Genomic DNA, 115,343 nt, shown 5'->3' with positions numbered 1-115,343 from the left:
GTTGTGCTGCCGCCCGCTGATTTTCTTTCTGCTTTAAGAAAAATTTGTGACCAACACGGCATTTACCTCATTATTGACGAAGTAAAGGTTGGCATGGGGCGGACAGGGAAATGGTTTGCCTTTGAACACTCTCCTGTCATTCCTGATGCGGTCGTTCTTGGCAAATCACTCGGCGGCGGCCTGCCTATTAGTGCAGTAGTCGGACGCGAGGAGATACTAGACTCGGTGACAGCGGGCCACATGTTCACCACAAGTGGCAATCCGCTTTGTACAGCGGCTGCGCTTGAAACCATTCGTCTCATTGAAGAGCAAGGTTTAATAACGCAGGCGCAGACAAATGGGGACGTTTTCATGGAAGGATTGCTTTCCCTCCAGAAAAAATATTCATTTATAGGGGAAGTTCGCGGGAAAGGCCTGGCACTTGGAGTAGAGATCGTGACAGACCGGTCGAAAAAAACTCCTGCTCCCGAAATAACAGCAGCCATTTGTTACCGGGCGTATGAATTAGGTATGCTCATTTATTATGTAGGCATCTACGGAAATGTGTTGGAAATTACTCCACCATTGACGATCAGCCGGGAAGAGATTGCCAAGGCGCTTCATATTCTTGATCAAGCCTTCCACGATGTAGAATCTGGCAACGTCAACTGGGATAAAGTAAGACAGTTTGCAGGATGGGCTTAAAATAAAAGACTGGAACCTTACCAGGTTCCAGTCTCAGTTTGTCGACAAAAGGGGTTCGGAATAGTCTTATTCCGAACCCCTTTTGATTTTTCGGTAGTTTTAAAGCCATTCGAGAGAAAGATAGACCTCTCCGAGGTCATCATTTAAGCCATTTCTGGTTCTCGCCAAGTCCAGCTGGCCATTTTCTTGAGATTCATGGCAGCGAAAGTAAGCATCGCTTGCATCGACAATTTTTTAAGTCCCCTTAACGTTGTCCAACGCATGCCATGCTTTTCTTTTGCATCTGCGAATACACGCTCAATCGTTTCTTTTCGCTCCGCATAAATCGCTTTAACTTCTTCGTGGTGGCGAAGATGGTCGGCCTCTTCCATATATTTCTGCCAAATATGGCGTGTCACCACTTTTTGATGATTTCTGCTTTTCGTGCATTTAGCTAAAAAAGGGCAGGAGGTACAAACCTGTTTGGGTGATCTGTATTCACGATAGCCTTCCTTATTCGTCGTTGAGTAATTCAATACTTCCCCTGCCGGACAAAGGTAACAGTCAAAATGTTCATCGTACACATAGTCATGCTTTCTGAAGAAGCCCTCTTTTGTGCGCGGCCGTGTATAAGGCAAAGCAGGTGTCATGCCGTTTTCCATTAAATAACTGGCAATGGCAGGTGTTTTGTAAGCTCCGTCTGCACCAACAGCTTTAGGTTTTCCTACCTTTTCTATCACTTTCTCCATTAACGGCTCTAAGATTTGGCTGTCATGTGTGTTGCCTGGTGTGACCATTGTGCCAATTACGAATCCCTTACGGTCTGCGGCCGCGTGAAAGGAATAGGCAAATTGTTTGGTTCGTTCGTCTTTAACGTAGTAGCCACTGTCCGGATCGGTTGTACTTTCCTTGATTTCTTTTGTTTCTTCTTTATCGAACTTATCTGGCGGGAACGGCTTTTTTCCATGATCCTCTCGGTCCTGATTAATCTCTTCTTGGAGGCGTTCCTGATACGCGCGTGTTTCTTTGCGAACCATTTTCTTTTCAAATTTACGCTTATTCGCGCTAGCTTTTACATGAGTGGAATCCACAAAAACGTGCTCCGCACTAATGAGCTTTTTCTCGGCAGCTATTTTTAAGATACGATAGAAGATCTGTTCAAACAGGTCGGTATCTTTAAAGCGACGCTCGTAGTTCTTACCGAAGGTAGAGAAATGCGGCACTTTATCATGGAATCCATAACCGAGAAACCAGCGGTAGGCCATATTCGTTTCCACTTCCTCGATCGTCTTGCGCATGGATCGAATGCCAAAGGCATATTGGATAAATGTTAGTTTAATTAAAATAATTGGATCAATGCTTGGGCGGCCCACTTCCGCATACAATCCTTCCACCAAGTCATAAATAAAAGAGAAATCCATCGCTGCCTCCATTTTACGGACCAGGTGATTCTCTGGTACAAGCTGGTCTAGAGCGATCATTTCTATTTGATTCCGTTGGATTGGATTGTTTTTCGAAAGCATCTTTCTCACCTCAAGTGTTTGATCTATTTATTTTAAAACAGGTATGGTTGTACGGCTACTCTAACTTTGTAACCCCTGTTGATTGAAATGAATGGCGCAAAGACTCCTGCGGGATCAGCGGGACAGGTGAGACCCCGCAGGCGCTTTCGCGGCGAGGAGGCTCACCGCCCGCCCCGCGGAAAGCGAAGCGCCTGGAATGGAAATCAACAGCCCCCATTCACAAGCAAAATAAAAAGGACTGTAGACAAACTCTAGAATTTCATTGAGTTTGTCTACAGTCTGAGACTGGAACCTTACCAGGTTCCAGTCTTTTATTTATTAAAAGCTTGTTAATGTAGGTGTTTCTTCGTTAGCCATCCGCATATTAATTTGCGAGAGCACCCCGTCCAATTTCCCAATACTCTCAATAACGTAATGGGCCCCCGCTTTTTCAAACTTTTCAGCCACCGCCTCCATTTTCTCAGCCAGCAATGCGGGCTCCATCGCCTTCACCTCTTCTTTTCTGAGGCCCAGTTCACTGCTTCCTTTAATGACTCCTACACTCCAGGCCCCGGCATTGAGCCCCTCCTGAATATCGCTCACCGTGTCCCCCACCTTTACCATACGATTCATTGGATAAATCCCTAAATTGATCGCATTGTGGTAGCACATCCAGGGGAACGGGCGGCCGGCGGGCACCTGGCTCGATGTAACGAGCGAATCGGGGACATAGCCTTGCTTTTTCGCTTCTCGTTTGACAATGGCCATCATCTCTGAGGTATAACCGGTCGTTGAACCAACTTTGATTCCTTCTTCCCGTAACCGTCCAACTAATTCAACTGCTCCAGGGACGGGACTGCAATAATCCCGAAGGCTAGCAAACAGTATAGGCTCAAAGTCGGCATACAACTCATCAATATCATTTTCATCCGGGTTTCTTCCATAGCGGTCCTTCCATAGGTGGGCAATCCGATCCATCCGGCACATTGCTTGAATATGCTCCCTCTTTTGAAGTCCCATTGGTTCCCTCGCTTCTTCATCCAGTACATCTATCCCTCTTTTTTTAAACACTTCTTTAAACACATCTAATGGAGCAAAGCAGCCATAATCAACCATGGTTCCAGCCCAATCAAAAATCACGCCTTCAATCCGTGGAGAGAACCTGTTCAATCTATTAACCTCCTTTATGTTAAGAAGTCTTCAGCTTCCTGTCGTTTCTATATTGCTGTTTTTGCCATTGCTTCCCCTTTGCATCAAATCAGGCTGCCGGATATTGATCCATTTGACTGAAATTGCGCTAATAACTCCGGCGAAAACTACATAAAGGGCAAGCAGCAATGGGCTTCCATCATTGTATTCAAGCAATGCAGTGGCGATAATTGGTGTTAGACCGCTCGCGAATATTCCAGAAAACTGATAAACAAAAGACATGCCGGTGTATCTTACTTTAGCATCGAATAATTCTGCGAATAAAGCGGCTTCCGGCCCATAAACGGAAGCATAGAGAATACCAAACGGAATGATGATAGACAGCCAGATAACGGTCGTGCTTCCCCCGCTCTGTGACATGAACCAGAAGGCTGGCAATGCGGAAAGGCCGGTGATCAGGCTGCCGATCCAGTATGTTCGAGTTCTGCCAACAAGGTCGGAAATATGACCAAAAATCGGAATAAAAAAACACATAACAAAGGCAGCAAGCGATACGCCTAGCAAAGCATCTGTCCTGGAGATTTGCAAGGTGCCGGTCAGATAGGTAATAGAAAACACACCCATCACATTAAAAAACACCCCATCAATGTATCTTGCTCCCATGCCGGCAAGCACATTGCCGGTATTGTTATGCCACATCTCTTTAATAGGCATTTTCGATTCTTTCTTTGTCTCTTTCACCTCTGTAAATTCCGGTGATTCTGATACGTTTAATCGAATCCACATACCTAAGAAAATTAAAACGGCACTCAGCCCGAAAGCAAGCCGCCATCCCCAGGCCATAAATTGCCCCTCTGATAAAGTAAAGGAGAGAAACCCGACAACACCGGAAGCAAGCAGTAACCCTATTGATAAGCCAATCTGCGGAAAGCTGGCATAAAATCCTTTTCTGGCGTCTGGGGCATGCTCATATGCCATCAAAACAGCCCCTCCCCACTCCCCTCCTAAGCCGATCCCTTGCATGACTCTTAAAAAGAGTAGACAGATAGGTGCCCATACGCCTATTTGATCATAGGTGGGAATAAAAGCGATAAGCACTGTACTCCCGCCCATAATAGACAGCGTAAGAACGAGCATACTTTTTCTGCCTATTTTATCTCCAAAGTGCCCAAAGATGACACCGCCAACTGGACGGGCAATAAAACCAACGGCAAAGGTCACATAGGCTAACAAAGTAGAGACAAACGGATCATCCGCTGGAAAGTATAAGTGGTTAAAAACGATGCCTGCGACGACTCCATAGAGGAAAAAGTCATACCACTCAATTGTTGAACCTATCAAACTGGCACCAACCACACGCTTCAACATCTTTCCTTCTGCCTTGTTCATTTTTTTCCCTCCCCATTTCTAGAATCAAACAATGCTACAGCCATCATTTACATGCTTTCTATTTTTACGAAAGCGTTTGCAAAAACATACATAAATAATCTATTAATTATTTAAGAGCGTCTGCTGGCTTGTTTCTTTTATTTTTTCTGCTAACTTTTCATAAATTCCTGCTATGTCCTGATCTGCCGGAACTTTTCGATTCGTATCAATCCCATTTCCTGAAAGAGCATCAATAACCAGAGACGGAATGGCTTGCATCAACTGTTCAGGCTGAAGGTATTTGCTGGCATCCTTCCAAATCCCAAAGCGCTCATTGTAATCCTCAACGATATGAATAGATGCCTGCGCTAGCTTTTCTGTACTTAATGAAGGATCTGCTCCGAGAGCTACCGCAACCTTTGCGTAACGCTCTGGGCAAGACTCCAAACCGAACTCGAGAACAAAAGGAAGAAGCAAAGCTACACTTAAACCATGCGGGATATGGAACTGAGCGCCAAGCGGTCTTCCGGCCGCGTGCGCCAGATTAGTAGAAGCATTAGAAAAAGCAAGACCCGCATAGCAGCTAGCCAAAATCATGTCCTTACGCGAGTCGCTATCTCTTCCATCTTCATACGCCTTTGGCAAAGCCAGACCGATTTGTCGAATGGCCTCTAGAGCGAACAAATCGGTCATCTGTGAAGCACGGTTAGATACATAGGCTTCAACCGCATGGGTTAACGCATCCAGGCCAGTATAAGCAGTAAAACTGGGCGGCAGGCTCACCGTAAGTTCGGGATCCAACACAGCTGCATCCGGGATAAGGTCTGGATGGCTCGGGTTCATTTTCACATTCGTTACGGGATCTGTGATAACCATAATCTTTGTTGCTTCCGATCCGGTACCTGCTGTAGTTGGCACGGCAATTAAAGGCAACCTCTTTAGCTGCTGCTGGCAGGAAATCTCACTCCATTTGATTTCGTTGTTTTTGCTGAATACGGCTACAGCTTTTGCCAGATCAATCGCGCTGCCTCCCCCGACAGCAACGACACAATCTGCTTGAAAAGATTGCAGCTGCTGAACAGCCTCTTTTACATTTTTGGTTGTAGGCTCACCTGCATAATTGCTGAAAAATGAGCAGGCAAAACCTCTCTTTAAAAAGATAGCTGTTACTTTTTCGTGCAACTTTACAGACGGACTTGCCAGAAAAGAATCTATGATAACAAAGACCCGGCTCCCCCCTTTTGCTGCCACTAACTCATCTAAACGCTCTATTGCTCCGCTCTCAATAACAATATGTCTTGACAAATCAAGTGTTGGCATATAAATCTCTCCTTTTAAAATAAGTTAACAAGCCCATTTATCTGTGCTTCCTTACAGAAAGAGGTGCTTACTATTAACCAATACAAGAATCGTGCCAGTATCACAATATTGACAACAATCAGAATATTTGTTAAATATTCTGATAAAGCGGTGTTATTTTAACACCAGGTTGGTGATAAAACGACTACACAAAAAGGAGGTATGGGAATGGATGTTATAGCAGACGAGCTCATTCAAAAAATAAATCAATTAGAAAAGACAAATGAGCAAATGAGGACGATTATTAATTTTTCTTCTGACGGCCTCTATGTAGTGGATCATCAAGGCGTTACTTTAGAAGTGAATAAAGCGTATGAGGAAATGACAGGAATCTCCCGAGATGAAGTCGTCGGTAAGCACATTAAAGATTTAGTCTTTGGAGAATACTTTGACCGCTCTGCTGCTTACATGGCACTACAAACCAAACAAACTACGACAATCATGCAAAAAATTAAAAAGCGAAAGTATTTTGTTGTGACAGCGACCCCTGTATTTGACAATGAACATAGCGAGAAGAGAAAAGTGAAGATGGTCGTTACAAGTGTCCGCGACCTGACCTATTTAAACCACTTGCAAAATCAACTAAGGGAAGCGGAACAGAAGAGTACAGAACAGCCTATCCATTCCTCCATAAACAATGAAGATTCCCTCATCATCTTCAAGAGCACACAAATGAAGAACTTAGTTGAGCAAGCAAAAAGAATTGCTGCTTTCCCTACGCCTGTGCTGATTACAGGACCGTCAGGAACAGGCAAAGAAGTATTGGCCAACTTCATCCATCAACACAGTTCCCAAAAAGACCAGCCTTTTGTAAAAGTAAACTGTGCAGCTATTCCTCCAGAACTGTTTGAGTCCGAATTGTTTGGCTTCAGCGGAGGCTCATTTACAGGCGCGAAAAAAGAAGGAAAACCCGGTCTCTTTGAGCAAGCTAATAAGGGTACAATTTTATTGGACGAAATTGGTGAACTTCCCTTACCGATGCAAGTAAAACTGCTGCGTGTCTTGCAAGATCAATCTATCACCCGCATTGGAGAAGTGAAGCCAAAACGCCTTTCCTTCCGGCTCATCTGTGCTACAAACCAGGATTTAAAAGAGCTGGTCTATAATAAGCAATTTCGTGAAGATTTATGGTACCGTATTAATGTTGTTCATCTGCCGATGCAGCCATTGTCAAAGCGGACAGCGGACATCCCGCCGCTCATTGACCATTATTTAAAAAAATTTTGCAGCAAATATTATTTAGATAAACATATGACTCCAGATACCTTATCAATTCTAACCCATTATCCCTGGCCGGGAAATATACGGGAGTTAAAAAATGTTATTGAATTTCTTGTTGTTTCTACACCTTTATCTTCTATTACTCCTCGTGATTTGCCGGAACATATGAAAGATCACGGAGGATATAGTACCGCTGCTTTCGAAAGTGCATCAGGAAACCCTCAGTCCATTTCTACCGATCAACCAAATCTGAAAGAAGCACTCGCTTTATTTGAATCACAAAAAATAACAGACGCTCTCCATTCTTCAAAAAGTATACGTTCTGCTGCCAGATCTCTCGGTATCGACCATGCGAATTTAATTCGCAGAATGAAAAGGCTCGGAATTACCTATCCGTCGAAAGACAATTGACCCTATTGCCAGCTTTCTAAGAGTAAATAAACACCGGTAAAAATTAAAAGGGCATATAAGAATGCTTGAAAGATCCGCTGGTTAATTTTTATAAATAGCCTGTTTCCTATAAACAAACCAACTAGAACAAGGGGCAGAGCAGCAGCGCTTGACAACCAAATCGCTTTTGACGTGCCAACAAATAAAATTTGAATGAGCAAGCTTGCTGAGTAAATGAATAAATAAAAAGCAAGGGTGGTCGCTCGCAGCCGTTCTTTACCAGTGTCAATACCGGAAAAATACAACAATACGGGCGGTCCTGGCATGCCAATGCTGGTTGTAAGTATGCCTGAAAAGCCGCCTGCAGCCAAATCTCTTATTCTTGTTTGACGGATACGAAATTTTAATATTAATAAAACAGTGAAACTTAAAATAAGCAAACTGACACCTATCTTCAATTTATCTATATCCGCTAACAAAAAGATCACTATTCCTATCGGGAGACCAACAGCACTGCCAATGATAAATCTTTTCACCAATCCGCTATCTGTATCTTTTTTTATTTTTTGGATCAATACACAAGAAATAACGAGGGAGAGAATCAAATTAATTTGAATGGCTTCTCTCGGTTCAAATAAAATGAGCAAAAAAGGGGTCGCCATAATAGAAAAGCCAAATCCTGTACTCGTTTGCAAAATGGAAGCAACGAAAACGATAACAGCAAAAGAAAAAATCATTTCCAATCCACTCCTCCCTTACCGGAATAGTGTTCACTTTACCATAATTGGCCGTTGCACAACACATAAAAACCATGAATAGAGGCTAAACTCCTGCTATTCATGGTCTCTGTGCCTGACAAGCTATTTACCTTTTCATCATTGCTTCTATTTTATCGATCTTTTCTCGCCGCTCTTTGCGCGCCTCCATCGCCTGATCGATCGTCACAGCGATAAAGCGGCAGAATGAGTGCGGCCTTGACTGGGCAATCAGATCCAAGTCTTGGCTGATAACAGTACCAATCGTGACAAAGCCGCCACCTGTGGCGGTATCATTATGTAATACAATAAGCTCTTCCTCATTAGGAAACATAATGGAGCCAATTGGATAGGCAAAATCCACTACGTTGGAAAAGCTATTGCCCGCACCGAACGGCGGGTTTTGCTGGGTTAAAGATACTTTTGCTCCCGTATAACGATAAGCTACACGGTTCGATTCAGGCGAGACCTTCCATTCGGAATTTAAGAACTCCTTTAGTCCTTGATCGCTCAATAAATAGCCAGACAACCCCAGCGTTACTCTTAATTCCTGAAAAGAATCAAACGACGGAGTGAATTCCAGAGGAACTGATTTGCCAACTTGCTTAAGCGCTCCCGGCAACGGTTCATTAATCATCACTTCATCACCGGCTGCCAGTTTTCTCCCTTGAAACCCTCCTATCTTACTGGTTTCATAGGTAGATTTACTGCCAAACACTTCATCCACCTGAATGCCGCCTGATACACAGAGATAGCTTTTTACCCCTTTGACACATTCCTTAATAGTGAGAGTGTCCCCTTCCTTTACTTGGATCGTCTCCCAAAACGGAACGAGCTGCTGATTCAAATAAGCCTTCATCGGCGCCCCGGTTAAAGCAACAATCGTGTTTTTGCGAAATTCCATTTCCCCGCCGATCAACGTCATTTCCAATGCGGCAAACTTAATTGGATTGCCGACGAGAAGATTTCCAATGATAAATGAGTATTTATCAGCCGCTCCTGAAGGCGGAACACCTAGATGATAATTCCCTACCCGCCCCATGTCTTGTACAGTGGTCCATAAACCCGGGCTTTTAATTTTAATCATTTAAAAATCCCCCATTAATTCATAAATATACGTTTTCCCCTTTGCCATATATTCCATTGGAGAAAGATCAATATCTTTCATCTTGTATCGATAACGGCCGCTCTTTACTTCCTCTTCAATCGCAGTGTATTCAGATTCATTGACCGGTCTATATTTCCAAACATCCCCCGGTCTTGCTAAAAAAGAAGTATCCTTTAAATCTATTAGTCGGTTAGATAGGTCGACTACCGGAACAGCAGACATACCGATTAATTGGTAGCTGCCCGTCCCTTTCACAGGATAAATAACATTGAAGGCCCCGCCGATGGCTACACTTCTTTCTGGGGTATCCGTCCTCGGACTCTTATATTTGGGGGCCTGAATAATTTCATCCGGCTTGACCCCTAATGGGAAATGCCAGGCAGTCCCAGGCAGAAAACCGACCATTGTAATCAAATAAGGATCACTTGAATGCCTTTCAATAAAAGCTTCTTTTTCGGTAAAACCATTTAATTTCATAACATAATCAAAGTTTGAGAGATTCGGCTCCTGATGGCGGTTTCTAAAGCGGCGGGAATATTCTTTTGTGATGGGATCGTCATACCAGATCGGAATTTCCACCATCCGGACAGATAAATCAAGTGTAGTCGGATCACTTTTAGAGAAATCAATTTCTTTTAAATAATCAACGAGGTCTCTTGCAGAGATAACATCTGGATCATACCGTACTAAATAAGAGGCGTTGGATGAAACAATATCAATAATTCCAGGAATATTTCTTTTCCTCAATTCTTCCGTTACAGCAAGTGCTTTAAAATTACTTTCCACTCTCATATCGCGGGAAATTTCTGCATAAATGTATTCGTCTCCACAAAAGTGAAAACTTGTCTCGGGCAGGTTAAACAATCGGCTCCACCTCTTTATTCTTTCAACTTTTTCATCCGCCTGCTGATCGTAGCCGGGCTTACCCCGAGTACTTCCGATAATTTAGCAGCTGTCCGGTATTTCTGCATACCCCGGATAATTAATTGATTCTCTAGCTTCTCTACAGCTTCTTTCAATGGCATGATTTCAAAAACGAATGGCGGCTTTTCTCTCTTCTGCCCATCGCCGTAAAGTGATTTAATGACATTCTCTCGCTGAATCCATTCATCCTCACTTAACACAATTAATCTTTCAATAATATTTTGAAGCTCTCGGACATTTCCCGGCCAGTCGTATGTTTCCAGCACCTCAATTGCTTCGGGTGTAAAGCTCTTCTTAATTTCATACATTCGTTTGAATTGTTCCAGAAAAAAGATAGCAAGCGGAAAAATATCTTCCTTCCTTGCCCTTAATGGCGGAATTTCAAAAGGAATGACATTTAACCGGTAATATAAATCCTCTCTAAACTCGCCTGCTTCGACCATTTTCTGCAAGCTTTTATTAGTAGCGGCAATGACTCTTACGTCGACTGCTACCGTGCGGGTGCCCCCGACTCTCGTAATCTCTCTCTCTTGTAAAACCCGCAGCAGTTTTACCTGCATTGTTAATGGCAATTCACCAATTTCATCCAGAAAAATAGTGCCGTTATGGGCGATCTCAAAGAGACCAGCCTTTCCATTTCTATCCGCCCCGGTAAAGGCGCCTTTCTCGTATCCAAACAATTCACTTTCAATTAGCTGTTCTGGAATTGCCCCACAATTCACACGGATAAACGGTTGCTCCTTCCTGGTACTTGCTGAGTGGATCTTGTGAGCAAATACTTCCTTTCCGACACCAGATTCACCTTCAAGTAAAACAGTGGAATTCATCTGTGCCACCCGCTGCATTTCAGATAATAAGTTTTCAATTTTTTGGGATCGGTACACGAGTTTTTTTCCTTGCACGTTAATAGAGGCAAGCTTATCAGTTATATCTGCACCGACTGCTTTCTCAGAAAAGGAACGTTCGTCCCGGTTGTAAGAGATATCTCTTGACAGGATGACTACCTTTTCCAGCTTCCCCTCATGGTATACTGGAGTAGCCACAGACCATATCCTTCTCCCTCCAGTTGCCTCCTGAAGTGCCGTTACCTTTTTCTTTTGATTAATGCATAACTTGAACACATCCGGCTGAAAAATATTTTTCGCTGTAAACTCACTGATATACTTGCCGATAATTCTTTCCGGCTTGTCTACTTTCCAGAAATTGCTTAAAAAGAGACCAGCTACACGGATGATCTTTCCGTTCTCATCGATCACGAGAATTTGCTCTTGTGAAGAAGAATAGACCGCCTGGAGATCAGAGTATAAATTGCGGACAAAGTCCAGCTCCTGCACAGCCTCCTCAAATACTTCGCGCAAAAAAAACATATGTACAAGACCAGTTATTTTTCCATTAATCCTGAGCGGGTAGAAATTCCCGCTCATTTGTTTAAAATTAATTGAGCTATTTAAGCTGACAAGTGTTTCTCCGTTCATCACCCGATCGAGGTCTTTATCGACTGTTAGCAGTGTTTTATAATTTCGAAACAGTAAAAATGAGCTAGGCATTCCTAAGATCTTTTCTGCTGTTTCATTAATAAATTCGATCTCATAATGAATATTTGTTCTAATAATGCCCACTCCCGAGCCATGCAGCAGCTGATTTAATTGTATTAGCTCCAGCTCGTTAATTTTGCTTTTTGCCTCTCCGACGGCAATATAGCCAACTATTTCTCTGTTTAGATCCTCACCGATAATCATCGAAATATTATGGGAAAACTGAACAGGAGAAAGCTGAGGTACTTTCAATATATCGCTCTTATAGGAAATAGGAACGTGCAACTGCCCTGAATGTGCGACTTGTTCCATTACGTGCTGCATCGTACAGTAACCGACAAGCGTTCCTTCTCTTTTTACAAAAGCTGTGTCGGCCTTATTTTCTGTGAGCCGTTGAATAACAGTTTCTAATGTGCTTTCCGTATCGACCACTACACCAATTGGCTTGAGAATATCTTTCCAAATAATCAACGTACCCCTCCTGTCACAACAAAAAAGCACCTTTTATCCCTTATAGTATACTATCTATTTTAAATTTTCAGTTTATTATTTTGCTTTTTCGCTTCTTGATAGGCTTCTGGAGTATCGATATCTATGATAATCCCTTCATCTTCTACTGGCACTCGCTCTTTATAAGAGAAGCTCTCAAGCATTGATTTTGCCCCCTGGTCACCAGTCATTCTTGAAAACAACTCTTCATGAATCCTTCCCAAAAATACTGGATGCCCGGGAATACTTTGGTATACCGGGCGAACCATAAATGGCTCTGTATGTTCGTCGAGCATTTTTAAACCACTTTCATAAATAGCATGTATGGTCTGTTCTGATATAAATGGGAGATCGCCAAGGAAAATCATCACATTCACTTGTGACAGGGCAAGTTGTTGAAGCCCGGTCTTTAACGAGGTGCTTTGGCCTAATTGGTAATCCTTATTGACGACCCATTCGAACCTTTTGTCTTCAATATGAATCGTTTTTTGAACAGCGGCAGCTTCATGACCAATTACTGCCAAGACTTTAGTGAATTTTCCCTTTAGCACTCGGTCAATGACATGCTGTAAAATAGAGCGTTCTCCAAGCGGAAGCAACTGCTTTGCTTCGCCCATCCTTGAAGACATTCCAGCAGCTAAAATTACTGCGTATACATTTTCAGTCATGTTTCTCCCGCCTTTTTCTAGCAATCATTAAGATTTTGCGAACTGGTGGATGTATTCAGAATTTTGGAGGAACCCTCCTGTATGTCCGTTTTTAATGGCGACAATTTCCCCTAAAATACTAATTGCAATTTCTTCAGGAGTGGCGGCGCCAATGTCGAGACCGATCGGGCTGTACATCCTCTGAAGCTGGCTATTCTCAAACGAGCTACCTTCCTTTTCAATTGCCTCTAGCATGCGAATTCGCCGGGAACGAGGTCCAAGTACGCCTATATATGGAGATGCTGAGGGCAAGACAAATTTTAGCGTTTCTTGGTCTCTTTCAAGATGATGGTTCATTACTACAATATATGTTCGGCTATCAATATGAACCGTTTCTGCGAATCTCGTCGTGTCTGCAACAATTCGCCTTGTGCCAGGAAACCTTTCCTCGCTGTTATAAAAGGAACGCTGATCAATCACAATTGTATCAAATCCTAGTGAAACTCCGTATCGAGCCACAGGTATCGCATCATGCCCCGCTCCAAAAATCATCAGCTTTAATGGCGGGATATACACATCAACAAACACGTGGTCTTCCCTTTGATCTGCACTTTCAATTATAAGAGTTTCCGATTTCGGATTTGATTCACTTAACTTTCGGAGCGCTATATTACTTGCTTGCCAATCTAATCTCGAATCACCCAGTGTTCCAACCGGCTGACCCTCCTTCGGGATAAATAGGCGATGCACCTTTTCATTCTTGCCGCCTGGCAAAATCGTGGCCAGTATTCCTTCCTGCTCTTTTCTTATACAATCAAGCCAGGCACTAAGAACAGGCTGCTGACCAGATACTAGTTCAATGTGTATTTCTACCGTGCCCGGACAGCCGAGACCAAGACCCCAAACAACATCCTCATCCATGGCATATGTTTTTAATATGGGCCTACCTGTTTCTATTACCTTCTTTGCTGTTTCTGCAACATCTGCTTCCAAACATCCTCCCGAGATCATTCCTGTTATATTTTCCTGTTCATCAACCAGCATTTTCGCCCCTTCTCGACGATAAGCAGAGCCAAACACACGAACAACAGTAGCTAGCGCCGCTTTTCGTCCAGCTTTTCGAGCTTCATGAACCGCTTCCATCACTAATCTATTTTCCGACATCGCCTTCACCTCCGGATCGTGATCGTTCGAGATAATTTTTGAAATGACTCAGGATTTTGCGCTTCTGAGAAGACATCAATATAAGGAAGCGCCGCTTTCATTCCTCTTGCTTCCGGTTGATATCCAGTAATATTTAACAGCGGATTCAGCCAAATAACAGCGGAAGTCCTTTGCTTCATCTCCTTCATTGCCCAAGGCAAGTTGACAATATTACCTGAATCAAGCCCGTCGCTTACAACCATAATGACCGTTTCCTTCCGCAGCATCTGAGAACCATATTGTTGCACAAATGAACAAAGCGATTCGCCAATGCGCGTTCCTCCTCCCCACTCATTTTCAAATACAGTTAGCACCGGCAGTTGTCCGCCTCTGCCTTTTTTTAATTGCGATGTGACTCTTTTCAGCTCTGTTGAAAAGAGAAACACTTCCACATGACGGGTACACTCCGTCATCGCGTATGCAAACTGCAAAAACTGATCGGTATAAGCTGCCATGGAACGGCTCCCATCGCACAACAGGACAAATTTAGCTTTTACTTTTTTACGGCCCTTCCAAACAGGGGCAGCTGGAACCCCCCCTGTTTGCAAGCTGTTTCGTAATGTTCTCCGTTCATCAAACTTTCGACCTTTCTTCATTGCCGCGAATCGCCGCGACTGCTTAATCTGTATCCGGCGAACAAACCTTTGTGCCGCTTTCTCCATGTGATAAAGCTGGCTTGATGAAATGGGTACTTTCCGCTCCCGAGGGCGCTTATTGATCGCATGAGCGGCAAACCATCTGAATGCCTTTCTGTACTCTTTCTCCGCTTTTTCTGATTCATCCTTCCCATTTGCAACAGCGCTTTCCACTGAATGATTCTCCTTTGCGTCTGTGTCACCCATTTCCGCTGCTTTCTCTGAACGTTCTTCTACTTGTTCCCGTGCCGTGCCCGCATTCAGCCTTCCATCTACTTGCTTGTCGGTAGACAAAAAGGGAACAAGGGACTGATTGCTGAAGTGATTCGCAAAAAATAAGGGAAAGGCCCGGTCAAAAACAAACTGCTCTTCCCGGCTTGAACAAAGAACAATTTTTAGCGCTAACCTGAATTGCTCATGTTCACCGATATCAATAGCTTCCAATGCCCTCAGACTGTCTTCCGTTTCCTTTAATCCAATTAAGAAGTCTTGCGACCGCAAATAACGGCAAAAGGATAATACATGCTCCGAAAGGTTGCTCATTTCATACATCTGCTCCTTATTTGAACGGTTTAAAATTGTGAGCGCAAAAGAACTCCGTTTTCTACTGCCTCATGAACCATTTCCCAATCTTCCCGGTCCTTCACAAAACAGCCGAGCGTTTCTTGAACCGTTTCCTCGTTCAGTTCGCTGCGATGAAGCAGCATAAGCGCTTCCGCCCAATCAAGGCTTTCTGCGACACCGGGTACTTTCTGCAATGGCATTTGCCGAATCTTTTTCATCATATGAGCGATCTGGCGAGCGAGCTGTTTATTAATGGCAGGCAGCCTGGCCTGGAGAATGGCTGCTTCTTTCTCAAAATCAGGGTAATCTATCCATTGATACAAGCATCTTCTCCTTAAAGCATCACTCAGCTCTCGTGTTCGGTTCGATGTCAGAATGACATACGGGCGGTGTTTGGCCTGGATCGTGCCAATCTCCGGAATAGTAATCTGAAATTCTGCCAAGGCTTCTAAAAGAAAAGCTTCAAACTCTTCATCTGCTCGATCTACTTCATCGATTAACAGGACCGGAGATGCCTTTTCTTCTGTCAAAGCCTGGAGCAATGGGCGAGCTAATAAAAAAGAATCGCTAAAAATAGCTGCTTCCTTTTCGGCCAATCCAACCCCACTGTTCTCCAACATGCGGATATGAAGCATTTGCTTTGCATAGTTCCATTCATATAATGCATTGGCAACATCGAGACCTTCATAACACTGCAGGCGGATTAGCCGTGTATTCAATGATTGGGCCAGTACTTTCGCCATTTCCGTTTTTCCAACTCCAGCCGGTCCTTCGATGAGCAATGGCTTTTGCAGTACCTGTGCAAGATGCAAAGCGGCTGCTACCGGTTGATCTGTTACATAGCCGTTTTGAAGAAAAATACTTTCTATCGATTGCCTGCTGCTATTGATGATAATCCCCCCTGTCTGTCCTTTATGGCAGGAATAGAAAGAAAATACAGGGGCCTGTTCACTGGAGAACCGGTCCCTGTTTTTTCATCTATTCAAATAATTATAAAAGGATAGAGCTTAATGCCCGTTCCGTATAAACCTTGCATAAGTTTTCCCGATACTCGGCAGAAGCAAATAAGTCACTTCCCATTTCCCCTTCTTCAGCAGCAAGCCTAGCTGCTTCCCGAATCATTTTTTCCGACGGTTTTTGCCCTAATAATGTCTGTTCAACGGATGCTGCTCGAAAAGCTACATCACCGACGCCGGTAATGCTTACACGGATATAATCAATTGCTCCATTCTTATCTGTTCCTGCTACGGCCGCTACCCCTACTACTGGATAGCCGGAGGCCGGATGAAAATATTTCAGGTAAACAGATTTCGTATGAGATGGCGGAATTGCGAATGAAACACCCGTGACAAGGCTGTTCTCTGGTAGCATCGTAATAAGCGGTCCGATGACAAAACTGTCAATGCCCATCCTTTCCTCTCCGTCTTCTCCCTGGATAATCATTTCTGCCTCTAAGGCAAAAGCAGCAGCAGGCAAATCGGCAGCCGGATCAGCGTGGGCAAGGTTGCCGCCAATGGTACCCCGATTGCGTATTTGCAAATCGCCGATTTGGCTGACTGTATCCGCCAGAACTGGAACATGCTCTTTAATGAGCGGGTGCTTCGAAGCAGCATGGTGAGTCACCAAAGCCCCGACAACAATCCGATCCCCTTCTTTTCTCACTTCTTTCAACTGATCGATCCGGCTAATATCAATTAGAATGCCCGGTTCAGTCAGCCTGAATTTCATGAGCGGCAGCAGGCTGTGCCCGCCGGCAATGATTTTGCCTTCTCCGTTGCTTTCTTGCATCAGCTTAATAGCCTGGTCAACTGTTTCAGCATGAACATAATCAAATTTAACAGGTATCAATCAGTTTCCCTCCCCTTTTTGAATCGCCCGCCACACTTTTTCCGGAGTAAGCGGCATGTCAATATCTTTCACTCCATATGGCTTCAGCGCGTCCATAACCGCATTCATTACTGCCGGAATAGAGGCAGTCGTTCCTGTCTCCCCTACTCCTTTGGCGCCGAGCGGATTCACCGGTGACGGTGTTTCTGTAAATGAAGATTCAATGTGAGGGAAGAAACGGGCTTTTGGCAATGTGTAATCCATCAATGTGCCCGATAAGAGCTGCCCTTCTTTGCTGTAAATAGCCCCTTCCCAGAGAGCCTGACCGACCCCTTGGGCAATGCCGCCATGGACTTGTCCTTCCGCTGTGAGCGGATTAATCACACGCCCGACGTCATCTACACAAATATAGCGCTTCAATTGGATTTCTCCTGTAGCCTTATCCACTTCCACGACCACAATATGTGTGCCGAAAGGATAGACAAAGTTCTCAGGGTCAAAGAACGATTGTGCTTCAAGAGACGGCTCCATGCCTTCTGGCAAGTTCCACGCCATATTGGCTGACTTTGCAACCTCCTGAAATGTACGCTGCTGCCCCGGCACTCCTTTTACTTGAAAAACACCGTTTTCAAAAGCAATGTCTTCCACTGCTGCTTCCAGTTCATGAGCAGCAATCTTCTTTGCTTTTTCAACGACGCGATCGGCGGCAATCGCCACTGCTGCTCCTCCGACGGCAGTAGAACGGGAACCATATGTGCCCCAGCTCATGGAAATGGCTCTCGTATCACTGAATATCAGCTCAATATCCTCCATCGGAACTCCGAGCTTATCAGCCACAATTTGGCCGAAAGTCGTGGCATGTCCCTGTCCATGCGGGGAAGTGCCTGAATAAACAGTTACCTTGCCCGAAGGATGCACGCGCACTGTAGAATTTTCCCACACACCGCCCTGGAAGCCGATGGCTCCGGCTACTTTGGACGGGCCAAACCCGCATAACTCTACATAAGTAGAGAACCCAATGCCGATTAATTTGCCTTGTTTACGAAGCTCCTCCTGTTCCTGGCGCAGCTGCTGATAGTTCACTATCTCGAGGGCTTTCTGGAGTGGTTTCTCATAATCTCCGCTATCATAGATGAGTCCCTGAGCGTTCGTGTAAGGGAAGGCCTCTTTACGGACAAAGTTCTTTCTTCGCAGTTCAACAGGGTCCATCCCGATTTCACGTGCATACAAATCAATAATCCTCTCAATTTGATACGTTGCCTCTGGTTTTCCCGCTCCTCTGTATGCGTCCGTCGGCGTTGTGTTCGTGTATACACCAAACGTTTCACAGGAAGCATGGGGAATATCATAAGCACCTGTGATCATTAAACCAAAGTCAATCGTTGACACTCCAGGACCCATGGTGGATAAATACGCGCCTAAATTAGCTGTGTTTCTCACACGAATAGCCGTCAGCGTGCCATCACGTTTTCCTGCTAGCTCAACATCAATGATTTCATCACGGCCGGCGTTGGAAGCCGTAAAGTGCTCGCTCCGCTGCTCAATCCACTTAATCGGCCGGCCCAGATCGCGGGCGGCATAACCAATTAAGGCTTCATCCGGATAGACGCCAATTTTGCCACCGAAGCCTCCTCCCATATCAGGGGCAATGACTCTAAGCTTCGCTTCGGAAATGCCGAGCACTCCTGATAAGACCATACGGTGAATGTGAGGGTTCTGGGATGTACACCATAAGGTCAGCTCCTCACTGCCCGGATCATATTGCCCAATGGCCGCTCTCGTTTCGATTGGACTTGGAAATACACGCTGAACATAGAAGCTTTCGCGTACCACAACTTCTGCATTCTCAATCACCTCTTCTGGTACTTCTCCAGCTTTCCAGTGCAGAGCAATATTGTTTTCAATGTCACTATGAACGAGCGGCGCGCCTTCCTGCATGGCTTCTTTTTGACGAACGGCAGCTGGCAGCACTTCATATTCCACATCGATTAAGTCAAGAGCATCCCGCAGAGCATAGCGGTCATCAGCGATAATTAAGGCTACTCCATCTCCAACATAGCGTACATAATCAATAGCAAGTGGATATTGCGGCGCTTCCTTCAAATTACAATCAGGCACTAGCCAGGAGGAAGGGATTGGCCCGATTTTCCCCTCCAAGTCTTTCCCTGTATATACAGCAACCACTTGAGGAGAACTCAGCGCTTCCTCTACATTGATTTTTTTTATTTTTGCATGAGCATGTGGGCTTCGCAAAATCGCTGCATGCAGCATGCCCGGCAATTGAATATCATCGGAAAAACGGCCATTTCCTGTTAACAAGCGCGGATCTTCTTTTCTCTTTAAAGGAGTGCCAACTACATTAGCCATTATGGGTCCCCTCCCCTACTAATTGACTAGCAATGACTGTCTGATCATTTTTAGCGGCCGCTTCCGCCATGATCTTGGCGGCCTTTTGCACAGCACTTACGATAAACTGATAGCCAGTGCAGCGGCAGATCACACCTTCCATTCCTTCACGAATTTCTTCTTCTGTTGGATTTGGATTTTCTTTCAGCAGGCCGATCATAGCCATCATGACACCTGGTGTACAATAACCGCATTGCAGTCCGTGCTCTTCCCAAAAGCTTTGCTGCATTGGATGCAGATTACTGACCGTTCCCAAGCCCTCAACCGTTGTCACTTCCGCGCCGTCTGCCTGTACAGCCAGCATCGTACATGACTTTACTGCATCGCCATTGACCGTAATCGTGCAAGCCCCGCATTGGCTCGTATCACAGCCAATGTGTGTGCCTGTCAAGCCAAGATCATCACGAAGATAATGAACGAGTAATTTGCGCGGTTCTACTTCCGCACTTTTCTCCTGCCCGTTAACAAGAACTGTCACTTTCCGATTTTCAATTGCCATGTTTGCACCCCCTGCATAATATCAAGATTAAAGCTTGGCTATTTCCTTTGTTTCTTTTTCAATGTCTTTGAAAAATTGTCCCAATATCACCTTTGCTACTCCGCCCATCACGCGTTGTCCCATAGAAGCAAGGATGCCGGTCACTTTCACTTCTGCCTGACAAGTAAGTGTTGTTCCCTCAGTAGATTCCTCCAATTTCATTTGGGCATCGGCATCTATCTCCCCCGGCTTGCCTTTTCCATCAAGAAGCAGGCGGTAAGATTCTGGCTCATGAATATCCACCTGGCGAACAACCCCTGTAAACATTCCTTTAATTGGCCCAATGTTCATGCCAAGTTCGGCATCAAACACATTATCTTCCACTTCCTTGAATGATTGACAGCCTGGAAGCGCCCTTTGCAATGCCTCCTTATTTTGGAGTGTTTTCCATAGAAGTTCTCTCGAAACGCCTTTAAAAGTATATGAATGTTCAATATTCAACTGTGCATTCCCCTCTCTTTTTTAATATTCAGTTAATTGGTTACCTGATGATGTTTTTAATAGGAGCGATTTCTACGCCGCCCGCTTTTAAAGCAGTGACAATGGCTTTTGCCAAGACTGGGGCTCCCGGTGTATCTCCATGAATACAAATGGTTTCCGCCTGAATCGACACGTCTTTACCATCGTAAGTAACGACTCTCTCTCCTTTCACCATCCGGACAACACGGTTCGCCATCGCTTCATAATCGGTAATTTCCGCTCCTCTTCTTGTAAGGACGATAGAGCCGCTTTCCGTATGCTCGCGATCTGAATAAGCTTCCTTGGCTACCGGTACGCCCATCTTCAGTGCTTCTTCATATACTTCCGATTGATTGAAGGCAAAAATAATCATCTCTTGATCTGCTTCATGGATAGCTTCAAGAATGGCACGGGCTAAGGGTTTGTCTTCCATGGCTTTCATGAAAAGTGCACCATGTGGTTTGCAATGCTGAACTTTCACACCTGATGCCCGGCAAAACTCCCGCAAGGCCCCTAATTGGTACGTCACGTAATCTTTTACCTCGTCGGCTGTGCAAGTCATGTATCGGCGGCCAAAACCCAACAGGTCTGGAAATGCAGGATGCGCTCCAATGCCTACGTCATACTTTTTGGCAAGCTCTACCGTCTTTCGCATAACGTGAGGGTCCCCGCCATGAAAACCGCAAGCAATATTGGCGGAGGTAATATACTGCATCATTTCTTCATCATTTCCCAGCTCATATAGCCCGAAGCTCTCTCCCATATCACAGTTCAAGTCGACCTTATGCATCCTGTTCACCTCTCAAGACAAAATCTCTTTTTTCTCTAAAAACTGTGTTGTGTAATCTCCACTCTCAAATTGCTCATTTTCCATAATGGAAGCCAAGAGAGCAAGGTTCGTTTTTAACCCGTGGATTTCTACTTGCGCCAATGCTTGTCTCATCTTCTCAATTGCTTCTACACGGTTTGCTCCGTGGACGATCAATTTGCCGATCATAGGATCATAAAATGGGGAAACAATACTTCCTTCTACGATGCTAAAGTCCAGTCTTATGTCTTTGTCAGGCAGCTTCAGCTGTTCAATTGTCCCTGGAGACGGAAAAAATGTTTTCGGGTCCTCCGCATAAAGCCGGCACTCAATAGCATGGCCCGCTTTGTTAATTTGTTCCTGCTGAAGAGGAAGCTCCTGCCCGGCCGCTATTCTCAGCTGCCATTCAACTAAATCAATGCCGGTGATTTCTTCCGTTACCGGATGCTCTACCTGTAGCCGTGTGTTCATTTCCAGGAAGTAAAAGTTCCTATCGCTGTCAAAGATGAATTCCATCGTGCCGACATTTGTATAGCCAATTTCCTTTACTCCACGTACAGCGGCCTCCAACAACTGATTTCTAAGGGAAGCATCCAAAAATGGGGAGGGGCTTTCTTCAACTACTTTTTGATTTCTGCGCTGAACAGAACATTCTCTCTCATACAAATGGACAACATTTCCGTGACGGTCGGCTGCTATTTGCACCTCAATATGCCGCGGATCGGCAATCCACTTTTCAAGAAAGACCGTTCCATCGTTAAAGAACGATTCAGCTTTTTGTATGGTCGAATGAAAGGCTTTCTCCAGCTCCTCTTGATTGTGGGCAAGCTGCATGCCGATTCCGCCTCCGCCGGCGCTCGCCTTGAGCATGAGTGGGTAGCCCAAGTTATCCGCAATGGCTAAGGCTTCTTCTAAAGATTCGATTTTTCCGGATGATCCAGGAACAACCGGAACTCCTGCTTTTTGCATATGTGCTCTTGCTTCCACTTTCGATCCCATCGTCTCCATTACGTCAGCTTCAGGGCCGATGAATACGATATTCTCCTCTTTACAACGTTTAGCAAATAGCGGATTTTCCGATAAAAACCCATAACCAGGATGGATCGCATCGGCTGTTGTTTGTTTAGCCGCCTGGATGACTTTCTCTATATCTAGATAGCTTTTCTTAGCCTGAGCCGGTCCAATGCAAACCGCTTCCGATGCTTCACTGACAAATGGTGCCTGAGCATCCGCTTCTGAATAGACAGCAACCGTTTGGATGCCAAGTTGGCGGCATGTCCGAATGACTCTCCTGGCAATTTCTCCTCTATTGGCGATAAGTACTTTATTAAAATATGACATATGATTCCTCCGCTAAAGTTCCGGCTTCGTTATTGGACTGCGATGATAGCAATCTCTTGTCCTGCATCTAAAATATCTTCCTCATTTGCAAGGAAGCTTTCGAGTACACCGTCGGCTTCCGCTTTGATCTCGTAGTAATTTTTCATAACTTCTACTAAACCGAGTACATCTCCAGTCTTCACGGCAGCCCCTTCTTTGACAAATGCTTCCTTGTCGGGTGCCGGTCTGCGATAGAACACTCCAGGAATAGGTGAGAGAACTTTACTTTTTGTGCCAGGCATTGTCATTCCTCCTATAACAGTTGTAATTGCTGTTTTATTTTTGCCACTTTGTCTGTGTATTCTTTTCTCGCCCGCAAGGCTTCCTCAATGTCGACAGCGACAAAGCGCACTTTTTCATTTGTTTTGATTTGGGCCATTTTGTTTAAATCGGCGCTGATAATGGTACAAATTGTCGCGTAGCCTCCGCCTGTTACCGCGTCATTTAATAGAGCAATCGGCTCCACTCCGTCCGGTACTTGGATGGATCCGATCGGATAACCGAGATCCACCACATTGGAAGGATTGCTGCCAGCTCCAAACGGCTGCTCTCGCTCTACAAAGTTCAATCGTTCCCCTTTAAAACGGTAACCGACTCGGTTCGCTTCTGTTGTAACCGTCCAATCAAGTGAGAAGAACCGTTCCTTGCTTTCCTCGGTCAGGCGATAACTGCATAAGCCGACGACTACTCGGATTTCATTTGTTTTTGAAAAGACCGGGATTAGTTCATCTTGTATACGCGTCCCTACCTTCACTTGATGATCGATATCCTTGCCAATCTTCAATTCATCGCCGGCCCGAAGCGGACGTCCCTCCAAACCGCCAATTCCGCATAGAGTATAAGTAGAACGGGAATCCATGACGAACGGCACATCAATGCCGCCTGCTACCGCTAAATAAACGCGGGCTCCCTGCTTAACAAAGTCAAAGGAAAGCTCATCTCCCGCCTTTACAGCTAGCGTTTCCCACATGGGGACAGGCTGTCCATTCACTTTTGGCGGAATTTCACCGCCTGTCAATGCAATAACGGCCTCTTGTTGAAATTGAAGAACAGGTCCCATATACGTGATTTCAAGAGCCGCTGCATTTTCATTGTTGCCTACAAGTACATTAGCTGCAGTGAACGAGTATTTATCCATAGCACCGGATGGCGGCATGCCGACCTCGTAATAGCCAATTCTGCCGTAATCCTGAACAGTTGTTTGTAAACCGGGCTGAATCACTTTAATCATGCGTACAACCCCCCTAAAATCTCATCTGAAAATGCTTTTGGGTTTTCCAGCACTTGTTGAGGCTTGAATGTGATTTCTCTCGTTAAGTAGCGGAATGTACCGTCCTCTACTTGCTTTTCAATTGATTGGAATTCCTCCATTGTGATGCTGCGATACCTAAAAATGTCTCCCTGTCTCGGAAACGTCATGGAATCTTTGAAATCATACAACCGCTGTTCCTTCTGGTAGATCGGGGCTGCCGCAATGCCGAACAATTGATAGCCACCTGCCCCCTGCACCGGATAAATAACGGCAAAGGCGCCGCCAAATCCAAAGGCTCTCTCAGGTGTATAAGTACGCGGCCGAACATATTTTGGCACCTCAATCTGCTGCTCACGCGGCACCATTTGATAACACCATGGCAAGCCGGGCACAAATCCGATCATTGATACGAGATAAGGGTAATCTGTAATGGCTTTAATTAACTCTTCTTTGGAATGAAAGCCATTAATCCGCGCTGCGTACTCTAGGTCAGTCGAAGATGGATCTTGATGACGGTCTCTAAAGCGCATCAATGCTTCATTGGTCCAAGGATCATCAAATAAAATGGGCACATCTACCACTCTTGAAGAAATATTAAAATCATCGACCGACACAGAGTGTTCAAGTTCTTTCAATTTTGAAATCAATTGATTAGGGTGAATCTCTTCCGGTTTAAATCGGATCATATACGAAGCATTAGAAGGACAAATGTCCAGTATCCCTTGTAATTTTTCTTCTTTCAGTTGCTTTGTAATAGCCATCGCCTGAAAGTTTACTTCTAGACTCATAGATTCAGATAATTCCACAAAAATAAACTCATCACCGCCATACTCGTAACGGGTCAATTCGCTTCACCTCACTCACTTAATTTCCTACTCTTCCATACATATTAGTAAATGCAACATTCATACCAGCTTTTTAAAAACGGAATATTCTAATTTTTTAAACGTTTATAAGGTTGTTTAACTTCTTAAAAAGAAAAAATCTTTCATTTATGAAAAGAAAGATTTCATAAATGAAAGATTATGTAGAAGAAATTACATTCTAGCTCTTTCCACAAGAAGAAAAAAACCTCCCCATATAATGATTGAATAAGCACGACCAACAGCCTGAAAGCCTGCAGAGCTTTCTTCTGCAGGCTTTCAATAGGATGTGAAGTTTTATATTTAAGCGTAGTTGCGTTCCGAAGCATACGATAACGCATCAACTAGAGAGTAAAAACATAACTCGATATTCTTTTTATCCCCTTTGTCTTCCCTCACTACACAAAAATGCTCGTTTACCTTCTCAATTGCCATTTGCTTATTGAGTTTTCTTTCCATTCTCCCACTCCTTTTATTACATTATGCTTCCTGGGGTACAGCAAGACCAAGCCCTTCTGCTACACGTGTACCATATTCCGGATCAGCTTTATAGAAATGACGGATCTGGCGAAGTTTAATTTCTTCACTTTCTACTGGCCTCATGGCATCGACAATATTTGCTACAAGGCGTGCGCGCTCTTCTTCACTCATCAAGCGGTAGAGGTCGCCTGCCTGTGTGTAATGGTCGTCATGATTATAATTATGAGTACCTGCCTGGCCTGTTACCTCAAATGGTGTAACATTAGCTTCCGGCGCCTCTTTCGGACCGCCAAAGCTATTTGGCTCATAATAGACGGATTTGCCGCCGTTGCCGTCAAAACGCATTTGGCCATCACGTTGATAATTGTGAACCGGACATTTCGGTGCATTAATCGGCAGTGCATTATGGTTAACACCTACGCGGTAACGGTGAGCATCCGCATACGCAAACAAGCGGCCTTGAAGCATCTTATCAGGAGAGGCTTCAATTCCAGGAACAAATGTGCCCGGGGAGAAAGTGGCCTGCTCTACTTCAGCAAAGTAATTTTCTGGATTGCGATTCAGTACCATCTTTCCGACTTCAATTAATGGATAGTCTTTTTGCGACCAAACTTTTGTCACATCAAACGGATCCCATTTGTATGTGTTGGCATCTTCCATTGGCATAATCTGTACGTAAAGCGTCCAAGAAGGATAGTTTCCTTGCTCAATCGCATTGAACAAATCCTCTGTATGATAATCAGGGTTTTCTCCTGCTAATTTTGCAGCTAGCCCGACATCTAAATTTTTAACACCTTGGTCTGTTTTAAAATGGTATTTCACCCAAACGGCTTCCCCTTTATCATTCACCCATTTAAATGTATGACTTCCGAAGCCATGCATATGGCGAAGGGTTGCCGGAATACCGCGATCCGACATTAAAATCGTTACTTGATGAAGCGACTCCGGAGATAATGACCAGAAATCCCACACAGCTGTTGGATTTTTTAAGTGTGTTTGCGGATCACGTTTTTGTGTATGAATAAAATCCGGGAATTTAATAGCGTCACGAATAAAGAAAACAGGCGTGTTATTTCCTACCAAGTCATAGTTCCCTTCATCTGTGTAAAACTTCACAGCAAACCCACGTGGATCACGAACTGTATCTGCTGAACCCAGTTCGCCTGCTACAGTTGAGAATCGAATAAACAATGGAGTGCGCTTTCCAGCCTCAGACAAAAAGTCTGCTTTCGTATAATTGGCAATCTCACTGTTTGTCACTTCAAAATAGCCGTGTGCACCAGCTCCTTTTGCATGAACGACCCGTTCCGGTACGCGTTCACGGTTGAAATGTGCCAATTTCTCAAGTAAATGAACATCTTGTATTAATGTCGGTCCGCGTTGTCCGGCTGTCTGTGAATTTTGATTATCGCCTACCGGGGCTCCCCAGCTTGTTGTTAGTCGATTATTTGTCATCCTTGTCACCTCATCATTATTTTGTTAGTAACTTAATGATAACACTTCTCAAAGAAAAATCAATACTAAATTATAATTATTTTAAATAAGAAATTGTTATTTATTATTTTTGTCATAAATAGTCAACCCTCAATATAAATTAAGACTATCGTGCAAGAAGAATCATTAGGAGGACGCAGAATGAAGCGATTAATAATCTATTAGTCTCTAAGTATATGAGTTGACTTTCATCTATTAAATATGGATGATGAGAATGTAAGTGATTTTTTCAAACAATATGAATTTTCAATTTTTAAAGGGGGAGTCGCAATGATTTATGCAAATCCAGGCCAGGAAGGGTCAAAAGTAACCTTTAAGAAACGATATGAAAATTTTATTAATGGAGAATGGCAGGCGCCTGTAGGCGGCCAGTACTTTGAAAATATTTCACCGGTGACGGGGGAAGTATTTTGCGAGGTAGCTCGCTCGCAGGCAGAAGATATTGAACTTGCCTTAGATGCAGCTCATGCGGCTAAAGATGCTTGGGGGCGGACATCCGTGGCCGAACGAGCGAATATTTTAAATAAAATTGCCGACCGCCTGGAAGAAAACCTTGAAAAGCTGGCGGTAGCCGAAACATGGGACAATGGAAAGGCCGTAAGGGAAACGTTGAATGCCGATTTACCGCTGGCGATTGACCATTTCCGCTATTTTGCCGGTGCGATCCGTGCACAGGAAGGATCGCTTAGCCAGATTGATGATGACACGGTTGCGTATCATTTCCATGAGCCGCTCGGTGTCGTCGGCCAAATTATCCCTTGGAACTTCCCGCTTCTTATGGGCGTGTGGAAGCTCGCTCCCGCCCTTGCGGCCGGCAACTGTGTCGTGCTAAAACCGGCAGAACAGACGCCAGCTTCTATTTTAGTCTTTATGGAACTGATCCAGGACCTGCTTCCTCCAGGAGTCGTAAACATTGTGAATGGCTTTGGGCTCGAAGCCGGCAAGCCGCTCGCCTCTAATAAACGCATTGCCAAAATTGCTTTTACAGGCGAGACGACAACGGGCCGCCTGATTATGCAGTATGCTTCGCAAAATTTGATTCCTGTCACCCTGGAACTTGGAGGCAAGTCACCGAACATTTTCTTTGACGACGTCATGGAAAAAGATGATGCTTTCCTAAATAAAGCGATCGAAGGCTTTGTGCTTTTTGCCTTAAACCAAGGGGAAGTTTGTACATGCCCTTCCCGTGCATTGATTCATGAAAGTATTTACGATCAATTTATGGAGCGCGCGATTGAACGTGTCAAGCAAATCAAGACGGGCAATCCGCTTGATACCGATACGATGATGGGGGCCCAGGCTTCCAGTGAGCAAATGGAGAAAATCCTTTCTTATATTGATATCGGCAACCAGGAAGGAGCAGAATGCCTGGTGGGCGGCGGCAAAAATACGGTCGCAGGCTTTGAAAATGGGTATTATGTAAAACCAACCGTCTTTAAAGGAGCGAACAACATGAGAATTTTCCAGGAAGAAATTTTTGGACCGGTCGTTTCTGTGACCACCTTTAAAGATGAAAAAGAAGCACTGGAGATCGCCAATGATACGCTGTATGGGCTGGGCGCCGGTGTCTGGTCTCGCCATGTGAACCGGGCCTATCGCTTCGGCCGCAGCATTCAGGCAGGGCGTGTCTGGACAAACTGTTATCATCAGTATCCGGCCCATGCGGCATTCGGCGGCTACAAAATGTCGGGCGTTGGCCGTGAGAACCATTTGATGATGTTGTCTCATTACCAGCAAACGAAAAACCTGCTCGTCAGCTACAGCGAGGATGCCCTTGGATTCTTCTAATACTTACAAGCACAGCATCTTCTGCACTAGCGGAAAGGAGCGTATTTAAATGGTTGAACGTGTAACAGCCACCCCTGCTGCCCTTGAATTAATTGACAAGCTGAAGCAAAAATACGGTCCCCTTATGTTTCACCAATCGGGAGGCTGCTGTGATGGCAGCTCCCCAATGTGTTATCCGGAGGGTGAATTCTTAACAGGCGATAGTGACGTACTGCTTGGTAAAATTGGCGGCTCCTCTTTTTATATTAGTGAAGCCCAATATGAATACTGGAAACATACACAGCTGATCATTGATGTCGTTGACGGACGTGGTGGGATGTTTTCCCTCGAAGGTCCTGAAGGCAAGCGATTTTTAACGAGGTCGCGTGTCTTCACACCGGAAGAGCGTCAGGAATTAAATATTTAAACACAAGAGACCGGCCTTCAGCCGGTCTTTCTATTTCAGATGGCAATATATCCATCTGAAACGTATGTACAAGTGGAAAAATAAACCTTACAATAATAAAAGAAAGAAAATTCGAAATTTATCTTAGGAAATGACACAAAATAATAGAAGAGTGAGGTCCTGCAAATGAGTCAACCAGAACAGCTAATACCAGCTGAAGAAGTCAGTAAAGAAATCGAATTTCCGCTTTCATTTGATGAGTGGGAGCAAAAAGCGGCGAGTCTCATGCAGGCTGGTGGATACGGCTATGCCAGCTCGGGTGCTGGAAAAGGAGAAACAGCTAAAAGGAACGAAGAAGCCTTTGGCAAATGGGCAATTGTTCCGAGAATGTTAAGCGATGTGTCTAATGCCGACATGAGCGTGTCATTATTTGGCCGCACATATAAGCGGCCGTTTCTGCTGGCACCGATCGGCATGCAAAAGCTTGCTCATCCCGAGGGAGAATTGGCCTCTGTTAGAGCCGCCGCCGCTTTAGGAATTCCTTTCGTATTAAGTACAGTAGCAAGCCATTCTATTGAACAAGTAGCAGCGGCCGCCCCAACGGGCTCTAAATGGTTTCAGCTTTATTGGTCTAACAACGAAGATGTTTCTTTCAGCATGGCGGAAAGAGCGGAGAATGCAGGTTATGAAGCCATTGTCGTGACAGTGGATACAATTCGAACAGGCTTCCGTGAAACCGATATTCGCAATCAATTTTCCCCGCTCGCTAAAGGCTTTGGGAAAGCGAATTACGAAAGTGATCCTGCCTTTATGAATGCCTTAAAGAGCCATGATGAGGAAGCAATCGTTACGTCTATGCTGGAAAACATGCAAACGTTATCTCTTCATTGGAACCATATCGCCAAGCTGAAAGAAAGAACCAACTTGCCTGTTTTGTTAAAAGGTATTTTACACCCTGAAGATGCAAAAAGGGCATTAGAATATGGGGTAGACGGCCTAGTCGTTTCCAATCATGGAGGACGACAGCTCGACGGAACGATCGCTTCTATTGATGCTCTCCCTGCTATTGCGGAGGCTGTCCAAAAAAGGGTGCCTGTTTTATTTGATAGCGGCATCCGGCGGGGCACTGACGTGATTAAAGCTCTTGCACTAGGTGCGGATGCGGTTTTAATTGGACGACCATTCCTTTATGGCCTGGCGGCTCATGGACAACAGGGAATAGAAAAGGTTATTGAGAACTTCACCCGTGAAACGGAAATCTCCCTTTCACTCTGTGGTATAGCTAATTTATCTCAGCTTGGCATGCTTAAAATGGTAAGAGATTCGTTCGGCCAATTCTAAAGCAGCGTTGAAGGATTTGATAAAGCGACGACAAGAACTGATTTAATGCCTGCTTGATAGGTTATTAAATCAGTTCTTTTTATTCAGAAGCAGCCGAATGTAGCTTCTTTATGTCAAGCATTTGCGTTCACTGCTGGCTTTCAGTACTCTTTTATATAAGTTATATAATTTTTACTTGTCACAACTGAAAGGAAGGATGATATGACCGGGCAAGCATACATACGGACAAAAGCGGATAAAATCTGGACAAAAGACTTTATTCTTATTTGTTTGGCAAATTTCTTCATTTTTCTCGGATTTCAAATGACATTGCCGACCGTACCTCTTTTTGTTGAACATCTGGGGGGCAGCGAGCAGTCCATCGGTATTATTACAGGGATCTTCACTTTTTCTGCTCTTTTGCTCCGGCCTTATGTAGGCCATGCGTTAGAAAAGAGAGGACGTCAGCTCATTTATATGCTCGGGCTCGCTATTTTTGTCTTTTCAGTTGGTTCTTTCGGTTTTGCTGTCAGTATTGCCTTTCTGCTTGCCTTGCGCATTATTCAGGGAATCGGCTGGAGCTTTTCAACAACAGCCACCGGCACAATTGCGACTGACTTAATCCCTCCTAAACGACGCGGTGAGGGGATGGGCTATTTCGGGCTTTCCGGTAACCTTGCTATGGCGATCGGCCCCGCCTTGGGATTAACTCTGGCTAGCTCAATCTCCTTTGCAAAGTTGTTTATGATTTGTGCCGGTCTGGGTGTGGTTGCACTCATCCTGTCAACCAGGGTACGTTACAAGAAGGCAGAACCTTCTTTAAAGAAAGAGTCTCCTGGCAGATTTGACATTTTAGAAAAAACAGCAGTTAAACCATCCGTGCTACTGTTCTTTATCACAATTACGTTTGGTGGGATTTCTTCTTTTTTACCTTTGTACACAGCGCAAAAAGGCATTGGCGGAATTGAAATGTACTTTTTGATTTTCGCTCTCTTTCTCATGATTACCCGAACATTTGCTGGCAGAATTTATGATAGAAAAGGGCATATCGCTATTTTTCTCCCAGGATCTTTCATTATTTTTATCGCTATGCTTTTGCTTGCATGGCTTCCTAACTCTACAGCTCTTTTTATAGCAGCAGCGCTATATGGCACAGGTTTCGGCAGTGTCAATCCTGCTTTGCAAGCCTGGTCAGTTAATCAGGCGCCAAACAACCGAAAAGCGATGGCCAATGCGACGTTTTTCTCCTTTTTTGATCTTGGTGTAGGCGTTGGAGCAGTAGCCTTTGGTCAAATCGCCTTTTTGCTCAGTTACAAGGACATTTACTTAGCCTCAGCTGTCTCAGTGTTTTTATCTATGCTTCTATACACCATCATGTTATTAAAAGAACGGGGAAAGCAAATCAGGTAGATCATCAGGGCTATATCATCCAGCTTCTCAGGCAGTTCATTGGAAGATTGATCTCAAACACTGTATTATTTCTTATTGCAGAACCCATAAGGAGGGGAAATGATGACTGCAATAAAACCAAAACACTTCCAAGGCATTCCTTTATCTGTGCTCGATCTTGCTCCTATTAACGAAGGAAGCAATGCAGCACAGTCTTTTAAGAATAGTACCAACCTCGCTCAGCACGTGGAAAAATGGGGATTTCACCGTTATTGGCTGGCTGAGCATCACAATATGCCGGGCATTGCCAGTTCAGCGACGTCCGTAATCATCGGCCATATCGCCGGAGCGACCAAGCATATTCGCGTCGGATCGGGAGGCATTATGCTGCCGAACCACGCGACGCTTGTTATAGCCGAACAATTTGGAACACTCGAGTCCTTGTATCCCGGCCGGATCGATCTCGGCATTGGCCGTGCCCCTGGCAGCGACCAGGCGACCGCTTTTGCACTACGCCGCACACTTCATAGCCGCGTCGAGGATTTTCCGCTGCAGTTGGACGAACTCCAAGCTTACTTTGAAGGAAGTCCCTCTGCCCGTGTACGTTCGTTTCCTGGCGAGGGCTTGGACATTCCAATCTGGCTGCTTGGCTCAAGCGATTTCAGCGCCCGCCTTGCTGCTCAGAAAGGTTTGCCTTTTGCTTTTGCCAGTCACTTTGCGGCAGAATATACACTTCCAGCTTTAAAAATTTATCGCGACAACTTCACCCCTTCCAGTGTGCTTCAGGAGCCGTACGCTATGGTTGGAGTAAATATTATTGCCGCTGATACGGAAAAAAGAGCTCAGTGGTTAGCCACTTCTCAACAGCAGCAATTTCTAAGCTTAAGAAGGGGCGAACCCACACAGTTGAAGCCGCCTATTGATGATATTGATCAAGTTTGGAGTCCATTTGAACGAGCCGCCATTGAGAAAACGCTGGATTCACGGGCTACTATTGTTGGTACACCTGAAATTGTTCAGCAAAAACTTTCCAGCTTCCTGGAAGAAACAAAAGCGAATGAAATTATCGTTAATTCACAAATTTTTCACCACCAAGACCGGCTGCGTTCGTATGAGATTGTAGCCGACATGATGGAATAGCTTTTCATACAAAACGCCCGGCAATCATCAATAAATGGATTGCCGGGCGTTGCTGTTTCTGCTTATTGTACGTTTATTTGCTGACCGGGCAGGCTATTTTTTATACCATGCCTTTAAATCTTTTATCCCTTAACGAGCTGCCTTAGCTTTTCATTTCTTGTTTCTTGCTCTTCCTGGGAGGATAGATCATATTTTTTAAGTAAGTGGAAAAGTTCATTTAGCGTATGCTGTGCGTGCTGGTCTTTTAAAAACTTGTACAAATTTTCATATAAAGATGTCGAAAGAAATTCTTTTTGGCTTTCCAGCTTTTGAATCACATCTTGTTGTGAATGATCAATATTACACTGTCCCATGCAAACCACCCTTTCCAATTTCTTCATTAGTCCTTCAACTACAATCTAGCATAAAAGCCCTTATCATTCAGCTTCAAGATATTAATACCCTCTATAGACATAAGGATCTTTTGGCTTATCGATCGGATGCCATTCTTTTACAAGCAATACTGGGATCGTTGACTTGAACGGCTGATAATAAATGGATGACAAGGTGCCTTTCACATGAATCCAGTCATCATCTTGAAGATTTGTTTCTTCCGGGAATTCAACTAGCATCCCAAAAGCCCCTGAATCTGCAACACAATGAATGATACCAAAACGAAGCACAAACAGCTGTCGCTTATCCGTACTCTCTCCATGAAAAGCAAAACCATCAAACTCAATGCTCTTTCCAAGAAAGTCCCCTGGAAAATCATAAATAGTTTCCATTCCTTTTAAAAACTGAGCATCATCTAAAACGATCTCCTGCTTAGAGGCATATTTAGCTAACTCCTTTTCCATCAGCTCATCATACCCCTCTTTGCCGTAATAGACACTCGTATCAGGCTTTAAATATTGAGTTTGGGCATAATGGTCGGCAGCCTCTATTTGTTCCATCGGCTTGAATGAAAACCCCTTTGATTTAACGATTGTTGAATCCAGTGTAGCAACCGGGAAAAACAAACCTGCTACTAAAGGAAACACAAAAACAAGATAGAAAAGCCACCGCTGGTAAAAAGGCTTATCCTTTTCGTGTTCGTGATCATGGTCGCAGCATGTCTCATCGGCTGACTCCCCTGATCCCTTAAAATAGTCATAGGCCTGAACAACGGTAAGAAGCGCAAAAATAAAAATCGCGCTGTATGATAAATATGCATATTTCATATTGATATATTTAGTGATATTTCCGGAAGCATGGAGATGAAAAAAGAAAAAGGTAAACAGCAATAAAATATAGATTCGAAACATCCCATTCCCTCCTTTAAATCAACAATGAACCAATAAATACAAAAATCATAATATATGCAACTAAATACAATACAAATCGTTTATTAAATGTACCTAACATCATAAGAAGATTTTTAATATCGACCATCGCTCCGAAAACGAGAAAAGCAACTAGGGAGCCGGTGGAAAAAGTACTTCTAAAAGAAGAGGCGATAAAAGCGTCAGCCTCTGAACAAAGAGACAAAACAAAAGCCAAGCCCATCATAACAAGATGAGAAGCTGCTTCCGTTTGTCCAATCTCTAATAGAGTGGAAGTTTTAACGTACGTTTGCATAGCTGCTGCAATAAATGCTCCGATAATCAAATATTTACCGACCGAGAAAAATTCCTCTGCGGCATGACGCAGCATACCAACAAACTTATGGATGAATGTCTGCTTTCCCTGAGTATGACAGTGGTCATGTGCTGAACCTTTCTCCAAAAGTTGGTTTTCGTTAAACTGCCACGAAATAATAGCCCCCACTAAAATAGCTACGATAAATGACAAGCCACCCCGGTATAGAGGCATATCCCACTGATTGCCAAACGCAACATAGGTTGAAAACAGAACAATTGGATTAATTACAGGTCCCGTTAACATAAACGCAATGCCGGCATGCAAAGGAACGCCTTTTAAAAGAAGCCGGCGGACAATCGGTACGATGCCGCATTCACAGGCTGGGAATAAAGATCCAATGACCGCTGCAGACAGGACAGCCAAAAAACGGTTTTTCGGTATAACTTTCGCTATCATTTCCTCTGTGATAAACATTTGAATAAATCCAGAAATGAAAACGCCAATTAATACAAATGGAATCGCTTCTATTAATATACTAATAAAAATTGTGTTTAACTGTAGAAATGATTGCGAGAACATGAGAAAAATCCTCTCTACTTATAGAGCTGTGCATATCAAGACCTCATTATAACACACTACTTTTTAATCTCTTATTATTTGCATCTTGCCTTTATAAACGAACAGGACCATTCAAAAGCCCAGAAAACAAAGGCTTAAGAACAGTCCTAAAAACTACTCTTCATTTGAATTTTCCCTTCTAAAGAACCACCGTACTTCCGGCCTTTCGTGCGGGGTAAGATTCATTATAAAATAACCAATAATCAAAATTAAAACAACAAGTGAATAAAGCAATGTGTTGATAGGATGGTCATGGTCAACAATAATAAGCCGAATCATAGCCGTGATGCCGATATATAGAAAATACCTAAGCGGAAAGTGATAATCTTCCTTAAAATATTTAACGATCATTGTGATAAATTCGAAATATAGAAAAAAGATAAGAATATTCGCGAGGAAAAGCTTGTAATCATTCGCCCCTCTTTCTATTAAAATTTGGCTGAAAACAATCAGCTCTTTCACTAATAAAAAAGATAAAATGATAGCAAGAAAAATCAGAGAGACATTTAATATGGTTTGAAGAACCTTAGGAATAATTTTCAAAACAATTGTGAAATCCTTTTTCGTTTTAGACATCGAATACTTCCTCCACCCTATTCTAAAATGACCATACTTAACATTTCACATAAGAATTTCTACGTCGTTCATTTATGTATAGAACTTGGGTGAATGATCCACGGCATGATCCTATCCTCCTTGACCTTAAAAATGATAATAAGTATATATCATATTCTAACTATTTTTAAAATTCAAGATAGGGAAAGCACGCACTATTTACAATTTTTTAAACGTTACACGATTTAATTTTACAAACAACAAAAAAGCAGACCTTTGCTGAGGCAAAGGTCTGCTTAGTATTCTTACTCTCCTAAATCTACATTATGATACACTTGCTGAACGTCTTCCAAGTCCTCCAGGGCATCGATCATCTTTTCAAATTGATCCTGTGCATCTTCTGGCAGAACAATTTCATTTTGTGCCAGCATTGTCAGCTCAGCCACCGTAAATTCTGTAATGCCGGCTCCCTTTAATGCCTCCTGCACCGCATGGAACTGGTCTGGCTCAGCGTAAACGATGACTGCGTCATCTTCTTCTATGATGTCTCTAGCATCAACGTCTGCTTCCATTAAAATCTCCAATACTTCATCGGCTGTTTTTCCTTCAATTCCAATAACAGCTGTCGCATCAAACATATAAGCAACCGATCCGCTTACACCCATATTGCCGCCGTTTTTGCCGAAGGCAGCCCGCACCTCTGACGCTGTACGATTTACGTTATTTGTCAAAGCATCAACGATAACCATCGATCCATTTGGACCGAAACCTTCATAACGAAGTTCGTCATAGTTCTCATCTGATCCGCCTTTTGCTTTTTCAATCGCGCGGTCAATAATATGTTTTGGCACACTGTATGTTTTAGCACGTTCCAGTACAAACTTTAGCGCCTGATTCGATTCTGGATCAGGTTCACCTTGTTTGGCCGCTACATAAATTTCACGCCCAAATTTAGCATATATGCGACTTGTGTTAGCATCTTTTGCTGCTTTCTTCTCTTTAATATTGTTCCATTTACGTCCCATCGTAAACACTCTCTTTCCACTTTGAATCTAAATTAAATGATGAATGCAAAACAAACTGGCTTTTCAACGCTATTTCAAAGGAGCTTGTGACGATTATATATAACGAATCAAGTACGTTGCTTAATCATGCGCAGATTATATTATACCGCAATTAAAGCTGCTTTGAAACAAAGAAGAAGAGACCATCTCTCCACTTTTGTAAAACAATATTTTCCAGTTGAATGACAATGTCTTCGCACCATGTTAAAATATTTGATGTGGGAACGTTCCCACATCAAGTTATATAAAAAATTCAGAGGAGTTCTGCCTATGTATAAGCTGCTTGCTTTTGATTTAGATCATACGCTTTCCGATCCTGATAGGCCGATTCATCCAGATATACTTCAATTTTTACGAAAGGCTGAGGATCAAGGAATAAAGATCGCTATTATATCAGGCCGCCCTGCGATGTACTTAGGAGGCTTAGGAAGGCAGCTAGGGTTAAAAGAGCCTATCATAGCTGGAGAAAACGGCGCGCATATTTACTATCAAATCGGCTTTCCTCCTAAAAAAGTATTTACTCATGAAGTCCATCCATCAGGAAAGCAAAAGCTGGATCATCTGCGCTCACTTGTTCAAAAGAATTTTGGCCATACCGCCTGGATACAACCGAATTTCACTAACTTTGCTGTTTTTCCAATGAAGCAGGAAGTGCGTGACGAGCTTTTAGACTTCGTTACCCATTATTATCATCATGTGATTGATGATCAAGAATACACGTTTTATGTCCATCCTGATGACAGCTTTGAAATCGTCCCTCCTGGGATTGACAAAGGGGTTGCTCTAAATATTATTATGGATTGGGAAGGTATCACGAAAGAGCAAGTGATAGCAGCCGGAAACAGCGCTAACGACTTGCCAATGCTAAGGGAGGCCGGTATAGCCATTGGCATTGGCCTACACGAAGCAGACTACACGGTCAGTCACATTAAAGAAGCTATCGGTTTTATTAAAGAGCGCCTGAACATACAATTGGATTAGTTAGAACAAGCCTTGTGCAAAAAGAAGCGTTTCTTCCCATTGCGCAAGGCTTTTCACAAACAACTTTTTCAGTTACATGCTTTTATAAGTCGCGGGCGTTAAATGTATCTCCACCCTCTAAGCTTCCCGACTGAAACCCTTTGTAAAACCAGCGCTTTCTCTGCTCGGATGTTCCATGAGTGAAGCTTTCAGGAACAACATATCCTCTCGCCTGTTTCTGAAGGGTATCATCGCCGACAGCACTTGCAGCATTTAGTGCTTCATCAAGGTCGCCTTCCTCTAGCAGTCCCATTCCTTGAGCATGGCGGGCCCATACACCAGCCAAGTAGTCTGCCTGCAGCTCAAAGCGGACCAGGTACTTGTTAAACTCCTCCTCGCTGAGACGCTGCCGGAGCGGCATAATCTTGTCGCTTGTTCCGAGAAGCGTTTGGACGTGATGTCCTACCTCATGAGCAACCACATAAGCCATCGCAAAATCTCCGGGTGCATCGAACCTTTGCTGTAACTCATCATAAAAGCTTAAGTCAATATAAAGCTTTTGGTCACCTGGACAATAAAATGGTCCCACTGATGCACTCGATGTTCCACAGGTGGATTGCACACTATTTGTATACAAAACCAGCGTCGGCTCTTTATAGACCAACCCTTCCTGCCTAAAGATTTCTGACCATACATCCTCTGTATCCGCCAATACAACAGATACAAACTCTGAACGCTCTTTCTCCTGCTCCGTTTCTTCATAAGAGCCGCTGTTATTATTATCTGTCGTTTGCAGACTGTTCATCAAATCCGTCGGATCGCCGCCGAGAAAAGTAAAGACGAGGATAAGAATCAAACCGCCGATTCCTCCCCCGAGGAGCGTTCCTCCACTCATTCCTCTTCTATCTTCAACGTTGGAGCTTTCCCTTCTTCCTCTCCACTTCATCCTGCTTCCTCCCCTGGTTGCTTCGTCATTAGTGTTATACCCGGGATTGGCTAATTTAAAAAAGAAGATTTTGGATAAAAGAGCAGCCTAGGAATGAATGGCTCCTGCTACATCGTACAGCTGTAAATCAATATCAACGGCTTCACCAACAGCAAGTTTGGCAAGCTGTGCGCCAAGAAACGGTCCGGCTGTTAATCCAGAAGCACCTAGACCATTGGCAAGAAGAAGATTTTCAAAGCCTGGCACCTTCCCGATCACCGGCAGAAACCCCGGCGTGAAAGGGCGAAAGCCAACGCGTGCTTCCACAAATGTCCCATCAGCCAACCCTGGTGCGACAGATAAGGCTTTATCAAAAACTTCCTGTAAGCCGCCGGCTGTAATACGGCGGTCAAAATTTTCATGTTCCTCATGTGTAGCGCCAATGACAATCCGTCCTTCCTCAAACGCAAGAATATATTGGTCACTTGGCGGCATAACAACCGGCCAGCTCCCAGTCTCCGTGTTCTCCAGTTGAAGATGAACAATTTGGGCTTTTTGGGAGGTGATTTGAAAACTTAATCCAAGCGGCGCCAATAATTCACCTGCCCATGCTCCGGCTGCTACAATTACACTGTCTGCCTCGTGCTCCTTGCCTTTTACTCGTACGCCGGTGATTTCACTGCCTGTCTTCATCAGCTCCGCAGAGCCATGTATATGTACAGCGCCCTGCTTTTGTGCCGCTCGCAGAAGCGCCGCTCGCAAGGCACGACCGTTCACGCGCGCTGCCCCGCCCACATGCACAGAAGCAAAGTCTTTCGATAAGGACGGAAATAAGGCGGACGTTTCAGCAGAAGTAAGCAGACAGACCTCACCGATTTCTGGCGCATCCTCCCGCCTCTTCAGTGCTCTTTCTTTCATTTTTTCGAGTTTTCCGGCATCCGTTTGCAGGCTAATTGCTCCCACTTGCTGATATCCTGTTTCTGTTTCCCCGTCTTTTTCAAGCTGATCAATCAGCGAAGCATAGTACGCCGCTCCTCCTTTGGCAAGCGCATACCAGGCCTTATTTCGCCGCTGAGACAGCCATGGACAAATGATACCGGCTGCCGCATCCGTTGCTTGACCAGGATCTTGCCGGTCAATAACAGTGACTTTCGCTCCTGCTTTCACCAAGTGATACGCTGTTGATGCTCCTAAAATTCCTGCACCGACCACAATAAATTTTTTCATATAACCACCTTTTCAAATGGATTCCCTTATTTGAGAACAAACATTTTGTGCTTACATTTTAACATGCAGCTTCATGAACGCCCTATTCTAAAATAATAGCAGCCTGTGGCAAAACACAGAATATACGATCAGCTTCATGCCAATATTAGAAAAGAAGTAAATTATAAGGAGGCCAGCCCATGAACAAACAGCGTGCCAAAGAAATTGCTACTTCACCTGTTATGATGAATGTGACCTATCAGGGAGTGCCTGTTTACATCCAACACGTAGATGAACAGAATGAAACAGCCAGAATCTACCCTTTGGATGAACCGGAAAAAGAACAACACGTATCCTTAAATAATCTGGAAGAGCATTAAACCGGCCCCCTGCCAGCTTTTGTTTCTTACTTACTCCTTGGAGGAGCAGGAGCAGTCAATCGCTCCTGCCTCCAAATAAATCTTCAGTAAATCTCAGCCATTCACGCGCTGCAAACGAAAGGTACCGATTTTTACGCCAAATCATTACCAGATGCCAAGGAATTATCGGATCTACAAGCGGCAAAACCCGAATTCTCTCCTTATCTAGTTCCCGACAAATCGGTTCCGGGAGAAAGGCAATGCCAAGATTGGCAGCTACCATCTCACTAATAAAGTCCCATTGCGAGCTTTCATATATGACCTGCGGCTGAAACCCCTTTCGTACACATTCTGCAATCACCCGGTCGTGGAGGGCGAAATCTTTACGAAAAAAAATAAAAAACTCCTGCTGCAGCTCTGCCAAAGTTACTTTTTCTTTTTCCGCTAGTGGATGAGACGGGTGAACGAGCAGCATCACCTTTTCTCTTACGAGTGAAAAGGAATGAAACAATGCCTCATTTGCTGGCGACAGCACCACCCCAATATCGAGCAAACCGCTTTCCACATCCGCCTCTACCTTCTTTGCTCCGTCTTCTACAAGATGAATCACGACATCCGGATATTGTTCACGAAACTTCCCCAATACTTTAGGAAAAAAACTAGACCCAATCATTGGAGGCAGACCAATAGTGATACGGCCCTTTTTTAAATTCATTAAATCATCCAACTCTGTTGAGAGATGATGAAACGAATGAACAATATCCTGTGCCTGAGCAAAAATAACTTGCCCGGCATCTGTTAATTCGATCTGCTTGCCTGAACGGTTAAACAATATAACTCCCAACTCTTCTTCAATGCTCTTAATCATTTTGCTAATCGTTGGCTGTGTAATATATAAAGACTCAGCTGCCTTTGTAAAACTCTTATGCTCGGCAACCTTTAAAAAATATTGTAAATGCCGGATATCCATTTTCCTTCTCCTTTTTAGCTATAGATAAAAGGAATGCCATTTATTCTATATATGCATTTTACCTATGAAAGCAGATGAAGTACACTTTTCTTTGAAGGGAGGAAATGACATGAGGATTTTCCTTAAAAGCATTGTTCAAATCATCCTCTTATGCGCCTTTTCTCTAGGCATGGACCAGCTCGTTAACTGGCTTCATTTAAAAATTCCAGGAAGTATTTTAGGCATGTTCATTCTGTTTATTCTGCTGCAAACGAGGATCGTCCGGATTGAGTGGGTTGAACTAGGGGCGAATTGGCTTCTTGCCGAGTTGTTATTGTTCTTCATCCCCTCTGCTGTGGGAATCGTAAAATATAAAAATGTGTTAATGAATGATGGCCTTTATGTCACATTAGTGATCGTTCTAAGCACAGCCATCGTGATGGCTTGTACGGGGCTAACAGCTAAAAAAATTGCTGAAAGAAAGGAGCAGAGACACTCATCATGATCGCTCTCTATAGTCTCGTTTTTACTATATGTTTGTATTGGGGAGCTAAATGGTGTTACAAACGGAAGCCAAAAGTGTATTTGTCTCCCCTACTCACAGTGCCGGTACTCGTTGTCGGCTGTTTATTTTTGACACACACATCTTACGAATCATACGATATGGGAGCACAGTGGCTGAGCCGGTTGCTTGAACCAGCAACGATTGCGTTTGCCATTCCGCTTTATAAGTATTTCAATATATTAAAAAAACATGCAGCTGAAATTATCATCAGTGTGCTGTCAGGCTCAATTGCAGCTATCTTTTCATCTATGGCTATTGCTAAAGTACTGCACTTAAACACACAAATTGTTGATAGCCTTATTCCTCGTTCTGTCACTACTCCTATTGCCATGGGAGTCTCTGAAAGCATTGGCGGCATCCCAGCAATTACAGCTGTATTTGTTATTATGACAGGGTTGCTCGGCTCTATTATTGGCCCAATTATTATTCAGCTTTTTCGGATCGAAAATGAAATTGCCCGAGGTGTCCTGCTTGGTACAGGAGCACATGGCGCCGGCACGTCAAAGGCTTTTGAGTTTAGTTCAATTACAGGGACCATTTCCAGTTTATCTATGATTCTGGCTGCACTTATTACTCTTTTGATGGTCCCATGGATCCCAGTGTTTTTTTAAGCAACGATAAAGAGGAACTTCCCACTAAAGGGAGGTTTCCTTATTATTTAACCAATTGTTTCACTAATTCTCTGTTACGTGCTTTAAACCTCTCATTATGCGAGGATACCATCCCATATTCTGCAGCACCTGGCTGAATAAATTGTTTTGCTTTGTTGACTGCATTCGCTGCATCATGGAAAGCTCCGGCGATTAAATGCACCTTGCCGTCATGTTTTAGGATATCCCCGGCAGCATAAAGCCCCTCTACCGATGACTCGCTGGCGGCGGTGCCGGCAATAAAGTACTCATTTGCTCTTTCAATATTCAATTTACTGCTTTCAAGAAATGTCTTGTCCTGCTCATAGCCATGGCTAATGATCACTTCATCAATAGGCAAATATGCGATCTGGCCTGTTTGATGATTGGTAAGCTCAACCCGTTCAATCACTTCATGATTTTTGCAGGCAATCAGCTTTGTAATGGACGTATGGAAAAAACAAATCGCCGAACTATTCATCAGCTGTGTCACTTGTGCCTCGTGTCCATTTAACGCTGCTTTTCGATAAGTTACATACACCGTTTTAGCGATAGGCTCTAATTCATTCGCCCAGTCTATCGCCGAGTTTCCGCCTCCTGAAATAATGACCGTTTTATCCTTAAAGCGTTTCAAAGATTTAACCGTATAGTTTAAATTAGACACTTCAAACCTTTCTGCCCCTTCAATTTCAAGCTTTTGCGGATTTAATATTCCGCCGCCGACAGCGACAATCACGGTTTTGGAAAAATGCTTTCGCCCGGAAGCCGTATGTAACATAAAGATTCCTTCTTCATCCCGGGTAATTGACTCTACTTTCTCATTCAATACGACCTCCGGATTAAATGTTAACCCCTGCTCTACAAGCTGCTCAATTAATTTTGCCCCTGGTATAGGAGGCTGACCCCCCACATCCCAAATCATCTTTTCCGGGTAAACATGCAACTTTCCTCCTAATTGGGGCTGATACTCAATCAGCTTTGTTTTCATTTCTCTTAACCCGCTATAAAACGCTGAATAAAGACCTGCTGGTCCGCCACCAATAATCGTCACATCGAACAATTCTGCTCTTTCCATTCCCATTCACCCCTTGGCAACTAATTGTTATTGATTATCATTATCAATTAATATAACCTTTTTCTCTTGCTTTTACAACGAAAATAGCCATTGACAACTGAATAAGGGGCAATTATAGTAAGCATATAAACGATATTGATAATCATTATCAACAAATTTTAGGAAGTGAAGCTATGATTCGTCTCTATACAGATGACTTGCATGTAGGTTATGGCGAGCGCTTAATTGTCAAAGGGCTGAGCGTAGAAATTCCCGATAAAAAAATTACAACGATTATCGGCTCAAATGGCTGTGGTAAATCCACCTTATTAAAGGCCATCACCCGGATTATTTCTCATCAGTCGGGAACAGTCATTTTAGATGGAGAAAATATTGCAAAGGAAAATACAAAGGCACTCGCCAGAAAAATGGCGATTCTTCCACAAACACCCGAGAGTGCAAGCGGCCTGACAGTCGGTGAATTAGTCTCTTATGGACGCTTTCCTTACCAGAGAGGGTTTGGGCGCTTGACGAAAAAAGATTATGAAGTCATTGATTGGGCCCTTGAGGTTACCGGAACACAGGACTTTAAATTCCTGCCGGTGGATGCACTATCAGGAGGCCAGCGTCAGCGTGTCTGGATTGCCATGGCTCTTGCTCAGGAAACAGAAATTATTTTCCTTGATGAACCGACGACCTATTTAGATATGGCCCACCAGTTGGAAGTACTGGAGCTTTTGCAAAAGCTGAATAAAGAACAGGAACGCACAATTGTTATGGTCCTTCATGACCTAAATCAAGCTGCCCGTTTTGCTGATCATATTATTGCTTTAAAAAACGGTGAAATTGTAAAAGTTGGAGATTGCGAGGAAGTCATGAGACGTGAGGTGCTGAAACAAGTGTTTCATATTGATGCCGACATTGGACGGGATCCCCGAACAAACAAACCTATTTGTATTACTTATAACTTGGTAAAAGGAGAATAAACATGAAAAAAATACTCATCTCATTTGTCCTGCTAATTGCGCTTGTTCTTGGCGCCTGCAGCGGCGGAGCAACAGAGAAAAAGGAAAGCTCAGATTCAAATGAAAAAGGATCGAAAACGATCACGTATCAATCTGAAAATGGACCTGTCGAAGTTCCTGCCCATCCTAAACGTGTGGTCGTTCTTCAATCATTTGCGGGCAACGTCATGTCTCTAGGCGTTAACCTTGTAGGAGTCGATTCATGGTCAAAAATGAACCCACGCTTTGAGAAAGGGCTTAAAGATGTGGAAGAAGTGTCAGAGGAAAATCTTGAGAAAATTATTGAGTTGAATCCCGATTTAATCATTGGTTTATCTACTACTAAAAATATTGATAAGTTAAAAGAAATTGCTCCTACTGTCACTTATACATACGGAAAAGTAGATTACTTAACTCAACATGTAGAAATCGGTAAACTGCTCAACAAAGAGAAAGAAGCACAGGCTTGGGTTGACGACTTTAAAAAACGCGCTGAAGCTGCCGGAAAAGATATTAAAGCGAAAATTGGTGAAGATACAACCGTTTCTGTTATTGAAAACTTCGATAAACAGCTTTACGTATTCGGTGATAACTGGGGTCGCGGTACCGAAATCCTTTATCAGGAAATGAAACTGAAAATGCCAGAGAAAGTAAAAGAAATGGCTTTAAAAGACGGCTACTATGCATTATCTTTAGAGGTTTTACCTGAATTTGCTGGCGATTATATGGTTTTTAGCAAAAACCCAGATACCGATAATTCATTCCAGGAAACAGACACGTATAAAAACATCCCGGCTGTGAAAAACAATCACGTGCTTGAAGTGAATGCAAAAGAGTTCTACTTTAATGATCCAATTACTTTAGATTTACAATTAGACTACTTTGTTAAAAGCTTTCTTGGTAACTAATGATCATTAAGGGAGTTCTTATTCAAGAATTCCCTTTCCTTATTTCACAAAAGAAAAGATGAGAGACGGATGAAAAAAGAAAATCAACGTTCTACTTTATTTATTTATAAGTTCATAGTCAGTGTGCTTTTATTGATCATTACCTTTGTTATAGCGATGGTATTTGGGGCAGCTGATACGTCCGTAAAGGAAGTATGGCTGGCACTGACCTCCGATGCCTCCGGCAAAAATATTTCCCTGATTCGTGAAATCCGCCTGCCGCGTGAAGTAGCAGCTATCTTTGTCGGAGCGGCATTAGCTGTTTCGGGGGCTATTATGCAAGGGATGACACGAAACCCACTGGCAGACCCAGGGCTGTTAGGGCTAACATTCGGAGCAAATGCCGCTCTCGCGATAACTATTGCTCTTTTTCCTTCGGCAAACTATCTCTCGATTATGATAGCTTGCTTTATCGGAGCAGCTGCCGGGGCTATGATGGTTTTTGGTATTGGTGCGATTAAAAAGGGGGGCTTCTCCCCTCTACGAATTGTACTAGCGGGCGCCGCTGTTTCAGCATTCTTATATGCTATCGCACAAGGTGTAGGCATTTATTTTAAAATCTCAAAGGATGTATCTATGTGGACAGCAGGAGGCATGATCGGCACATCCTGGAACCAGCTTCAACTTGTCGTGCCAGTTATTTTAATCGGCCTCCTCATTTCACTTTTGCTCTCCAGGCAGTTGACGATTTTAAGCTTGAGCGAAGAAGTTGCCGTTGGTCTAGGTCAAAAGACGCTGCTTGTCAAAATAGCACTCTTTATTGCTATTATCCTGCTGGCAGGCGCTGCTGTTGCACTTGTTGGGAACATGGCCTTTATCGGTTTAATGATCCCCCATATTGTACGGGCTGTGGTCGGAACGGATTATCGCTTTATTATTCCCATGTCCATCTTTGTAGGCGCTGCTTTTATGCTTGTCGCTGACACACTCGGACGCACAATTAACTCTCCGTACGAAACACCGGTCGCTGCTATCGTATCCATAATGGGGTTGCCCTTCTTTCTGTTGATCGTACGTAAAGGAGGCAGTATGTTCTCATGATCGAGCCCGCTTTAGTAAGAAAACAGCGCATGATTTTATGGATTTTATTTGCCTTTATTATGATCACCGTCATCATTGGTATAAGAATGGGGTATGCCTCCCTGTCCTATGATCGGATTATTCCAACCCTTCTTGGCCAGGGCACATTTAAGGAAGAGTTTATTTTATTTTCCATTCGCTTGCCGCGTATTGTTATTACATTGTTAGCAGGAATGGCACTCGCTTTGTCTGGAGCTATTCTACAGGGCATTACACGTAATGATTTAGCTGATCCCGGCATTATCAGCATTAACTCCGGTGCAGGTGTAGCGATCGCTGTTTTCTTTTTATTCTTTCCAATCGAAGCCGGGTCGTTCGTTTACGCCCTGCCTCTCGTCGCTTTTGCCGGAGCTTTATTAACTGCTTGCCTTATCTATGCCTTCTCGTACAGCAAAAGCAATGGTCTGCAGCCGGTAAGGCTCGTACTTGTTGGAGTTGGTTTTGCTATGGCGCTTTCCGGGCTGATGATTGTCCTTATTTCATCCGCTGAGCGTTCAAAAGTAGACTTTATCGCTAAGTGGCTGGCCGGCAATATTTGGGGCACTGATTGGCCATTTGTCTGGGCACTCCTTCCGTGGTTAGTCGTACTTATTCCTTTTTCATTATATAAAGCGAATCGGCTTAACCTCCTTGCCTTAAATGAGCCAGTAGCTATCGGTGTTGGCGTAGCAATTGAAAAAGAGCGGCTCACGCTGCTTTTAACAGCAGTAGCACTTGCTGCTTCAGCCGTTTCTGTGACCGGCGGGGTTTCCTTTATCGGATTAATGGCTCCTCACATTGCCAAAGCTTTGGTCGGTCCTAGAAATCAGCTATTTATTCCTGTTGCCATTCTCATTGGCGGCTGGCTATTGCTGCTTGCAGACACGATCGGGCGCAATCTTGTTGATCCCGACGGTATCCCGGCTGGCATTATAGTTGCTTTGATTGGAGCTCCCTATTTTATGTATTTGCTGCTGAAAAAGTAATCACGTGTTTAGCATAAATTTAGCCCATTGAGTCTGAATAGCTTAGACTCAATGGGCTTTTTGCTGTTTTTTACAAACTTCAGCCAGCTTTATGTTGGTTATTTTATCTATTCTTAACGCTCTTATTTAGAACGTGATTGCTCTACAAATTGATTGAAATCAGGCATCGTTGGATTAGAGATATAATGCCCACCTTCTACTTGGATTGTCTGTCCTGTGATAAATTTAGATTCATCAGAAGCAAGGAATAAAGCCGTATAACCAATGTCATCCGCCTCGCCATGGTATGGCAGGGCGTTAAATTTAGCGAAAATATTCAGCACCTCTTCTGGCATATTGTTTTTAGCTGCAGGAGTTAAAATCAGCCCTGGGGCCACTCCATTACAGCGAATGCCATCTTTTCCATACTGTGCTGCAATGTATCTTGTCAAATTTACAACGGCAGCTTTAGAAGCTCCATAGGCAGAGCGCAGAGCGTCGCCAGCAAATGCCGCCATGGAAGCCGTGTTAATAATAGAGCCGCCTCCCGCTTTAATCATATGAGGAATAGCAAATCGGCTGCCTAACAATACACTTTTTGTGTTGACGTTCATTAAGCGGTCCCATTCTTCTAAATCTATGTTTATGACATCTAAATCTTTATGAAGGTTTGTTAAGCCGACATTGTTAAAAAGAACAGTAATTGTTCCATATTGCTCGACTGTAAAATCAACGGCCGCTTGAATAGAATCTTCCTTAGAAGCATCCAAAAATACAGCTGCTGCTTCTCCACCTTGTTTTTTTATATTTTCAGCTGCTTCTTTGGCCCCTTCGAGATTAAAGTCAGCAATAACAACCTTTGCTCCTTCTTTGGCCATTAACGAAGCTGCTGATAAGCCAATTCCTGAAGCTCCCCCTGTAACGAGAGCTACTTTTCCTTCTACTCGTCCCATGTCTTTCACTCCTTTATTTAATGCTTCCCAGCTATTTTCTCACCGATTCATTTAATGATTAACTTGTCCCTACCAAACTATTTTAACATCTAATTATTTGATTTTAAAATGATTTGTTTATTCTATTAATGAGATAGGGACTCTCTGCTTTTCAGACACTAGGCACCTTATTTCTCATTGTCTGATGAGGAGGCTTTTCTTTGCCCCAATAATGGTTACATATTCTTTCTCTCTATTGGTAATGATAGGGGCAGAAAGAAAGGACGGAATACAGAATGGATAATTTACTGATTGCACGTTCCTTATTTGGAACGACTATGGCATTTCATATTATTTTCGCTACCATCGGGGTGGGGCTGCCTCTCATGATTTTAACAGCAGAGCTGCTCTATCAAAAGACGAAAGACCTGGACTACGTAGTGATGGCCAAGCGCTGGACAAAAACGTTTGCTGTTTTACTTGGAGTTGGTATTCCAACAGGCACAATTGCCGGTGTGCAGTTATCCCTTCTTTGGCCTGGATTTATGGAGATTATTGGAAAAGTTATGCCGCTGCCGTTTCAAATTGAAATTTATGCTTTCTTTGTTGAAGCCCTCTTCATGTCTATCTATGTCTACGCAGCCGAGAGAATCGCTCCGTGGATGAGAATTGTCAGCTTAATACTAGTCGCCTTGGGAGCTTTAGCCTCTGCCGTACTGATTACAAATGTGCACGCCTTTCAAGGAACACCCGCTGGTTTTCGTTATGAAAATGGAAAGTTCTTTGATATTAATCCATGGGAAGCTTTTTTTAATCCAAGCTTTTTTGTTACGGCCGGCCATGTCGCCCTATCCGCCTATGTCGTTGGCGCTTTCGTCGTTGCCTCCGTGGCAGCGTTTAAAATGATGCGAAATAAGCACGGCTCAAGAGTGTATCTTTTTCATCAAAAAGCATTGATGGTCAGCCTTGTTTTAGGAGGGATCTTCTCTTTCTTAACGGCGATTAATGGCCATGCGTCCGCTCAATATTTACATGAGTACCAGCCTGAAAAGTTAGCTGCTGCAGAGGGGCTGTTTGAAACACAATCACATGCTCCTTTAGCGATTGGAGGCATTACCGATCGGGAAACACAAACGATCAAGGGAGCCATCGAAATTCCCTGGCTGCTAAGCTTTCTGGCAGGCAACAGCTTTGATACCGTTGTTGTCGGGTTAAACGACTTTCCTGAAGAACTGTGGCCGCCATTGTTTATCCATACTCTCTTTAATGCCATGGTAGGGATCGGTTCACTGCTTATTCTTATTTCGTTAGCCGGGATCGTATGGAGAAAGTTTCTGAAGAAAGACCGATTTCCGAAATGGTTTTTGTGGCTATTAGTTCTATCTGGTCCTCTCGCTGTTATTGCGATTGAGTGCGGCTGGATTTTCGCTTGCTCAGGAAGACAGCCATGGGTGATTTATCGTGTGTTAGCAACAGCCGAATCGGTTACAACCGCTACGAACCTGGGCGTTCTTTCTCTTCTATTCTTTTTTGTGTACGTTCTGTTAGGCATTACGGTTGTCATGGTGCTGCTGTATTTCTTTAGAAAGAACACTGAATTAGATGATCTTGAGAAGGCCGAGAAAGGAGCTTAGCCATGCTATTTAACTATACTGGAGGCGTGATTCATGCCAAATGAGCTGATTGCTATTACGATTCTATGGGGATTTGTATTTATTTACTCGATCATGGCAACGATGGACTTTGGCGCCGGCTTCTGGTCAATGATTTATATACATCGTGAAAAGACAAGAGCAACGAATATCGCCAACCGCTATTTGTCACCTACTTGGGAAGTGACGAACACGTTTATCGTTGCCTTGGTTGTGGCTGTGTACAGCTTATTTCCGAAGGCAGCTTACACACTTGGTACAATTTTACTCGTTCCGGGCAGCATTATCTTGCTGCTGCTCGCCGTCAGAAGCGCCTTCTTAGTCTTTTCTAACATTGCTGTAGAATATAAAAAGCCACTGACATATGTCTCAGGTATTACCGGCATCTTAATTCCGGGCTTGTTAATCAGCGTCTTACCTATCACTCACGGCACATTTATCGATTATAAAGGCGGACATCCCACTTTGAATTTACAAAAGCTTTTTACGAGTCCGAGTGAATATGCATTTATTGGATTTGCCATGAGCAGCACCTTATTTTTATCATCCTTGCTGTTAGCCGATTATTCCAAGACATCCAATGAAGAGGAAGCCTACAAAGTGTACTTGAGAGATGGAAGAATTTTAGGGCCAATTTCTTTACTGATGGCCTTTGCCATTATGCTCACTTTAAGGGCAGAAACACCATGGTTATATACGCGTATGATGGAAGATCTGCCTCTGCTGCTTGTGTCACTTGGCTTCTTTTTAATTGGAGGGCTCGGTTTATTTCTTCCTTCATTTTCAAAGAAAGATGTACGGGGAATGCCAAGGCTTGCTGTTGTAGCAGTTACGACTCAATATTTCATTGCCAGTTATGTGTACGGCAAAGCCCATCTGCCATATATGGTTTACCCCAATGTGACTATCCAGTCCGGTTTTACCGATCCTAACTCCTTTATGGCCGTATTTGCCACTTATATTGCCGGCTTTGTTATTCTCTTTCCCGGCTTTATTTATTTTTGGAGGCTATTTATGCATGATAAAAAGTATTTACGGCAAAAAAGCTAATGATCTTCTGAAAAGAAAAAGCTTGATGGGCTGCCGGCCCGTTAAGCTTTTTCTTTTCTAACCCTTCACCACTGATTCAACAGCGAGGTAATCAAAACAGTTAAAGCATAGATAAGTAAAATGACTTGCAGAAGACCCGTTCTTCTTCTCTGCTTATTCACTAAAAAGAGTCCCACACATATCATTGCCAAGATGATGCAAGTAACATCTAACAGGAGTTGATTGGCTATCATCCGGCTTACGTAAACACGATTGTTTTATTGCCGTGAACGATAACTTTATCTTCCACATGCCAGGAAACGGCTTCTGCAAGGACACTTCTTTCCACATGACGACCGGCAATCTTCAAATCTTCTGCTGTGTAGCGGTGGTTGACTCGCAAGATATCCTGCTCAATAATCGGCCCTTCATCAAGCTCATTAGTTACATAATGAGCAGTCGCCCCAATCAACTTCACTCCGCGGTTAAAAGCCCTGACGTAAGGATTTGCCCCTACAAATGCCGGCAAAAATGAGTGGTGAATATTAATGATTTGGTTTGGATATTTGGCTATAAAACTAGGAGAGAGGATTTGCATATATCTTGCCAAAACAATAAAGTCGACTTTTCCTTCCATTAACTCCATCGCCTTGTGTTCAGCTTCCTCTTTCGATTCATGAGAAAGCGGGATATGATAGTAAGGAATGCCATAGCTTTCCACTATTTCTTTTAAATCAGAGTGATTGCTGATAACCATTGGAATCTCAACCGGGAGTTCTTTTGATTTCCAGCGCCAAAGAAGCTCCAAGAGACAATGGTCTGCTTTAGAAACAAAAATCGCCATCCGCTTTGATTTTTCTTTATTTCTCAATTGCCATTCCATTGGGTAGGATTCAGATAATTCCTGCAATCTCTGCTCCAGCTCATCAATAGCAGAGCCCTTCTCATCCATATCGAACTCAACCCTCATAAAGAAAATGCCATCTTTAGGATTCGTGGTATGCTGGTCAAATTGAACGATATTTGCTTTATGTTCCAATAATACATTAGATACGGCTGAAATAATGCCCGGTTTTTCTGGACAAGTAACTAACAATTTAAAATAATGAGTATTCCCCTTTTTATGCAAAATTCTTCCCCCATCCTTAAACGCCATTCTTTGTATAACGAAAAGCTATTCGATCGCACAATCACTTGAGGCAAAGCTTTCTCCAACTAAGAAGCCCGTTTCCTTTGTATAGTCAATATGTGTTTCAGCATCGAGATAACGTTCAGTAAAGCGATCTATGCGAATTTGCACCCCATTGCAATCAATCACCTTATCATTTCGGCGCGGCTCATCAAATGTAAGGGCAAACCTTACCGATATTCCACATCCACCAGCTACATCAGCATCAATTCTTGGAGAATACTTTTCTTCAAGCATCATTGCTTTTAACTGCTTCATCGCCGGTCCTGTTAATGTAATCATCATCCTTCCCTCCTTCTGCGAGCGTTTTCTAGTTATACACCTTGTCTTGCTCACTCCCTTTTTCTGCACGCAAAAAAGGACAGAAAAGGGTACAATCCCTTCTCTGTCCTTTTACCTGAGAGTTTAACCCTATCTTCAATAGGGCCTTCCCCTTTGGTGGCGTACTTAAACGCGCTCTCCAGAGGTGCGTCCCATTGTGGTTCTTCTACCTGAGAGATTAATTCCAAGGGCCTTTTTGGAACTTGCTCCTTCGGTGGCTTATTGCTCGCACTCTCCCACAATCGTCATCCGCTATTTTTATTCAGAATAATTTAAATATTGGTGATTGTCAATTGTTTTCCCAATTCTCTTACCTATAGACTAGATCCTCCATAATGAAAAATAACAAAACGTTCATTGTCATTTTTTTTATAGAGACCCGGCACTCTCACTTCTTTCACCAGTTGAAATGGAGTATACACTTCAAGAAATTGGATGTACTCCGCTGTCGGATAGTAAAGGACAATATCAACAGACCGTTGATGCTCTTCAACTGAGTGCAGGATATGATGGACGACCTTCATGAAAATTTGGATCGAAAAAGGATTGAAGAAGTAGAACCGATTGTCTGCCTTTTCGATCTGATACTCCTCTGCTGCGCAGCATACAAAGCGAATAGATTGATCCGACCTCTTCTTCTTTTTCATATAATCGGCTTGATTTTCAAGTGCTTCCTGGTAAAGCTGGCCGTTTACCTCAACCCCTGTTACCCGAGCGTGAAAACGATGATGGATATAAAATAGTAAACGCCCTTTTCCACAGCCGAAATCAACTACTCCATCTGTTCTTTTCACCTCATACTCCCGAAAAAGCTCATCGATGGCCTCATAGGGGGTTGCCTCATAACGATTATAGTGAATTGACTGATATAGCCATTCCCATGTGCCGCCTGTCTGAATCTTTAGCAAGCGATCGTATTCTTTTTCATTCATTGCCATTCCCCGATCTGTTTTTCTTTATTATAAAGCGGACGATATGATCCACTCAAACGAATACCGCTTGTCAATCTGCTGAACGGACCAATAAATTGGCTCTTGTGGCGAGTACATAAGCGTCATTGATCCGTAAAGATGCAGAATTGGTGGATCAACAAACAGAAGTGGCCAATAAAGGAACTTCTCTTATTCGAACAGGCTTTTAAATTCTCCATAGCCCTCTTCTTCAAGCTTATCCTTTGGCACAAAACGGAGAGCAGCCGAGTTAATGCAATAGCGTGCGCGGTCAGGACCAGGACCATCATCAAAGACGTGGCCTAAATGAGCGTCAGATGTTTTTGCCCGCACCTCAATCCGGCGCATGCCATGAGACGTATCAAGTTTTTCTGCTAGCTCTATCCGGCGCAAGGGCTTCGTGAAGCTTGGCCAGCCGCAGCCCGCGTCATATTTATCCGTCGAGCTGAACAAAGGCTCTCCTGAAATAATATCCACATAGATTCCCTCTTCCGTGTGGTCCCAATATTCATTATGAAATGGTGGCTCTGTCGCATTATTTCTTGTTACCTCGTATTGAAGAGGAGTGAGTTCTTCCCGTAATTGCTCATCTGTTTTTTGATCTTTCCAGTTTTCACGAATAAATTTTGCTCGCCCGGACCCCTCTTTATAAAGATTGTAGTGGAAGGCATTCTTTTTGTAATAGTGCTGGTGCTTTTCTTCAGCTCGGTAAAAGGGCCTCGCCGGCAGAATCTCTGTCACGACCGGTTTTTGAAAACGGCCGCTTGCTGCTAATTCTGCTTTCGAAGCTTCCGCCAATTCTTTTTGTTCTTTGTCATGGTAAAAAATGGCCGTCCTATAGGATGATCCCCGGTCATTGAACTGTCCGCCCGCATCAGTTGGATCAATTTGATGCCAAAACAGCTCAAGTAATTTTTTATAAGGAAAAACTGCAGGATCATACATGATTTGTACCGCTTCGTAATGACCCGTTGTGTCAGAGCATACCTCTTCATACGTCGGGTTCTCTGTGTGGCCACCCGTATAACCGGAGACAACCTCTTTAATTCCCGGTTGTTCATCAAACGGTGATACCATACACCAAAAACAGCCGCCTGCAAATGTAGCTAACTTACATTGTTCAGCCAAGAATCAACACTCCTTTACATCCGTATTATTTTCGGTTTCCGGTCTTCAAAAGCTGACGATAGACCGTTAAGAATTCGCCCCAGTTTCTTTTTTTTCCCCAAAAGCTGCGAATCAGGCGTACAAATAGTTCATACTTTCCTTCATAAGGGTACCAGTTCACTTCTTTTTTCTTACGGCCCTTGTCCACCATAACGGCTGTTTGAACACAAAAGCTCTGCATGCCTACATCCCCATGATACGCGCCAATTCCTCCCTCTTTCGTTCCTCCATAAGGAAGATAAGGATTGGCTACTGTAATGATTACATCATTAATAACTGCATTGCCTGATACGAGCCGGGAGACAATGCGCTTGCCTCGTTCTACATCGGCCGTCCAGACACTGGCATTCAAGCCAAAGCGGGTATCGTTAGCTAAAGAAACAGCTTCTTCCTCTGTCTCGAATGGCATAATCGGCAAGACAGGCCCAAAGGTTTCCTCCTGCATAATGGCCATATCATGATTGACATTCGTTACTATCATAGGTCTAATGAACATCTGATCGTCTGCCCACTGATCTGGGTGCTCACCAGCAATAAGTTCTGCTCCTTTTTCGATCGCTTCTGTCACATGCTCCTTAATAATGGCTGTTTGCTGGGGAAAAGTCATCGAACCAACATCGCTGTCAGAAGCTGTCCCTTGCTTTAAAGATTGCGTTGCCTGAACTAAACGATCAACAAATTCTTCATAGACTGACTTGTCCACATACACCCGCTCAACAGACATACACACCTGGCCGCTGTTCGTAAAGGCTCCCCAAATAGCCCCCTGTACAGCTCTTTCCATATTTGCATCGGCACAAACGATCATCGGGTCTTTACCGCCAAGCTCCAGCAGCGTCGGAATTAATTGCTTAGCTGCTTCCATCTGAATGATTTTCCCTGTTCGGACAGAGCCCGTGAAATGAATAAAATCCGGCTTGCCCTCTATAAGCGCAGCTCCTAACTCCTTGCCGCCATGCGCTACCTGTAATAGACCTCGGGGAAAGCCAGCCGCTTTAAATAAGCTTTCAATTAATACACCAACCATCGGTGTAATCTCGGATGGCTTTAAAATAACCGCATTTCCGGCAACGAGCGCTTCAACGATCGGAATCATAGAAAGCTGGAATGGAAAGTTCCACGGGGAAATGACCAATACGGTTCCCCGTGGCTTATATTCGATATAAGAGGATTTTCCAATAAATATCAGGGGCGTTTTAACTTTTTTTGTTTTTAACGCGGCAGCTGCTCTTCTTTCAATGTGCGAAATTGAATCAACGACTGTCATCACTTCTGTTGTTAATGCTTCCACAGCCACTTTTCCCGTGGAGTCACTAATCACTTTCACGATATGATCCAATTCATCCAGAATGTGAAGCCGCAGCTTTCGAAGCGAGCGAATTCTCTCTGAAATTGGCAAGTCAGCCCAAGTTAAGCCAGCTCCCTTCGCGCTTTCATAGAACATATCAACTTGTTCTACAGATGTTTCCTCCAATACGCCAATGATATTCTTTGTTGCGGGACTTCTCACTGTCCATGTCATGTACGTTCCTCCTTCATTTACTGTTATCATTTTGTCGCAGTCGTTCCGGTATTCCTGATAAAATTAGATAGATGGAATTCATCTTTGCTGATTCGTTGAATTTGGCGTTGGAGCCTCTCTAATCGCTAGGATGAACGAGCAGCTTAAACTCTGCCGCCAGTTCCCTGGTAATTAAGTTCCCAAGGATTTTTGAGGCAATGAATCCGGGCAACCCGATAATGAAGAATAATTATTTCTTCATCTTCTCCTCGTAAGACACAAATTGATTAAGAAAAAAGACAGGCCGTACCTGAAAAAGGACGTGTCTGTCTTTATTGCAACGCTGTTATTCTTCAGTGAACTCCGATTGAATCCGTTTCATAAACTCCTCAGCTGCACTGTATCCTTGCTGTTGAAGGTACCAGTTATTCGCCGCTGCTTCAATTAATCCAGCCACATCGCGGCCCGGCTGGAGCTGAATTTGAATATGAGGAACGCGAACTCCCATATATTCCGTAAACTTCGCTTCCACCTCCAGCTCATTATTCAATGAATTATTTTGCCACTTTGTCAGCTCAATATCGAGTGCAATCCTTGTTTCTTCCTGAAAAGCTTTTCTCCCATATAGACGCACAACGTTTAATAGTCCAACACTGCGCAAGGCGAGAAATTCCTTATTCTTCTCATTGTGGGTGCCAAGCAGCGTTTGCGGGCTCAGTTTCTTGAGTACGACAATATCATCCGCCACAAGCCGATGCCCCCGGCCGATCAACGTGTGGGCCGTTTCACTTTTTCCCACTCCTGATTTGCCCCGAAGCAAAATGCCGATTCCCGAGACATTTACACAAACTCCATGCACAGCAATCTCTTGTGCTAACGTCTTGGTCAAATAAGCATCTAATTTTCCAACAAACTCATAGGTAGATGCATCCGTACGAAGCAAAGGAATTTTTTCCTCGGTACAATATTGCGGCAAATACATTAATTCCTCTTCGTGAGCAGTAACAATAATACAAGGGGGATTATATTTAACAATATTACCAATTCGCAGCTTGCTTTCACTGTCGCTTAATCTATGTAAATAATTGATTTCATTGGTGCCGAGCACTTGGACGTGTCCACTTGGAAAAAAGTCAAAATAATCAATGAACTCCAAACCTGGACGCTGCGTTGGAGATTTTTCAATCTTTCGGTGCAGTTGATCCTCTCCAGCTAATACTTCTAATGAAAACCGACGGACTATATCCTCAATCGTAATGGATTTCATAATGAACACTCTCTCCTTGCTTAATCTCTTTAGAAAACTAATAGACAAAGCCAGCAGTCTATTCTTTCTAGCCCTTTAGTATACACTCTAATGTAACATAATAGTGGCATGATTATTGCATAAGTTGTCTATTTTCAATAAATGTTAACCTTTACTTTAACTAAAGAGCTTTATCATGCATTTTTAATGAGTATGAGAACCTAATGCTTTTCCAAACGGTTGATCTAATATCGGTCAATGACTTTGCGATTCTGCAGATTAGTCCTTTTATTATTTTCCATTTTCCTGAATAATTACATTGTATCGGAAAATAATCATTTACATGCTATTTTTATGTTAAATTCTACTTCTTTGCTCGGAACGCCCTATCATAAAAAAATCCCTAGACACGGATGAATAACGTGCTTAGGGATAACAAGATAACCTGTGTACCGCCCACAAAGTGGCTTTAACGCATCAAAAACGAATGTAACCCTGCAGCAGGAAAAAGAAATTCTCTCATATATTGATAATTAAAGGCTTTCTTTTATATCTGCAAAATGTGTGACACGATTTCGCCCTTTAGACTTAGATGTGTATAGAGCCTTATCTGCTTTGGCCAATATAGAAATATTTGTATCTTCGGGAGTGAAGGTAGCTGCACCGATACTCACTGTTGTGGGACAATGGCTCCAGGAGGCATGTTCTATACTCTTTCTTAGCCTTTCAGCTGCTTGCTTAGATTGCGCCTCATCCGCCTCTGGCAAAAGAATGATAAATTCTTCTCCACCGTAACGAGCTACTGTATCAGTTTCTTTCGAATGTTCCTTTATTATCTGTGCAAATTCCCTCAACACTTGATCCCCAGCAAGATGGCCATATGTATCATTCACTTTTTTGAAATGATCGATATCCATAATAAGGAGTGAAAAAGGGACTTTAGAGAGAAGAAAGCTTTCAATATGTGAATCCAGCTTGTCAATAAAATAACGCCTGTTTTTCAGTCCAGTCAAAGTATCTGTTACTGCCAAGCTCTCTAATTTGGCATTTAACCTTATGAGTTCTTCTTGTTTTGCCTCAATATCCCAGTGCAATGCCTCTAATTTTTCAAGTGCCTCATTTTTAACTCTGTACGCTTCCTCCATTTCTCTCTTGGCATTGCGAATTTCTTTCTCGTAATCAATTCGTCTGCTCATCTTTACAAATACACACTCTATGAGCTCTGTTTGATTTCCTTCACCACTTTTCCCATTTAGCAGAACAGGGACATTCTCTCCTTTGTTGGACTTCAACGTTAAATACATCTCATCTACATGTCCGTACAGTTGAATAAACGGGTAAAAATAGGTATGAAAAAGAAACTTATTAGCCATCGACATAATCGATTCCATATGATGGTTTAATACATCATCTTTACTGTAACCGACCATGTCAAGAAATGCTTGGTTTGCGTACGTGATAACCCCCCGACTTGTAATGGTGACATATCCACAAGGGGCACGGTCTAGCCGCTCATCCATCTATATGCATCCTTTCACTAGCCATGGTTCTTCTTAAAAGATGAAAGGTATTCTTGTATCAGGCAGACGGTCTCTTTTGGATGGCTTAAATGTGGGTAGTGTCCTTTTGCCTCCATTAATCGAAAAGTGCTGTTCTTAAGATGGCGTTCCAAATACTTTCCAACTTTTAAAGGAACAATGCTGTCTTCCGAACATTGTAAAATAAGTGAGGGGACCTCTACTTTTGCTAAATCTTCTCTATGATCCGAGAAAAAAGTAGCTTCGGCAAACTTGCGGGTAACAGCTGGATCAGTTGAACAAAAACTTGTTTCCAACTCTTGAGTCAACATAGGCTGATTCGGATTTTTCATCGCAAGAGGGGCAAGATAGCTTGCCCAGCCAACAAAATTCATCTCCATCATGTCCAATAACTCTTCTACATCTTCCTTTTCAAAGCCTCCAAAATAATCAGGCCCATCATTTAAATAACGAGGAGATGGGCCAAGCATAACTAGACATTCAAATGACTCGGGTCTTTGAATAGAGGCCAGCATGCCTATCATTGCACTAACAGAATGCCCCACGAATATAACTTTTTTTATTTCTAACACATCAATAACTTCTAGCAAATCCTTTACGTACCCTTTAAGAGTTCCATATCTCTCATAACTATAAGCCGTTAAGTCTGATTTTCCTGAGCCAACGTAATCGAATAACACCACTCGGTATTCCTTCTCGAAATGGGGAGCGACAAATCGCCACATATTTTGATCACACCCAAATCCATGCCCGAAAACGATGGTTTGCTCCCCTTGACCAGTCACTTTTACATTATTACGAATAAGAATGTTTTCCATTTCATAAAAGCCCTCTTATTCTTTTGTTGGTCCACAGTATTCGAAATAATTTTTTGCTGTTTCCCAAAGTCCTACTTTATGCAGATTTGGTAAGCGCGATTGAAGCAAGTCCCAAAAGACGATCGACATAACTTCAGCGGTAGGATTTAACCCGTTAAACTCTTCAGTATCTAGATTCAAATGTTTGTGATCAAACTTTTGTATAATTGTTTGATCAACGATCTCGTCAAGTTCAGCTAAATTTATAATCATTCCTGTAACAGGATCAACTTCTCCCTCGACTGTTACTTCAAGAATGTAGTTGTGCCCATGCCCGTTCGGATTATTACACTTTCCAAAGATCTCTTTGTTTTCCTCATCTGATAACTGATCACTATGCAATCGATGTGCAGCAGAAAAATGATATTTTCTCGTTAATTGAATCATTGAACCTTCTCCTTTTTGAGAGAGCAAAAATGGATTCTCATGCAATATTATTTTATGAAGCTTACAATCTTCGAATCTATCTTTTAATTCATTCCATATATACGCCACAATATTTTCTGTCGTCGGGATATGTTCTACAAAAAAAGGGTGTTCACGGTTTAGAAACCTGCCGTCTAATTCCTCTAGAACTATCCCCTTCACTACACGGTCAACATCTGTAATATTCACTACAATACCTGATTTTTCATTAAGATGCCCTTTAACTGTCACTTCTAACAGATAATCATGGCCATGACCATTTGGATTGCTACATAGCCCAAATACTTCTCTGTTTTTGTCTTCATCCCACGATGGAACACGATAACTATGGGCTGCTGAAAACTCTACTTTTCTCGTTAATAAAACCAAGGTCTCACCTCTTCTTCATTCAAGAATTTAACAATGCCAGCTATATTACTATTATATCCTTTTATTCACCTTAGTTAGTGCCGCTTTCTGTATCTCAACAAATGTTTTGTTAAACTCTTCCACTGATAAAGGTTTGCTAAATAAATAACCTTGTACTTCATTACATTTTTGCTGTTGAAGGAAATAAAGCTGTTTGTCTGTTTCCACGCCTTCAGCAATCACACTAACTTTTAAATTACGAGCCATTGCAATAATGGTAGCAATGATTTTATTATCATCAGAATCATCTTCGATGTCTCGAACAAATGACTTATCAATCTTTAGAGTATGGAAGGGGAACTTTTTAAGATAACTTAATGAAGAATACCCAGTTCCAAAATCGTCAATCGCAATTTTAACGCCTAAGTCTTTTAGAGCGTTCAGCTTAGCAATTACATAATCTTCGTTATACATTGCTATCGTTTCTGTAATTTCTAATTCTAGATATTGCGGTTTGAGACCCGTTTCCTCCAATACTTTGCTTACTTGCTCTACTAAGCTTGCTTGCTGGAATTGCCGCGGAGAAAGATTAATAGATATAGTCATGTGTGGAAATCCAGAATTTTGCCATTTCCGAATTTGCTTACAGGCAGTCTGTAGAACCCACTCGCCAATCGCCACAATCAGGCCGGTTTCCTCAGCTAATGGAATAAACTCCTCTGGGGAAATCACTCCCAATTGTGGATGGCGCCAGCGAATTAAGGCTTCACTTCCAGTAATAACTCCAGTATTTATATCGACCTTAGGCTGGTAAAATAAAGTAAATTCGTCATGCTCCAATGCTTGACGCATACCTTTTTCCAGAATCGCTCTTCTCTGAATCCAGTCATTCATGCCGGATGTATAGAATTGGTGATTATTTCTACCTTGTTCTTTGGCACGATACATAGCTATATCCGCATTTTTAATTACATCTTCGATATTGTCCCCATCTTCCGGAAACATGCTTATTCCTATGCTTGATGTGATAAACAATTCGTTTCCTTCATATAAAAAAGGCTTTTCCAGTGCTTTTAAAATCGTTTGTGCCATGCTATTCGCCGCTTCACTGCTAGTATTGGGTAAAAGTAAAATAAATTCATCTCCCCCAATGCGTGACATCATTTCACCTTCTCTAAGAAAAGGCAAGATACGATTAGTGACAGCTTTCAAAATTACATCTCCTGCCGAATGGCCCAGCAAATCATTGATAAATTTGAACCTGTCCAAGTCAAGAAATAAGAATGCCATCGGGCTCTTTTCATTTATTTCTGCTAACTCTAATGCGGTCTTATTAAATAAACGCGAATTAGGAAGCCCCGTCAAAAAATCATAGTAAGCATGGTACTGTATTTCTTTATTTTTTTCTTTCAGCTCATCGGTATAATCTAGCAGGTTTAATGACATAACATTCACTTGATTGGCAAGTGATCCTAATTCATCACGGCGTTCAATCAATACCTGCTCCCCGAAATTCCCCTTAGCGATTTCATTTACCTTTAATAAAATTTGATTAATAGGCCTAACAATATATCTAGCTAAGAAATAACTAATAACAAAGACGAGAATTAAAACAGCAATAGAAATCATTAAGTTGTTTAACAACTGTTTATTTAATACGCTTTGGATCACTTTGTAATCTGTCACTATCCCAATAACATAAGGATCTTCAGAAGAAACAGGAACAAAGCTTTTAAACACTTTTTTACCGTTCACCGTGCTCTGAAAACTAACGAGCTTGCCCGTTCTCATCGCTTCTCTTACAGCTTTAATATCAGCTTTTTTGTCCTTATACTGGTACTTACCAAATTGAATATCCTTATTTGCCAGTTCTATAAATCTCTTTCCATTCTGCTCTGTATAGACAGGCGGAGATCCGAAAGTTTTCGGATTAAAACCGGTAATATTTAACAGCATATCATTATCGCTTAATGTTTTCCTTACAATGGCATTGGGACCAATGCGCTTCTCAAAGTCTGTAATCCGCTTGTCACGCATATAGGGGCTGATTATATAATCGGTCGTGCCGTCATAATAATATCCCCATTTATCCACATGATCAGGGTTAGAGGCAGAAACATTTACAGGACCTGACCAGTAGTTTGGAAGTTTTTGCCCTTGGGCAATCGTAACATTTTTATTGTTGAATAGCTGTTGGAAGGCAGTATACCAATATCCCCATTCTTTCGTACTTAAGTTTCTCTCGTGGGGGTCAGAAGATTTTACTCCCACAATGTCTCCCTTCTCCTTAACAAGCAGGGTAATATGGGAAACATCCAGCTTTTTGCTAAGCTCAACGAGCTGTTCATTCGTCACATTATTTATATGAGGATCTAGTGCGTTCTCTGCCGCAATAGCTGCTGCACGGAGTTTTTCCCCTATTTCACTTTCCAGGGACTCCACCCCAAATTGTGAATGATTAATGGCTATACTAATTTCATTCACTAAGAGCTCTGTCTGTTTTTCCTGATCTTTTATTAACAGATCTCTCGTATAGTAGTAAGATAAGATATTATTTAAAATTAGTATGGCTGTTACTATCGTAGCAAAGATGAATGATAGTTTTTTCCTTAAAGACAAACTATCTCCCCCAATTCGAGCTGTTTATCTATAGATTTTTATTCTGTTAGCTGCCTTTAGCGTCCTATAATACGCCCTTGGGCGGAGTTAAGGTAATTTCGTCCATCCGAATGTGAAGAGGAGTCGCAGCCACAAATGAGACGACGCGCGCAACATCATTCACGTCCAACATATCTTCAGATGAAAACCCTTCGGCCTCTTTCCAAATATCCGTATACGTAGCGCCTAACTGAATATTTGTTGTAAAAATATTGTATGGATACCATTCTTCCGCTAACACGCTTCCCAAGCCACTCATCGCTTGCTTTGAAGCTGCGTACACAGAATTCATCGGAAGGCTTCTTTTAGTTGCAATGGAACTTATATTAACGATGCGCCCTCCTTCTTCTTTCAGTAACGGAAAAGCCTGTTGAATACAATGGAACACACCAAAAACATTCGTTTGAAAAACAGCCTCCCATTCTTTAGCTGCAAACTCCTCAAACGCTTTAAAATAACCAATGCCTGCATTGTTAACCAATACATCTATCGCTTTGTGTCGCTCACCGATACGTTGGAAAACCTCTTGAACTTCTTTCTCGTCCATAATATTCATCTGCAAAGGGATCAAATTTTCTATATGATTGTCTACATTCTTCTCGCGGGTTGTGGCATATGTGACAAACCCCTGCTTGGCGAGCTCTAAACTAATAGCCTTGCCAATTCCCTTTAAACCGCCTATAACAATAGCTACTTTCTCTCTCATATTGCACCTCTTTCATTTGGTAACTTTATATACATAGCCAAAAATGTCCGTTAACACATCATATTCGCTATGTTCTTTTATACTATCAATCCAATTATTAGCGATTTTCAAATGGGCGTTATGAGCCCGTTGCTGCAACATCGGAAAATCGATAACGTAACGATCACCTTCAATCTCTCCATGTATAAGATGATACAAGATCCAACTTAATGGATTGTCGACAGCTAGCTGATAGCCCTCTTCTGTTAATGAAGGGACTGGTCTTGAAATGGCAGTGCAAACCTCACTTTTTATGCCGTCAGGAGTTATAGAAGGCATAATCAATTGAAATGTAACATTTTGATTTTCAAGTACATCTATTTCGGAGGTATACTCATAAGCATAAACGGTAACAGGCATATCGCCTATTTCAGCCTTTAGCCCTTGGTATTCATTTAAAGAAAAGGGGATTTTTGTTTTCTTTCTATACTCTGTTCCACAAAGATAAGCTCTATTAAAATCTTCAATGAGCTGGTGTACGGTGACATCCTTCCCTAACGAGCTTATTCTGCTCGCTGTAGTTTGTATAGCTAGTCGGGAATTGTCACTTGCCAGCCATCTCCTGTTCATCTTCTCTGCTGTAAATGACAGGGTGCCGCTCCCACAATAAAAATCACCGACTAAAGCTCCTTCCTCTGTTGTCATTTGCAAAATCCGTTCCATCAATTTTTCCGGTTTTTGTGTAGCGTAGGACGTATCTTCCTGTCCCAGGTATTCATACTTCCCGACATCATCCCAAACAGAAGAATAGGTGATTCCCTTCTTTTTAAAATGATTTTCCGTTTTGGCATAAAAAAATAGAGATTCATGATTTAAACCAAATTGGGAATGTTTATAGACAGCGTCATCAGCAAATTTCCAAATAACCTCTCCAAGAAAATGGTTCGCTCCAAATATTTCATCTAAAATGACTTTTAGATAATGCCCTTCTTTTTGCGATGTATGAAAAACAAGGATTCCTTTTTCATTTAACAATTCCCTGGCAGCTTCTATTCTTTTCCGATAATCAGACCGATAAATATCTGATCGATAAAAATTTCTAATAGTATTGGCTTCGTTCCAAGGATCAACAATATGCTCATTTAATGTTCGGCTAAATACGGAGAAAACCCATCCAGAATTAAACGGGCCATCAAAATAAATCATATCGAACGCTTCCCGGTATTCTTGATTCATCAATCCTTGCATAATATATAGATTGTCACCGTAAAACAGACTGTTTTCTTTCATTGCTTCTGGCTCGAATTTCATAATATCCTCACCTTCTTTTCTCTGTACCTCTGCGATATTGTAACTCATTCCTAATAAGGAAACGAGATGAATTAATACTATTAATTGTACTTTTTTTAATGAATGGTAGATACTCTTTTTATTTTTCCCTTAATATACATGGTGCCTAAACTTGAGTGTAACATTACTTCTATCTAACTAAAAAGCTGTTAGCCCTGTTTAAAATACTGATATAATAAAATAGTTACAGAAAATTCAGACGTGTATACGTAGAAAAAGGGGTCATTCTATGTTGGAGCTATTTATTACGATGATAGAACGACTTGGCATTATTGTAACCATTGCTTTCATTTTAACACGGTTTAAGTTTTTCAGGGACATGGTCTATCAGGAGCGGCTTGATGGCCCGCAACAGCTGACTGCCATTATATTTTTTGGTTTTTTCGGGATTATCGGTACATATACTGGATTAAGCCTCAGCACAGAAAGTCTGCAATTCAATCGTTGGGTTTCTGGCCTAACCACTGATGAAGCCCTTGCTAACTCGCGGGTGATTGGTGTTGTGCTAGGCGGGCTTCTCGGAGGTTATAGAGTCGGCATTGGAGCAGGCCTTATTTCCGGAATCCATCGGTTTACTTTAGGAGGATTTACAGCTGTTTCCTGTGGAGTGGCTTCCATTATTGCTGGCGTGCTTTCCGGATTGTTTCATAGAAAAAACCGGCATGTCAGCCTCTCATCTGCCCTTTTCATTGGTGCCTTGGCGGAAACGATCCAAATGGTCGTCATCGTGCTGATCTCCCGCCCCTTTGAACAAGCCCTGACATTGGTCAAGATCATTGGTCTGCCTATGATTTTGGCTAACGGGGTAGGCTGTGCCCTTTTTCTTTTAGTTATAAAAAATGTAATTAATGAGGAAGAAAAGGCGGTTGCTGTACAAGCACAAAAAACTTTGCGCATTGCCGACCAAACCCTTGCTTATTTGCGAGAGGGGCTCAACGTCCATTCTGCCCAAGCTGTCTGCTGCATTATCCATAATGAAATAAAAACTAGCGCGGTGGCTATAACCAATTTAACAGAAATTCTTGCACATGTCGGGCTGGGCCAAGACCATCACCGCCCCCATAGCCCCATTCAAACCGGTGTTACTCTTGATACTCTCAAGAATGGGAAGGTAATTGTCGCAGGCCAGCATTCGATTTATTGCCAAGTAGAAAATTGCCCGCTCCGTGCTGTTGTTGTCGCTCCATTAAAACAACGAGGTGAAACGATTGGGACGTTGAAGTTTTACTTCAGCTCAGAAAAAGAGATTTCTAACGTCATCATCGAGCTTATTACTGGTCTCAGCACAATGATTAGCAATGAACTGGAGGTCGCTGCAGCAGAACAAGCCTATCAACTCGCTAAAGAAACAGAAATCAAAGTGCTTCAAGCTCAAATAAGTCCTCACTTTCTATTTAACACATTAAACACGATTGTTTCACTCGTCCGTCTTGATCCTTCTAAAGCAAGAAAGCTGCTCATCTCCCTATCACATTATTTGCGGCAAAACATGTCTGCAACGACAAAAAGCATGACAACACTTGAACAGGAATTAAAGCATGTAAAGGCCTATCTACTAATTGAAAAAGCTCGGTTCATTAATAAACTTGAAGTGATCTACGATATTGATGAAAAGGCGCTTTTGCAGAACATTCCCCCTCTTACATTGCAGCCCATCGTTGAAAATTCAATTAAACATGGGTTCAAGGACAAAGAAAGCAACTGCATAGTGAAAATTACTGTTAAAAGAAAAAGCAGCTCTACTTATATAAAAATACAGGACAACGGGCAAGGAATGAGCAAGGAACGTTCAGAACAGATTGGTAAAGCACTTATTGATTCAAAGGAAGGAAGCGGTCTTGCGATTTATAACGTGAATCGCAGACTAACAATGATGTTTGGAGATCAGACAATGCTTGAAATAAACAGTAAACCTGAAGAAGGCACAGAAATCACCTTTTCTATTCCATACATGGAGGAAGCGAATTAAATGGATCTATCTATTAAAACCGTCATTGCAGACGATGAATTATACAGCCGTGATGAGCTGAAGCATCTGTTACAGGCCTTTCCCTCCATTCGTATTATTGGTGAAGCTGAATCTGGAGAAGCTGCCGTCATGAAGGCACTTCATCTGCAACCGGATATTATATTTTTAGATGTCGAAATGCCACGGATGAATGGAATGGAAGCAGCTAAAGCGTTAATGGAATTAAAAAAGCCTCCCTTAATTGTTTTTGCGACTGCTTATCCGCAATTTGCGGCTGAAGCATTCCGATACGAGGCAGTTGACTACTTATTGAAGCCCTATGACGAAGATCAATTGAAGGAAACCATTGAACGCATCGAAAAAAAGATCCTCTCTGTCACAGAGGCTGAAGCAAGCAAACCAGCAGGCAAACTGGCGGTTGAATCAAATGGGGAAATTTTTTATTTGGAGCCTAAAGAGATTCTTTACACATTTAGAGATGATAAATTAACTAAAATTATTACGAAAACCGGTGAGTTTGATACAAAAATTCCGCTGAAGGATTTGGAAAACCGGCTTCATACTTTTCACTTTTTCCGAATCCATAAGAGCTATCTTGTTAATTTAGAGTACATCACCCGCCTTACTCCCTGGTTTAATGGCGCTTACCAGCTGCAGGTGGAAGGAAGAGAGGAAAGGCTGTCAGTTAGTCGAAATTATGTAAAAGGGTTAAGAAGACGGTTGGAAATTTAATTTATCTGTTGCATCTTATTCTCGCTTTTTTGCATGATAATCTGAATTTTCAGCTTTTTGTCCCTGAAAACCTCTTTTCCTCCTTGCTGTTTATTATACTTATTATGTAAACGCATTCACTTATTGAATAGGGGGGAGAAACATGTACACATTTTTAGCAGGAATTGCCCTTTTAATCATTGGTTACTTTACGTATGGCAAATTTATTGAGAATATTTTCGGAGTAAAAGAAGAGCGGGCGACACCCGCTTATGTCAATAATGACGGAGTGGACTACGTACCGATGAGTACATCGAAAAACTCCTTAATCCAATTGTTGAACATTGCCGGCACAGGACCGATCTTTGGGCCTATTATGGGGGCGCTTTATGGGCCAGTTGCTTTTATTTGGATCGTGGTTGGCTGTATTTTTGCAGGCGCTGTTCATGACTATTTAACGGGCATGATTTCCATCCGTAACCGCGGCGCCCACTTGCCTGAACTAGCAAGTAAATTTTTAGGAAAAGTAATGAAACACATAGTCAATGCCTTTGCTGTTCTTCTTCTCTTATTAGTAGGAACTGTATTTGTGTCGACGCCGGCCAGCTTGCTCCATGTTTTAATGAATGGCAAAGTCGCCTTAAGCATTCTTATCGCTGCTATCTTTATTTATTATATTTTAGCTACATTGCTCCCGGTAGATAAAATTATCGGTCGTCTTTATCCGTATTTTGGTGCCCTCCTAGTGATTAGTGCTCTTGGAGTAGGCATCGCTTTAATCTTTACAGGGGCACCAATCCCAGAACTTTCTTTAACTAACTTCCATCCTGATCATGCACCGGTATTTCCATTGTTGTTCTTTACGATTACTTGCGGCGCACTTTCAGGATTTCACGCTACCCAAACACCCATTATTTCACGCACAACTCAAAATGAAAAGCAGAGCCGAAAAATCTTCTACGGCATGATGATTGCGGAAGGAATTATCGCTATGATTTGGGCGGCGGCGGCAATGAGCTTATTCGACGGTTATGGCGGTTTAAACGAAGTGCTTGCCGCAGGTGGTCCGGGAGCAGTGGTCAGCGAAGTGTCAACCTCCATGCTCGGTGCCGTCGGCGGAACACTGGCTGTGCTTGGTGTCGTTGTTTTACCAATTACTTCCGGAGATACAGCTTTTCGGAGTGCTCGCATGATCATCGCTGAATATTTGAATATTGCCCAAAAGAAATTTTCGAGCCGCTTATGGATTGCTCTGCCGTTATTCGTTATTTCTGTCTTGCTTACACAGATCGACTTTAATATCTTGTGGAGATATTTTAGCTGGGCGAATCAGTCCACGGCAGTCATTGCCTTGTTTGTTGGCGCTATGTATTTATATATTGCCCGAAAAAACTACTGGGTTTCGCTCATACCGGGAACCTTTATGCTTGTCATGGTTCTCGCTTACATCTTAAATGCACCAATTGGTTTTGGCTTATCCATGACAACCTCCTGGATCGGCAGTACTATTGGCACTATTATACTTGTTGCCCTGTTCTTTCACGCCGCTAAAAAAGCACGCGCAAACGACCTGCCAATTGAAGAGGATGTGTCCGACTGGAATAGTGTAGCCTAATAGCCTCCCCTAAAACATTATCAGACGATAAATAGAAGGAGAAATACTTCTCCTTCTTGGGTGCAGCCATTATTTCGTTAGCCTTATGACGGGCCTTTGAAACATCTTTAAGTGCACGCTCATGCGTGTACTTTTATTTTTCTTCTGATTCTATCGATAAGCATCTGTTACGAGAAAACGATCCACTTCTTTAATTGAATTTCGCCCTGAAATAGCCAGTTGCAATTCCGTCTCTGCAATAAAATTTTCAATAACTTCTCTTACCCCTGTTTCCCCAGCTACTCCTAAAGCATAAGCGTAAGGCCGACCGATCAGTACAGCCGAGGCTCCGAGAGCCATTGCCTTGATCACGTCCGCTCCTCTCCTTACTCCGCTGTCCAGTAAAACAGGGATTTTCTGTTCAATCGCTTCGCATATGGAAGGTAAAACATCCAGCGTTGCCACCGCTCCGTCCAATTGTCGCCCTCCGTGATTAGATACGATAATACCGGCCGCGCCATGTTCTAGCGCAAGCAAGGCATCATCCGGATGAGTTACTCCTTTGAGCAAAACCGGCAATGACGTTTGCTGGCAAATGTACTCCAGCTCTTTCCACGTAAATGCCGTGTTATTTCCCTCGTCCAGCGCCTTTCGACTCGCTGCTTTTACATTTTTTTCTGGCGGCTCTTCCAGTTTTGAGCGAAACACAGGATCAGAGAAGTAATTTCCCATCCCTTCTCCTGAAAGAAAAGGCAAGTAGGCATTATGAAGATCTTTTTCCCGCCAACCGAGCAAAATGGAATCAATCGTTACTACTATTGCTGAATAGCCGGCATCTTCGGCTCTTTTTAGAAAACTATTTGTTAGGTCATGGTCTTTAGGAGGATACAACTGAAACCACCGTAAAGCACCTCCCATTGCTTCCGCCACTTCTTCCATTGACTTTGTCGAAACATTGCTGAGAATATAAGGAACTCCTAATTGAGCTGCTGCTTTTGCAGGAGCCAGCTCAGCTTCCGGATGCAAGATAGAATTTACTCCAATGGGTGCAAGAAAAATCGGCACAGGAATGGATTGATCAAACAATTTGATCGTTAAATCCCGCTTGCTGACATCACGGCAGATCCTTGGTCGGAGCTGGTACTTCTGAAAGGCCTCCAAATTGGCACGCATAGTATCTCCCGCTCCTGCCCCGCCATTTACATAATCAAAGGGACCGGCTGCAAGCGTCTTTTTTGCCTTCTCTTCCCATTCTTTTATAGACACTGGCAAAAGTTTGGCGCCCTCGTCTCCACTCTGATAAAACTTCATCTGTATATCTTCACAGTTCCTCATGCCACCACTCCCAAGTAAAGTTACTTTTTAAAAATATACATTTATTATCGAATAAAAGTTAAAGATCAAATTCCTCCTGTATTATTGCCAAAAACCTTTAACTATATTGGTGTAAAAGTACGATCGCGAGGAGCAATTATGGAAAGATAACAAAAAGAGCAGAGAGAAGATCCGAAAAGCCAGCAGATAGATAGTTAGAATAGTGGCAAGCGATCAATCTTACGAAAATGTAATATTTATGTAAGCAAAACCAATTTTTCTCCTCGAACAAATTACATATACTCTTTTTAGATTCGTTATGAGGAGGGACATATCAGTGAATTTTTTCCAACTAAACGTTGATTTGTTTAGATTTATTAATGATCTCGGAAAGCATTTCACCTATTTAAATCCATCTATGACTTTCATCGCTGAATATACAGTCTTTATCTTAGCCTTAAGCGTCATTCTTTTTTGGTTTACGAGAACGGAGGACAATAGAATGATGATTATCTGTGGGGCCTTCACTTTGGCCGTAGCTGAGGTATTCGGAAAGATTGCTGGAAAACTCCATTCAAACCACCAGCCATTTGCTGAGCTGGAAAATGTAAATAAGCTGTTAGGACACGCAGTAGATAACTCTTTTCCAAGTGATCATACCATATTATTCTTTTCGTTTTGTATGACCTTTTATTTATTTAAAAAGAGGGGGAGGTTGTTATGGATTTTATTGGCTACCCTCGTTGGCCTCTCGCGTATTTGGGTGGGTGTTCATTACCCGGCAGATGTCATTACAGGAGCACTTCTTAGTATCTTCACGGCTCTCATTGTTTGTCAGGTAGTACCTAAGTTGAGCGTCATGAGAAAGCTGTTAGCCATTTACGAGAAAGGTGAACAAGTTATCCTTCCTGCAAAAAATAATTCGAGAGAATATTAATAAGCTCATGTCAGCACTGTGCTTTGCACAAACGCACAGAAGGCAGTCATGAGCTGCTACACTTGAACAGTCATCCATACCGGCAGGTTTTATTTTAGATAACCTTATTTAATATCATATAATCTGCATTTATCGTAAAAGCTGGTTTTACTGATTTCTAATAGCTTGGCTGCTTTTATTTTATTTCCTTTTGCAGCAGTTAAAGCCTGTTGAATGGCTTGTTTTTCAACAACAGCTAGTGTTTCTTTTAACGGTAATACTGACATAGATGCAGAAATACTTGCTGGGTCAGGGTCACACTGTATATTGATTTCCGTTTCCTCTGCTCCTCCAGCTTCCTGGTCGCGCAAATATAGGGGCAGATGAACCAATTGAATCACCTTGCCATCCAGCACATTGATTGAACGCTCCAGCACATTTTCCAATTCACGGATGTTTCCCGGCCAGGAATGCTGCCTTAACTTCAATGCCACCTCTTGTGATAATTCAATGCCACTGCGGTAAAATTTTTTCTCTAGCTTCTTCAGTAAAAATCGGGAGATAGGAAGCACGTCTTCCTTTCTTTGTCTCAATGGAGGAATTTCGATTTTGATGACATTTAAGCGGTAGTATAAATCCTGGCGGAACTCCCCTTCCTTCACCATCTTTTCTAAATCGCGGTGGGTCGCTGCAATGATCCGCACGTCCACAGAAATGGATTTTTGGCCGCCTACCCGGTGAATCTCTTTTTCCTGAAGCACTCTTAATAATTTACTTTGCATAGAGAGAGGCATATCCCCGATTTCATCCAAGAAAAGCGTACCTTCATTGGCCATTTCAAACTGCCCCTTCTTTCCGCCTTTTTTGGCTCCTGTAAAAGCTCCATCCTCATAGCCAAACAGCTCGGACTCCAGCAGATGTTCCGGGATAGAGGAGCAATTAATGGCAACGAAAGGACCGGACGCGCGCATGCTGTTATGGTGAATGGCGTGGGCAAACAATTCCTTTCCCGTGCCTGATTCACCGATCAGTAAGACCGAGGAGTTGCTACCTGAGATTCTTTGAGCAAGATTTTTGACCGACAGAAAAGCAGGGCTGTCTCCAATTAAATCATTAAAGTTATACCTACTTTGCAAATCTCGCTGGGCTCTTGCTTGATAATACTTCAACTCTTCCACGAGATTTTGGATTTTTGTTTTGTACATCTGCCACTCTTCTGGATTGCGAAACATGACACTGCCTACAGCGCCGACAATTTCTCCATTCTCAAACAGAGGAAACCGGTTAGCAATCATTTCGCTGCCATTAATTGATTGAAGGGCAGCCAGTTCGGTTTGTCCCGTTTGGGCAACGATATGCATGCGTGAGTTTTCAATTATGTCCTGTACCGGACGATTGACTGCTTCTTCTACCGTCGTCCCAATAAATTCGCAGTATCCCTCATTGATATAGAGAATTATGCCGTTGCGATCGACAACAACCACTCTTTCTGCCAATAAGTTAATGATTTGCTCATACCAGCTGTCAGGAATTTTTTCAAAAGCCCGTTTCATTCCACATCCCTCCTTTTTATATTCGTGCATTTATTATAACAAAGATTAACCCATAAATTTCCTTATGAGAAATGGATCAACGGCAAATAAGAGAACCCCATTCTAACGAATGGGGTTCTCTTTAATATCTAGTCTGCTTTTCGAGAAGAGAAAGCTTTATTGGGCTGTGTAGCCGCCATCCAGCACGACTGCTTGCCCTGTCACCCCCCTCGCTTTGTCGCTTGCTAAAAAGACCGCATAATCAGCGATTTCTGCTACCGTTAACAGCCGTTTTTGCGGGACAAGCGGTAGTAAAACTTCCTCAATCGCACGGTCCAAACTGACATTTCTTGTTTCTGCCAAGTCGCCTAATTGCCCTCTGACTAATGGTGTATCCACGTAGCCGGGGCATAAAGCATTGACAGTGACTCCATATGCCGCACCTTCTAAGGCTGCTACCTTCGTTAGACCAATGACTCCATGCTTGGCGCTATTATATGCTGCTTTTCCAGCGAAGCCAATAATGCCGTTTACAGAAGCCATATTGATGATCCTGCCGAAGCCCTGTTCCTTCATGGCCGGGAATACGTGTTTTATTCCAATGAACGGAGCCGTTAACATCACTTTTATTAGCTGCTCAAATTTCTCTGTAGGAAACTCTTCGATGGGAGCAACATATTGAAGCCCTGCATTGTTAACTAAGATATCTATTTTTCCGAAAGTTTGCTGTGCTGATCGAAGACTATTTTTATAAGCTTCCTCATTAGTGACATCACATGGAGCGGCCAATCCCGTGAACCCTTGTTCTTTTAATTCTGAAACCACCTGTTTACTTTTTTCTGCATTTAAATCTGAAATAACGATATTGGCTCCTTCTTCAGCAAATGTCCTGGCAATCTCTAAGCCAATCCCGCTGGCCGATCCTGTAATAAACGCTGTTTTTCCGGCTAATGCTTTGTTCATACTTCTATTGCCTCCTTAAATTTAGACACTTTAGTTATCAAACGAACTTAAATAATCCCCAAAAATGTATAAAGCGCGATCACAACGAATACAGCTAATGTCTTAATGACTGTAATGGCAAATATGTCTCGATACGATTGCTTGTGTGTTAATCCAGTCACAGCAAGCAGCGTGATGACAGCCCCGTTATGAGGAAGAGTATCCATGCCGCCAGAAGCCATAGCTACTACCCTATGCATCACTTCAGGAGGGATATTAGCCGCTGCAATTGCCTGGTTGTACTTATCTGCCATCGCTCCCAATGCAATCCCCATACCGCCAGAGGCCGATCCGGTCATACCGGCAAGTGTCGTCGTCGTCACTGCTCCATTTACAAGCGGGTTGGTGAATGTACTAGAAATCCCATCACTTATTTTTGCAAATCCCGGAAGCACGGCGATAATTCCCCCAAATCCATATTCCGCCCCGGTATTCATAGTCGCCAGCAGTGAACCGCCGATTGCTGTGTTTACGCCTTCTTTAAATCCCTGTGTAACACGTTTCCAATCGTACGCTATTGATGAGACAATACCCACTAACAAGGCCATAATAATCGCCCAAACAGGTGCAACGGCGGCGACATCTACTGAATAATCCTTTAAGCCAATGGCAGAAAAGTCAAAACCATTGGGGTACCATTTTGGTATATACGTAATAAACAGCTTATTAGTGATCCCAACAAGAAGAAGCGGAATAAAAGCAAGAACCTGTCTGGCTACTGATTGTTGTGAAGCCAGATTAGAGGGCTCAACGCCCGTCTCTTTTGCCTTGGCACTTTCCACAGCAGCTGCTTCTTCTGATTCAAAGCCGTAATAGCCTTCACCGGCCTTTTCAGCTTTCTTTCTCCTCATTTCCAGATAAAACAAGCCTGCAGCTAAAACAAGAATCCCCCCAATAATCCCGAGTGTTGGCGCTGCATAAATATTTGTTTTGAAAAACGAAATAGGAATGACATTTTGAATCTGCGGCGTTCCTGGCAGGGCATCCATCGTAAAGGTAAACGCACCGAGAGCAATTGTTCCTGGAATGAGCCTTTTTGGAATATCTGCCTGCCGGAACATTTGGGCCGCGAATGGATAAATGGCAAACACGGCCACGAATAAACTAACGCCGCTATACGTTAAAATTGCTCCTAATAACACGATCGTCAACATAGCCCGTCTGGCCCCGAGCCAACGTACAATCGTCTTGGCGATAGATTCCGCGATTCCGGACATTTCTACGACTTTCCCAAAAATAGCCCCTAATAGAAAAACAGCAAAATAGGATTTAATAAAACCGACCATCTTTTCCATAAATACACCTGAAAAGAACGGCAAAACATGCAGCGGTGCAATTAACAGGACAGCGAGAAGCGCGCATATGGGCGCAAACAAAATAACTGAGTAACCTCGATAAGCAAAAAAGATTAAGAGCCCGAGCGACAATAAAATAACTATCAAATCCATGCAAATCCCCCCGTATCGTTTGATCAATCATAAAGGCCCCTCTTAGTAAGCGTTTACAATAAAGGCTAGCCTTTATTTTGTTACTCCTTCTGCCCTCAGTCACACAGGCAAACGACCCTGCTATGTTGTTTGACTGCCATGAAACAGGATGATTTTCATTTCTCTCTCGTCTTCAAATTGCAATTATCATACCAATTAAAGAAGATTCAAGAATCTCCCTCTAGCAAAAGGAAGGCTTTTATAAAAATGAAAGATCCGTTCCGAAAACACGGAAATTTCCTGTTTTGCGGAATCTATTCCCTTTAAAAATCCGGAAAAACGGAAAATGCCATTCATCTTATGGGCTCAAGCTATTCCCATTGACCCCTTTCAGGACAAATAAAATTTTCTCTGCTTTCTCGTTCTTTTTTCAAATAAGGGTGTTTAGATCACAAAAATTGATGCACTCTAAGTTAGAACTTCAAAAATAGAGGAATAGATTAAGGAAAGCTGTAAAATGTGTATCTCTTCAGCTATATGACACCGCATTCCGCTTGGGCATTATTACGAAGCAGCTGAAAAATTCTTGAAAACACACGGGTTAGTAAGTTATTCTTAAGCATACAATTCTTACTTAAGGCTGTGATTAACGTTGCGTATTAATAAATTCATTAGCGAGTCAGGAAAAACATCCAGAAGAGGAGCAGATAAATTAATTAGTGAAGGAAAAGTAACCATCAATGGAAAGTTGGCCGAAGTAGGAAGCCAGGTAGAACCCGGCGATGACGTCCGAATTAATGGAGAATCTGTTCAAATAGAGAAAAACCATGTGTACATTGCATTAAATAAACCAGTTGGCATCACAAGTACAACAGAAAAGCATGTAAAAGGAAACATTGTTGACTTCGTCAATCATCCTTTGCGAATTTTCCATATTGGACGGCTTGATAAAGACTCAGATGGCCTCATTCTCCTTACAAATGACGGTGACATTGTAAATGAAATTTTGCGTGCTGAAAATAATCACGAGAAAGAATATATCGTCACTGTAGACAAGCCAATCACCTCCGAATTCTTAAAGAAAATGGCTAGTGGTGTGGAAATTTTAGATACAAAAACACTTCCTTGTGAAGTCATCCAAACCTCAAAGTATGAGTTTCACATCATATTAAAACAAGGCTTAAACCGGCAAATCCGCCGCATGTGCGCGGCACTCGGGTATAAAGTGTTAAGGCTCCAGCGCATTCGGATTATGAACATTCACCTAGGCAGCCTGCCTATTGGGCAATGGAGAGATTTGACGAAAAAAGAACGCACCCAGCTATTCAAAGACCTGGACTATGAGCCGAAACAGTGGTAAATGAAAAAGCCAAATGAGTGATCACTCATTTGGCTTCTTTTTCTGTAAAGAGATAATAAAGTTAGTTAATTTTGAGAGTAAATATAGGAGCCTTGCTACATTTTATTGTGTAGCAAGGCTCCTTAAAGTTGTTTAATTCTAACTCAACTGACGCCTCCGTTAGTTCTAGCCTACCCGCGAACAAATCCACCCTCTGAATGTATGATTTGTCCAGTTATCCATTCAGCCTCATCACTTGCAAGAAAAGCAATAACCCGTGCCACGTCATCTGGTGTACCAATACGGCCCATTGGAAATCTAGGTAAAAGAAAATTTCTTATTTCATCCGTCATCCATGTAGAATCTGTTGGACCTGGATTTACAGCATTAACAGTGATTCCTAATGGTGCAAGTTCTTGTGATAACGACCTAGTAAAGGCAGAAATAGCCCCTTTAGTTGCTACATAGGCTAACTCCCCGGGCATAGGAGCTAAATCCTGCCCTGATGTCATATTTATTATTCTTCCCGATTCTAAATTAGATTTTTTAAAACGACGAGCAAACTCCACACAAAGAAGAAAGTTTGACCTCATATTAACCGCATAATGATCATCAAGTGATTTAGCATCTAACGATAAATAATCATTACTTGTGGAATGAGCTGCATTATTAATTAAGATTGAAGGATACCCTAATTTAGCCAAAATTTCCTCATATATGGTAAAGGCAACATTTGCATCTAATAAATCAATTTTCATTGACCCGCAACGGACACCCATTCGTAAAATTTCTTGCTGAAATTTTTCTATCCATACCTTATCAGAATTCCAGTGAGTAAAGAAAATATTTATCCCCTGTGAGGCTAACTTACGACAAATAGCTGTACCAATCTCTCCTTGACTGCTCGCTCCTGTAACTAGTGCAATTTTTTTTTGAATATGACTCATTATTTTAACCCCCAGATTATAGGGATAATATGCTATGGGTAATAGAGATGTCGATTCTCATAAAAACAAAAGCAGACCCCATAATAGTATCTGCCTAGTCAATGGATATTTTATAACTCCACACCATGTATCCCCCGAATGATTATCATTCAAATAACTAGACACACGCCTCCCCTTAAATGGGTATAAAGTTAAAGCTGTCTATTTATGATTATTCATCACAGAGTTTGCCACATGTAGAATCTTAATTCCCCTTTCCATACATCTCTAAGCTTATCTTACTTATTAGACTGAAAAAAACAACAATTTATTAGAGGAACTTGTGTATGTACTATACTCGCATTCAACTATTCCGCCCCGTTAGTCCAATAAAAATTAACAACTTTATTGTCAATCCCTCCGTCGATCTTCACGGAGAAGAAAAAGAAGTACAAGCTGTTGCCGGCAGGTTGGATTCTGTTGGCATTACAAAACAAACTAGGCTGCTCACTCATGAAGAAGGAGAACGTTTTATAGTCCTCTTCCTTTTTCTTTAATGGTTAAGCATGGACCGTTACATTGTCTCCCTTTTTCCAATAGTAAAGGAACACAACTAAAAAGAGCAAAGAAGTGGTTGCTAACAGGATCGTATTATTAAGCAGCGGGTTGATTTTGCCTTCGGTAATCATCAATAATCCGCCTCCAGATTTACCGTTCAGCCCATAGAGAAGTCCATAAGAAACGTTTAACCCAAAGTGGATACCTGTATCCGCCCATACCGATCCTGATTGATAAAAAGAGTAAGTCAAAGAGCAACCCAATATAAGGGAAAAAACAAAGTTTAAAAAGGTAACATCCCCATTCCAAAAGTCATCCAGCGCATAAAGGGTAATGCTAATGATGGCAATGAAAAAGGGCGGCAGTTTACCAGCGAGTGAATGAATGACAAATCCCCTTGTGATTAGGTCATTAATGATCGACCCAAGAAAAAAACCAACGATCATTTGAACCAACATCCACCAGGCATTGAACCCTGTTTGAACTCCTCTAATCTCAAATTTCCCAAGCTGCCAATAGGTGACGTACATAAGAGACCAACAACCAAATCCTATAAGGAAACTAACAGCAAAATGCTTCTTCCAATGATTGGAGCGCAATAAACCTATTCCTTCTAGGCCTGGAAGCCCATTTAATTTTCCTATGTATGAAGCAAACGGAAAAAATAATAAAATGCCAAATAATTGTATGAAAGTGTTAGTGACAAAGTGTGTCACCCCATTGAAATAAATGGATAACGCTAAAAAACTTCCTATGCCTATAATTGCTTTCTTCATCGGTTCTCCCCTGATAAATTAATTTCGTAAGATCACCTATTCTAGATCAAAATTACCATAAATTCATGAGAAAAGTAATATTTTCCTTAAAAAATAAAAAAGCAACTGATGCTTATTACTCCAAATCTAACAAATTGTATAAAATTTTTATATTATTAATAACAATCTGTCTATTGTTTAGCAATGTTTTTAATTATATAGTTTATATAATTATTTTATTACTAAGTCTCTTTACACTTCATTATCGATCTTCTCTGCGGGCAGTCCGTGAGCCTCCTCGTTGCGTGCGCTTCTGCTTGTTCTCACCAGGACTCGCTTTTCCCGCTAGACTCATCATCTTTCGCTACAATCAACTAGTGAAAAAACAACATTCATCTTTAGCCAAGCCAATTACTCAGCAATTTTTTCCTCATCATCTCTCTAAATGGGAATCCATGCTAAAAACTTGCTTCAATCATTAGAAGGAATCTTATGTCTTTAAATGATCGGAGCAGTCAAAGAGCGATAGCTTATGTTTAAGATTCGCCCTTCTAAAAAGCTAACCTTGTCCTTCTATCTCCATACCCTGTTATAACTGGTATGTATAGGCGGATAGAAAGTACTAAATCTATGCCACCAGCCCAGATGACCACTCTTTATAGGCATATCTCTTTAAACATCTACTTATCCAATTTTTTATCATTTGTAAACAGCTGCATGTATAGACTAATAAATGAAAGCTTTCATATAAAAAATAATGAATAAGGTGGAGGAGATAGAGAAGATGGAAAGATTAGTCGAGGTACAAAAGATCACTCATTTTATCGGTGGAGAAATGAAGCCAGGGACGAGCAAGCGTTTCGGCAAAGTGTACAAGCCTTCAACAGGTGAGGTAATGGCTCTATGTCCATATGCTTCAACAGAGGAAGTAAATGCAACAGTAGAAATAGCTAAAAAAGCTTTTGGTGCCTGGAAAAAAACGCCTGTTGCTCAAAGGGTAGAAGTCATTCACCGCTTCAGAAGCCTGCTAGTTGAGAAGACTGATGAACTAGCAAACTTAATTGGCCTGGAGAGCGGTAAAACCCTTTCTGATGCTAAAGGTGAAATCAGCAGGGGCATTGAATCGGTTGATCTAGCTATTAATGCTCCCCATCTTTTGAAAGGCGAATACTCCGTTAATGTAGGCGGAGAAATTAATGCTTATTCGATGAAGCAACCACTTGGTGTAGTCGCTGCTATTTCGCCATTTAATTTTCCCTTCATGGTTCCGGTTGCCATGTCGACAATGGCTGTAGCGTGCGGAAATGCCGTTATTTTAAAACCTTCCGAAAAAGTACCCAATTCGGCGTTATTCTTCTCGGAGCTCTGGAAACAGGCGGGTCTGCCGGATGGTGTATGGAATGTCATTAACGGGGATAAAGAAGCGGTAGATGCTTTGCTGAAACATCCTGATGTTCCGGCCATCTCTTTTGTAGGGTCTACGAAGATTGCCCAATATATTTACGAGGAAGGATGCCGGAATCATAAAAGAGTAGCGGCCTTCGGTGGTGGAAAAAATCATATGATTATTATGCCTGATGCTGATTTAGACCTCGCTGTTAACTCCTTCCTCGGAGCAGCATACGGAGCTGCTTCCCAGCGCTGCATGGCTATCTCTGCAGCGGTGCCCGTAGGAGAAAAAACAGCGGAAGCCTTCGTAGCCAAGTTAAAAAGTCGAGTGGAAGAATTGAAGGTTGGTGCCTATAACGATGAGAACGCCGACTTTGGTGCTCTTATTTCACAAGAATCAAAGGAAACAGTGACAAGATTTATAGAACAGAGCATTCAAGAGGGTGCCCACTTATGCGTAGACGGACGGAATCCCAAAGTTGAGAATGCACAAGGCTTCTTTCTTGGAGCCACTTTGCTCGATCATGTAACTCCTAATATGGAAATCTATCGTGAAGAAGTATTTGGTCCAGCGCGGATCGTCGTTCGTGTCGATACGTTGGACGAAGCGATTGAACTAATTAATAATCACGAATATGGAAATGGCGTAACGATATTTACAAATAACGGATATGCAGGCCGAAAGTTCGCGGAACAAATTGAAGTCGGCATGGTCGGCATCAATGTACCGATTCCAATTCCGGTCGGTTACCACAATTTTGGCGGATGGAAGCGTTCAAAGTTTGGCGAAGGCCATATGTTTGGGCCGGACACGGCACGCTTCTTTACAAAATCAAAAACAATCTCCGAGAGATGGCCGGAAAACCAGGTTTATAGCGACCAGGTAGACTTTGACTTCCCTAGCAATCGGTAAAATAATTCCTATCCTTCCAATCCATAAAAGATAGCCCTCAACAATAAATGAAGTCCGGCAAAGAACAATAGTTTTTGCCGGATTTTTTCGCTGTCGTCTCACTAAGCTCCCAAAACAAGAAAGTAGGCTCGCTGACTGTAAATATCTCTTCCTTAATCATCTTCATTGCTGTGAATCACTTAAGAGTTTTTTCAAGCATTCACGCTTTTAAAATAGCGATATACTTTCTCCAGCTTTTTTGCTTGTTTTCCTTTTGGGCTTTCCATATTGCCAAATTCAAAAAACTTCACTTTTTTAATACCTACAAAGCGAAATAAAGCTCTTTTCATTAAGATCTTATGCGAATTGTTTAACCAGAAAAGAGGATATTTTGCAGGCCCCTTCATGGTGGATACACATACAACTGATTTTCCTTTTAATAACCCTTTCGGGAAAAGTCCCTTCTTGTCTCTGTAAGCAAAGTTCGCAGCAAATAATTGATCTATATATCCCAACAGCATAGCCGGTGGTCTTCCCCACCAAATGGGATAGATAAAAACAATCTTGTCAGCCCAGGTAATTTGTTGTCTATATTTTTCAATCTGAGGATCACGATACATATCGCGTCTCCGCTTATCTTTATTAAATACTAGAAGAGGATTAAATTGCTCTTCATATAAATCAAGAACTTGCAATTCGTTTATGAAAAAATTTTCATGGCTCCCTTGGATTACTTTTTGTAAAAAGGCATGACATAAACTTTCATTATTGGGATGTGCATAAATAACTAGTGTTTTCATAAAGCACCTCATTTAGTTATCATTTGATAATAATTATCATATGACGATTCGTATTTTGTTGTCAAATGATAATTGTGTATTGATAATAAATTTGTTATCTTGTCAATAAGAGGTGAAAACTATGGACAAAAAAGCTCTTTTTTTTAAATGTGTGTCCTTCACAGCTTCGGTTCATCGTGTGACGCATGAATTAACAAAAAACGCTAAATCCGATTCTATTACACCTGTTCAATATACGATCCTTGAACATATAACCGTTAATCAGCCGGTTACTCCCAGTGAAATGAGTGAATGCATGCATGTATCCATGCCAAATATGAGCCGTGAATTAAAAAAATTAAGCGAAAAAAACTTAATTGAGAGGTTAACCGATCCTAAAGATCGACGAAAACAATATGTACGTCTCTCTAAAAAGGGAGAAACTATGATGGATGATGCCTTTTCACTTATAGAATCCAACTTCTTAAGCCGTGTACAGCATGCTTCGAAGGAAGATTTAGAGGATATTGACCGCGCCCTCGATGTCCTTCAAACAAAGCTCTTTTATTAATAAAGCAATGACGCAAAAAACACCCTCAATTGAAGGTGTTTTTTTACCGTATATTCCTACTGCATTCTAGTTATCAATGTCTATGATCATTTCGAGGGAAAGCGTATAGTCACTGTTGTTCCTCTACCTTTTGAGCTTTGAAAATCAATGGTTCCCTTGTACTTTTCTACAACATTGTAACAAATCATCATTCCTAGGCCTGTCCCTTTACTTTTCAAGGAATAAAAAGGTGTACCGAGGGTCTTAATTTCTGCTTCTGACATGCCTTGTCCATAATCGATCACTTTGATCTCAATGAGATCTTTCTTTCTATTAGCTGATACAATTACAGGATCGCCGGCATTGGAAGCTTCAATGGCATTTTTAATAATATTTACGAGTAATTGCTTAAACTCTATATTATTAGCAGCAATAAAAAAGTCATCTACGACGTTTAACTGGATCTTATTATCATGTAACAACCCATAAGAACAAAGAAAATCCGTTACACTCTGAAGAACATTCTTCACATTGACAATTTCCATTTCTTTATCTTTATCTGGCTTGGCAATCTCTAAAAATTGAGAAATCACCTGTTCAGCTGTATCCAATTCATCAATCATCAAAGCAAAATGCCTTTTGGCGTCTTCACAATTAGGTGCTGTCTCTTGTTGATATAGCTGCAAAAATCCTTTTATGACAGTCAAAGGGTTTCTAATTTCATGAGCAACAGCCGCTGCCAGTTGTCCCGTTATTCTTAGGCGCTCCGATTGTTGTATTTGTTCATAGTATAACTGCTGCTTTTTTATTCGGCGATGCGATAGATAGAAGATGAAGTACACCATCACCTGGCTGCCTATAAAATTAAGGATATTGCCGGTTATATCTTCTTTTATATAGGGATAGGAATGTCCTTGATCAAAGACTGCAATATAACTAAATGCAAGAACGATAGCCACACTATTTAATAACAATGAAAAATAAAATAGCTTGGAATCAAAAAATAAGATAGAAACAGCTGGCACTAGGCAGAGAAAAATAAAGGTAGACCAAGTGTCTGGATAGAGAAAGAAAAGCGTATAAAAATAAATGAATGTCACTATTGTAATTACCACTCTAAAAATATGCGTAGCATATTTAGGGTAAAATAACAAACAGCCTGCTAGCATAAAAACAAGCACAATGTGGAAAAGATGGCCAAAATCTATTTTTCCCAAATGCGGATTATCTATTAACAAGCCTACAATCATAAGAGCTATTACACTTACTGCTGTAATGTAATATAATGTTTTATTTACATGAGTATAAATCCCGTTCATATCTACTCCTTTTTATTTTTATATCAAAAAATAACCGCCATTGTTCAATTATTCTCATCACGTCATCTTAAATAACTTTTATATAGTACCATACAATTTTTGTATAATTGGTAAATTATTTTAAGAATTGAAAAATAGGTAAAATAGACGGAGACAGATTCATGATTCAACTCTTCCCTGTCAGAATTAGCAACTACTATAGCCATTAGTTTACAACCTAATAATGAAATTTAATGAAGGAAAGAAAATATTTCCTACGTATTTTTTCAAAAAAAAGAGAGAGAAGTTCTCTCCCCGTTTAACATATAGTTACTGATTGCTTAAATGAAATTTAATAAAAAATGTCGTGCCTTCCGGTCCTGTTTGAGTTTCAATCTTTGCATGATGTCGAGCGGCAATAGCATAACACACCCCTAAACCTAAACCAGTTCCATTATCCTTTGTAGTGAAAAATGGGGTACCTAGCTTCTCTAATATTTCCGGCTCGATCCCTGTTCCTTGATCTTGTACAGTAAGAACCACATTGTCGTTTCCTTCTTTATAGGTTTTAATAGTAAGCGTTTGCCCTTCACTCATTGCTTCTAGTCCATTCCGATATAGATTGATTAATAACTGACGTATTTCATTGCGATTTAAAAGTAGCTCTGGAATAGGTGTCGTATGAATTTTAATAATTTTGTTTTGGCTGAACGCATCCACTTTAATCAAGGGGGTCATATCATGAATAAGAGCATTTAAATCCTGCATCTGCAAATCAGAGGTCCTCGTATTGCCCATGGAAAGAAACTCCGTGATAATAGAATTTGCACGGTCCAGCTCTTCAATCATTAAATTAAAATAATGATTGTATTCATCAAAACGATCCTCTTTCTTTAACAATTGTAAAAACCCGCGGACAGTTGTCATTGGATTCCTAATTTCATGGCTGATGCCTGCCGCCATTTGTCCTATTAAATCCAAGCTCGATAATCGCTTTAATTCCTTCTCATATTTCTTTTTGTCAGTTACATTTTTAAAGAGGCAACATAGACCGTCGTCATAAGGATAAGCGACTATCTCATGCCAATAATCTTCATAGACTGAAGGCGTTTCAAACTGTATGGATATCTGCTCTGACAGTACCCGATGAAACTCCTTATACATCATTGTTCCAATTACCTCCGGGTATACCTCCCAGATGTTTTTTCCTATTACATCTTCTATTGTTTTATTTTTTGGAAGAAACTGATGTTTGTTTACATAAGTAAATTTCCATTCTTTATCTAAGGTGAAAAATCCATCCGTGATGCCTTCAATGATACTTGTCACTTTCTTATTGGCAGTAGCCAATTCTCTTGTTCGTTCTTCCACTATATATTCAAGTTGATTCATATATTGCAAGTTTAAAAATGCTGGAACCGTCGCATCAACAATTGATTGCGCTATTCGAATTTGGGAATCACAGTAATAGTGGCCTTTCCCCTTTAGATTGACGACAGCTATTACGCCGAGCACTTCTCCCATTGAAATAAATGGGATCATAAGCAGGTTCTCAATATGAAGATGGCTACAACTGTCATGATCCATTCTTTCATCTGCACAAACATCCGGTATAAAAACAGCATTTTTCGCCTTAATAACCTCTTGAATAATAGCTTCGTAGTTTAAACTCATTTGAATATTTTGATACTCTGCTTCTGTCCAATCGCTCTCTTTGCTTAGCCTTACAGATTTTATTACCTTCTTATCCAACGGATCTAGAAGGCATGCAGCTATATGGTGGCTACCTAATACCTTCCCTAAATAGGAAAAGCATGTATCGAGACTTTCCTGCACAGAGGAGCACATCGGTAACTCACGTGTAATATCTAGTAATAACTGCTTTTCGGTAATCAGATTTTCTTTTTGCATAAGGTTGTTCGCATTTTGAATAGCAACAGCAGCCATATTTACATAGGCTTCCACACTTTGAATTTCAGCTTCCGTTAAATTCATTGGAATGCCATAATCAAATAAAAAAACAAGGCCAAATAGCTCTTGCTCGTACGAGATGGGCAGTACTAGTAAGGATTTAATTTTAAAGGCGTTGATAACTGCTGGATCTGGCCTTGAATCCTTTGATGTATGAGGTATATAAATAGGTTTCTTCGTTTCAATTACCTCTTTGGCTAATAAGTCTTTTTTCGGATCAATGATCTGTTTATCAATCGTTATTCCAGCTATAAAATCAGGCTTCCCTACAAATCCTTTAAATGTTCCATCTTGCTGCGGCAAATAAATACCTACAGCATCACACTGTACAATTTCTTCAGATATGGCCTTTGTTACATGTTCAAGCACTTCCCGTAATTCTAACTTTGTATTGATAATCTTTGTTATATTTGCAAGCCGAGAATATCTCGTCTGTTCTACTCCCATTTGCCGATCCCCAATCGTAGAGATAATAAAATAAACCTTATTACATAAACAAGGCCTGCATAGCACTGTTTTGCTTTATTTATGAATATTTTATTACTTCTTATTGTACAGAGGTTCCATTAAATTTAATATAGGTAATAAAGAAAATAATACCAACCTGTAAGAAACATAAGGATATTTTCTTAAAAGCAACCAGTTACACGGACGAGCCATAAATAAATTATACCTGAATAAGTAAGGCCCCTAGATACCAATTACCTCTAAATACCCTCAAAAATTACAAATTATTGATTTTTTTACTTTTTGTCCTTTCTGAATAAAACAATATACATGTTCCCTTTTTATTTCAAATACCATATTGGAATCTAAAAACTTTAAAAAGCAAACGAATGCTGTCAAAAGAAAGACAGCATTCGCTTGCGCCATATCAGGTACCACAATAGGTTCGGTAAGGATGGGAAGTGGGTGCAGCTGGCGTACAGTAATCCTCATACTTATTAGAATATGCGTACGGATTGGAAAGCGCGTCTAGAAGCCTGTGCATGACGCTGTCATCTCCTTCTTCCACAGCTGCAGCTAGCGCCTCTTCTACCCTGTGATTCCTTGGAATGAGCGCAGGGTTGCTTTCACGCATCAGCTGATTGGAAGCATCTTTCGACTCCTTTTGTCTGCCTCGTCTCTCTTGCCAACGTTCATGCCACTTATTAAATTCAGAAGTGGCGAATAGCTCTTGATCCTTCAGACTGTTAAGGGTTAAAGCTCTAAAAGTATTCGTATAGTCGGCATGGTGTTGTTCCATCATATGAAGAAGATCTTTAATTAAGGCTTCATCCTCCGCTTCTTCATTCACTAACCCAAGCTTGGCTCTCATTCCTGCAAACCAATAAGAGTGATATAACTTGGTGAAATGAGAGATTTCCTTTTGAGCTAATTCAACCGCTTTTTCCTCCTCCTCATGCAGCAGTGGCAATAAAGCTTCTGCAAAGCGCGCAAGGTTCCACCCGCCAATGTATGGCTGATTTCCGTAGGCATAGCGGCCTTGAAGGTCGATGGAGCTAAATACAGTCGCCGGGTCATAGGTATCCATAAAAGCGCAAGGACCATAATCAATCGTTTCTCCGCTGATAGTCATATTGTCGGTATTCATTACGCCGTGAATAAATCCAACAAGCTGCCATTTAGCAATTAGTTCTGCTTGACGCCTGATCACTTCTTGAAGCAGAGACAAATATTGCTCTCCATCCCTTTCAATGTCTGGGAAATGCCGGCGTAATGCATAATCTGCCAATGTTTGAAGATCTTCTACTTTTCCCCAATTCGCTACATACTGAAAAGTACCAACACGCAGGTGGCTGGCAGCCACTCGAGTGAGAATAGCGCCCGGAAGCTCGGTTTCGCGAAATACAGGCTCACCCGTTGTGACCACGGCTAAACTGCGGGTAGTAGGAATACGAAGCGCATGCATGGCTTCACTGATAATATACTCGCGAAGCATCGGCCCAAGAGATGCACGGCCATCCCCGCCACGAGAAAACGGTGTTCTGCCAGAGCCCTTAAGCTGAATGTCAACCCGCTCACCTTGTGGAGTCACCTGCTCGCCCAGCAGTACCGCTCGCCCGTCCCCTAGCATGGTAAAGTTTCCGAATTGATGCCCCGCGTATGCTTGAGCAAGAGGAGAAGCCTCCTCGGGAATTTCGTTTCCAGCAAGCACGGCTATGCCCTCCTTGCTTTTCAATCCCTGTGCGCTCAAACCTAAATGCTCCGCCAATCGATCATTAAAAACCACCAGCTCCGGTGAGGGCACAGGGGTCGGATTAGTGTGGGAGAAAAAGAAGTTTGGCAGACGGGCATAACTATTGTCCATGTTCCATCCTATACTCTTACTTTTTGTCATAGCTTCTCCTTTCTTTTTATAAATGTTTTTTGTATATGCAAGAAATGATTTTAACGATCTACACTCATAAAAATACGATGCAGTCTCTTTTTAATGTCTACTTCTACCAATTTATTATACCCTTTCCACAGCTCAATGACGCTTCTTAAATAAAGTTGCTGTCTCTGCTATAAAGGCTATGGTATAACCGGTTGTTGATTTCCGCTGCAGGCGGACGCTTTCCAAGAGCGGTCCGTAAGCCTCCTCTTTACATGCGCTCTTATGGGGTCTTATCAGGACTCGCTTTTCTCCCTAGAGTCACCGCTATCGCTACAATCAACTATTGAAAAAACCACATTTCTCTTAAACAGAGCCAAATAAAAAGAAGCAGCTTTAGATCGCCGCTTCTTTTCCACCTGTCTACCTCAAATTATTTTACCTTTTGTTATCTTATCCCTTAGTCACTTCATCATCTGTTTGTCCTTCTACAGGAACACGCTTGCCTATTCGAAAAGCATAAAAGCTAACTGTGATCACGGCAAGAAAAACAACACCGACAATCAGCGATATGCGCGTATCATCGTTGAACCACATACCGATTAATACCATGATTAAGAAAGCAATGGTTAGATAATTCGATACCGGGGCCAACGGCATTTTAAATGGATGCTTCTCCATTTCTGCCCCTTTCATTCTTCTGAATGAAATTTGGCTAATCAAAATGATAAACCACGGAACCATGCCGGGAAGTACACTGGCACTATATACATAGACAAATAAATTTTCCGGGGCAAGATAACTTAAAATAACACCGACGGCCAAACCAACGAGTACGCCAAGCGTACCGATTAAAGGAACGCCATTTTTGGACAGCTTCGTAAAGAACTTAGGAGCCTGGCCATTCACTCCTAATGTGTAAAGCATGCGGCCTGCGCTGTAAATACCGCTATTACAGCCAGACATAGCCGCCGTGATAACGACAAAATTAATCAGTGCAGCCGCAGCCGTAATGCCGACCTTTGCAAAAGTGGCAACGAACGGGCTGCCAATAGAATTCAATTGATCCCAAGGATAAACTGTGACAATGATAAAAATCGCACCGATATAAAAAATTAAAATACGCCAAATAATACTTTGAATAGCTTTTGTTAATGTTTTCTTTGGATCTTTTGCTTCGCCAGCCGTAATTCCAATCAACTCAACACCCTGATAAGCTGCTACAACGAGTGAAAGAGCAAAGAAAAAGCCTGACCAGCCACCTGCAAAGAAACCACCGTGTGTCCAAAGATTAGACAACCCCAGAGCATCCCCGCCATTGCCAATACCGAAGAAAATAAGTCCAAATCCCGCCACAATCATTAAAACAATAGTGACAATTTTAATCATTGCAAACCAAAATTCGAACTCCCCAAACGATTTAACAGAAATTAAATTGGCTGCACCAAGAATGATCATAGCAATCATACCCGGGATCCAAGCTGGCAGGTTGGGAAACCAATACTGCATGTATGCTCCTACCGCAATAATTTCTGACATTCCGACGATCACCCATTGAAACCAGTTGCTCCAGGCAGTGATATATCCGGCGAGCGGATGAATATATTTATAGCCAAACGTTGCAAAGGAACCTGTACTTGGCTCTACATACAACATTTCTCCCATTGCACGCATGATAAAAAATATAAAAACTCCCGAAATGGCATAAGCCAGCATAACAGACGGGCCTGTCCATTGAATCGTGCTTGCCGACCCCATAAATAAACCGACACCAATCGTTCCACCTAAAGCAATCATCTGAATGTGACGCGACTCCAGGCCTCTCTTCAATTCTTTATTTGCCACTTTTATTTCCTCCTCTTCTACTCCAACAATAGCCGAAATGTTAAGCGGCATACTCTACGCTTTTATTTAACATCAAAGGAACCCATCCAGCGTCACTTCTTATCTACCCTTGAGTATTTCCTTGCTTCTTTTTAGTGTTCCCGCCATTCGAAAGAATGGCCATCTTCCCTTTTGTAATCAACACTAGCAACTTTCTTATTCTATCATAATATTTTTTCAGAAAAATACAACTGTCTTTCTCAGAAAAACACATGTTAATCAATGTAAACAAAGTTAATATCTTTTAATCACAAAAATAATAATTATATTCTGATAATTATAACTGAAAGCCAGTTGCGTGTTATAAAATGGAAGCAGCCAAGAAAAGAATTTTCCCTTGGCTGGATTCATTACTCCAATAAGCTTTCTATACGCTTGCCTTCAGTATAAGTCAACTCTCACATTTCTAGGCAATTGCCATATATTGTTTTGAGGCAAAGTATCATAAACCCCCCTATCAACAGCAAACATTTATATGTTAATACTTAGATGAATAAAATCTAATATTGTAATGGAGGCGTAAGGATGGTCAATTTCAAAGCCTATCAAGGGACTATTACATCGATTAGTGATCTGATAACTGGTCAAAATGATATAGGAGCAGGTTGTTATAAACTGCTATCTGCAGACAATGGATCTGGATCTATCGTTAATTTTGTTGCTTCGCCTGCCACTTACTTTGTAGACCATGCGATGGTAGCTGTAGGAGATAAAGTTACAGGCTATTATGATGCAAATGCACCTGCCCCTCTTATTTTCCCGCCGCAATTTCAAGCGCTTGTCATGGCAAAATTTAATCCGCTTCAGAATGTAAAAGTAGACTATTTTAACAGTCAGTTAGAGAGCAGCGACGGCCAATTAAAATTAAATCTCTCGCCCTTTACCCAAATCGTTTTAACCAACGGCCAGGCTTTTTCCAACAATCCAGCAAATCGCAATCTCATTGCTATCTATGGCCCCAGCACAAAAAGCATTCCAGCTCAAACGACCCCCTACAAAATTATCGTTTTATGCTTTTAATTTTTATTACCTATAGGCCACTACTTACCAAAATGACTTAAAACCCTATAAGAAAGCGCCTGAATCCCTTTGCCTCGGGAAACAGGCGCTTTCTTTTTACATCTCTTATTCTTTCTAGAAGCACATTTAATGTATTTTTTTACTTTTGCACCATCTATCCCCTCTATCTGGAGAGCGTTTGCTTGCTGCACGCTGTCTTCCCATAAATAAAATAATTTTTTACAGCTACTTTGAACCGCTATTCTTTCATTTAAGATACACCTTACTATGATGGGGGTATTATGCCCCATCATACGCTCACTATTTATTCCTCAGCACCTCTGCGAGTTCATATAGCGAGTGATACTGCCGAATGCGATAATGCCGGCCTTCTTTCTGTAAATAGTCTTTATCGCAAAATTGGGCAAGCACATGTAATAAATGTCGATAAGAGACGCCTAAAAAATCACAAACCGTTACGTGTTTTTCCTTATAAACCCCTTTATCAGCGGTTTGTAAAATAAAATCCGCCAGCCGGTTTTCAAGCGGGAAAGCAAGGCTTTGTGAGTACTTTGCGGCCATTTGCGTGGCTTTCACACTTAAAAACCTCGTTAACTCACGAAGAAATGTGACATCTTCCAGCATCTGGGCACGGCAGCGATATAAAGGAATGGCAAAGCAAATGGTCTTGGTAGAGGTCTGAATCCCTTTTGTGTAGTACACCTCATGTAGTAACTCCATTTCCCCGATATAATCATTGGTATTGATAAAATTTATTAAGGAAACTTTCCCATTTTGATGGGTCACATAAATTTTTGCTTTTCCTTCTACGACATAAAACAAGAAATCTGGCCTTGTTCCCTCTTGAATGATCCATTCATCACGTTGATATTCCTGTACTTCGATAAACTCTTCAATCGGAAAAGAAAATAAATGAGCAATAGAGTGTTCGTTCAAATAGTACTGTCTTTTTTTATTCTTATAAACTTTCATTAGCCACCTCAAGAAATATGAGATATCTCATATTTTTGTCTGCACCTCCATGATATCATGCAAATAATGGGAGGATAAAAAATGAATACACAACGCTGGATGAGCAAACAATTCTTTAGTTTTTTTATGACATGGGGGATTTTTCTCCCCTATTGGACAGGATGGATGATTCATACAAAAGGGATTACGGTTTCCGAGGCTAGTTTGATTATGAGTTTAGGCTTGGTCGCCAGAGGGATTGCTACACTGGTTGTATTTCCCTATTTATCAGGAAAATTCAGCAGCAAAACTTTATTAAACGGAATGGCGATTGGGACGCTTATTTCGCTCCTATGCTATATTCCGGCAGGTTCTTTTGCCAGCCTGCTTGTGGTGACATTGCTTCTGCACTTTTTTTATCCAAGTTTGATGCCAGCTTTAGACAGCATTGCTGGCTTCCTGGCACAAAATAAACAATTAAAGCATTATGGAAAAAGCCGTTCATGGGGATCGATCGGGTTTGTCGTAGCCGGAATGATCTTAACCGTCTTTACAGGCGCGCTTGGAGATAAAGTTATTTTATGGGCGCTGTTGCTCGGCACAGTCATCTTCGCAGGCTTGGGTATCATGCGTGCCCCTGCTGTCTTATCAGAGAAACCGGCGGCGCAAACAAACACCGGAGGGATGCTGCAACTATTTCGCATTAAACACTTTGCTCTAGTGCTTGCCATCGTGGTTTTACTGCAGGCAGCACATGCTTCTTATTACAGCTACGGCTATATTTTTTTACAAGATATCCATGCACCTAAATACTTAATTGGCGTCATTATTAACATTGCTGTGATCGCAGAAATCATTTTCTTTTCCATCGCCGATCGAAATTTTCATAAATTTTCCGTCGGCTCCTTGCTAGCGCTAGCCGCACTTGGTTCATCTATACGCTGGATATTGGTATTCGCTTTTCCAAACGTGATCGTTTTCTGTATCGCACAAACGCTGCATGCTTGTTCCTTTGCAATGGGCCATTATGCCTTTATGAAATATTTAATCAAACATATTCCACAGGCGCAGATTCCAAAAGCCCAAGGCATGTATTCAGCGTTAGCCCTTAGCTGGAGCACAGCTATATTTACCATTTTCGGCGGTTATTTATACGAAATTGAGCCAAGATACGCCTTTATTGGGATGATTGTGTGCAGCGTTCCATCTATGCTGTTGGCGCTTGTTTATCGAAGATTGGGACATAAAAAGGACGTTTCCGTTTCTGTTTAATTTGTTAGACTTTATGAAGGGTAGTACACCACTCCTAACCACTGTAGGGGTCTTTACTTATTTTAACGGTGGCAGTATTTCGCGTCTCCATCAAGATAGAAGAAAGGAGGCCTGTCCACAATGGATAAGCCTCCTTTCTTCTTTCAGTAGGTCTGTGGTGTGATCCGTCGAAATGGAAGCCTCCCTTTATTTATTTTATGAAATGAGCTGCTATTCTGATTTGAACAACTCAATAGTCAAAGAGAGTATTATATTTATTCCTCTTTGGGTAAAGTAAATGAGGATCAAGCAAAGAGAAACTATAGGCAGAATTCCAAAAATGAATGGAGGAATTTATAATGGCAAATCCGCTATTTACATCAACTGTCACAGCAGTGGGAGGACGAGAAGGAAAAGTAGAATCTCCCGATGGCGTCATCAAATTAGACTTGGCCATGCCGGGAACACCAAGAGCCAAACAGCTTTCTCAGGCAACCAATCCAGAACAGCTTTTTGCAGCTGGATATTCCGCTTGTTTTGACAGTGCCCTGCAATTAATTGCGAAAAAAGAACGCGTCACCTTTCAATCAGAAGTAACGGCAAACGTGAGTTTATTAAAAGACGAATCCGACCAAGGGTTTAAATTAGCCGTAACTCTTCAAGTAAAAGGCAGTGGAATAGACAGAGAACAGCTTGAAGAACTGGCTCACAAGGCTCATGCATTCTGCCCTTATTCAAAAGCAACTCGCGGTAATATCGATGTTACACTAGAAATTATATAAATGCCTTTCGTAACTTTATTTCTAAAAAGAAGCATCGAAGATTATTTAAATAATCTTCGATGCTTCTTTCTTTAGCTATTCTACCCCTGATAAATCGCTCTTTATTATTAAAATAAGATTGAGCCCTACTTAAAACTTCTGTAAAGAAGTTAGTTTGCTGGCTTCTTAATTGTTTTTACTTCGTATACTCCACCCTCTGAATGGATAATATATTCAGGCTTTGGCTTTCCAAGATTGGCTCTATGGCCGGCAATATGAGCATCACTTTTCTCCCATTGTTTCCAATGCTCCTCAGATTCCCATCTAATCATGACAACAACCTCTTCATCGCCACGTCGCACTTTTTTTACCATGACTGTTGCATCAATAAATCCTTCTTGCTCTTCAATCAGCCCTTTTCCACTAAAACGCTCCACTACCTTCTCTGCATTGCCTTCCGTAACCACAGTCTTTCTCATTTGTACAAACATCATTATCTCTCCCATTCTTATATGATTTATACTATAAATGGCCGCCAGTTTTTACCTAGACAAACTTGATGGCTTCCCCCGAAAATGGAACTGGCTTTCATACATACTAAAGTAAAATCCTTTTCTCTGTAACAGCTCTTGATGTGTGCCCGATTCAATGATTTCTCCTTGATGAATAACTAAAATTCGATCAGCATTTTCGATGGTTTTCAATCGGTGGGCAATGACAAAGCTTGTCCGCCCTTTCATCAGCTGATTGATCCCTTTTTGGATTTCTATTTCAGTCTTTGTGTCAATACTTGACGTAGCTTCATCAAGAATCAAAATATCTGAATCAGCTAAAATCGCTCTAGCAATAGCCAATAATTGGCGCTGCCCCTGGCTCAAATTAGCCCCGCCAGAAGTAAGCGGAGTTTGATAGCCTTGAGGCAAATGCTTAATATATTGATGAGCCGATGCCATTTTTGCCGCGGCTATCACTTCCTCATCCGTCGCTTCTAAACGCCCGTAGCGTATATTCTCCATAACCGTTCCTGAAAATAAGAACGTGTCTTGAAGAACGGTCCCTACTCTTTTTCGCAGCCCGTTTATTTGATAATCACGAATACCCCTGCCATCCACTTTGATTTCACCAGCAGTTACATCGTAAAATCTCATTAACAAATTAATAATTGTTGTCTTTCCTGAACCCGTTGGGCCGACAAGTGCAATTTTCTCACCCGGTTGAATTTGAAAATGAATATCCTTTAATACATCCTTCTCTTTTTCATAACTAAAGTGGACATGAGAGAATTCGACATGGCCTGCAAATGAATCTACAGCAATCGCATCCTTCTTATCCAGTACGTCTGGCGTCTCATCCATAACTTCAAATACACGCTCCGCACCAGCGATAGCCGACTGAAACATATTAAATAAATTAGACAGCTGGCTAATCGGGCGAAAAAACTGACGGGAATAGGTAACAAAGGCGGCAATGATTCCAACCGTCGCTTGCCCATGAACCGTCATAATGGCTCCAATCGCAATAACAAAGCCTAACCCGACATTATTAATGAAGTTATTAATAGGGCCAAGAAATCCTGATACGGTATCAGCAGCTAGAGCAGAGTGACGCAATCGCTCATTGACAATTGAAAATTGCTGATTGATTTTTTCCTCTTTGCCAAAAAGCGTAGTCACTTCGCTTCCTGAAATTGATTCCTCGATGAATCCGTTGAGTTCCCCTAAATCCCGCTGCCTTTTAATAAAATAATGGCCGCTGTAAGTGATAACTTTTTTAGTAGAAAAAATCATTAGCGGAATGACAAGAAGCGTAGCAATAGCGAGCACCCAGTTCAGTGAAAACATGGCAATAGCTACCCCTGAAACCATTAAAACAGAGGAAAAGATTTGTATAACACTCTGGCTGAGTGCGCTATTCAAATTTTCTATATCATTCGTTATCCTGCTCATCAGATCGCCATGTGTACGTCTATCAAAAAAACTTAGCGACAGCGTTTGAAACTTATCAAATAAATCCTGTCTTAATGTTCGAACCGTTTGTAACGATACCCGGACCATCATAAAGGTTTGCAGCCAGGTAAATAGAGCCGCTGTTAAATAAACAACCGTAAGCAGAGCTAAAAATCGAACCGTTCCTGTGATATCCTTCGGAAGGATATATTCGTCAATGATCACCCCAATCATATAAGGCCCCAGAAGACCCAACAAGGTGGAGAGGATAACAAAAATAATCGAAGCCATCAATGATGCTTTTTGCTTCTCCATATATGACCAAATGCGTTTGATGGTTCCCTTCCAATCCTTTGCTTTTTCGACTGGTCCATTTATTCCTCTCGGACCACGCGCGCGATGGATCATATTAGGGTTCACCGGTGAAGCTGGCTTACTCATCTGTATTTCACCTCCCTGCCACCCTGGGAAGAATAAATGTCATGATACACTTTGCTGTTAGTAAGCAATTCATCATGCGTGCCACTGGCCTCAATTCTTCCATCTTCCATAACGAGTATCTGGTCCGCATCAATCACGGAGGATATTTTGGATGAAATGATGAATAACGTTGCATGGGGATGAGCCTGTCTTAAAGCTTGTTGCACAGCCGATTCTGACAAAGCATCAATGGCTGAAGTTGAATCATCAAGAATTAGTATACGAGGTCTGCGGATAAATGCACGCGCCATAGATAACCGCTGCTTTTGACCTCCGGATAAATTCGTCGCTCCCTGCATGAGTTGGTGTTCGAACGTTGTATCAAAACGATTAATAAATTCAGAAGCGGCAGCAGATTGAGCTGCTTGCTCCATCTCATCAATCGTTGCCTCTTCTTTCCCAAAGCGTAAGTTGTCCTTGATTGATCCTGAAAATAACATAGGTTTTTGCGGAACAAACCCAATAGAGGCACGGAGTTGTTCAAGAGGAAAGTCCTTTACATTCATCCCATCTATAAGAATGTCTCCTGAATCTGGATCATATAAGCGGGGAATCAGTTTGACAAGTGTTGATTTTCCGCTGCCGGTTGAGCCGATGATGCCAATGGTTTGTCCAGCCTTTGCTTTAAAGGAAAGATCTTTAAGTACATATTCTCCATTTCTACTATAGCTGAAATGTACCTGTTTAAATTCCACTTCACCAATGATGGCAGGTTCAGAGAACGGCTTAGCCGTCTTAATAATATCGCTTTCTGTTTCAAGTACCTGAACAACTCGCTTCGCTGAAGGAAAGGCACGAGCAATCTGCATTAATACATGGCTGCTGCTCATTAATCCATTCATCATAATGTTTAAGTAATTAATAAAGGCAAGAATCACCCCTACTTGGAGCGTTCCTTCATTTACCTTTATGGCACCCATCCACATTCCAGCAATCATTCCTAGATTCACAACGAACATCATAATAGGCATTAAAGTTACAATTAGCTGGTCAGCCGTCATATTTCGTTTCATTAACAAATCATTAACCGCTTTAAACTGTCCCTTTTCATAATTGTGACGGTCAAATGCTTTGATCACCCGAATGCCTGCTAGCATTTCTTGAAGCTTCGTATTTACCTGATCCATCGCTTTTTGAACTTTTGAAAAAAGTTTTCCTGAATGTATGGAAAAATAATAGATGAAGGCAATAAGAATAGGGATTACTGCTAGGAGAATAGGAAATAATTCTCGTGCAGTGAGCCAAACAATCATAACAGATCCTATAAATAATAAAGGACCTCTTACAAATACACGCAATGTCATAATAATGGCCTGCTTTAGCGTTTCGATATCACTGGTTACGATAGTGATTAATTTACCAGCACCAAATGAATCTGTATTACGGCTTGAAAACTGTCCCATCTTCTCGAACACATCACGGCGAATATCCACAGCAAAGTGAACGGCTGCTTTTGCAGCATACACAGAACTTCCCATTCCACCAATTAATCCAACAAATGCGCTGAGCAGCATAATGAGCCCCAGCTTAACAACATAGCCATTGTCTTGATTAGCAATGCCAGTATCAATCATCTTCTGCATGATGGTTGGCTGCAAAAGATCCATCGCCACTTCCATACACATCAATGCTGGTCCCAAAATTGCAAAAAGGGTGTATGGCTGAATATAGTGCAATAACTTCCTTGTAGCATTCATGCAATGTCCCCTTACTTCATGACATTCTTTTTTAAACGATCCGTCATGTCATTCACAAAGGCAATTAATTCTAGCACGCTTTCTGAATTCCCCCGGGCTTCTTTCATCGCTTTTCGAAATTCTCTTTCCCATCGTTCCATTGCTGCCCTTAATTGCGTTGCCTGCTCAGAATTCTTCCACATCATTCTCTCTTTCCATTCAACCCAAAAATCGACTTCCTCCTGTTCAGCTATTTCCTCCAGTCTTTTGGTTCCATTTCTGTTAATAGAATAAATTTTTTTATCAGATTCAGCATTCAGTTCAATCAACTGCTGGTCCAGCAATTCCTGAAGCGCAGGATACACTGTTCCAGCACTTGCCGAATAAGCACCATTTGACCGCTCTTCCAGCTCCTTCATGATTTGATAGCCATGCATAGATTCTTCTTTCAATAAATGCAATATAGCTATTTGAACAAATCCTCGCCGTCTTCTCATTTTCTTCCTCCTTGTTTATATCGGCTATTTTAAACGATATATCGATATTTTTCAAACGTAATGAATTAAATCACTTTAAAGTTACAAAAAAAATCCTTTTTAAGAAAAACTCTATCTGTATGCGACAGGATCTAGTGGATATTATTTAATTCCGTAATGAAATTTGATTAAAAAAACTGACATAACAAACAAAAGACCACTCCAATGAAGAGCAGTCTTTCTAACCTGTTAGAGGGTCCCGTTTTTGCTTTCTTTAATCGTAAAAGAATTTAATTTTCCCTCTAAATTTTTTACCATTTCTGCGATCGCCTGCGAAGATTCCTCCATAACTTTCATGGAGTGTAGCTGTTTTTCCGTCTCAGAGGACAGCTCTTTAAAAATAGTTAAGGAGTTTTGAGCCGCATGGGCAATCTCATCTACTGTTGCATTGACTTCCTCTGAACTAGCAGACATTTCTTCATAAACAGCCGAAGATTCTTGAATTTCTTCGCTAACTCGTTTGGTCGATTCAACAATTTCATTAATTACTTGCCCGACATTATCAATCACCTGAACACCAGTTGCCACTTCCATCGTTCCTCTTGTCATCGCTTCTACAGCCTGTTTCGTATCTCCCTGGGTTAACTGGATAATGTTCACGATTTTTGCGGCAGCCACTTTTGATTGTTCCGCCAAATTGCGCACTTCATCGGCAACGACAGCAAACCCTCTTCCCGCTTCACCGGCCCTTGCTGCTTCAATAGCTGCATTTAAAGCAAGTAAATTGGTTTGCTCAGTAATTTCAGAGATAACTGAAGCAATTTGCCCGATTTCTTGGGAACGCGTGCCTAATCTCGTAACAACTTCCGCAGAGCCGCCAACTGTTTCATTGATGTTTTGCATTTGATCAACAGCTTGTTGAATCAAATTCCTGCCATTATGGGTTTCTGATAACGTATCTTCTGACTTCATGGCAATGGTTGAGGCTGATTCTGCTGCCCGCTGAATCCCCGTAGCCATCTCTTCCATGACTCGTGCACTTTCTGTTGAGCTGACTGTTTGATGCTCTAAGCTTTCAGTCACTTGATGAATCGATGTGGAAAACTGATTAGCCGATTGAACGGTATCGCTGGCAATCTTTAAAAATTCTGCAGAGGATTGATAGACCTTATCGGTTACAAGCCGGGCTTCTTTAATCAAGGAACTTAATGTTTCGGTCATCTTATTAAATTGATGACTCAATTCACCTAGCTCATCCTTGCTTGTTACATTAATAGTCGTAGAGAGATCGCCATCACTCACTTTGCCAATAGCTGTTTGGATCTCTGCAATAGGCGACAATAACTTCTTTGTACCAAAATATTGGAGTATTAACACAATGATTAAGCAAATAACGATACTGATGCTCAGCCATAATAAAAATTGATATTTCAGATCATTCATAATGCTTGCATCTAAATCAACACCAAATACCGCTGTTACTTCATTATTTTCATCTAGGATAGGAACCAATGCCGCTTGCCAGGTCCCAAACTCATCTGTGTAAATCTCCGAATAAGCTGTTTGTTTACTAGAAACCGCTTTTTCCAGCGCCTGTGCTAATAACTCGCTCGAGAAAGTTTCACCAGGATATAATTCAGCCTCTATGTTATTCGTTGGAACGGCAATTAATTGAATCTCCTTCTTTCCATCGGTCAATTTGCTATCCATGACATATCCTTGCGCAACAGATGGTTCATTTTTTGCCAGATGGTCCAGGTGTTTAATGAACTTTTGTTGAATCTCACTGTCTACATCACTATTAGTTTTTGCACGTTCAATATCCGAAATGTCTATCGTGCTGGCCCAGAGCTTCGCAATCCCTCCTGATCTGTCGTGAATAACCGTTTTGACAATATAATTATTAATCGCATAGCTAATCACACCCGTACACAGTCCAACTAAAACAACAATAGCAAAAGATAACAATAAATTTTTCCCCACTAAGGTTCTTCTTCTTTTCATGATATCCCCCGATAGTAATGTATTGAATTAAATAAAGTAATTTATAATAATTGATTCTTTATTGCTTTATATATCTAAAAAACTTATCTAGGTAATTGGGAAGGTGATAAACGTGTCTTTATACCTATTACCCAACTAATTAATCGTTCTTTTCAGGAGTTTAAACCTATAACTTTTAACGCTTAATAGTCTACTCTTCAATATGATGGAAGTCTACGAAAAATATTTTTCTATTCCTTATTTTCAGTAAATTCTAAGGAATTTTGATTCACTGCTCTCTCCTCTAAAAATAAAAAGACACCCTAAAAGAGTGTCTGTCATGCTTTCGCAAAAGGATTTTTAAAATAGCCTGTTTCTCTATCCTGAGCCTAAGTAAGTTATCTTGAGAATAAAGGGGCCAAGCTCTTTTATTTGTATTTCACTTGCTTAAAAAAGATCAGTTAAATAGGATTGAATCGAGTTTGGCAATAATCGAAAGAATAAGCCTTCATATTTAATATCAAGGAAACCTGCAATCAGAAGGACCAGCACGATTAATACCAAAATAGATTTCTTGTTCTTTTTAGACATCCACTTCACAAAGTCGCCCCCACTAAACAAATACAATGTATCATTGATTCGTGACATATTTATATACCTTATTTATAATAAGATTCACCATCATCTACCTAAATGAGACTTTTCTTCATTCATTTAAGAAATATTTTCAAAGTCCTTCATTCATCATTTTAGATGTTCATTTAGAACGTTCTCTTCCAAGACATCAGATGTATCGCCGTACACTTTGATAATATGTTTTTCTCCCCAAGTGCAAAGCGAATTTAAAATATCTTGCAAGCTCCACCCGTACTCACTTAACTCATACTCCACTTTTGGAGGAACTTGATTGTAAACAATTCTATTAATGACTCCGTCTTCCTCTAATTCACGTAATTGTTGAGTTAACATCTTCTGTGTAATATCCGGCATAAGGCGCTTTAATTCACTTGTTCGTTTCTTGCCGTGTGTCAGATGACATAGAATGACACATTTCCACTTTCCCCCTATTACTTCTAGCGTCGCTTCTACTGAAATATTGTATTTTTTTTTCTTCATATATCTTTCCTCCTCATATATAGGAACTTAAAAGTACCTATAATACTTTTAAGTTCCTATAGTACTTTCAAGTGCGTACTTCCCTAATACTTTCATATATACCATAATAACATTTATCGGTTGAGTGTCGTGTAATTATTTTTTATTTTACTTAAAACAAGACCGTTCATGCATGACTAAATGATGAAGGAGGATCACCATGTCTTTAGATAAAAAACAAAGTACATTAGCACTTTTAGCCTTAGCCATCAGTGCATTTGCCATAGGAACAACAGAATTTATCAGTGTAGGTCTATTGCCATTAATAGCGAATGATTTGCAAATATCTGTTACAACAGCAGGCTTAACCGTTTCCTTATATGCATTAGGAGTAACATTCGGGGCACCGGTTTTAACATCCATTACTTCTAGTATGTCACGAAAATCATTACTGCTTTGGATTATGGTCATTTTTATTATAGGCAATAGTATGGCTGCTAGTGCGACAAGCATTGGTATGTTGCTTGTTGCCCGCATTCTTTCTGCCTTTTCGCATGGAGTTTTTATGTCCATTGGCTCTACCATTGCGGCAGATTTAGTGCCAGAAAACAGAAGAGCTAGTGCCATATCCATTATGTTTTCCGGACTTACAGTAGCCACTGTAACAGGCGTACCATTGGGAACATTTATTGGCCAACAGTTTGGTTGGAGAATGGCTTTTCTCATTATTATTGGCGTCGGTGTTGTTGCCTTAATCGCGAATAGCATCCTGGTTCCATCTAGTTTACGAAAAGGGACTCGCACCACACTTCGGGACCAATTCAAATTAGTGACAAATGGCCGCCTATTACTTTTATTTACAATTACTGCTCTAGGCTATGGAGGAACCTTCGTTGTCTTTACTTATCTATCTCCCATGCTGCAGGAAATAACAGGATATAAAGAAGGAACCGTCGCTGTCATTCTTCTTGTATATGGCATTGCGATCGCGATTGGCAACATGACAGGTGGAAAGTTATCTAATCGCAAGCCGATTCTGGCATTGTTTTACATGTTCATTGTACAAGCGGTGATACTGTTTATATTGATGTTTACGGCGCCATTTAAAATAGCAGGATTGATTACCATTTTCTTCATGGGACTTCTAGCTTTTATGAATGTGCCAGGATTACAAGTGTATGTAGTCATGTTAGCGGAACGATTTGTACCGACTGGAGTAGACGTAGCGTCAGCCATCAATATTGCTGCATTTAATGCGGGAATTGCCATTGGCTCCTATTTAGGTGGCATGATCACAGACTCTATTGGCTTAATTCATACTTCTTGGGTCGGAGCACTTATGGTATTGATTGCTGCTATCCTTACGGGTTGGAGTGTCTCCCTTGAAAGAAAAGATCAAAAAGGGAATGAACTAAAGGAGGTGGTTTCCTAAGAATCGATAAATGACATGACCAAATATAGAATGATCTCATTTCTTATAATAAAAAGTGGAGGTTTATTTATAATGATTAAAAACTTACAAGATACAACTACTTTGCATAACGGGGTAAAAATGCCTTGGCTTGGAATTGGGGTGTTTAAAGTAGAAGAAGGGCCTGAACTAGTTAACGCTGTGAAATTGGCCATTAAACACGGGTACCGTAGCATTGACACGGCAGCCATTTATGAAAATGAAGAAGGAGTTGGCCAAGCGATCCGAGAAGGGATAAAAGAAGCCAATATCTCTAGAGAAGAACTATTTGTAACATCGAAAGTTTGGAATTCTGATCTAGGCTACGAATCCACTATAGCTGCTTATGAAACAAGCCTAAAGAAACTGGGTCTTGAGTATCTAGATCTATATCTTATACACTGGCCTGTAGAAGGTAAATACAAGGAAGCTTGGCGTGCATTAGAGACTCTTTATAAAGAAGGAAGAGTAAAGGCCATTGGAGTAAGTAACTTCCAAATCCACCATCTTGAAGACTTAATGGCTGATGCCGAAATTAAACCGATGATCAATCAAGTAGAATACCATCCACGTTTAAGTCAGAAAGAAGTTCAAGCCTTTTGTCAAGAACAGGGAATCCAGCTAGAAGCTTGGTCACCTTTAATGCAAGGCCAATTATTAGATAATCCAGTCTTACAAGAGATTGCAAATAAGCATAATAAGTCCATTGCACAAGTTATTTTACGATGGGATTTACAAAATGGCGTTGTCACCATTCCAAAATCTACGAAAGAACATCGAATTGTTGAAAACTCAACTGTCTTCGACTTTGAACTAACGAAAGAAGAGATGGAGCAAATTAACGACCTAAATCAAAATCATCGAGTAGGACCAGACCCTGACAACTTTGACTTTTAAATAAAAACGAGCATAAGAACAGGCACTTTTCCTCTGATAAATGCACTGCACCCCAATTGTTAGACACATCTATCAATTGGCGGTGTAGTTTTTTATCGCTGCATATACTTTAGAATAAAATGAACCAATGCCCATTCGTTCATAAATTTATGATACGGTTCAGCATAATATTAGTAACTGATCCTATTGAGACTGTTCAGGAAGTGGCAGCCTCTCCATCTAGAAATGAATGAATCGCTTCTTTATTTTTATCAAACTCAATATCTAAAGTCATTCCTACATTCTCATATCTTACATCTGTATAAGAGCCATCAATCGGAATCGTTAGCGTTTCAATTCTATCAGGCCGATGTAAAGCAAAATCTTTCATTAAATTGATAAGATCAGCACCTTGAAGATTCGTCTGAATATAAGGCTGGACAGTTCCGATGAGCTTTGGAAGCTTCATCGCGCCATTTGTGCTTAGAATCTCGTCTTTTAAAGCATTAATGACTTCCTGCTGGCGTTTTACTCGTCCAAAATCTGATTCTGCATCCTTGCGAAAACGGGCATATCCTAATAATTCTTTTCCATTTAACCTTTGTAAGCCAGGCTTCAATGTGACACCAATATTTGCTGACATTTTCTTAGGAACATTTATTTCAATGCCATTAGGAGCAAGCGTATCAACCACACTTTCAAAACCTTTAAAATCAATCAAGGCATAATACTCAATATCTAAGTCGAAGTCCTTTTTTAACGTTTGGCGCAATAATTCCGGGCCACCTAAATAAAAAGCCGTATTCATTTTATAATTTCGATACCCCGGAATTTCGGTATAAATATCCCGCATGATAGACACTAATTTTGCAGTTCCTTTTTTCCGATCATATTGTGCAACCATGATTGTGTCTGTACGAGATTTTTCCTCATCTGGACGTACATCGACTCCCAAAAGCAACACATTTACCTTGTCGAGATTTTTCTTTCCATTAAACTCAAATTCCTGATCCATTGCGGGCCCGGCATTGTTCATGCCCTGTTGATATTGATAGATAAAATATCCGCATGCCGCTACAAGCATCATGAGCAATGTCGCAAGTACTTTTAAAAACCTGCTTTTTCTTTTCCTTTTCAAGCGTTTTTGTCTGCTCATTTTATATTCAATCCTTTTTATAGGCGATCATTTTTCTTGCTGTGCTTTACATTAAATGATCCATGGCATCTATTTGCTTAACGAAAGCCCATTCATAATCCAACCAATAACCAGCGCGTCATCTATATATCCGACTGGAAAGAGATAATCCGGAATACAATCAACCGTCGAAATAAAGTAGAGGAGCACACCTCCCATTAAAGCAAGTTCAACCTTCGTTCCTCTTCTCTGAGAAAACCCTTTATATATTTCCTTTATCTGACTAATAAAAGGACCCATGCTTCCTACTTTTTTTAGTTTCTCCTCAAATTTAGTCAGTATGGTTTCTGTTCCTTCTTCTGTTTGCGAAAATTGTTCGTATTTTACTAATTCTTGTTTCACGTCTTCAATACGGAACTCTTTATCCACTAAATGAGTGGATGCAAGAAGCGCCTGAATATGGTCAATCGAAGTATAAAGATCTGACTGCTTTTGGTCAACTGGATACCCCGCAGCCTTATATAATGCCGAGATAGAAACTCCAAGATGGTCAGCAAATTTCTGCAGATGATCTGGGGTTGCCTTTCGTTTTCCATTGATGATTTTTGAGATGACGGCTGTATCTACCCCGGTTAACTCACTAAACTTTCTCATAGATAAAGATCGTTCTTTCAACAGAGCTTTTAACATTGAACCTATTTCATTGCTTTTGTTTTCATCCCGCATACTCTATTTTCCTTTCTATGAACTCATCAGGCATTTAAAGATTGTAAGACAGCCCAATACCTACAAATATACAAATAACGTTGACAATTTGTCAACGTTATAGACGGACTCCTTTTAAATTATCTATTTAATCACTGGCATCTTGTCAACAGTTAGCCAAAAAGCTGGTTGGTTAATTTTTCAATCATTAGAAGGCGGCGTTTCCAGTGAGAAAAGCAAGTCCCAGTAGTTCACAGATCGCACACGGAAAGCGTCTGCCTGCATCAAAATCAACAACCAGATATCACAGGGCCAAACAAAAAAAGCAGTCTGTCTGCCGTTGAAGCATTGACCACTTTCCTAAAGATTCTTCTATGCTACTTAAACCATTCCCTATGAGACGGTTCGCCGTACTACACTTAAATCCCTACTTCTGTTTCCTGTTGCAGGACTTCTCATGTTGGAGCAGCCACTCTTTTCTCCACAGCCCTCCTGCATAGCCAGTTAATGTCCCATTAGAACCAATAATTCTGTGGCAGGGAATGACAATACTTAGCTTATTTTTTCCATTTGCACTTCCTACAGCCCTAATAGCTTTTTGATTTCCAATAGAAACAGCAATATCCTTGTAAGATCCCGTTTCTGCATACGGAATTTCTTTTAATGCTTCCCATACTTTTTTTTGAAAATCAGTTCCTTCAAATTGATAAGGAAATGTAAATTCATAGCGATCGCCTTTAAAATATTCGTCAAGTTGGTTATAGCATTCTGCTAAAACTGGAGGAGTGTCCGGTTGTAAAACATTCACCTTTTTATCCTCTTCAGAGAACAGAATAGAAAGGATCACTTCATCAGTACCAAGTATTTCGATTACGCCAATTGGCGATTCATAATCTAATTTATATTTTTTTGTCATATAAAGACCTCCAAAGATAAAAGGTAGCGTATGCCTGCCAGCCTTTCCATCCCAATGCTAATTCTTCAATTTCTTTTATAGTCGGCTTCTTCTTAAGTCCTAGCAGATTCTTCAATGCATGATGAAGTCCGACATCTGTTATTGGGAAGGAAGAAGTATCGTGTAGACATTTCATCATTACATAATCTGCCGTCCATGCTCCAACCCCTCTTATCGCCATTAATGATTTTTTTACTTGCTGGTAATCTTTTTGCTGGAGCAGCCATTCCTTTGTTAATTCGCCATTTGTCATGGCTTTCGCAATGCCAATAATATATTCAGCCTTCCTAGCAGAAAATTGAAGTTCCCTTAAATCATCCACACTTACAGAAGCAATTTTTTCAAATGAGGGGAATATCCAAAATATTTCTCCCTCAAAAACTAGGCACTCGCCAAAGTGTTCAACGAAGCGTCTCTTTAATGTGTAAGCAAATGCTAGATTAATTTGCTGTCCGATAATTGCCCACACTAATGCTTCAAATAAATCCGGTATACATATAATCCGTAGCCCATCATATTGATGAGCAAGTTTTTTTAAAATTTGATCTTGATGAGCTGCCCGATAAAACCCCTCTACATCCTGCTCCAAATCAAACCATTCCCAAATGTACTCCCCCACTTTTTGGCGAGAGGGACCAGAGGGAGTGCTTATTAGAAATTCAACCTTTATCGAATGATTGATGTATCCAATTTTACATAAAATCAAAGATTCATCCACTTTTATTAGTTTAACGATAGATTTCCCTTTCATTTGATGAAGCACTTCCTGATTGGACCTTCCTAAAAAAGTAAGACATTCTTCAAAATTAAATTCCTTAGGAGGATAAATCTCTATATAAGATCCATAATCAGCCCAATTCATTTAGGAATCCCTTTCGATATTCACTCGGTGAACAGTTTTTTAAGCTTCGAAACACTTTATAAAAATTAGAAGGACTTTGAAATCCTACCTCATAGCAGATCTCCAGATTCGTAAGGGCTGTACATTTGAGAAGATGGGCTGCTTTATCGATACGTATCTTTTCTAAATAAGTACGAGGAGTTTCAGAGGTTTCTTGTTTAAATAAGCGTTCCAAATAAAAGGGACTTAGACCGACTTCTGCCGCTATATCTTTTAATATCAGGTTTTGTTTATAATGATTGACCAGGAACGTAATGATGTCTCTGACAATCTCCATATGCGGGGATTGCTCAACTTCCGGCCGACACCTCTTACAAGCGCGAAAACCAGCTTTTTCTACTTCATTTATGTCGGTGTAAAATTCCACATTCATTTTTTTGGGTTTCCTTGATCTGCAGGAGGGACGGCAATATATTCTGGTTGTTTTCACGGCTGTAAAAAATAATCCATCATACTTACGGTCACAAGCCATAATTTTCTCCCACATCTCTTCGAATGAAAGATTAATAGTATTATTCACCATATTACATCACTCTCCTTCCTGCACTGGGGCGCATTTTCATACAAATGGGAAGTATCCATATACTCTACTAATTTACCAGCAGGCTCTTTTAATCCGGGGACAAGAATTTCACTAGCGCCACTCTCCACATACGCCCTTGCTCGTTCTATTGTTTCTATCAAAGGGTTTCGGCTTTGAAAGTAAGTATCTATTCTGGCGTTACTATAAAAATATTTATAATCATTATGGTCTAGCGCTACTCTTATTTTTTCTAGAAGATGAGCGTGCTGTAAAACCTCTCTTAAGTCCATTGATTTTTTCAATGAATCTTCCATATTGATGCCCGCCACCCCGACATCTGCCGTTCTAAAAACATTTTCTATAATCATGTTCGCGTCTTCGCTATATCCGGCCTCAATATCGGCTGAAACAGAAATTTTCACATTCTCTACTATAGTTTTGATGATTCCTAAATGTCTGTCAAATCCAATCCATTCTCCATCTGAAAATTCTAGTGAATTTGCGATACTCCAACTGGTCGTGTCAATTGCTTTGAATCCTGCTTTTTCAAGTATTAAGGCTGAAAGTAAGTCCCAAGCATTTCCTATGAATAATAATTCCTTTGAGGAAGGCCACTCATTGAATTCCTGAATCTTCTTCATTTCAGCTCCCCCTAATATTTGTTGGATTCATTTTAACAAGTAACCTCTCTCCAATTCGTCCTCATTCTTGCTCTTATGGTCTGTCTTAAGAGAACCTGGTAAGATACAAAAGAGATTTTATTTAAAGGTGTTATAATGGAGGGATCCGAAAAACGTAGGCAGTATCCCGATCAGATAGTGCTAGTAGAAACACGAACAACCATCTCAATAACAGCACTGAAAAATTGGAGAAACGTTCACTGTCTCTAATTTTGAGAATAAACATGCTTAGTTAATCGCACGCCATTTGTCAATTAATACAATCAAACAACTTGAAAGCAATGAAAAATAAAATCCATAATCAACATGAAGCAACTTGAATTTTTGCGGGTGATAGTTATGAAAGTTTCAATAGAAGAAATAAGTAAAGAATTGGCAGAAGAAATTCTCATTAGGTGTCATGAGGTAGATGATGAAATAAACGAAATCGTAAGGAAGCTGGAAACGGAGACCTTCATTGTACTCGGATATCAAAACGATAGAGTTCACCGTATCAAGCTTAGCGACATTTATTATTTCGAGGCAGTTGACGGGAAGGTTTTCAGCTACTGCAAGGATAACGTTTTTGAAGTAAAGCAAAAGCTTTATGAGTTAGAAAAGTTATGCAGCGAAAAAAACTTTTTTCGTGCATCCAAATCAACTATTTTAAACATAGCTAAAATTTCATCTGTGTATCCGTCCATAAGCGGCCGATTCGAGGCGGTGCTTGATAATGAGGAACGTGCTGTTATATCAAGGCAGTATGTGCCTGTCCTTAAAAACAGGCTTGGATTGTAAAAGGAGGGATGCATATGAAGCTTGCTGAGTTTGTACAAAAGACGGCGAAGAATTTCTTGATCATTTTTGCTTCCATCATCATTATTCTTACGATTTTACGACAGATATATTATCCCAACATGGACTTTGATTTAGAGTCGATCTATCTCATTATGGCCTTTTCATTTTTAAGCGCATTAACGGGATTTATTTTGTATTCTCCTCATGAGATAAGTGAGAAGAAGATGCGTATAAGAATGGCCCTTCATTTTGTCACTTTGGAAATTCTTTTGATTTCTCTTAGCCACATTTTTGGCATTGTGAATAGCATAGTAGATACAATCATCTTGGCACTGGAAATCGCAGCAATCTATATCGTGGTTCGTCTGTTATCATGGCAAAACGATAAAAAGGAAGCTCAAAAAATCAATGAAAAACTAAAGGCATTGAAAAAAGACGTTTATAAGTAGCCCAATACGATCATACATCGGCAGTTGTCTGCAATAGATTATGATGCGGTAAGCTTTTGCAGCTTACCGCTATTTTTGCATCTTATTTGCTCATAAATACAGCTTACTGTTTTTCTATATACATCCCTTCGGCTGTTTTTTATGATGAGTTCATAAAAAATAATCCAAAAAAGAAGGGGTAACCATTATGGGAACTTTACTATTATGTATCGCTTTGATTTTTGAGGTCACTTTTGCCATCTACTGTATAGTAACAAAGAAAAATTATAAAAAAATAAAGAATTGGCTGAGGATTGCTATATTTATAGCCTTTGCCATACTCACACTTTCATCGGTGATTATGTGGAGTTTCCGCTGGGTCCTGCTTGCCACACTGCTTTTCCTATTAGCGGCAACGGGCACGGTTGCTCTTATTCGTAACAAAACAAAAACACAAAAATACAAAACTTCTTCTATTGTATGGAAATCTATTTTTATGATTGTGATATTAGTATTGGCACTTACACCTGCCATTGTTTTTCCACAGCACCCATCACCGAAAGTGACAGGTAAATATGAAGTCGCCACTGCTGCTTACACTTATATTGACAAAAAACGTGTGGAGGAATTTAGCGATAAGGGGCAAAACAGATTTGTGAACGTGGAATTTTGGTATCCGAAAAATGCACATGGAACATATCCTCTTTTGGTGTTCTCCCACGGAGCATACGGCATTAAGGCAAGCAATACCTCTACCTATACAGAGCTTGCAAGCCACGGCTATGTAGTCGTTTCAATCGATCATCCGTATCATTCCTTTTATACTGCTTCAGCGGATGGAACGAAAACTTTCATCAACACAGATTATAACCGTGAAGTCAGCAATATCAATAAAGAAGGTATTTATACAAACGAAGAACTCTATGGGCTCATTCAAAAATGGATGAAACTGCGAACAGACGATATGAATTTTGTCATTGATACGATCCTCAAAAAGGCCAAAAGTGATAATGACTCCGTTTATCAAAAGATCAATACAGAGAAAATTGGTGTGTTCGGGCACTCGATGGGCGGCGCAGCCAGTGTTTGGCTAGGTAGAGTGCGCAATGATATAGATGCCGTTGTTAATATTGATGCCCCTTTCTTTAGCGAGCTTCTGTATAAGAAAGATATAGATGACTTTGTAGCAAGCAAAAAACCCTATAACATCCCGCTTTTCAACATTTATTCCGATGATGTTTGGAAACAGCTCGGCAGCAACTCCACTTATGTAGCAAACAAACTAGATAATCAAAACTTCAAAGAGGCCTATACAATTCATTTTCAAGGAGCCAAGCATTTAAGCTTAACCGATTTACCGCTCTTCTCCCCTCTGCTTGCGAATAGTCTGCAAGGCGGAAAGGCCGATATCAATAAATATTACTGTATTGAAACTGAAAATGAGCTAATCCTCAAATTTTTTAACTATGAATTAAAGGGCATTGGCCACTTCGCTCCGAAAGAAAACTATTAAAAATTAAAGGCTGAACCCTAAGGTTCAGCCTTAATCAAGCATTATTTCCACACTTCCTCCAATGTGCTTCTAAACAACTCATTTAACTTATGGGTTGGGTCCTTCCTTTCAGCAGTGAGCGTTTTAGCATATTCTTCGAGACGTCCAATCTCATTTTCTACAAAATCGGTTATCACTTGAATACGAGGTTCATGATCGAACTCATCACCTATTATCTTTCGTTTTAAAAGATGTTCAACCTCATTTTTTAATTCACCTTCTGGAATGATGTCTTCTACTAATTCATGAAAGCTAATTGGAGGTGTCATATTATAGGCCTCAATCCACTTACAAGCCAGTATAGGGCGCAGTACGTAGAAATACTTTTTTATTCTTACTTCCGGCCCCTGCAGGTAGTGGCGATAGTTAGTTTTCGCCATATTTAAATAATGGTACAAAATAGAATTTGGATAAAAAACTTCAGGTTCCAAAGATCTCATGCTATCGATAAATGAGTACTTTTGATAATAAATTATATTGCTTCTCAGCCATTCCAAAAGAGGCGGATTGTTTTTTCTAAAAAGTCGCAGCGCCTTTGTTATTTCCCAACCGCTAATATCTAACAAATCATTAATGGGCTCTTCTATCACATCTCTCTTGTTGCCAATTCCTTGCGGGTCAATAGAAAGATACCATTCTGGTCGGTGAATATAAATAAATCGGACATCAAAATCACTATCTTTCGAAGGAAATCCCCACGCTCTGCTTCCAGCTTCCACAGCATATAAAATCTTTACTTGTGCTCTCTCTTCTATTGCTGCTAATTTATTTTGAATGATTTCATTCATTGGTTCGCCTCCTTATAAAGTTAATCATGCTTAGAACTTTTTTAAAGTGTTTCTAACCATTCAGAGACATTTATCCTTTTCCAAATGTGCGAAAATAAGGGCAACTGGCACTGCTTATGAGAAATATACGCATAACCTCTCCTGTAAATCTGCTAAGACTTCTTGTGGCACTTCCCTGACCTTGATATCCTCACCTAGGAAAAGCAGCCAATTTGTCATTTCTGTCAATTCTTCGGAATGATTAACATTGATAAAAGTCTTTAGAATGGCTGTGGTTTGGTAAGGATTTGTATAGGAAATAGAAACTTTTAAAGGGTGGTATTTTTTAAATTGGGCAATCGCTTTTGGACCAAGTTCAAGGACAAGGTTGATTGCTTCCTCCTGCTTACTTAGTTTTTCTAAAATTTTTTTCTTGCTTACTCTTTTTTTCGTCGGGTAAGGTTCAGCATGAATAAGATTATCGACAGGAAAAATCCGCTTCTTTTCTTCCTTTAAGTCAAAGCCTTCAATCAGCCAAAGGCTTTTTTCACGGTAAAGGTGCAAGAGATAAATCGAATAAGACTTTACTACCTTCTCTTCTTTGATAGTGATCAATAAGTAGCTATCCAGAAGCAGGACTTGGATGAGTTTTTCCAACATAGGATGAGGGAGGTCTGACAGATCAAGCAAATCAGGATTATTCGGGTTGGTCCCTTCAAATAGCAAGATTTGATTTAAAAGAACGAGGGTCTCTTGCTGGTTTTCTGAGAGGAGACCTAATAATTTTTCAGCTAAAGACTGACGGCTCTTTAGATAGGGAAGTTGTTGATTTCTTGTGGCCATAAAGGCAATAAAAAGAGCTTTGACCTCATTGCTGGTAAAGCGAACATCGGGCAAGACAGAGTTGTGCATGACACAATATCCTCCATCCCTTCCAACTTCAGCGACAAGCGGCATTCCCATAGCCTCAATTTCTCTAATATCTCTAATAGCGGTTGAACGAGAGATATTAAATTCTCGCATGATTTCAGAAACGGTAAAGTGGGAGCGGTTGTTGATATACCGCATTATGGTGTTAATCCGTTCAACTTTTTTCATCCGGACTCCTAAACAGTATCATTTTTTGACATAATTTAAGGCTATCATATACCTATCAAGTGAAGACTACAAGTCATTTGATAAATCTAAAAAAGAGGAAGGTTTTGACTATGACAAATTATACCCTCGAAGAAAAAGACAGCTTTATCGTTTTAGGTTTTGGAACTGAGCTTACGAGCGACTACACAGACTCTGCTGGCTTAAACAAGGAAAAGGCCGACTTTTGGCAGGCCTTCAGCCAAGATGGAAGGCTTGATGCTTTAAAAGCTATAGCTATAAATGACTACGTTTTTGCCATGAACGAAGCTGTAAATAGCAAGATGATGCATTATGCTGGCGTTATGACAGAGGAAGCGGCACCAGAAGAAGCCAGAGTCATCCAATTTCCTAAGGGAAAATACTTAGTCGTGAAAGGGGAAGGGAAAACGGCCGGTGAATTGGAGAATAAGCTTACTGGCATTGCCTTTGGTCAAGTCTTGCCTGAAGCAAAGGACTTTGCTTATGTTGGCGGGCCAAATGCAACGGTTGAAATGGGTCAGCGAAACGGCTTGGTATTTGGTGAAATGTGGATTCCTGTTGTAGAGAAATAAAGGAATAAAAGGAGGAAGGAAAATGGCCTATGTCGTTGATTTTAAAAATGTTTCTACGGTTGGTGTAGAATCTTCACCTGTAGTAGACGCACTTGCTGGTTTGCGTGCTAATGAAGCCCGTTACTTTATGAACAAATACAAGCATGAATTTACGGTTGTGCCAGCTAGCGAGTCCTGTGAGACCCTTGATTATGTGAACCGGATTTTAAAAGAAGAACGGGATATTGAGTTTGCGGCCAAGCCTTTAGAAACGTCACGTTTTCAAGTGGAAAATATCAAAATGGCTTACGTTTTTTATGAGGATGGTCTTGTTGTCAACGTCATGTATACAGTTGATGTCCCTAAAAAGCGGGCCGTCGGCTTTAAGCTTTCTGAAGGGATGAAGGTGCCAAAGGAGTTAGAAGGAAAGTTTAAGTTTGCCAGGCAAAAGTCTAAACTAGCTGGAACCATTCGAGGCTCATTTTTTGTAATTAAAGGAGCCTATTAATGCAAGCAAAAGTGCAAATAAAGGAATTCAGCCATTTTTAGCAGTGGGTCATTCTTTTTCTTTATTTAGATAAAAAATCTAATTCAGTCTAGGAGCAAAATAAGCATTCATGCAACGAATGCTCACCTAGGCATTCAAATAACCAAACAGCACCTCTCCATCCAATTAGTGAGTGCTGTTATTTTTTTTGCAAAAATTTCATTTACTCATGGTACGGTTCACCATCATGCATCTAAATGAAGTTTTTAAACTGGTTTTCACTATTAGATTTTCATTAAAGCCTTCTCCTTACTCCAATAAATTTTTGTT

The 115,343-nt window shown here is 41.5% G+C and carries 107 protein-coding genes and 2 riboswitches (1 of these 109 only partly in view); of the genes, 35 read left to right on the top strand and 72 right to left on the bottom strand.

Features of this window, described 5'->3' with window-relative positions; genetic code table 11:
- Nucleotides 1-684, top strand: the 3' portion of a protein-coding gene (locus MKZ02_RS03400) for an aspartate aminotransferase family protein (RefSeq protein WP_340851864.1). The gene continues 648 nt to the left of window position 1, outside the view; only the last 684 of its 1,332 coding nucleotides appear in the window; its start codon lies off the left edge, out of view; its stop codon occupies nucleotides 682-684.
- A 143-nt stretch (nucleotides 685-827) separates the two neighbouring features.
- Here MKZ02_RS03400 and MKZ02_RS03395 read toward each other — a convergent pair whose 3' ends face one another.
- The 4 genes from MKZ02_RS03395 to MKZ02_RS03380 form a co-directional block, all read right to left on the bottom strand.
- Nucleotides 828-2,186 (bottom strand): IS1182 family transposase, encoded by a 1,359-nt coding sequence (locus MKZ02_RS03395; protein ID WP_340851863.1) that lies wholly within the window; start codon nucleotides 2,184-2,186, stop codon nucleotides 828-830.
- Nucleotides 2,187-2,504: 318 nt separating this feature from the next.
- Nucleotides 2,505-3,314 (bottom strand): phosphonoacetaldehyde hydrolase, encoded by an 810-nt coding sequence (gene phnX / locus MKZ02_RS03390; RefSeq protein WP_445324336.1) that lies wholly within the window; start codon nucleotides 3,312-3,314, stop codon nucleotides 2,505-2,507.
- Nucleotides 3,315-3,365: 51 nt separating this feature from the next.
- Nucleotides 3,366-4,703: an MFS transporter gene (locus MKZ02_RS03385; protein WP_340851861.1), complete on the bottom strand. Its 1,338-nt coding sequence runs from the start codon at nucleotides 4,701-4,703 to the stop codon at nucleotides 3,366-3,368.
- 102 nt (nucleotides 4,704-4,805) lie between these two features.
- Entirely contained in the window at nucleotides 4,806-6,002 is a 1,197-nt protein-coding gene (locus MKZ02_RS03380) for an iron-containing alcohol dehydrogenase (protein WP_340851860.1), read from the bottom strand.
- Between the two features lie 207 nt (nucleotides 6,003-6,209).
- On the opposite strand from MKZ02_RS03380, the gene MKZ02_RS03375 reads away from it, so the two are divergent.
- The gene (locus MKZ02_RS03375) at nucleotides 6,210-7,673 is read left to right on the top strand and encodes a sigma-54 interaction domain-containing protein (RefSeq protein ID WP_340851859.1); all 1,464 of its coding nucleotides are present in this window, start codon (nucleotides 6,210-6,212) and stop codon (nucleotides 7,671-7,673) included.
- A 2-nt stretch (nucleotides 7,674-7,675) separates the two neighbouring features.
- Here MKZ02_RS03375 and MKZ02_RS03370 read toward each other — a convergent pair whose 3' ends face one another.
- From MKZ02_RS03370 to katA, 19 genes are all read right to left on the bottom strand, one after another.
- Nucleotides 7,676-8,389, bottom strand: coding sequence for a sulfite exporter TauE/SafE family protein (locus MKZ02_RS03370; protein WP_340856311.1), 714 nt, complete (start codon nucleotides 8,387-8,389; stop codon nucleotides 7,676-7,678).
- Nucleotides 8,390-8,516: 127 nt separating this feature from the next.
- Nucleotides 8,517-9,494 carry a 5-oxoprolinase subunit C family protein gene (locus MKZ02_RS03365; protein ID WP_340851858.1) on the bottom strand — a complete coding sequence of 326 codons (978 nt, stop codon included), beginning with the start codon at nucleotides 9,492-9,494 and terminating at the stop codon, nucleotides 8,517-8,519.
- The gene (locus MKZ02_RS03360; protein ID WP_340851857.1) at nucleotides 9,495-10,379 is read right to left on the bottom strand and encodes a 5-oxoprolinase subunit B family protein; all 885 of its coding nucleotides are present in this window, start codon (nucleotides 10,377-10,379) and stop codon (nucleotides 9,495-9,497) included. It abuts the gene before it with no gap.
- A 14-nt stretch (nucleotides 10,380-10,393) separates the two neighbouring features.
- Nucleotides 10,394-12,445, bottom strand: a complete 2,052-nt coding sequence (locus MKZ02_RS03355) for a sigma 54-interacting transcriptional regulator (RefSeq protein WP_340851856.1) — start codon at nucleotides 12,443-12,445, stop codon at nucleotides 10,394-10,396.
- A 59-nt stretch (nucleotides 12,446-12,504) separates the two neighbouring features.
- Nucleotides 12,505-13,131: a nucleotidyltransferase family protein gene (locus MKZ02_RS03350; protein WP_340851855.1), complete on the bottom strand. Its 627-nt coding sequence runs from the start codon at nucleotides 13,129-13,131 to the stop codon at nucleotides 12,505-12,507.
- 27 nt (nucleotides 13,132-13,158) lie between these two features.
- Nucleotides 13,159-14,274, bottom strand: a complete 1,116-nt coding sequence (locus MKZ02_RS03345) for an XdhC family protein (protein ID WP_120035531.1) — start codon at nucleotides 14,272-14,274, stop codon at nucleotides 13,159-13,161.
- Nucleotides 14,275-14,279: 5 nt separating this feature from the next.
- Nucleotides 14,280-15,491, bottom strand: coding sequence for a vWA domain-containing protein (locus MKZ02_RS03340; protein ID WP_340851853.1), 1,212 nt, complete (start codon nucleotides 15,489-15,491; stop codon nucleotides 14,280-14,282).
- 29 nt (nucleotides 15,492-15,520) lie between these two features.
- Nucleotides 15,521-16,324, bottom strand: coding sequence for an AAA family ATPase (locus MKZ02_RS03335; RefSeq protein WP_259455647.1), 804 nt, complete (start codon nucleotides 16,322-16,324; stop codon nucleotides 15,521-15,523).
- A 178-nt stretch (nucleotides 16,325-16,502) separates the two neighbouring features.
- Nucleotides 16,503-17,360 (bottom strand): FAD binding domain-containing protein, encoded by an 858-nt coding sequence (locus MKZ02_RS03330; RefSeq protein WP_120035539.1) that lies wholly within the window; start codon nucleotides 17,358-17,360, stop codon nucleotides 16,503-16,505.
- On the bottom strand, nucleotides 17,361-19,706 hold the full coding sequence (locus MKZ02_RS03325) for a xanthine dehydrogenase family protein molybdopterin-binding subunit (RefSeq protein ID WP_340851852.1): 2,346 nt from the start codon (nucleotides 19,704-19,706) through the stop codon (nucleotides 17,361-17,363).
- Complete coding sequence (locus MKZ02_RS03320) at nucleotides 19,699-20,244, bottom strand: (2Fe-2S)-binding protein (RefSeq protein ID WP_120035543.1); 546 nt, start codon at nucleotides 20,242-20,244, stop codon at nucleotides 19,699-19,701. Before MKZ02_RS03320 ends, MKZ02_RS03325 begins: the two co-directional genes overlap by 8 nt.
- A gap of 27 nt (nucleotides 20,245-20,271) precedes the next feature.
- On the bottom strand, nucleotides 20,272-20,724 hold the full coding sequence (locus MKZ02_RS03315; RefSeq protein WP_120035545.1) for a CoxG family protein: 453 nt from the start codon (nucleotides 20,722-20,724) through the stop codon (nucleotides 20,272-20,274).
- A gap of 40 nt (nucleotides 20,725-20,764) precedes the next feature.
- Nucleotides 20,765-21,532, bottom strand: coding sequence for a LamB/YcsF family protein (locus MKZ02_RS03310; RefSeq protein WP_340851848.1), 768 nt, complete (start codon nucleotides 21,530-21,532; stop codon nucleotides 20,765-20,767).
- Nucleotides 21,533-21,544: 12 nt separating this feature from the next.
- On the bottom strand, nucleotides 21,545-22,891 hold the full coding sequence (locus MKZ02_RS03305; protein WP_120035549.1) for an acetyl-CoA carboxylase biotin carboxylase subunit: 1,347 nt from the start codon (nucleotides 22,889-22,891) through the stop codon (nucleotides 21,545-21,547).
- A 29-nt stretch (nucleotides 22,892-22,920) separates the two neighbouring features.
- Nucleotides 22,921-23,172, bottom strand: a complete 252-nt coding sequence (locus MKZ02_RS03300) for an acetyl-CoA carboxylase (RefSeq protein WP_220702330.1) — start codon at nucleotides 23,170-23,172, stop codon at nucleotides 22,921-22,923.
- Between the two features lie 11 nt (nucleotides 23,173-23,183).
- A complete protein-coding gene (locus tag MKZ02_RS03295; RefSeq protein WP_340851846.1) occupies nucleotides 23,184-24,161 on the bottom strand; it encodes a 5-oxoprolinase subunit C family protein in 978 nt (325 codons plus the stop codon).
- On the bottom strand, nucleotides 24,158-25,027 hold the full coding sequence (locus MKZ02_RS03290; protein WP_340851845.1) for a 5-oxoprolinase subunit B family protein: 870 nt from the start codon (nucleotides 25,025-25,027) through the stop codon (nucleotides 24,158-24,160). Before MKZ02_RS03290 ends, MKZ02_RS03295 begins: the two co-directional genes overlap by 4 nt.
- Nucleotides 25,028-25,348: 321 nt before the next feature.
- On the bottom strand, nucleotides 25,349-25,504 hold the full coding sequence (locus MKZ02_RS03285) for a hypothetical protein (protein ID WP_182917044.1): 156 nt from the start codon (nucleotides 25,502-25,504) through the stop codon (nucleotides 25,349-25,351).
- Between the two features lie 21 nt (nucleotides 25,505-25,525).
- Nucleotides 25,526-26,980 (bottom strand): catalase KatA, encoded by a 1,455-nt coding sequence (gene katA / locus MKZ02_RS03280; RefSeq protein ID WP_340851844.1) that lies wholly within the window; start codon nucleotides 26,978-26,980, stop codon nucleotides 25,526-25,528.
- Nucleotides 26,981-27,289: 309 nt separating this feature from the next.
- Here katA and adh point away from each other — a divergent pair, with 309 nt between their 5' ends.
- From adh to MKZ02_RS03255, 5 genes are all read left to right on the top strand, one after another.
- On the top strand, nucleotides 27,290-28,807 hold the full coding sequence (gene adh, locus MKZ02_RS03275) for an aldehyde dehydrogenase (RefSeq protein WP_340851843.1): 1,518 nt from the start codon (nucleotides 27,290-27,292) through the stop codon (nucleotides 28,805-28,807).
- A gap of 49 nt (nucleotides 28,808-28,856) precedes the next feature.
- Nucleotides 28,857-29,213 (top strand): DUF779 domain-containing protein, encoded by a 357-nt coding sequence (locus MKZ02_RS03270; RefSeq protein ID WP_120035562.1) that lies wholly within the window; start codon nucleotides 28,857-28,859, stop codon nucleotides 29,211-29,213.
- 165 nt (nucleotides 29,214-29,378) lie between these two features.
- The gene (locus MKZ02_RS03265) at nucleotides 29,379-30,533 is read left to right on the top strand and encodes an alpha-hydroxy-acid oxidizing protein (RefSeq protein ID WP_340851842.1); all 1,155 of its coding nucleotides are present in this window, start codon (nucleotides 29,379-29,381) and stop codon (nucleotides 30,531-30,533) included.
- 201 nt (nucleotides 30,534-30,734) lie between these two features.
- On the top strand, nucleotides 30,735-31,922 hold the full coding sequence (locus MKZ02_RS03260; protein ID WP_340851840.1) for an MFS transporter: 1,188 nt from the start codon (nucleotides 30,735-30,737) through the stop codon (nucleotides 31,920-31,922).
- 102 nt (nucleotides 31,923-32,024) lie between these two features.
- Nucleotides 32,025-33,041 carry an LLM class flavin-dependent oxidoreductase gene (locus MKZ02_RS03255; RefSeq protein WP_406909545.1) on the top strand — a complete coding sequence of 339 codons (1,017 nt, stop codon included), beginning with the start codon at nucleotides 32,025-32,027 and terminating at the stop codon, nucleotides 33,039-33,041.
- Nucleotides 33,042-33,163: 122 nt separating this feature from the next.
- On the opposite strand, the gene MKZ02_RS03250 is transcribed toward MKZ02_RS03255, so the two are convergent.
- From MKZ02_RS03250 to MKZ02_RS03230, 5 genes are all read right to left on the bottom strand, one after another.
- Complete coding sequence (locus MKZ02_RS03250) at nucleotides 33,164-33,394, bottom strand: group-specific protein (RefSeq protein ID WP_120035570.1); 231 nt, start codon at nucleotides 33,392-33,394, stop codon at nucleotides 33,164-33,166.
- Nucleotides 33,395-33,475: 81 nt separating this feature from the next.
- Nucleotides 33,476-34,324, bottom strand: a complete 849-nt coding sequence (locus MKZ02_RS03245) for a TIGR03943 family putative permease subunit (RefSeq protein WP_340851837.1) — start codon at nucleotides 34,322-34,324, stop codon at nucleotides 33,476-33,478.
- A gap of 13 nt (nucleotides 34,325-34,337) precedes the next feature.
- Nucleotides 34,338-35,219 carry a permease gene (locus MKZ02_RS03240; RefSeq protein ID WP_340851835.1) on the bottom strand — a complete coding sequence of 294 codons (882 nt, stop codon included), beginning with the start codon at nucleotides 35,217-35,219 and terminating at the stop codon, nucleotides 34,338-34,340.
- Between the two features lie 153 nt (nucleotides 35,220-35,372).
- Nucleotides 35,373-35,834: a phosphate-starvation-inducible protein PsiE gene (gene psiE / locus MKZ02_RS03235; RefSeq protein ID WP_340851833.1), complete on the bottom strand. Its 462-nt coding sequence runs from the start codon at nucleotides 35,832-35,834 to the stop codon at nucleotides 35,373-35,375.
- Between the two features lie 284 nt (nucleotides 35,835-36,118).
- Nucleotides 36,119-36,838 carry a YebC/PmpR family DNA-binding transcriptional regulator gene (locus MKZ02_RS03230; RefSeq protein WP_120035579.1) on the bottom strand — a complete coding sequence of 240 codons (720 nt, stop codon included), beginning with the start codon at nucleotides 36,836-36,838 and terminating at the stop codon, nucleotides 36,119-36,121.
- Between the two features lie 309 nt (nucleotides 36,839-37,147).
- On the opposite strand from MKZ02_RS03230, the gene MKZ02_RS03225 reads away from it, so the two are divergent.
- Nucleotides 37,148-37,858, top strand: a complete 711-nt coding sequence (locus MKZ02_RS03225) for an HAD family hydrolase (protein WP_340851832.1) — start codon at nucleotides 37,148-37,150, stop codon at nucleotides 37,856-37,858.
- Between the two features lie 82 nt (nucleotides 37,859-37,940).
- Here the strand turns inward: MKZ02_RS03225 and ypfJ are convergent, their stop codons facing one another.
- Together ypfJ and MKZ02_RS03215 are read right to left on the bottom strand one after the other, a co-directional pair.
- Entirely contained in the window at nucleotides 37,941-38,783 is an 843-nt protein-coding gene (gene ypfJ, locus MKZ02_RS03220; RefSeq protein WP_340851830.1) for a KPN_02809 family neutral zinc metallopeptidase, read from the bottom strand.
- 87 nt (nucleotides 38,784-38,870) lie between these two features.
- The gene (locus MKZ02_RS03215) at nucleotides 38,871-39,989 is read right to left on the bottom strand and encodes an NAD(P)/FAD-dependent oxidoreductase (RefSeq protein WP_120035586.1); all 1,119 of its coding nucleotides are present in this window, start codon (nucleotides 39,987-39,989) and stop codon (nucleotides 38,871-38,873) included.
- Between the two features lie 179 nt (nucleotides 39,990-40,168).
- Here MKZ02_RS03215 and MKZ02_RS03210 point away from each other — a divergent pair, with 179 nt between their 5' ends.
- A complete protein-coding gene (locus MKZ02_RS03210; RefSeq protein ID WP_120035588.1) occupies nucleotides 40,169-40,348 on the top strand; it encodes a small acid-soluble spore protein H in 180 nt (59 codons plus the stop codon).
- 55 nt (nucleotides 40,349-40,403) lie between these two features.
- Here the strand turns inward: MKZ02_RS03210 and cidR are convergent, their stop codons facing one another.
- Nucleotides 40,404-41,297 (bottom strand): cidABC operon transcriptional activator CidR, encoded by an 894-nt coding sequence (gene cidR, locus MKZ02_RS03205; protein WP_340851827.1) that lies wholly within the window; start codon nucleotides 41,295-41,297, stop codon nucleotides 40,404-40,406.
- Nucleotides 41,298-41,406: 109 nt separating this feature from the next.
- Between cidR and MKZ02_RS03200 the strand changes: the two genes are divergently transcribed.
- Both MKZ02_RS03200 and MKZ02_RS03195 read left to right on the top strand, forming a co-directional pair.
- Nucleotides 41,407-41,781 (top strand): CidA/LrgA family protein, encoded by a 375-nt coding sequence (locus tag MKZ02_RS03200; protein ID WP_120035592.1) that lies wholly within the window; start codon nucleotides 41,407-41,409, stop codon nucleotides 41,779-41,781.
- Nucleotides 41,778-42,452: a CidB/LrgB family autolysis modulator gene (locus tag MKZ02_RS03195; protein ID WP_340851823.1), complete on the top strand. Its 675-nt coding sequence runs from the start codon at nucleotides 41,778-41,780 to the stop codon at nucleotides 42,450-42,452. Before MKZ02_RS03200 ends, MKZ02_RS03195 begins: the two co-directional genes overlap by 4 nt.
- Nucleotides 42,453-42,495: 43 nt before the next feature.
- Here MKZ02_RS03195 and MKZ02_RS03190 read toward each other — a convergent pair whose 3' ends face one another.
- Nucleotides 42,496-43,545: an NAD(P)/FAD-dependent oxidoreductase gene (locus MKZ02_RS03190; protein ID WP_340851821.1), complete on the bottom strand. Its 1,050-nt coding sequence runs from the start codon at nucleotides 43,543-43,545 to the stop codon at nucleotides 42,496-42,498.
- A 173-nt stretch (nucleotides 43,546-43,718) separates the two neighbouring features.
- Between MKZ02_RS03190 and MKZ02_RS03185 the strand changes: the two genes are divergently transcribed.
- The 4 genes from MKZ02_RS03185 to MKZ02_RS03170 all read left to right on the top strand — a co-directional run bounded on the left by MKZ02_RS03185 (nucleotide 43,719) and on the right by MKZ02_RS03170 (nucleotide 47,520).
- Nucleotides 43,719-44,510: an ABC transporter ATP-binding protein gene (locus tag MKZ02_RS03185; RefSeq protein WP_120035598.1), complete on the top strand. Its 792-nt coding sequence runs from the start codon at nucleotides 43,719-43,721 to the stop codon at nucleotides 44,508-44,510.
- A gap of 2 nt (nucleotides 44,511-44,512) precedes the next feature.
- Entirely contained in the window at nucleotides 44,513-45,436 is a 924-nt protein-coding gene (locus MKZ02_RS03180) for an iron-hydroxamate ABC transporter substrate-binding protein (RefSeq protein ID WP_340851818.1), read from the top strand.
- 69 nt (nucleotides 45,437-45,505) lie between these two features.
- Nucleotides 45,506-46,516, top strand: coding sequence for a FecCD family ABC transporter permease (locus MKZ02_RS03175; protein WP_120035602.1), 1,011 nt, complete (start codon nucleotides 45,506-45,508; stop codon nucleotides 46,514-46,516).
- Nucleotides 46,513-47,520: a FecCD family ABC transporter permease gene (locus MKZ02_RS03170; protein WP_340851817.1), complete on the top strand. Its 1,008-nt coding sequence runs from the start codon at nucleotides 46,513-46,515 to the stop codon at nucleotides 47,518-47,520. The genes MKZ02_RS03175 and MKZ02_RS03170 overlap by 4 nt, the downstream gene beginning before the upstream one ends.
- A gap of 122 nt (nucleotides 47,521-47,642) precedes the next feature.
- Here the strand turns inward: MKZ02_RS03170 and MKZ02_RS03165 are convergent, their stop codons facing one another.
- The gene (locus MKZ02_RS03165) at nucleotides 47,643-48,452 is read right to left on the bottom strand and encodes an SDR family NAD(P)-dependent oxidoreductase (RefSeq protein WP_120035606.1); all 810 of its coding nucleotides are present in this window, start codon (nucleotides 48,450-48,452) and stop codon (nucleotides 47,643-47,645) included.
- Nucleotides 48,453-48,727: 275 nt separating this feature from the next.
- On the opposite strand from MKZ02_RS03165, the gene MKZ02_RS03160 reads away from it, so the two are divergent.
- Both MKZ02_RS03160 and MKZ02_RS03155 read left to right on the top strand, forming a co-directional pair.
- On the top strand, nucleotides 48,728-50,065 hold the full coding sequence (locus MKZ02_RS03160) for a cytochrome ubiquinol oxidase subunit I (RefSeq protein ID WP_340851814.1): 1,338 nt from the start codon (nucleotides 48,728-48,730) through the stop codon (nucleotides 50,063-50,065).
- Nucleotides 50,066-50,098: 33 nt separating this feature from the next.
- Complete coding sequence (locus MKZ02_RS03155) at nucleotides 50,099-51,133, top strand: cytochrome d ubiquinol oxidase subunit II (protein WP_340851813.1); 1,035 nt, start codon at nucleotides 50,099-50,101, stop codon at nucleotides 51,131-51,133.
- Between the two features lie 238 nt (nucleotides 51,134-51,371).
- Here MKZ02_RS03155 and purU read toward each other — a convergent pair whose 3' ends face one another.
- The 12 genes from purU to MKZ02_RS03095 form a co-directional block, all read right to left on the bottom strand.
- The gene (gene purU / locus MKZ02_RS03150) at nucleotides 51,372-52,268 is read right to left on the bottom strand and encodes a formyltetrahydrofolate deformylase (RefSeq protein ID WP_340851812.1); all 897 of its coding nucleotides are present in this window, start codon (nucleotides 52,266-52,268) and stop codon (nucleotides 51,372-51,374) included.
- 18 nt (nucleotides 52,269-52,286) lie between these two features.
- The gene (locus MKZ02_RS03145; protein ID WP_120035612.1) at nucleotides 52,287-52,586 is read right to left on the bottom strand and encodes an iron-sulfur cluster biosynthesis family protein; all 300 of its coding nucleotides are present in this window, start codon (nucleotides 52,584-52,586) and stop codon (nucleotides 52,287-52,289) included.
- 98 nt (nucleotides 52,587-52,684) lie between these two features.
- A riboswitch (glycine riboswitch) is annotated at nucleotides 52,685-52,767 on the bottom strand.
- A gap of 3 nt (nucleotides 52,768-52,770) precedes the next feature.
- Nucleotides 52,771-52,871, bottom strand: a riboswitch (glycine riboswitch).
- A gap of 65 nt (nucleotides 52,872-52,936) precedes the next feature.
- Entirely contained in the window at nucleotides 52,937-53,554 is a 618-nt protein-coding gene (locus MKZ02_RS03140; RefSeq protein ID WP_340851809.1) for a class I SAM-dependent methyltransferase, read from the bottom strand.
- Between the two features lie 189 nt (nucleotides 53,555-53,743).
- Nucleotides 53,744-54,700: a peptide-methionine (S)-S-oxide reductase MsrA gene (msrA, locus tag MKZ02_RS03135; protein ID WP_340851807.1), complete on the bottom strand. Its 957-nt coding sequence runs from the start codon at nucleotides 54,698-54,700 to the stop codon at nucleotides 53,744-53,746.
- 25 nt (nucleotides 54,701-54,725) lie between these two features.
- The gene (locus tag MKZ02_RS03130; protein WP_340851806.1) at nucleotides 54,726-56,261 is read right to left on the bottom strand and encodes an aldehyde dehydrogenase family protein; all 1,536 of its coding nucleotides are present in this window, start codon (nucleotides 56,259-56,261) and stop codon (nucleotides 54,726-54,728) included.
- 325 nt (nucleotides 56,262-56,586) lie between these two features.
- Nucleotides 56,587-57,507, bottom strand: a complete 921-nt coding sequence (hprK, locus tag MKZ02_RS03125) for an HPr(Ser) kinase/phosphatase (protein ID WP_120035620.1) — start codon at nucleotides 57,505-57,507, stop codon at nucleotides 56,587-56,589.
- A 512-nt stretch (nucleotides 57,508-58,019) separates the two neighbouring features.
- Nucleotides 58,020-59,006, bottom strand: a complete 987-nt coding sequence (locus MKZ02_RS03120; RefSeq protein ID WP_340851805.1) for a sensor domain-containing diguanylate cyclase — start codon at nucleotides 59,004-59,006, stop codon at nucleotides 58,020-58,022.
- A gap of 17 nt (nucleotides 59,007-59,023) precedes the next feature.
- A complete protein-coding gene (locus MKZ02_RS03115; protein ID WP_340851803.1) occupies nucleotides 59,024-59,842 on the bottom strand; it encodes an alpha/beta fold hydrolase in 819 nt (272 codons plus the stop codon).
- A 15-nt stretch (nucleotides 59,843-59,857) separates the two neighbouring features.
- Nucleotides 59,858-60,676: a 6-carboxytetrahydropterin synthase gene (locus MKZ02_RS03110; protein ID WP_120035626.1), complete on the bottom strand. Its 819-nt coding sequence runs from the start codon at nucleotides 60,674-60,676 to the stop codon at nucleotides 59,858-59,860.
- A 51-nt stretch (nucleotides 60,677-60,727) separates the two neighbouring features.
- Nucleotides 60,728-63,274 carry a bifunctional diguanylate cyclase/phosphodiesterase gene (locus tag MKZ02_RS03105; protein WP_340851801.1) on the bottom strand — a complete coding sequence of 849 codons (2,547 nt, stop codon included), beginning with the start codon at nucleotides 63,272-63,274 and terminating at the stop codon, nucleotides 60,728-60,730.
- 64 nt (nucleotides 63,275-63,338) lie between these two features.
- A complete protein-coding gene (locus tag MKZ02_RS03100) occupies nucleotides 63,339-64,019 on the bottom strand; it encodes an SDR family oxidoreductase (protein ID WP_340851800.1) in 681 nt (226 codons plus the stop codon).
- A gap of 12 nt (nucleotides 64,020-64,031) precedes the next feature.
- Nucleotides 64,032-65,309 (bottom strand): site-specific DNA-methyltransferase, encoded by a 1,278-nt coding sequence (locus MKZ02_RS03095; RefSeq protein ID WP_340851799.1) that lies wholly within the window; start codon nucleotides 65,307-65,309, stop codon nucleotides 64,032-64,034.
- Between the two features lie 268 nt (nucleotides 65,310-65,577).
- Between MKZ02_RS03095 and MKZ02_RS03090 the strand changes: the two genes are divergently transcribed.
- The 3 genes from MKZ02_RS03090 (at nucleotide 65,578) to MKZ02_RS03080 (ending at nucleotide 69,643) form a co-directional block, all read left to right on the top strand.
- A complete protein-coding gene (locus MKZ02_RS03090; protein WP_340851798.1) occupies nucleotides 65,578-67,317 on the top strand; it encodes a sensor histidine kinase in 1,740 nt (579 codons plus the stop codon).
- Nucleotides 67,318-68,049: a LytR/AlgR family response regulator transcription factor gene (locus MKZ02_RS03085; RefSeq protein ID WP_340851797.1), complete on the top strand. Its 732-nt coding sequence runs from the start codon at nucleotides 67,318-67,320 to the stop codon at nucleotides 68,047-68,049.
- Between the two features lie 142 nt (nucleotides 68,050-68,191).
- Nucleotides 68,192-69,643, top strand: a complete 1,452-nt coding sequence (locus MKZ02_RS03080) for a carbon starvation CstA family protein (RefSeq protein ID WP_340851795.1) — start codon at nucleotides 68,192-68,194, stop codon at nucleotides 69,641-69,643.
- Between the two features lie 150 nt (nucleotides 69,644-69,793).
- Here the strand turns inward: MKZ02_RS03080 and MKZ02_RS03075 are convergent, their stop codons facing one another.
- Nucleotides 69,794-70,957 carry an alpha-hydroxy-acid oxidizing protein gene (locus MKZ02_RS03075; RefSeq protein WP_340851794.1) on the bottom strand — a complete coding sequence of 388 codons (1,164 nt, stop codon included), beginning with the start codon at nucleotides 70,955-70,957 and terminating at the stop codon, nucleotides 69,794-69,796.
- A gap of 316 nt (nucleotides 70,958-71,273) precedes the next feature.
- Here MKZ02_RS03075 and MKZ02_RS03070 point away from each other — a divergent pair, with 316 nt between their 5' ends.
- Nucleotides 71,274-71,873 carry an undecaprenyl-diphosphatase gene (locus MKZ02_RS03070; protein WP_340851793.1) on the top strand — a complete coding sequence of 200 codons (600 nt, stop codon included), beginning with the start codon at nucleotides 71,274-71,276 and terminating at the stop codon, nucleotides 71,871-71,873.
- Nucleotides 71,874-71,977: 104 nt separating this feature from the next.
- Here the strand turns inward: MKZ02_RS03070 and MKZ02_RS03065 are convergent, their stop codons facing one another.
- From MKZ02_RS03065 to MKZ02_RS03055, 3 genes are all read right to left on the bottom strand, one after another.
- Nucleotides 71,978-73,405, bottom strand: coding sequence for a sigma-54 interaction domain-containing protein (locus MKZ02_RS03065; RefSeq protein WP_340851791.1), 1,428 nt, complete (start codon nucleotides 73,403-73,405; stop codon nucleotides 71,978-71,980).
- Between the two features lie 156 nt (nucleotides 73,406-73,561).
- Nucleotides 73,562-74,347 (bottom strand): 3-hydroxybutyrate dehydrogenase, encoded by a 786-nt coding sequence (locus MKZ02_RS03060; RefSeq protein ID WP_120035643.1) that lies wholly within the window; start codon nucleotides 74,345-74,347, stop codon nucleotides 73,562-73,564.
- Nucleotides 74,348-74,394: 47 nt separating this feature from the next.
- Nucleotides 74,395-75,834 (bottom strand): GntP family permease, encoded by a 1,440-nt coding sequence (locus MKZ02_RS03055; protein ID WP_340851790.1) that lies wholly within the window; start codon nucleotides 75,832-75,834, stop codon nucleotides 74,395-74,397.
- Nucleotides 75,835-76,465: 631 nt separating this feature from the next.
- On the opposite strand from MKZ02_RS03055, the gene rluF reads away from it, so the two are divergent.
- On the top strand, nucleotides 76,466-77,173 hold the full coding sequence (gene rluF, locus MKZ02_RS03050) for a 23S rRNA pseudouridine(2604) synthase RluF (RefSeq protein ID WP_120035647.1): 708 nt from the start codon (nucleotides 76,466-76,468) through the stop codon (nucleotides 77,171-77,173).
- A gap of 170 nt (nucleotides 77,174-77,343) precedes the next feature.
- On the opposite strand, the gene MKZ02_RS03045 is transcribed toward rluF, so the two are convergent.
- Nucleotides 77,344-78,099 (bottom strand): SDR family oxidoreductase, encoded by a 756-nt coding sequence (locus MKZ02_RS03045; RefSeq protein ID WP_340851789.1) that lies wholly within the window; start codon nucleotides 78,097-78,099, stop codon nucleotides 77,344-77,346.
- Nucleotides 78,100-78,425: 326 nt separating this feature from the next.
- Here MKZ02_RS03045 and MKZ02_RS03040 point away from each other — a divergent pair, with 326 nt between their 5' ends.
- Nucleotides 78,426-78,635, top strand: coding sequence for a hypothetical protein (locus MKZ02_RS03040; RefSeq protein ID WP_120035651.1), 210 nt, complete (start codon nucleotides 78,426-78,428; stop codon nucleotides 78,633-78,635).
- A 3-nt stretch (nucleotides 78,636-78,638) separates the two neighbouring features.
- Here MKZ02_RS03040 and MKZ02_RS03035 read toward each other — a convergent pair whose 3' ends face one another.
- Nucleotides 78,639-79,412, bottom strand: a complete 774-nt coding sequence (locus tag MKZ02_RS03035) for a CPBP family intramembrane glutamic endopeptidase (protein WP_340851787.1) — start codon at nucleotides 79,410-79,412, stop codon at nucleotides 78,639-78,641.
- A gap of 763 nt (nucleotides 79,413-80,175) precedes the next feature.
- Here MKZ02_RS03035 and MKZ02_RS03030 point away from each other — a divergent pair.
- Nucleotides 80,176-81,693: a CoA-acylating methylmalonate-semialdehyde dehydrogenase gene (locus MKZ02_RS03030; RefSeq protein ID WP_340851786.1), complete on the top strand. Its 1,518-nt coding sequence runs from the start codon at nucleotides 80,176-80,178 to the stop codon at nucleotides 81,691-81,693.
- Nucleotides 81,694-81,884: 191 nt separating this feature from the next.
- Here MKZ02_RS03030 and MKZ02_RS03025 read toward each other — a convergent pair whose 3' ends face one another.
- Nucleotides 81,885-82,472: an NAD(P)H-dependent oxidoreductase gene (locus MKZ02_RS03025; RefSeq protein WP_340851785.1), complete on the bottom strand. Its 588-nt coding sequence runs from the start codon at nucleotides 82,470-82,472 to the stop codon at nucleotides 81,885-81,887.
- Nucleotides 82,473-82,593: 121 nt separating this feature from the next.
- Between MKZ02_RS03025 and MKZ02_RS03020 the strand changes: the two genes are divergently transcribed.
- Entirely contained in the window at nucleotides 82,594-83,022 is a 429-nt protein-coding gene (locus tag MKZ02_RS03020; protein ID WP_340851784.1) for a MarR family winged helix-turn-helix transcriptional regulator, read from the top strand.
- Between the two features lie 86 nt (nucleotides 83,023-83,108).
- Here the strand turns inward: MKZ02_RS03020 and MKZ02_RS03015 are convergent, their stop codons facing one another.
- The 4 genes from MKZ02_RS03015 to MKZ02_RS03000 all read right to left on the bottom strand — a co-directional run bounded on the left by MKZ02_RS03015 (nucleotide 83,109) and on the right by MKZ02_RS03000 (nucleotide 90,432).
- Nucleotides 83,109-84,320 carry a HAMP domain-containing sensor histidine kinase gene (locus tag MKZ02_RS03015; RefSeq protein WP_340851783.1) on the bottom strand — a complete coding sequence of 404 codons (1,212 nt, stop codon included), beginning with the start codon at nucleotides 84,318-84,320 and terminating at the stop codon, nucleotides 83,109-83,111.
- Between the two features lie 309 nt (nucleotides 84,321-84,629).
- Nucleotides 84,630-86,717, bottom strand: coding sequence for a GAF domain-containing protein (locus MKZ02_RS03010; RefSeq protein WP_340851780.1), 2,088 nt, complete (start codon nucleotides 86,715-86,717; stop codon nucleotides 84,630-84,632).
- A 427-nt stretch (nucleotides 86,718-87,144) separates the two neighbouring features.
- Nucleotides 87,145-88,611, bottom strand: coding sequence for a protein adenylyltransferase SelO (locus tag MKZ02_RS03005; RefSeq protein ID WP_340851779.1), 1,467 nt, complete (start codon nucleotides 88,609-88,611; stop codon nucleotides 87,145-87,147).
- A gap of 429 nt (nucleotides 88,612-89,040) precedes the next feature.
- Complete coding sequence (locus MKZ02_RS03000) at nucleotides 89,041-90,432, bottom strand: amino acid permease (protein ID WP_340851778.1); 1,392 nt, start codon at nucleotides 90,430-90,432, stop codon at nucleotides 89,041-89,043.
- Between the two features lie 564 nt (nucleotides 90,433-90,996).
- Between MKZ02_RS03000 and MKZ02_RS02995 the strand changes: the two genes are divergently transcribed.
- Nucleotides 90,997-91,491 carry a hypothetical protein gene (locus tag MKZ02_RS02995; RefSeq protein ID WP_340851777.1) on the top strand — a complete coding sequence of 165 codons (495 nt, stop codon included), beginning with the start codon at nucleotides 90,997-90,999 and terminating at the stop codon, nucleotides 91,489-91,491.
- Nucleotides 91,492-91,791: 300 nt separating this feature from the next.
- Here MKZ02_RS02995 and yeiL read toward each other — a convergent pair whose 3' ends face one another.
- Nucleotides 91,792-92,463: a transcriptional regulator YeiL gene (yeiL, locus tag MKZ02_RS02990; RefSeq protein WP_340851776.1), complete on the bottom strand. Its 672-nt coding sequence runs from the start codon at nucleotides 92,461-92,463 to the stop codon at nucleotides 91,792-91,794.
- A gap of 81 nt (nucleotides 92,464-92,544) precedes the next feature.
- Here yeiL and MKZ02_RS02985 point away from each other — a divergent pair, with 81 nt between their 5' ends.
- Nucleotides 92,545-93,714 (top strand): MFS transporter, encoded by a 1,170-nt coding sequence (locus tag MKZ02_RS02985; RefSeq protein ID WP_340851775.1) that lies wholly within the window; start codon nucleotides 92,545-92,547, stop codon nucleotides 93,712-93,714.
- Between the two features lie 338 nt (nucleotides 93,715-94,052).
- Nucleotides 94,053-94,475, top strand: coding sequence for an organic hydroperoxide resistance protein (locus MKZ02_RS02980; RefSeq protein ID WP_120035672.1), 423 nt, complete (start codon nucleotides 94,053-94,055; stop codon nucleotides 94,473-94,475).
- Nucleotides 94,476-94,624: 149 nt separating this feature from the next.
- Here MKZ02_RS02980 and MKZ02_RS02975 read toward each other — a convergent pair whose 3' ends face one another.
- From MKZ02_RS02975 to MKZ02_RS02945, 7 genes are all read right to left on the bottom strand, one after another.
- Entirely contained in the window at nucleotides 94,625-94,945 is a 321-nt protein-coding gene (locus MKZ02_RS02975) for an antibiotic biosynthesis monooxygenase (protein WP_220702337.1), read from the bottom strand.
- Between the two features lie 51 nt (nucleotides 94,946-94,996).
- Complete coding sequence (locus MKZ02_RS02970; protein WP_340856310.1) at nucleotides 94,997-96,808, bottom strand: ABC transporter ATP-binding protein; 1,812 nt, start codon at nucleotides 96,806-96,808, stop codon at nucleotides 94,997-94,999.
- A 29-nt stretch (nucleotides 96,809-96,837) separates the two neighbouring features.
- Entirely contained in the window at nucleotides 96,838-98,577 is a 1,740-nt protein-coding gene (locus MKZ02_RS02965) for an ABC transporter ATP-binding protein (protein WP_340851773.1), read from the bottom strand.
- 11 nt (nucleotides 98,578-98,588) lie between these two features.
- Nucleotides 98,589-99,053: a PadR family transcriptional regulator gene (locus MKZ02_RS02960; RefSeq protein WP_120035680.1), complete on the bottom strand. Its 465-nt coding sequence runs from the start codon at nucleotides 99,051-99,053 to the stop codon at nucleotides 98,589-98,591.
- Nucleotides 99,054-99,281: 228 nt separating this feature from the next.
- Nucleotides 99,282-101,036 (bottom strand): methyl-accepting chemotaxis protein, encoded by a 1,755-nt coding sequence (locus MKZ02_RS02955; RefSeq protein ID WP_340851770.1) that lies wholly within the window; start codon nucleotides 101,034-101,036, stop codon nucleotides 99,282-99,284.
- A 426-nt stretch (nucleotides 101,037-101,462) separates the two neighbouring features.
- The gene (locus MKZ02_RS02950; protein ID WP_182917183.1) at nucleotides 101,463-101,615 is read right to left on the bottom strand and encodes a hypothetical protein; all 153 of its coding nucleotides are present in this window, start codon (nucleotides 101,613-101,615) and stop codon (nucleotides 101,463-101,465) included.
- A gap of 144 nt (nucleotides 101,616-101,759) precedes the next feature.
- On the bottom strand, nucleotides 101,760-102,131 hold the full coding sequence (locus MKZ02_RS02945) for a winged helix-turn-helix transcriptional regulator (RefSeq protein WP_340851768.1): 372 nt from the start codon (nucleotides 102,129-102,131) through the stop codon (nucleotides 101,760-101,762).
- Nucleotides 102,132-102,330: 199 nt separating this feature from the next.
- On the opposite strand from MKZ02_RS02945, the gene MKZ02_RS02940 reads away from it, so the two are divergent.
- Together MKZ02_RS02940 and MKZ02_RS02935 are read left to right on the top strand one after the other, a co-directional pair.
- Nucleotides 102,331-103,542 carry an MFS transporter gene (locus MKZ02_RS02940; RefSeq protein WP_340851767.1) on the top strand — a complete coding sequence of 404 codons (1,212 nt, stop codon included), beginning with the start codon at nucleotides 102,331-102,333 and terminating at the stop codon, nucleotides 103,540-103,542.
- A 72-nt stretch (nucleotides 103,543-103,614) separates the two neighbouring features.
- Nucleotides 103,615-104,457 (top strand): aldo/keto reductase, encoded by an 843-nt coding sequence (locus MKZ02_RS02935; protein ID WP_340851765.1) that lies wholly within the window; start codon nucleotides 103,615-103,617, stop codon nucleotides 104,455-104,457.
- 196 nt (nucleotides 104,458-104,653) lie between these two features.
- On the opposite strand, the gene MKZ02_RS02930 is transcribed toward MKZ02_RS02935, so the two are convergent.
- The 6 genes from MKZ02_RS02930 to MKZ02_RS02905 form a co-directional block, all read right to left on the bottom strand.
- Nucleotides 104,654-105,592, bottom strand: a complete 939-nt coding sequence (locus MKZ02_RS02930) for an LCP family protein (protein ID WP_340851763.1) — start codon at nucleotides 105,590-105,592, stop codon at nucleotides 104,654-104,656.
- Between the two features lie 69 nt (nucleotides 105,593-105,661).
- The gene (locus MKZ02_RS02925; RefSeq protein ID WP_340851762.1) at nucleotides 105,662-106,297 is read right to left on the bottom strand and encodes a helix-turn-helix domain-containing protein; all 636 of its coding nucleotides are present in this window, start codon (nucleotides 106,295-106,297) and stop codon (nucleotides 105,662-105,664) included.
- 406 nt (nucleotides 106,298-106,703) lie between these two features.
- A complete protein-coding gene (locus tag MKZ02_RS02920; RefSeq protein WP_340851760.1) occupies nucleotides 106,704-107,192 on the bottom strand; it encodes a methylated-DNA--[protein]-cysteine S-methyltransferase in 489 nt (162 codons plus the stop codon).
- Nucleotides 107,176-108,093, bottom strand: coding sequence for a DNA-3-methyladenine glycosylase family protein (locus tag MKZ02_RS02915; RefSeq protein WP_340851757.1), 918 nt, complete (start codon nucleotides 108,091-108,093; stop codon nucleotides 107,176-107,178). The genes MKZ02_RS02920 and MKZ02_RS02915 overlap by 17 nt, the downstream gene beginning before the upstream one ends.
- Nucleotides 108,080-108,655 (bottom strand): bifunctional transcriptional activator/DNA repair enzyme AdaA, encoded by a 576-nt coding sequence (locus MKZ02_RS02910; RefSeq protein ID WP_340851754.1) that lies wholly within the window; start codon nucleotides 108,653-108,655, stop codon nucleotides 108,080-108,082. Before MKZ02_RS02910 ends, MKZ02_RS02915 begins: the two co-directional genes overlap by 14 nt.
- Nucleotides 108,649-109,296: an isocitrate lyase/PEP mutase family protein gene (locus MKZ02_RS02905; protein WP_340851753.1), complete on the bottom strand. Its 648-nt coding sequence runs from the start codon at nucleotides 109,294-109,296 to the stop codon at nucleotides 108,649-108,651. The genes MKZ02_RS02910 and MKZ02_RS02905 overlap by 7 nt, the downstream gene beginning before the upstream one ends.
- 378 nt (nucleotides 109,297-109,674) lie before the next feature.
- Here MKZ02_RS02905 and MKZ02_RS02900 point away from each other — a divergent pair, with 378 nt between their 5' ends.
- The 3 genes from MKZ02_RS02900 to MKZ02_RS02890 all read left to right on the top strand — a co-directional run bounded on the left by MKZ02_RS02900 (nucleotide 109,675) and on the right by MKZ02_RS02890 (nucleotide 112,053).
- Nucleotides 109,675-110,112 (top strand): LytTR family DNA-binding domain-containing protein, encoded by a 438-nt coding sequence (locus MKZ02_RS02900; protein ID WP_340851752.1) that lies wholly within the window; start codon nucleotides 109,675-109,677, stop codon nucleotides 110,110-110,112.
- Nucleotides 110,113-110,126: 14 nt separating this feature from the next.
- Nucleotides 110,127-110,561, top strand: coding sequence for a DUF3021 family protein (locus MKZ02_RS02895; protein ID WP_340851751.1), 435 nt, complete (start codon nucleotides 110,127-110,129; stop codon nucleotides 110,559-110,561).
- A 187-nt stretch (nucleotides 110,562-110,748) separates the two neighbouring features.
- Nucleotides 110,749-112,053, top strand: a complete 1,305-nt coding sequence (locus MKZ02_RS02890) for an alpha/beta hydrolase family protein (RefSeq protein WP_340851750.1) — start codon at nucleotides 110,749-110,751, stop codon at nucleotides 112,051-112,053.
- A gap of 41 nt (nucleotides 112,054-112,094) precedes the next feature.
- On the opposite strand, the gene MKZ02_RS02885 is transcribed toward MKZ02_RS02890, so the two are convergent.
- Both MKZ02_RS02885 and MKZ02_RS02880 read right to left on the bottom strand, forming a co-directional pair.
- Nucleotides 112,095-112,880 carry a nucleotidyltransferase domain-containing protein gene (locus MKZ02_RS02885; protein ID WP_340851749.1) on the bottom strand — a complete coding sequence of 262 codons (786 nt, stop codon included), beginning with the start codon at nucleotides 112,878-112,880 and terminating at the stop codon, nucleotides 112,095-112,097.
- A 114-nt stretch (nucleotides 112,881-112,994) separates the two neighbouring features.
- A complete protein-coding gene (locus MKZ02_RS02880) occupies nucleotides 112,995-113,957 on the bottom strand; it encodes a helix-turn-helix transcriptional regulator (RefSeq protein WP_340851748.1) in 963 nt (320 codons plus the stop codon).
- A 110-nt stretch (nucleotides 113,958-114,067) separates the two neighbouring features.
- On the opposite strand from MKZ02_RS02880, the gene MKZ02_RS02875 reads away from it, so the two are divergent.
- Together MKZ02_RS02875 and MKZ02_RS02870 are read left to right on the top strand one after the other, a co-directional pair.
- Nucleotides 114,068-114,547, top strand: a complete 480-nt coding sequence (locus MKZ02_RS02875) for a GyrI-like domain-containing protein (RefSeq protein WP_340851746.1) — start codon at nucleotides 114,068-114,070, stop codon at nucleotides 114,545-114,547.
- Between the two features lie 22 nt (nucleotides 114,548-114,569).
- The gene (locus MKZ02_RS02870) at nucleotides 114,570-115,034 is read left to right on the top strand and encodes a phage tail protein (protein WP_340851745.1); all 465 of its coding nucleotides are present in this window, start codon (nucleotides 114,570-114,572) and stop codon (nucleotides 115,032-115,034) included.
- Nucleotides 115,035-115,343 lie beyond the last annotated feature (309 nt).

The sequence above is a fragment of the Pseudobacillus sp. FSL P4-0506 genome, from assembly GCF_038003025.1.
In the GTDB taxonomy this organism is placed as follows: domain Bacteria; phylum Bacillota; class Bacilli; order Bacillales; family Domibacillaceae; genus Pseudobacillus.
Note: the sequence above shows the minus strand (reverse complement) of the source record. Positions and strands in the feature narration are given on the sequence as shown.

What these genes read in the sequence shown, in the direction of transcription:
- MKZ02_RS03395 (WP_340851863.1), bottom strand. Translation starts at nt 2,186, where the DNA reads ATGCTTTCGAAAAACAATCCAATCCAACGGAATCAAATAGAAATGATC.
- MKZ02_RS03385 (WP_340851861.1), bottom strand. Translation starts at nt 4,703, where the DNA reads ATGAACAAGGCAGAAGGAAAGATGTTGAAGCGTGTGGTTGGTGCCAGT.
- MKZ02_RS03380 (WP_340851860.1), bottom strand. Translation starts at nt 6,002, where the DNA reads ATGCCAACACTTGATTTGTCAAGACATATTGTTATTGAGAGCGGAGCA.
- MKZ02_RS03375 (WP_340851859.1), top strand. Translation starts at nt 6,210, where the DNA reads ATGGATGTTATAGCAGACGAGCTCATTCAAAAAATAAATCAATTAGAA.
- MKZ02_RS03370 (WP_340856311.1), bottom strand. Translation starts at nt 8,389, where the DNA reads ATGATTTTTTCTTTTGCTGTTATCGTTTTCGTTGCTTCCATTTTGCAA.
- MKZ02_RS03365 (WP_340851858.1), bottom strand. Translation starts at nt 9,494, where the DNA reads ATGATTAAAATTAAAAGCCCGGGTTTATGGACCACTGTACAAGACATG.
- MKZ02_RS03350 (WP_340851855.1), bottom strand. Translation starts at nt 13,131, where the DNA reads ATGACTGAAAATGTATACGCAGTAATTTTAGCTGCTGGAATGTCTTCA.
- MKZ02_RS03345 (WP_120035531.1), bottom strand. Translation starts at nt 14,274, where the DNA reads ATGTCGGAAAATAGATTAGTGATGGAAGCGGTTCATGAAGCTCGAAAA.
- MKZ02_RS03340 (WP_340851853.1), bottom strand. Translation starts at nt 15,491, where the DNA reads ATGAGCAACCTTTCGGAGCATGTATTATCCTTTTGCCGTTATTTGCGG.
- MKZ02_RS03325 (WP_340851852.1), bottom strand. Translation starts at nt 19,706, where the DNA reads ATGGCTAATGTAGTTGGCACTCCTTTAAAGAGAAAAGAAGATCCGCGC.
- MKZ02_RS03320 (WP_120035543.1), bottom strand. Translation starts at nt 20,244, where the DNA reads ATGGCAATTGAAAATCGGAAAGTGACAGTTCTTGTTAACGGGCAGGAG.
- MKZ02_RS03310 (WP_340851848.1), bottom strand. Translation starts at nt 21,532, where the DNA reads ATGCATAAGGTCGACTTGAACTGTGATATGGGAGAGAGCTTCGGGCTA.
- MKZ02_RS03305 (WP_120035549.1), bottom strand. Translation starts at nt 22,891, where the DNA reads ATGTCATATTTTAATAAAGTACTTATCGCCAATAGAGGAGAAATTGCC.
- MKZ02_RS03300 (WP_220702330.1), bottom strand. Translation starts at nt 23,172, where the DNA reads ATGCCTGGCACAAAAAGTAAAGTTCTCTCACCTATTCCTGGAGTGTTC.
- MKZ02_RS03295 (WP_340851846.1), bottom strand. Translation starts at nt 24,161, where the DNA reads ATGATTAAAGTGATTCAGCCCGGTTTACAAACAACTGTTCAGGATTAC.
- MKZ02_RS03285 (WP_182917044.1), bottom strand. Translation starts at nt 25,504, where the DNA reads ATGGAAAGAAAACTCAATAAGCAAATGGCAATTGAGAAGGTAAACGAG.
- katA (WP_340851844.1), bottom strand. Translation starts at nt 26,980, where the DNA reads ATGACAAATAATCGACTAACAACAAGCTGGGGAGCCCCGGTAGGCGAT.
- adh (WP_340851843.1), top strand. Translation starts at nt 27,290, where the DNA reads ATGATTTATGCAAATCCAGGCCAGGAAGGGTCAAAAGTAACCTTTAAG.
- MKZ02_RS03270 (WP_120035562.1), top strand. Translation starts at nt 28,857, where the DNA reads ATGGTTGAACGTGTAACAGCCACCCCTGCTGCCCTTGAATTAATTGAC.
- MKZ02_RS03265 (WP_340851842.1), top strand. Translation starts at nt 29,379, where the DNA reads ATGAGTCAACCAGAACAGCTAATACCAGCTGAAGAAGTCAGTAAAGAA.
- MKZ02_RS03260 (WP_340851840.1), top strand. Translation starts at nt 30,735, where the DNA reads ATGACCGGGCAAGCATACATACGGACAAAAGCGGATAAAATCTGGACA.
- MKZ02_RS03255 (WP_406909545.1), top strand. Translation starts at nt 32,025, where the DNA reads ATGACTGCAATAAAACCAAAACACTTCCAAGGCATTCCTTTATCTGTG.
- MKZ02_RS03250 (WP_120035570.1), bottom strand. Translation starts at nt 33,394, where the DNA reads ATGGGACAGTGTAATATTGATCATTCACAACAAGATGTGATTCAAAAG.
- MKZ02_RS03245 (WP_340851837.1), bottom strand. Translation starts at nt 34,324, where the DNA reads ATGTTTCGAATCTATATTTTATTGCTGTTTACCTTTTTCTTTTTTCAT.
- MKZ02_RS03240 (WP_340851835.1), bottom strand. Translation starts at nt 35,219, where the DNA reads ATGTTCTCGCAATCATTTCTACAGTTAAACACAATTTTTATTAGTATA.
- psiE (WP_340851833.1), bottom strand. Translation starts at nt 35,834, where the DNA reads ATGTCTAAAACGAAAAAGGATTTCACAATTGTTTTGAAAATTATTCCT.
- MKZ02_RS03230 (WP_120035579.1), bottom strand. Translation starts at nt 36,838, where the DNA reads ATGGGACGTAAATGGAACAATATTAAAGAGAAGAAAGCAGCAAAAGAT.
- MKZ02_RS03225 (WP_340851832.1), top strand. Translation starts at nt 37,148, where the DNA reads ATGTATAAGCTGCTTGCTTTTGATTTAGATCATACGCTTTCCGATCCT.
- ypfJ (WP_340851830.1), bottom strand. Translation starts at nt 38,783, where the DNA reads ATGAAGTGGAGAGGAAGAAGGGAAAGCTCCAACGTTGAAGATAGAAGA.
- MKZ02_RS03215 (WP_120035586.1), bottom strand. Translation starts at nt 39,989, where the DNA reads ATGAAAAAATTTATTGTGGTCGGTGCAGGAATTTTAGGAGCATCAACA.
- MKZ02_RS03210 (WP_120035588.1), top strand. Translation starts at nt 40,169, where the DNA reads ATGAACAAACAGCGTGCCAAAGAAATTGCTACTTCACCTGTTATGATG.
- cidR (WP_340851827.1), bottom strand. Translation starts at nt 41,297, where the DNA reads ATGGATATCCGGCATTTACAATATTTTTTAAAGGTTGCCGAGCATAAG.
- MKZ02_RS03200 (WP_120035592.1), top strand. Translation starts at nt 41,407, where the DNA reads ATGAGGATTTTCCTTAAAAGCATTGTTCAAATCATCCTCTTATGCGCC.
- MKZ02_RS03195 (WP_340851823.1), top strand. Translation starts at nt 41,778, where the DNA reads ATGATCGCTCTCTATAGTCTCGTTTTTACTATATGTTTGTATTGGGGA.
- MKZ02_RS03190 (WP_340851821.1), bottom strand. Translation starts at nt 43,545, where the DNA reads ATGGAAAGAGCAGAATTGTTCGATGTGACGATTATTGGTGGCGGACCA.
- MKZ02_RS03185 (WP_120035598.1), top strand. Translation starts at nt 43,719, where the DNA reads ATGATTCGTCTCTATACAGATGACTTGCATGTAGGTTATGGCGAGCGC.
- MKZ02_RS03180 (WP_340851818.1), top strand. Translation starts at nt 44,513, where the DNA reads ATGAAAAAAATACTCATCTCATTTGTCCTGCTAATTGCGCTTGTTCTT.
- MKZ02_RS03175 (WP_120035602.1), top strand. Translation starts at nt 45,506, where the DNA reads ATGAAAAAAGAAAATCAACGTTCTACTTTATTTATTTATAAGTTCATA.
- MKZ02_RS03170 (WP_340851817.1), top strand. Translation starts at nt 46,513, where the DNA reads ATGATCGAGCCCGCTTTAGTAAGAAAACAGCGCATGATTTTATGGATT.
- MKZ02_RS03165 (WP_120035606.1), bottom strand. Translation starts at nt 48,452, where the DNA reads ATGGGACGAGTAGAAGGAAAAGTAGCTCTCGTTACAGGGGGAGCTTCA.
- MKZ02_RS03160 (WP_340851814.1), top strand. Translation starts at nt 48,728, where the DNA reads ATGGATAATTTACTGATTGCACGTTCCTTATTTGGAACGACTATGGCA.
- MKZ02_RS03155 (WP_340851813.1), top strand. Translation starts at nt 50,099, where the DNA reads ATGCCAAATGAGCTGATTGCTATTACGATTCTATGGGGATTTGTATTT.
- purU (WP_340851812.1), bottom strand. Translation starts at nt 52,268, where the DNA reads ATGGCGTTTAAGGATGGGGGAAGAATTTTGCATAAAAAGGGGAATACT.
- MKZ02_RS03145 (WP_120035612.1), bottom strand. Translation starts at nt 52,586, where the DNA reads ATGATGATTACATTAACAGGACCGGCGATGAAGCAGTTAAAAGCAATG.
- MKZ02_RS03140 (WP_340851809.1), bottom strand. Translation starts at nt 53,554, where the DNA reads ATGAATGAAAAAGAATACGATCGCTTGCTAAAGATTCAGACAGGCGGC.
- MKZ02_RS03130 (WP_340851806.1), bottom strand. Translation starts at nt 56,261, where the DNA reads ATGACATGGACAGTGAGAAGTCCCGCAACAAAGAATATCATTGGCGTA.
- hprK (WP_120035620.1), bottom strand. Translation starts at nt 57,507, where the DNA reads ATGAAATCCATTACGATTGAGGATATAGTCCGTCGGTTTTCATTAGAA.
- MKZ02_RS03120 (WP_340851805.1), bottom strand. Translation starts at nt 59,006, where the DNA reads ATGGATGAGCGGCTAGACCGTGCCCCTTGTGGATATGTCACCATTACA.
- MKZ02_RS03115 (WP_340851803.1), bottom strand. Translation starts at nt 59,842, where the DNA reads ATGGAAAACATTCTTATTCGTAATAATGTAAAAGTGACTGGTCAAGGG.
- MKZ02_RS03100 (WP_340851800.1), bottom strand. Translation starts at nt 64,019, where the DNA reads ATGAGAGAGAAAGTAGCTATTGTTATAGGCGGTTTAAAGGGAATTGGC.
- MKZ02_RS03095 (WP_340851799.1), bottom strand. Translation starts at nt 65,309, where the DNA reads ATGAAATTCGAGCCAGAAGCAATGAAAGAAAACAGTCTGTTTTACGGT.
- MKZ02_RS03090 (WP_340851798.1), top strand. Translation starts at nt 65,578, where the DNA reads ATGTTGGAGCTATTTATTACGATGATAGAACGACTTGGCATTATTGTA.
- MKZ02_RS03085 (WP_340851797.1), top strand. Translation starts at nt 67,318, where the DNA reads ATGGATCTATCTATTAAAACCGTCATTGCAGACGATGAATTATACAGC.
- MKZ02_RS03080 (WP_340851795.1), top strand. Translation starts at nt 68,192, where the DNA reads ATGTACACATTTTTAGCAGGAATTGCCCTTTTAATCATTGGTTACTTT.
- MKZ02_RS03075 (WP_340851794.1), bottom strand. Translation starts at nt 70,957, where the DNA reads ATGAGGAACTGTGAAGATATACAGATGAAGTTTTATCAGAGTGGAGAC.
- MKZ02_RS03065 (WP_340851791.1), bottom strand. Translation starts at nt 73,405, where the DNA reads ATGAAACGGGCTTTTGAAAAAATTCCTGACAGCTGGTATGAGCAAATC.
- MKZ02_RS03060 (WP_120035643.1), bottom strand. Translation starts at nt 74,347, where the DNA reads ATGAACAAAGCATTAGCCGGAAAAACAGCGTTTATTACAGGATCGGCC.
- MKZ02_RS03055 (WP_340851790.1), bottom strand. Translation starts at nt 75,834, where the DNA reads ATGGATTTGATAGTTATTTTATTGTCGCTCGGGCTCTTAATCTTTTTT.
- MKZ02_RS03045 (WP_340851789.1), bottom strand. Translation starts at nt 78,099, where the DNA reads ATGAGTCATATTCAAAAAAAAATTGCACTAGTTACAGGAGCGAGCAGT.
- MKZ02_RS03040 (WP_120035651.1), top strand. Translation starts at nt 78,426, where the DNA reads ATGTACTATACTCGCATTCAACTATTCCGCCCCGTTAGTCCAATAAAA.
- MKZ02_RS03035 (WP_340851787.1), bottom strand. Translation starts at nt 79,412, where the DNA reads ATGAAGAAAGCAATTATAGGCATAGGAAGTTTTTTAGCGTTATCCATT.
- MKZ02_RS03030 (WP_340851786.1), top strand. Translation starts at nt 80,176, where the DNA reads ATGGAAAGATTAGTCGAGGTACAAAAGATCACTCATTTTATCGGTGGA.
- MKZ02_RS03025 (WP_340851785.1), bottom strand. Translation starts at nt 82,472, where the DNA reads ATGAAAACACTAGTTATTTATGCACATCCCAATAATGAAAGTTTATGT.
- MKZ02_RS03020 (WP_340851784.1), top strand. Translation starts at nt 82,594, where the DNA reads ATGGACAAAAAAGCTCTTTTTTTTAAATGTGTGTCCTTCACAGCTTCG.
- MKZ02_RS03015 (WP_340851783.1), bottom strand. Translation starts at nt 84,320, where the DNA reads ATGAACGGGATTTATACTCATGTAAATAAAACATTATATTACATTACA.
- MKZ02_RS03010 (WP_340851780.1), bottom strand. Translation starts at nt 86,717, where the DNA reads ATGGGAGTAGAACAGACGAGATATTCTCGGCTTGCAAATATAACAAAG.
- MKZ02_RS03005 (WP_340851779.1), bottom strand. Translation starts at nt 88,611, where the DNA reads ATGACAAAAAGTAAGAGTATAGGATGGAACATGGACAATAGTTATGCC.
- MKZ02_RS02995 (WP_340851777.1), top strand. Translation starts at nt 90,997, where the DNA reads ATGGTCAATTTCAAAGCCTATCAAGGGACTATTACATCGATTAGTGAT.
- yeiL (WP_340851776.1), bottom strand. Translation starts at nt 92,463, where the DNA reads ATGAAAGTTTATAAGAATAAAAAAAGACAGTACTATTTGAACGAACAC.
- MKZ02_RS02985 (WP_340851775.1), top strand. Translation starts at nt 92,545, where the DNA reads ATGAATACACAACGCTGGATGAGCAAACAATTCTTTAGTTTTTTTATG.
- MKZ02_RS02980 (WP_120035672.1), top strand. Translation starts at nt 94,053, where the DNA reads ATGGCAAATCCGCTATTTACATCAACTGTCACAGCAGTGGGAGGACGA.
- MKZ02_RS02975 (WP_220702337.1), bottom strand. Translation starts at nt 94,945, where the DNA reads ATGTTTGTACAAATGAGAAAGACTGTGGTTACGGAAGGCAATGCAGAG.
- MKZ02_RS02970 (WP_340856310.1), bottom strand. Translation starts at nt 96,808, where the DNA reads ATGATCCATCGCGCGCGTGGTCCGAGAGGAATAAATGGACCAGTCGAA.
- MKZ02_RS02965 (WP_340851773.1), bottom strand. Translation starts at nt 98,577, where the DNA reads ATGAATGCTACAAGGAAGTTATTGCACTATATTCAGCCATACACCCTT.
- MKZ02_RS02960 (WP_120035680.1), bottom strand. Translation starts at nt 99,053, where the DNA reads ATGAGAAGACGGCGAGGATTTGTTCAAATAGCTATATTGCATTTATTG.
- MKZ02_RS02955 (WP_340851770.1), bottom strand. Translation starts at nt 101,036, where the DNA reads ATGAAAAGAAGAAGAACCTTAGTGGGGAAAAATTTATTGTTATCTTTT.
- MKZ02_RS02945 (WP_340851768.1), bottom strand. Translation starts at nt 102,131, where the DNA reads ATGAAGAAAAAAAAATACAATATTTCAGTAGAAGCGACGCTAGAAGTA.
- MKZ02_RS02940 (WP_340851767.1), top strand. Translation starts at nt 102,331, where the DNA reads ATGTCTTTAGATAAAAAACAAAGTACATTAGCACTTTTAGCCTTAGCC.
- MKZ02_RS02935 (WP_340851765.1), top strand. Translation starts at nt 103,615, where the DNA reads ATGATTAAAAACTTACAAGATACAACTACTTTGCATAACGGGGTAAAA.
- MKZ02_RS02930 (WP_340851763.1), bottom strand. Translation starts at nt 105,592, where the DNA reads ATGAGCAGACAAAAACGCTTGAAAAGGAAAAGAAAAAGCAGGTTTTTA.
- MKZ02_RS02925 (WP_340851762.1), bottom strand. Translation starts at nt 106,297, where the DNA reads ATGCGGGATGAAAACAAAAGCAATGAAATAGGTTCAATGTTAAAAGCT.
- MKZ02_RS02920 (WP_340851760.1), bottom strand. Translation starts at nt 107,192, where the DNA reads ATGACAAAAAAATATAAATTAGATTATGAATCGCCAATTGGCGTAATC.
- MKZ02_RS02915 (WP_340851757.1), bottom strand. Translation starts at nt 108,093, where the DNA reads ATGAATTGGGCTGATTATGGATCTTATATAGAGATTTATCCTCCTAAG.
- MKZ02_RS02910 (WP_340851754.1), bottom strand. Translation starts at nt 108,655, where the DNA reads ATGGTGAATAATACTATTAATCTTTCATTCGAAGAGATGTGGGAGAAA.
- MKZ02_RS02905 (WP_340851753.1), bottom strand. Translation starts at nt 109,296, where the DNA reads ATGAAGAAGATTCAGGAATTCAATGAGTGGCCTTCCTCAAAGGAATTA.
- MKZ02_RS02900 (WP_340851752.1), top strand. Translation starts at nt 109,675, where the DNA reads ATGAAAGTTTCAATAGAAGAAATAAGTAAAGAATTGGCAGAAGAAATT.
- MKZ02_RS02895 (WP_340851751.1), top strand. Translation starts at nt 110,127, where the DNA reads ATGAAGCTTGCTGAGTTTGTACAAAAGACGGCGAAGAATTTCTTGATC.
- MKZ02_RS02890 (WP_340851750.1), top strand. Translation starts at nt 110,749, where the DNA reads ATGGGAACTTTACTATTATGTATCGCTTTGATTTTTGAGGTCACTTTT.
- MKZ02_RS02885 (WP_340851749.1), bottom strand. Translation starts at nt 112,880, where the DNA reads ATGAATGAAATCATTCAAAATAAATTAGCAGCAATAGAAGAGAGAGCA.
- MKZ02_RS02880 (WP_340851748.1), bottom strand. Translation starts at nt 113,957, where the DNA reads ATGAAAAAAGTTGAACGGATTAACACCATAATGCGGTATATCAACAAC.
- MKZ02_RS02875 (WP_340851746.1), top strand. Translation starts at nt 114,068, where the DNA reads ATGACAAATTATACCCTCGAAGAAAAAGACAGCTTTATCGTTTTAGGT.
- MKZ02_RS02870 (WP_340851745.1), top strand. Translation starts at nt 114,570, where the DNA reads ATGGCCTATGTCGTTGATTTTAAAAATGTTTCTACGGTTGGTGTAGAA.